Here is a 115,343-nt window from a genome sequence, read left to right as displayed (position 1 = left end):
GGGGCGATAAAAAAGAATTCCTAAAAGCATACCGGTAAGCATAATCCATTTCCGGCCAACCTTATCGCTCCAGGCCCCGAATACCACAAAAAATGGTGTGGCAAAAGCGATTCCCCAGAGTAAAATATATCTCGAATCGTTAAAATCCAGCTTACAGGTATTTTCTAAAAACGATTGTGCATAAAACTGCCCCGTATACCAGATTACCCCTTGCCCCATAGTAGCGCCAAACAACGCCAGGAGGACCATTTTAAAATTCGCTTTGTTGTTAAAACTCTCTTTCAGTGGGTTCTTTGAGATATTTCCTTCCGCCTTTAATTTAGAAAACATGGGCGATTCGTGCATTTTCATGCGAATGTAAATCGACACCACAACGAGCACAATTGACAGCAGGAAAGGGATTCTCCAGCCCCAATCGCCAAAAGTTTCAGCACCTAAAATATTCTTCGTAATGACGATAATCCCCAGCGAAAGGAACAACCCCAATGTTGCGGTAGTTTGAATCCAGCTGGTAAAAAAACCACGTTTGTTTTTTGGTGCATGTTCTGCCACATAGGTTGCGGCACCACCATATTCGCCACCCAAAGCCAGGCCCTGGATTAACCTTAATATTAAAACCAAAATTGGTGCGGCATAACCAATGCTTTTATAAGAGGGAATTAAACCGATAAAAAAAGTCGATCCACCCATTAGTACCAAAGTGAGCAAGAAAGTATATTTTCGGCCGATTAAATCGCCAAGCCTGCCAAAAACCAATGCGCCAAATGGACGAACAATAAAACCTGCTGCAAAAATAGCCAGGGTGTTGATTAAGGCAGATGCACCTGCATCTTCTGGAAACAGCTGATGACCAATGATAACTGCAAGGCTACCAAAAATATAAAAATCATACCATTCAATCAGTGTGCCTAAAGATGATGCACCGATTACTTTAAAGATATTGTTCTTGGGTAAATTGTCGCTCATAAGTAATAAGAATATTTGGTTTCCCAAGATAAACATTTGAATGACAATCGGCAACCTGCACTGTCTGTCATTTAATTTGTTACATTACCAAACATTTCGGCTTTAGTTTTGTATTTTCATCCGTAACTAATTTTTTTCCATCAGATTATATGCTTTTAATACAAAACATTCGGTTAAGTAGAATTTTAAGAAATACCTGGCACGTTGATCTGATCATGATTGCCTCTTGCACGGCAGCTTATTTTGTACGCGAGTATTTAATTGCGCATCATTTTTCCATTCCATCCATTATTCCAACGGTTTTAGGTACGGCCATTGCCTTTTTTATTGGTTTTAACAATAACCAGGCCTACGACAGGTGGTGGGAAGCTCGTAAAATATGGGGAGCCTTGGTAAACGATTCACGCTCTTTCGCAAGGGCTTTGATTAATTATGTTGATGAGGATGAGGAAAGCGTAAAGCGTATGATTTACAGGCATATTGCATTTTTATATGCTTTAAAGGCCAGTTTGAGAGGAACAGTAGATGAAATTTACACCAAATATTTATCTGAGGCAGATTTAAAAGAAATTAGGAAACACAATAATGCACATAATGCCCTTTTAAATATTCAATCGAGAGATTTACAAAAATTATCAAAAGCAAATGCTATTGATGGTTTCCGTTTTATTGAGATCAATGAGATGCTTACGCGATTTTCTGATTGTATGGGCATGAATGAGCGCATTAAAAACACCATATTCCCTACTACTTATTCCTACCTCACTAAAGTATTTATCTGGTTATTTGTGGTAACATTTACCCTGGTCATCAGTCAGGACGCTGGGCCTGCAGCTATATTTTTGGGCTGGTTAATCGGTTTTGTATTTGTATCTACGCAGATTAATGGAATGAGCCTGGTTAACCCGTTCGAAAACAATTCAGCAGGCGTTCCGCTTAACCAGATTACCAGGACAATAGAGATCAATCTTTTGCAAATGCTCGAAGAAGACGAAATTCCGGAGCCCGTTAAACCTATAAATAACGAATATGTTCTTTAAGTTTTTACGGTTTTCTTCCTATAAATGTGAGGAAGAGGGCCAGCAGTTAATTTTCCAGCGCGGCCTTTAACTTCTCTTCAAAAAGTATCGATTTAGCTTTGAACTGTGGGTCAGAAAAGGAAATATTGGCAGTGGCATAAATAATCTTTCCATCTTTTCCAACCAATACATTCGATGGAAAACCGTGATTAATATTCAGTTTTGTGATCTCGTCTTTGCTTAACGATACAATTTCGTATTTATATCCGTTTCGTTTTTGAAAACGCCTGGCATTAGCAGGGCTATCATGAGTAATGCCGATAAACCTTACAGCTTTTTTGCCATATTTCGCCATCAAGCTGTTTAATTCGGGCATTTCGGCTATACAAGGAGGGCATTTTTCGAACCAAAAGTTAATAACTACTACCTGATTTTTTAAATCGGCATTAGAGAGTTGTTTTTTATTGATGGTTAAACCGCTAAAAGCAGGTAAATCTTTACCTGTTAAATCTTCAAAAAAAGTTTCCTGCGTAGCCCATTTAACAGGAACATCTTGTGCCCAGGCCGTGAAAGAAAAAACAGAGAGTAGGATAAGAAAGCAAATTTTCATCAGCGCTAAATATAAAAAAAGTCCTACCAATTTGGCAGGACTTCAAGGTTTGTTTGGTTTAGAAAATCTTATTTAAAGGTAACTGAGCCGTATTCGGTTTTAATGGATACGTTTGCTGCACCGCCACTACCTATTTTGCCAGTATATTTTTTAGTTTCATCGTCTTTACTTACCAGGCTTGATGTTACGTTTGAACCATATTTAAAGCCCGCATACGAAGTAGAAACATTGAAATTGGCATTATAACGATCTGCAAAGCCCAATCCGATGCTTACATATTCGCCTCCGAAGGTGAAGTTTTTACAGGCCGGAGTAATTTCGCTCACATTTAAACGGTTGTAATCCATGTTAATGTTTGCATCGCCATTTAGCGAGCCTAAAGTAACATTCGAATATTCTGCATTAACTGCAATTTTACCTGCCGATGCAATATTTAAATCCCCATAAGCTTGTTTAACCACCGTATTACCTTTAACCGTATTGATATTTACTTTGGCATATTCGGCATTTAACAGCAAATTACCGCCAATGGTGCCAATGGTTAAGCCTTTGCCATATTCCACTTTAATATCAGCTGATCTCCTGATGGTATTGATGTTTACAGCAACATACTCAGCATCAAGCTGTAAAGTACCCACAGATCCAATGGTTACGGGGCCATTATATTCATGTTTGACCACTGCAGCATTCAGGTCCTGGATATCGCATTTACCATATTGAACATTGATGTAGTTATTTACATTACTTAAATTGCCGGCAACCAGATTGCCATATTCTACCTTTAAAGAAGTTGGACCTGAAAAATTACCCAATTCTACGTTGCCATATTCTTGTGAAACCGTTAATGGATTTACTGCTGGCATATACACCACGTAATTTACTTTCACTTCCCTCCGCCAGGTGGTTACTCCATTTTTCACCCCACGGCCGTAACGTCCGTTTCTATCGCCCATGTTCGTTCTGAAAGTAACTACATCACCATTTTTATTCGCATCAATACTTATTCCATCAATCAGTTTTTGCGCATCATTATCCGAACTGCTGTAAGCTTTAATATCTACATCAACACGCACTTCTTTTTTGTCCCAGGTTTTAATTACGATAGATCCATACTGGTTGTTTAAACTCACCTTATCGTTATTATCTACATTAAAACTCTTGCTAAAAGATTTTGAACGCTCGGCATCGCTGCCCGCTTGCTTATGTTTTGAAGAAACAACCATCGCCAATGTTGATGATTGCGCTACATTTTCTATATCTATTTTCTCTGATGGGCTATTTACCACCATTTCTTGCGCATTAGTTTTTACGGCAATTAAAGCCATAAAGGCTAAAAATATTTTTATTGTTTTCATGTTGTTCATTGTTAAACACCTATGCACTTAAAACCTGCCGGCTGGCAATAAGCTTTCGATGTAGTGAGCGTCCCCCAATTGGTATCAAGTATGTTGAATCAAGTATCAAGACGAAGCTTGTTATTGTTTTATCTCTTTTTGCTTAAATTTGATTAACTCTTTTATAATCGTCAACCTGGTTAATAATTAATAATTGTTGTTTTAATAACTGTAACTGTATTTCGCGGTTTTTAACCATGGCCTTTACCACAAAAGTTTGGTTGGGCGAGGTTGGTAACTCCGTTTTTAATCTTTCATAATCTTCGTCGAGCTTTCTTAAATCGGCGGTAAATTTTTTATATAGCTCTGGATTTGCAGAGGCAAAAATGGCCAGGCTATCTCTTTTTTCGGTAATTAAACCAGCAAAATGAACATCTTTCTTAGCATACGAAGCACTAACGTCGGCTATTTCTAAATCTTTGTTTTGTAATTTTCCTTCGTATAACCAGGTTAAACCGAAAACGACCACGATAGCTGCTGCAACACTTATCCATAAATACAGTTTTACCGGTTTTTTTTTCTTCTTGTTGTCTAACTCTTGTTCAATCTTTGCCCAAAGTCCTGCCGATGGCTCCATGACGTCGAAAGCTTTACGGTTTTCTTTTACAAAGGTTTCTAATCTATTATTCATCTCTCATCCCTTTCTGTTCTAAAATACTTTTTAACTTCTTTTTAGCCCTCATATACTGTGTGCGGCTGGTATTTTCACTAATTTTTAAAATGTGTGCAATCTCTTCATGGTCGTAACCCTCTAACAAGTACAAACTCAGCACCACCCGGTAGCCATCTGGCAATTGGGTTATGGCTGTTCTTATTTCCTCAGCCTGTAACTGCACTTCATAGTCATCAAAACTATCTTCATCCGGCACTTCCGATAGCTCATCGGTACTTACAAATTCCATTTTACGTTTACGTAAATAATTGATGGATTTGTTGATCACAATCTGCTTTAACCAAAGCCCGAAAGTGGTTTCCTGCCTAAAATCTACAATCCTGGTAAACGCATCCAGAAATGCTTCCTGTAAAACATCTTCGGCCTCTTCCTCATAATTTAAAATGCGCAGTGCCACATTATACATCGCCTTTGCATACAGCTTGTACAATTCAAACTGTGCTGCGCGGCTGCCATGCATGCATTTTTTTACGAGTTCCAGGTTTTTATCGATGTATACGGCTTCCAAAATTTCGAATATTCTGATTATAAGACATAAGGGATTTTAAAACGTTGCATCAAGGTAGAAAAAAAGTTTAAAAATAACGGAGTGCAACGAAGTAAAGCAAATGGCGGGGCTACAGCACCTATGAAATGCTGCCCTTCATTTCCTAAAAAGAATAAATATTTAATAACTATTAGAAAATTATTGGTTCTGTGCTTTTGGCATTTTCAGCCCTGCTTTCTGGTACGAGTTCCGATGAAGGATCGGAAGCTCTTCCCAACAATCAGGTTTATTTAACATAGGTCGGCACTATAAACTCAAACCTTTGTTAGCTAAACCCGACAGGAGCGAACACGAGTGCAACGAAGTAAAGCGAATGGCGGGGCTACAGCACCTATGAAATGCTGCCCTTCATTTCCTAAAAAGAATAAATATTTAATAACTATTAGAAAATTATTGGTTCTGTGCTTTTGGCAATTTCAGTCCCGCTTTCTGGTACGAGTTCCGATGAAGGATCGGAAGCTCTTCCCGGCAATCGGGTTTAGATACAAAGTTATGTGCACTAAAGCAAACCGCTGTTAACTAAACCCGACAGCAGCGGGCATCCCGATTTTTCATCGGGATATAGCGAATGGCGGGGCTAAAGCACCTATGAAATGCTGCCCTTTCATTTCCTAAAAAGAAAAAATATATAATAATTATTAGAAAATTATTGGTTCTGTGCTTTTGGCATTTTCAGCCCTGCTTTCTGGTACGAGTTCCGATGAAGGATCGGAAGCTCTCCCCGACAATCAGGTTTATTTGACAAAGTTTGGTGCCCTGAAGCAAACCGCTGTTAACTAAACCCGACAGAAGCGGGCATCCCGATTTTTCATCGGGATATAGCGAATGGCGGGGCTAAAGCACCTATGAAATGCTGCCCTTTCATTTCCTAAAAAGAAAAAATATGTAATAATTATTAGAAAATTATTGGTTCTGTGCTTTTGGCAATTTCAGTCCTGCTTTCTGGTACGAGTTCCGATGAAGGATCGGAAGCTCTCCCCGACAATCAGGTTTATTTGACAAAGTTTGGTGCCCTGAAGCAAACCGCTGTTAACTAAACCCGACAGAAGCGGGCATCCCGATTTTTCATCGGGATATAGCGAATGGCGGGGCTAAAGCACCTATGAAATGCTGCCCTTTCATTTCCTAAAAAGAAAAAATATGTAATAATTATTAGAAAATTATTGGTTCTGTGCTTTTGGCAATTTCAGTCCTGCTTTCTGGTACGAGTTCCGATGAAGGATCGGAAGCTCTCCCCGACAATCAGGTTTATTTGACAAAGTTTGGTGCCCTGAAGCAAACCGCTGTTAACTAAACCCGACAGAAGCGGGCATCCCGATTTTTCATCGGGATATAGCGAATGGCGGGGCTAAAGCACCTATGAAATGCTGCCCTTTCATTTCCAAAACATAAAAATAATTTATAATGAGGAGAACTCGCAGTTTGGATTTATGGCATTTGTGGCATTTGTGGAAAATCAGTTATAGAATCATCATAAATTTGAAAACCCTGATACAAACCATTAACTTCATGCCATGGAAACCGATTTAATCATTTCGGCTATAAACGAAATACACAAAAAAGCAGATCAGGCTTTAGAAAGCAAGGATGTAACTGCCTATACCGCCATGTTTGATGATACTTTAAGCTATACCCCTGCTGAAGGAATTGCTTTAAATAAACGCGATTATGTGATTGATTTAAAAAAATACTTCGGCAACCTTAAAGAAATCCATACCAGTTATTACAGGATTAAATCTTCCTTCGAAGATGAAGTTTTTACAGAAAAAATAGCCCGGAAATCGGTCATCTTAAAGCCCAACCTCCTTATTTTTTCCAAAAAACAAACCATCCAAACCGAAGAAATTTACCATTGGAAAAATATTAAAGGCGAATGGAAGGTAATCGCTGTTGAAATTGTGCTGGAAGAGAAATACTAGAACAAATAGTTAGGGAGCACCATAAATATAGAATTGTCATTCAGAAAACCATTCATGTCATAAAAACCTATCAAAGAACGGGGAGTTTTCAACGCGATAATTCATATAAAAGTATCGTCATTTCGACCGTAGTGGAGAAATCTTTTAAATTTTAATTCTTACAAAAGTTTGAAGATCTCTCTGTTCCGTTGCACTCCAATTGAGATGACGACCTTTCTATTGGACCTGTTTATGCTAGCCTCTCGAAGGATCAGGTTAAACAATCTGTAACGTTTCGACGGGCTCAAAGTGGCAGAAATTGGATCGAATATTACTTCTAAAAGTTATTTTATTTATTTTGTATCCTCCTTTTTTGACCTACATCAAAGTTTAAGATTTTTAATGGCTGCACCTTTACAACATTATAAATTAAACAGATCAAAAAATGAAGAAAGAACATTTCAAATACATCAACACACTTTTCGTAGTTATCCCTATGACATTAATTATGGCATTTGTAGGGTTAATGCGCAACTACGGTTTTGGCGATGAGTGGTTTATCAAATTCTTAAAAGCATGGATCGTTATGTTGCCCGTAGCTTATTTTGCTGCCTTTATCATTATTCCCAATGCACGGAAGCTGGCCGAAAAGATCACTTCTAAAACCTAAACATTCTTACATTTGGTTAAGACTAAATTAAATGCACGAACAGCTTTCCAATTATATCAGAGAAAAAATTACCATCAGCGATGAGGATCTGGAGCAAGTATTGTCTTATTTCAAGAGAATGCAGGTAAAGAAAAACGAATTCATGATCAGCCCTGGCGAAACGAGTCAACGCATTTACTTTGTTGGCAAAGGCTGCTTGCGAATTTTTTTCCTGACTGAAGGTGGTACCGAAGCCACCAGGCATTTTGCTTTCGAAAATCAGTTTGCTACAGCTTTAGTCAGTTTTATTACGAACCAAACTTCGAAAGAATTTATTCAGGCGATAGAAGATACCGAACTGTATTACATCTGGCAAAATGATTTTTACCATCTACTTACCATCATCCCGCAGTGGGAGAAACTTTACCGCCATTACCTGGAGTATGCCTATGTAACCAATACCAATCGTTTGATGTCGTTTATTACGCTCGATGCCACCGAGCGTTACCGCCAGTTGCTTGCCCAAAACCCAGGTGTGGTCATGCGCTTACCGAACAAAATGGTTGCCTCTTATTTAAATATCTCGCAAGAAACTTTAAGCAGATTGAAATCAAAAGCCTGATTTAAGATAACGGTAAAGAAATATCAATTATGCTGAATGTACCTTCAGATGTGTTGGGTGCTGCATGAAAAATTTCCATCAATCTCATTGATGCTTTTTATTATAGCCAGCTTCGTTTTTTAATATTTTCCAATTCATCGCTATAGATTAATCTGAATTCATTAATAGTCGAAAATAATGGTTTTTTTGTACTGTTTGGCTAATGCGGTCGTCCTGCTGTCCCGAAGCTTCGGGATCAGCATCTTTCCTGCAAAAAGACCCTGAAATAAATTCAGGGTGACGTATCTAAAGGACATCCTTCTCATATTAAACTTGAACAAAAAAGTTTTCAAAATGCAAACCTTTTGTATCCTAAAATTCCCGCCTGAAAAACCTTTAGTTATAGCATTAACTTTAAAACAAAATCGGTATTTTTGCCGCTCAATTTAGATTACAATATATGTTAAGAACAGTAACTTGTGGTGCATTAAACCTAAATAACTTAGGCGAAAGTGTTACGCTATGTGGTTGGGTACAAAAATCAAGAGATTTAGGCGGTATGACTTTTATCGACATCCGCGATCGTTATGGTATTACTCAGTTGGTTTTTAACATGGACGATAATCGTCAGCTATGCGAAGCCGCACGTACTTTAGGTCGCGAGTTTGTAATTAAAGCGATTGGTACCGTTGTAGAAAGAAGTAATAAAAACCCAAAAATGGCAACGGGCGATGTAGAGATTAAAATTTCTGCTTTAGAAATTTTAAATGCTGCAAAATTACCACCTTTCATGATTGATGACGAAACTGATGGTGGTGATGAGTTGCGCATGAAATACCGCTATTTGGATTTACGCCGTAACCCGGTTCGCAATAACCTGGTTTTACGCCATAAAATGGCACAGTCGGTTCGCCGTTATTTAGATGCTTTAGATTTTATCGAGGTAGAAACACCAGTGTTAATTAAATCTACACCAGAAGGTGCGAGAGATTTCGTGGTGCCAAGCCGCATGAACGAAGGCGAGTTTTATGCTTTGCCTCAATCGCCGCAAACGTTCAAACAATTACTGATGGTTTCGGGTTTCGACCGTTATTTCCAGATTGTAAAATGTTTTAGAGATGAAGATTTAAGAGCCGACCGTCAGCCCGAGTTTACCCAGATTGATTGCGAAATGTCATTCATCGAACAAGAAGATATATTAAACACTTTTGAAGGTTTGATCCGTACTTTATTTAAAGAAGTACGCAACTACGATTTACCAGAGGTACCGCGTATGCAATATGCAGATGCGATGCGTTTGTATGGATCTGACAAGCCAGATACCCGTTTTGCGATGCAGTTTGTAGAGCTTAACCACTTGGTAAAAGGCAAAGGCTTTCCCGTTTTCGATAATGCAGAATTAGTAGTGGGTATCAATGCAAAAGGTGCAGCAAGCTATACACGTAAACAATTAGATGAATTAACCGATTTTATCAAACGCCCGCAAATTGGCGCTACAGGTTTGATTTATGCGCGCCATAACGAAGATGGAACCATTAAATCATCAGTAGATAAATTTTTCAACGAAGAAGATCTTAAACAGTGGAGCGAGGCTTTCGAAACAGAAAAAGGTGATTTATTACTGATTTTAGCTGGCTCTACCGATAAAGTGCGCAAACAGTTAAATGAGCTTCGTTTAGAAATGGGTAATCGCTTAGGTTTACGCGATAAAAATACCTTCTCTGCACTTTGGGTTTTGGATTTCCCGCTTTTAGAGTGGGATGAGGAAACAGAACGTTACCACGCCATGCACCACCCCTTCACTTCGCCTAAACCAGAAGATATTGCCTTATTGGATACCGACCCTAAAAATGTCCGTGCCAATGCTTACGATATGGTCATCAATGGAACTGAAGTCGGCGGCGGATCGATTCGTATCCATGATAGAGCATTGCAGGCTTTAATGTTTAAACATTTAGGTTTCAGTGCAGAAGAAGCGCAAAAACAATTTGGTTTCTTAATGGATGCCTTCGAGTTTGGCGCACCTCCACATGGCGGTATTGCTTTTGGTTTCGATCGTTTAACCTCAATTTTCGCAGGTTTAGATTCCATCCGTGATGTGATTGCTTTCCCTAAAAACAACTCAGGAAGAGATGTAATGATTGATAGTCCAAGCACTATTGACGAAAAGCAATTGAAAGAATTGAAAATTAAGACAGATTTGTAGGTCCATTAGTTCACTGGTCATTGGTTCATTGGGCGGGGAGCAGAAAATAGCATAATCATAAAACCAGGTTTACAACGGCTAAGTTTTTAATCAAGAAAGCCTCAGGATTTTATTCTGAGGCTTTTTTTAATGATATCATTTTGCGCTTCGCTAATGAATGAACCAATGGTTAATGAACCATTGAACTAATACGTTTCACTATCAGGCGGAATACCGTAATCTATAAACTTCTTATCCTTTTTCTCTTTCTTTTTACCCAACCAGCTCTTCACAGAGTTAAAAATTGCTGATAAATGTTCAGCATCGAGCGATTTACCAATTTTTCCTGAAACCAGGCCTACAGCCGCTTTGGTTAAAAAACCAGCACCTCTAAACAGGGTTTTATTCATAAACATCGGCAGAAGCAACGACATAGCTGTTCCGCTAATATTTAATTTTTCGTCGGCTTTAAACAAGTTGCTTGGTGTAGCGTACCTTTTGATCAGTGCACCAAGGGTAAATTGTTTAAAATAAACTTTCGTATCCGATTTAAGCATATTTTGCTTAAGCGTGTATTCAACCTTAAGTTCTAATTTTCTAGCCTGCAGGTCTTCCAGGTTACGGATGTCTTTATACCTTTTCATCTTCCTCCTTATCTGCAAGTTTATCAAAGTATCTTCTAATGGCTACATTAATAATTGCCTTTTCTATATACTTATCCTTAGTTAAATAAACAATTATTGCTAATAGAATATAGACCAAAGAAACGCAGCCAAAGCCTCCGGCATAGCTACCTAAAAGGTCAGACAGATAAAGTGCCAGCGTTACTGAGCCAAATAAAAAGGCCAATATAAAACAAACAATAACTACCGTACTGGTTACTAAATCGGCAAAAACTTTAGAGAATTTCTCTACCAGGTAAAGTCTCGTATACTCAACCCTGGCCTCTAAAAAACCCTTGGCATCGTCTACAAGATCTTCAATACTTTTATCTTTATTTTCCTGCATGATTCAGATGATATTTAACCGGGCAATTGCCCGGTTATGCAATATTTATTTATTACGCGTGCTCCACATCGTCACTGTATTCTTCTTCTACGCTTCTTAATTTTGTTTTAATTGAGCTTACCACTTTATCCTTTAAGCTGGCAAGGTTGTTAATTTCATCAGCAGCTTTATCTTTGATAGAATCGCCAAGATCTTTTAGAGACTGGCTTAATTTATCGCGGGTTTCATCACCTTTATCTGGTGCGAATAAAATTCCTAGGGCCGCACCGGCAGCTAATCCTGCTAAAAGCGCAACTACAACTTTTGAGTTATCATTCATAATTAATGTATTTTAAGGGTTTAACAATTATGTACAATATAAAACTACTACATTATTTATTGTTAAGCTATATTTATAACTCCGTATGCTCATTATTTGTTTTAATTCTTTCCAATCTTTCTGATGCAAGCGTACTGGTTTCGTAAATCTTAACAAGCAATATAAAATAAGATAACAGTAGCGGACCAAAAACAAGGCCCAATATTCCAAATAAAGGGATACCAATAATTACGCCAATTACTGTAATTATGGGGTGAATATTGCCAACTTTTTTTGCAATGATAAACCTGAGCACATTATCGATATTGATGATGACTACAAAACCAAAAATAAGCATGGCCCAGCCAGCAAAATTATTCCCGTTTGCAATCTGCAAAATAGCAGCTGGAACAAAAATAACCGGCGGCCCTAAAACAGGCACAAAAGAAATAAAGGCTGTAATGATCCCCCAAAATACGGGGTCTTTATAACCCAAAACATAAAAAGAAAGACTCAAAAGCGAACCTTGAACAAGGCAAATCAGCCCTTGTCCCAATACATTTGCATAAGTTGTATTTCTCATTTCATCACCAAAACGAAGTGCATTCTGCTCCCTGAACGGTGCATACTTAATCAATGAAAATTCGAATTTTTTCCGCTCTATTAACATAAAGTAGAGTAAAAAGTACATCACCAATAAACTTAATATAATATTTACTGCACTCGATATTAAAGATGGAAAAAGCTGAGTGGCCCAATTCCCTAAACGGTTTAATCCTTCCTGAATAAGATCCTGATTAATTTTAACCGGAATTAGGTGCTGTAATTTAACCAGTAGATTCCTGAAAAAAACTTCATTGTTCTTCAATTCCGAAAATTTTACTGATCACCATACTACTTAATGCATAAAAAGGCATTACAATGAGTATAATAGAAATGGCGATAAGAAAAATGGCTGTTACTCTTTTATTCCACCCCTTATTTTCTGCCAAATGAATATAGGCCGGCCGCATTATCGTATAAAGCACCAAAGTACTTAAAATAGCACTAAAAATACTTTGCAAGGAATACGCAATTAACACCCCAAGTGCAATAATAATAACCAGGTTAATGTTGTTGCGTTGCTTATAAGAGAATACTGACATGTTTAGATCATAAAGATATTCTTTAAATGCTAAAATGGCTGATTTTGTTTTCCCGACTTAAAATTTATACTCCATCATCAACCCCAACAATTTGATTTTATTGTAAAGTGTCTTTCTGTCGATGTTTAAGATTTTTGCTGCCTTGGTTTTATTGAAATTAACCGCTTTTAGCACTTCTAAAATGGTCGTATATTCGGCTTCTTTGGCCGCATTCCTTAAATTATGTGGTTTATCATTATTTAATTCTGGCGACAAAAGAAGCGCTTTTTTCTTGTGCTGTGCCTTAACATAATCGGGCATTCCAAGTGCCAATGATAAAACATGAGTTTCTATCCAGTCTCCATCGGTTAGCAAAGCAATCCGCCTGATTACATTCTTCAGCTCGCGTACATTACCCGGCCAATTATAGGTTAATAAACATTCCTTCGCTTCATCTGCAAAGCCTTTGATCTTTTTATTCAATTCTACGTTTGCTGTGGCCAGAAAGCGCTCGGCAAAGATAAGGATATCATTACCCCGGTATTTTAATGAAGGAATGTGTATTGAAAATTCATTAAAGCGGTGATATAAATCTTCCCTAAAGGAACCCTTTAGAATCGCTTCTTCTAAATTTTCATTTGTGGCGACAATAAGCCGCACATCCAAATCAATCTCCTTTGTACTTCCAATCCGCTTTATTTTCCGTTCCTGAACCGCCCTTAGCAAAGTTGCCTGGATCTCATATGACAAATTACTGATTTCATCCAGAAATAATGTACCACCATTGGCTTGTTCAAAGTGACCAATTTTAGTAAAATTTGCTCCTGTAAAAGCGCCTTTTTCGTGCCCAAAAAATTCACTGGCGGCTAGCCCTTTTGTTAAAGAACCACAATCCATTGCTACAAAAGGCCCTTTGTCTCGTAAACTATTCAGGTGAATGGTTTTAGCAACGCATTCTTTCCCGGTCCCACTTTTCCCCGTTAAAATAACAGTGTATCCTGTTCGTGCAATGAGTTGGATTTGTTTCAATAAAAGCGCCGAAGCTTCGCTCTTTCCATTTATATATTCCGGATAATTAAGAAAACCAGAAGTAGTATTACTACTGATGGGCTCAAAACTTTTAGTTGACTTTAAAACCTCATGTGTTTCGAGGGCCATATTTATGACCTTTAACATTTCATCTGGGTAGAGCGGCTTCACCATATAATCGTAAGCACCCAGTTTTATTAATTCTACAGCTAGCTTAATATCCGAATAACCCGTAATAATAATTACACCGGTTGCTGGATAGTTTTCCTTAATATGGATTAAAATCTCTTTCCCATTTGTATTATCCAAACGATAATCACATAATACCAGATCGAAACGCTCTTTTTCAAGAATTTGTAAAACCGTTCTGCCTGTTGTTACATTTGAAACTTTAAATCCATTTTTAGTTAAAAATTTGGAAAGCAATAAACCGATGCTAATATCATCGTCAATAATGAGTATCTTCTTTTTCATGAGTAGCGTTGTTATTCTAAAAACCCAAATACAGCGATAAGTGCCTTAGGGTTAGTCATTAAACAACGCATAATTAATCAAAAAAAATTGTATTCAAAAACTTTTGCAACATTTTTGTTATACAAAAATCAAATTAATACTACAAGCCTACTACTTACCTGAAAAATTTGCTTTTCTCTTTTCAACAAATGCAGTTACGCCTTCCTTAAAATCGGCAGTTTCGAAACATTTACCAAATTCTTCGATTTCGGTAGCGTAACCATTAGTCTTATTTACCGATGCAATTACAGATTTTATTGCAGCCGAAATAGCCAAAGGAGCACGTTGCTTAATCACATTCAATATTTCCTCAGCCTTGCTAATTAAATCTGGTTGTGAAACAACATAATTTACAAGGCCTATTTTTTCTGCCTCTGAGGCCGTAATCATATTTGCAGTAGTAATCATCTCTATCGCTTTACCTTTACCCACTAACTGAGTTAAGCGTTGTGTACCACCGTAACCCGGAATTAAACCTAAAGTAACTTCCGGGAGTCCTAATTTAGCATGATCTGATGCAATACGGATATGGCAGGCCATAGCCAACTCCAGTCCTCCGCCTAACGCGAATCCATTAATGGCCGCAATAAATGGTTTGGAGGAATTTTCAATGGCATTAAAAACGTGGTCATGACCATGTTGTGCTAATTCTTCGCCTTGTTTACCACTATAATCAGAAAACTCTTTAATATCTGCTCCCGCAACGAAGGCCTTTTCACCTGCTCCGGTTAAGATAACACCTCTTATTTCGTCGGTTTTACCAGCAAATGCAATTACATCTGCCAGTTCAGTCAAAGTATCTTTATTTAAAGCATTCAGTGCTTTTTCGCGGTTGATGGTAACATATAAAATGTTTTCTTTTATTTCTGAGATTAAATTTTGGTATGCCATGCCTTAAAAATTTCTGTTTTCTGTAACCCAATTCTGAATATATTCTACAATACTTGCCATTGTTGTACCTGGAGGAAATAGTTCTCCAACACCCATACCTGCCAGTTTTAATCGATCTGCCTCAGGGATAATCCCTCCTCCGGTTAACAACACATCATCTAACTGTTTTTCTTTCATAAAATGAATAATTTTTGGAAAAACGGTCATATGTGCCCCCGATAAGATCGAAATCCCGATGGCATCAACATCTTCCTGAAGTGCTGTGTTTACCACCATTTCTGGTGTTTGGCGCAGGCCGGTATAAATTACTTCCATGCCGGCATCTCGTAAGGAAGTTGCAATTACTTTAGCCCCTCTGTCGTGGCCATCTAATCCAACTTTAGCTACTAAAACGCGGATAGGCCGATTTAATACTTTGCTCATAAATGAATATTAAGTTGACGTAAATGTATAGAATTTATTAAGTAATGTAGAGAATAGTTGATGGCACATGTACTGAGCCTGCCTTTGCTAATTAGTCTAAAGTATTGATATTAGCAAAGGTTATTTTAATGAATGAGCCAATTCTTCCATTCAATAATTCAGTCATTCTACTATTCAATCATTGTTTATCTGTATTTTAATCGTAATTAAGGTATACTTAAGCTACCGGCTATCAACTATGGGTTAATAAACCTACAATCATTGTATAAATCCGCTCAATCTTTTTACATTTGCATTCCTAATTTACAGGTTTTTATGAGTGAAGAGAAGTCATTGAACTTTATTGAAGAAATTGTTGAGAACGACTTAAATAGTGGTAAGTATGAAACCTTGGTTACGCGTTTCCCGCCTGAACCTAATGGTTATTTACACATTGGCCACGCGAAAGCAATATGCTTAAATTTCGGACTAACACAAAAATACGGCGGCTATACCAACCTGCGTTTTGACGATACAAATCCGGTAACTGAAAAAACAGAATACGTAAACAGCCAACAGGAAGATATTAGATGGTTGGGTTTTAACTGGAAAAATGAATTATATGCCTCAGATTATTTTGATGAGTTGTATGGTTTTGCCGTTAAACTGATCGAAAAAGGTTTGGCTTATGTTGATGAAAGTTCTGCCGATGAAATTGCAGCTTTAAAAGGCACGCCCACAGAACCAGGACAGGATAGCCCATACCGTAGCCGCAGCATTGAAGAAAATTTAGACCTTTTTACAAAAATGAAAAATGGCGAATTTCCTGATGGGGCTTATATTTTGCGGGCAAAAATAGATATGGCCAGTCCAAATATGTTAATGCGCGATCCGATTATTTATCGTATTAAACATGCCGAACATCATCGTACAGGCAACAAATGGTGCATTTATCCCATGTACGATTTTGCTCATGGACAAAGTGATAGCATTGAAAACATCACGCATTCTATCTGTACATTGGAATATGTTTCGCACCGTGAACTGTATGACTGGTTTATCGAAAAATTAGAGATTTTCCCTTCTAAACAATACGAGTTTGCCCGTTTAAACCTTACTTCAACGGTAATGAGTAAACGTAAGCTCCTTCAACTGGTTAACGAAAATTTAGTAAACGGATGGGATGATCCGCGTATGCCTACCATTAGTGGCTTGCGTAGAAGAGGGTTTACCCCAAAGAGCATCCGCGAGTTTTGCGAACGGATAGGTATTGCCAAACGCGAAAATTTAATCGAACTGAGTCTGTTGGAATTTTGCATTCGTGAAGATTTAAATAAAACGGCTAACCGGGTAATGGCGGTTTTAGATCCGATTAAATTGGTGATTACGAATTACGAAAAAGGAACAGAAGATTTAATCGGCGAAAATAATCCTGAGGCTGAAGATGGTGGGGGTACTCGTGTGATCCCTTTCAGCAACGAACTTTGGATAGAACGCGAAGATTTTATGGAAGTGCCCGCAAAAAAATGGTTCCGTTTGGCTCCAGGCGCAATGGTACGCTTAAAATTCGCTTATATTGTTAAATGCGAAGATTTTGTGAAAGATGAAAACGGAAACGTAACCGAAATCCGTTGTACTTATATTCCTGAGTCGAAAAGTGGAAACGATACCAGCGGTGTACATGTTAAAGGGACCATTCACTGGGTAAGTGCTCCTCATGCTAAAACTGCTGAAATTCGTTTATATGATCGTTTGTTTACTTCTGAAACACCAGATGCTGAGGAAGGGGATTTTAAAGATTATTTAAATCCTGAAAGTTTAACAGTTTTACCTAACGTTTATATCGAGCCAGCCCTGGCAGATGCAGATCTGGAAAGCCGTTATCAGTTTATCCGTAAAGGTTATTTCTGTTTAGATAAAGATTCTACAGCTGATAAATTGGTTTTCAATAGAACGGTAACACTTAAGGATACGTTTAAGAAGCCAAACTAGTTTCTCTGTTTTGGCCACAGATAAGGTACAGATGAACACAGATTAGTGTGATTTATCTGTGCCTTTTTATTTATATTTGACTTCAATTGCAATGGAGAGAAGAACAATGGGGCAACAAAGATTGGCATTTGTTCTTTGCGCGATGAACTTCGGGATTATTCCACTTTTAAAGATCCTGAAACAAGTTCAGGATGACGTCATGAGTGTAATCTACGCCAAACGCTGCTCGATTAATACTTCGTATACACATTATACAGTACCAATATATCTACTGGCGTTAAAGTCGGTGTAATATCACTCTGGATAAAATGAATCTTAAAAGCTGTGATTGCCGCAGGGAGATTGCTCGTATCATAACCAATATATTTTAAGGCCATTTCTGTGTTGAAATCTACCGGTGGGTTTTTCAGCACATCATCATACCAATAGCCGAAACCTTTATCAGCCAGCTTTTTCCAGGGGAAATTTTTTGGATCATTTTTGCGCTTAGGTGCTATATCGGCATGACCGATAAAATTTGCCGTAGGGATGCCGTAAGTTTTCTTTAAAGTCGCCAACAACTTTAGCAAGCTATTCATCTGCGCATCAGGCCATAGATCTGTTAAGCCATTATTATCCAATTCAATGCCAATTGATGAAGAGTTTAAGTCGGTATCTTTTCCCCATTTACTCACACCAGCATGGTTTGCTCGTAAATAATCATTCACCATATGCACTACTTTACCATCGCGGCTAATCACATAATGCGCGCTGGTACCTGCTTTAGTTGAGAAAAATGTCTTTATGGTTTGTGCCAAACTATCCTGCGCGGTATGGTGGATCACTACAAAATTTGGCTTACGTATCCCAAAATTTACAGAACCAATCCATTCCTGATTTGCTCCTGCTAATGAATCGTAAAGTTGACCAACCGGTGGGGTAGTGTTTATTATTTTTGAAAAATCTTTTGCCTTTTCCTTATAGATTTTTTCTGTTGCAGCGTATTTGCTGCTTCCGCAGGCAGATAAAATAAGTACCAGAGAAAAAGCGGAAATAGATAATGATTTTGATGACTTGGAAAATAACATGGCATGAATTGTTAGCAAGTTGAAGTTACAAAGTTATGTTAAACTTCACCCAATGCATCAAACTTTATACAAAGCTTTCAAAATTTACTAATTTAGCAGCCATATACTTTAATATGAAGAATTTATACAAATCAAGCCTGTTTTTATCGGCAGTAGCCATTTCAGTAGGCGCCTTATCGTCTTGTACTGGCAATAATAAATCTAAAGATGAAAAGGCTGTTGTTATACAAAAAGATAGCCTTACCAATTATGTTGCTCAACGGTTACCCATTTACGAAAGGGTAAAATTAACCACCAATATTAACGATTTAAGTGTAAATGACCGTAAAATCTTGCCTTTATTAATTCAGGCAGCAGAAATTATGGATCAACTATATTGGAAACAAGCCTACCCGCAAAGAGATAGCTTGCTGGCAACTATTAAAGATGAAAAAACACGCGATTTTGTTAATATCAATTATGGCCCTTGGGATAGATTAAATAACGATAAACCTTTTGTTGAAGGTGTTGGCACCAAACCAGAAGGGGCATTCTTTTATCCATACGGAATTACAAAAGAAGCCATAGAGAAATCAGACCTTGCTGATAAATTTGGCGCATATTCTGTTGTTCAAAAAGACAGCGCAGGCAAATTATTAACGGTACCCTACCATGTATTATATGCTTCAGAATTACAAAAAGCAAGTTCGTTATTAAAACAGGCCGCTCTGATTGCTGAGGATGCCGGTTTAAAAAAATATTTAAACTTAAGGGCCGATGCTTTGGTAACGGATAATTTTACCGCAAGTGATTATGCCTGGTTAGATATGAAAACCAATGGTTTAGATATTATTATCGGCCCGATTGAAAATTACGAAGATAAACTCTTTAATGCCCGTACCAGTTACGAAGCTTATGTTTTAATCAAAGATAAAGAGTGGAGTAAACGTTTGGCAAAGTATGTAAAAATGCTTCCCGAATTACAGAAAAACTTGCCTGTTGCAGCAAAATACAAAACAGAAACACCCGGAACCGACTCTGAGTTAAATGCTTATGATGTAGTTTATTATGCAGGAGACTGTAATGCGGGATCGAAAACCATTGCCGTTAATCTCCCGAATGACGAAAAAATTCAACAGGAAAAAGGCACACGCCGTTCGCAATTGAAAAATGCAATGCAAGCGAAATTTGATAAGATTCTGGTACCGATTTCAAAAGAATTAATTGAAGCCGATCAGCAGCAATACATTAAGTTTGATGCTTTTTTTGCAAACGTAATGTTTCACGAAGTAGCGCATGGTTTAGGGATTAAAAAAACCATTACCGGAAAAGGTTTTGTACGGGCAGCATTAAAAGAACAGTACAGTTGGTTAGAAGAAGGCAAAGCCGATATTTTAGGCTTGTATATGGTAACAGGCCTACTTAAAAAGGGTGAGCTGAAAGGCGATATTAAAAATTATTATACCACCTTTATGGCCGGTATTTTACGCTCCGTTCGCTTTGGCGTTTCAGAAGCACATGGAAAAGCCAATATGCAATGCTTTAATTATTTCCAGGAAAAAGGTGCTTTTGAGCGTACAGCTAAAGGTACTTATAAAGTAAACTTCGAAAAATTTGCAACTGCCATGAACGATTTAAGCGCGTTCATTCTTACCCTTCAAGGTAATGGCGATAAAGTTGCGGTAGAAAAAGCACAAAAAGAAAAAGCGGTTATCCACCCGGAACTTCAAACCGACCTAGACAGATTGACCAAAAAGAATATTCCGGTTGATGTTGTTTTCGAACAGGGTGTTGATGTACTTGGCGTAAAATAAAAGATTTTTTACTCCGTAAATTGAGGCCACAGATGCAGGGGATAACCTGGGTATTTGTGGCTTTTTATGTTGTTGGTTCACTCGCTCATTAGTCATTGGTTCATTCGTGAGACTAGGTTAATTGTTTAAACTCGCTAATCCGCTAGCTGACAGAGCCCATTAAAAAGTCCTTTGCCCATAGCAGATTTCAAAGAACGGTCGTCATTCTCGCGCAGGCGGGAATCTTAATGCAACCTAAAAACCCTGCCATGGCATTAGATTATTTGCGATGAGCACTTCGTGGTTACCAATGACAGGTTGTAAAATCAGTCGTCATTTCGACTGGAGCGCAGCGAAATGACGATTTATCTTAACCCGTCATCCCCACTCCTTTGTTTTTTTTCTAAAACTGACCTCTGGGAATGACGATCCCTCGTATCCTGCCATCATAATTGATTTTTTTAAACAGAGCGCTCAGGATGACCATTGCATTGGAGTTACGCGAAGATTTACTCCTGTCTTCGGACTCCCGAATTCTGACTTTTTTAATTTCCCTGTAACCTTTTTAAAAAACGGTCGTCTTAGCTATAACTAAACAATGGAAACCTTTCGTTTCCAGCTAAACTTTAAAATAAGCAAGCAATTAAATTGAAAGCGCATGCACATGCGGTATAGAAATCTTTTTGCCCATTTTTTTAAGAACAAATACCTAAAAATGAAAACATTTTACAGAATACCGCTTATCCTTATACTCCTTTTGGCTGTTACAGTGAGTTTTGCGCAAACAAACCCTAAACCGAACATCACTGGCGTAATTTTAGATGAAACCAAAAAACCTGCAGATTACGTTACCGTTGTGCTATTTAAAGCATCCGATTCGAGCGTGGTTAAAACGGCATTTACCGATCCTAGTGGTGCATTTAATTTTAATGTTTCGGGGAAGGGGAGCTATTATTATAAAGCCAGTAACATGGGTTATAAAACATTAAAAAGCAAAACCATCGTTTTAACAGAAGATAATCAAAAGGTCGATTTCGGAACCGCACAGCTCACCGCGAGCACTCAAAACTTAAAAGATGTGAATGTAGCTGTCACTAAACCATTAATCGAAAGAAAAATGGATAAGATTGTAATGAATGTTTCCAATAGTTCGATTATGACAGGCTCTACTGCGCTGGAGGTTTTGCAAAAAGCACCAGGTGTAACGGTTGATCAGAATGATAAGATTTCGATGATGGGTAAACAAGGCGTGTTAATTCAACTGGATGGAAAACAAACCTATATGAGCAGTGCCGATGTGGCAAACCTGCTCCGCAATATGCAAAGCTCTGAAATCGAAAGCATCGAACTGATTACCAATCCTTCTTCAAAATACGATGCTTCAGGAAACTCAGGAATCATCAACATTAAAACAAAGAAAAACAAAAATGGCGGAACAAACGGCAGTATAAACGGATCTTTAGGATATGGCAAAAACCTAAGGGCAAATGCGGGTTTAAACCTGAACCACCGTGCACAGAAATTTAATCTTTTTGGCAACTACAACTATGGTAAGTTTGAGCGTGATAACCTGATCGCTATCGACCGGATTTCGAACGGTACACCCGATATTTACTTTATGCAGGTAGGTGAGAGCAAAAGAAAACAATATAACAATAACCTTAAAGCGGGATTAGATTATTTTATTGATAAGAAAAACACCATTGGTATATTGGTAAACGGCTACTTTAACCATGGAAATGAAACCGCTGGAAACAATACTTTAATTGGCCCTTCTTTTAATCAGGTAGACTCCAGCCTGATCACAAACTCATTACAGGCAAACAAATACAATAATGTTTCTTATAACTTAAATTATAAATCTGTTCTGGATACTGCGGGTTCAGAAATCTCGGCAGATGTAGATTATTCCAAATACAAAGGAAACGATGGTTCTAATTATGAAAACGATTACCGGTTCCGAAATGGAGACAGAATCCACCCGATCAGGTATACCCGCAATAACACCCCATCGATAATTGATATCAAAGCCTTTAAAATCGATTATAACGTTTCACTAAGCAAAACAGTTAAACTCGAAGCCGGGGTTAAAAGTAGCTGGGTTAAAACCGACAATGACTTACAGGCAGAAGAGTTAGTAAGTAATGCCTGGCAGAACGATGTAAAACGAAGCAATCAGTTTGTATACGATGAAAATGTAAATGCGGCTTATACCAATGTAAACAAGCAGTTTAAAAATACCAGCGTACAGATTGGCCTAAGGGTTGAGCAAACCAATTCGAAAGGAAATTTGATCACCAAAAACACTGTTGTAGAACGAAATTACTGGGATTTCTTTCCAACCTTATTCGTTCAGCAAACACTTTCAAAAAACAATCAGTTAGGGTTTTCTTACAGCAGAAGAATAGACCGCCCAAGCTACGATGCTTTAAATCCCTTTATTTATTACTTAGATGAATTTACCTACAGCAAAGGGAATCCCTTTTTAAACCCGCAGTATACGAACAATTTTGAGCTTAGTTATACGCTATTGCAAAAATATATGCTCTCGATAGGCTATAGCAGGATTAACGATGTAATTGCAGAGGTAATTTTGCCCGATGCAGCAAATCAATCATTATATCAAACCAATGCAAATATTGCCACAAACATTAGCTACAACGCCAATTTAAATGTACCCGTCCAGATTACGAAATGGTGGCAGACCAATAACAACTTAAATGTTTTTTACCTGAGTTTCGAAGCGCCAGATCTGGCCGGAAGCGCATTAAAAACCGGAAAAACATCTTTCCAATTTAAATCGCAGCAAACCTTTACCATTATGGATGGTTTTACGGCAGAGTTAAACGGCAGCTACGAATCGCCGCTTGATTACGGTACCTTAAGTTTAAAAGCACGTTATTATGTTGATGCAGGTTTAAGCAAATCATTGTTCAATAAAAAGGCAAGTTTGAAGCTGGCCTTATCTGATGTATTCAATATTTCTGAAAACAATTTATCAAGTGCCTATCCGGGTTTAACTTACTCCGTACATCAAAAAAATGAAACTCAAATTGGCAGAATCAGTTTCACCTATCGTTTTGGTAAAAATGAAATCAAACCGGCCCGCCGCCGTGCAACAGGTACCGAAGCAGAACAGGGAAGGATGAAGAATTAGTCGTAAAAAAGGAGATCATACTATCCGTTAAGATCTGTCATGTTGAGCCTGTCGAAACACTTTATAACATATTTAGGTTGGTCCTTCGACAGGCTCAGGATGACAAACTTTTAAGAGGCTAACATCCCGGGCACTACGTCCTGCTGAACTTGTTTCAGCATCTATTTTGCTGTAAGGATCCTGAAATAAATTCAGGATGACGATTGGTGGGTATTCAAAACTTATACTCCATTACATAATCGTCCATAAAGTAACCTTCACCTATATCAAGCTTTACCGATTCTTTAATGGTAAAACCTCCTTTCAGGTAAAAATCTTTAGCTTTATTATGCTTGTTCACATTCAGTTGTAATGCGCTTCCTCCGGCATCTTTTACCTGGTTAAAAACCTCATTAATTAAGATTTTTCCAACGCCTTTGCCGTGTGCCGATGGCAGCACATAAAGTTTGTGCAGCTTGTAAATACGCTCTTCGTGTCCAATAATAGAGTATCCTGCAAAACCGAACTGGTTTTCGCCCTCCTCTGCAATCAGGAAAATATGCCCTTCCATAAATTGCTTTAGCAGCTCTCCTTTGCTGTACATTTTATCCAACATATAATCAATCTGTGCCTGCCCTATAATATCGAGGTAGGTTGATGGCCAGGTTGCCGCAGCAATATCCCTGATGATTTCTATATCTTCTTCTTTTGCTTTTCTGAGGGTAATCATATTGGTTCACTAATAAAAATTGGTTGTCCTGAAAAGGTAAATTCTACAAAGCCATCTTTAACTACGATAAAAATTTCTTCCTCATTCTGCATGAGGTTAGTCACTTCAATATATCGGTTGCCATGGATCAGGAATTCACTTCCGGCAGGTTTCCATACAGAAAAACCTGATTTGATTGGATAATGTTTTGCCTTTTCTGTAAACACAACCAGATTAATTTTGTCTTCAAACCCTGCAAATTTCTCCAGATCGAATTTTTTGGCAATTACATTTACAGCAGGGTATCGCTCATCATGCAAATAATTAATAGCCACCATTAACGCATCAACAGGGCCCTGAATAACTTTTGTATCCTCTTGCGTTTCCTGTCCGTTCCCATTTACCAGTACATCTACCTTTAAACCTAAAGAAAATAGCTTATCGTAATTTTCTCCGTTAACCAAAAGCGTAGGGCTCCATTCGAGCAGTTGCCCCAAAAGCTCTTCATTAAAATTCCCAAGCTCATCAATATATAAAGCCGGCTCTTGTTTTTCTTTTACAATATGGTGTGAAGACATACTGCGAATATAGAAATTTCGCTTTAAGTACAGTATAAGAAGAATCAGCCGGACGTAAAATGATTAACGATTGTATGGATATTCACTTATCCAATGGAAGCCCCTGTTGATGAGCTTAAAATCTTTAAGGTCTTTTCGCTTAAAACTTACCCATATAGAATCATTCTCTGTTAGGCCCGAAAGAATCAGCCTGTCTTTTCCAATAATATGATAGTTTAAAACATATTTAGTGGAGTCTTTATCAGTCGATTTTAGTACCAATTCTTTTTTCTTCTGATCAAAAACAGTAGTGAAATTAGCAGAACTATCGTTCATCTTCTTTATCCTTGCATATCCTGAATAATTAATAATCATCTGTCTCCATCGCGTACTATCAGTAGTTAAAGGCGCTAAGGTTTCACCTTTAACTTTCATACTTTCAACATTATAAATGCCATACATAAATGGTTTGGGTGCCGCACTACCATAAGTTTTTCTCTGTTCAATTAATGATGATATCAAGAACACCAGAGAAGCAGTAATGTACAGATATTTTGCACCATAAGCCGTAAAGTAAAGCCATCTCTTTTTAAAAGTTGGACGATACATTTTTTCGAGCTGTTGGCTTTCATATCTGATAAAGAAGCGATATAGTTTTAAGAAATGTGGGGCCAAAATAAACACACACATCACCACAAGTGCGGTTGAGAGTAGTTTTACAGGAACGTCGAAAAAATAATTCATCGACATTACATGCGCTGTTGCGGCCAATGATAGAAAAGCACCCACAACAACCGTTCTACGGAACAAAAGCATGATGGCAGAAACTTCTATAATACCCATAAAAATATTGTAGCCTTTAGAAAAACCGAGGAAGGTCCATGCAAGCCCCATTGGAGATGCATTTCCGAAAGGTTGAAGCAACCTCATTAATGAAGGATCAGGAAACTGAAGTTTGATTACTTTTATAGAGCCGTATAATATCAAGGTAAAGGCTAAATAAAATCTCACCAGTACCACAAGCCAGTAATAAGCTGTATTGTATCTTTTGCGTTTACGGTCTAAAACCGACCAAATGATGCTACCAATTACCGATACCAAAAATATAAAGACTAGCAATACCCAATCATAAGAGGTATCGCCGCTGCCATTGGTATAAATTGTAAAATCGTAATTATAGTGGATAATGTGTTTAGAGAACCAAGGAATAAGATCGTGCAATACCAGGTTTGGTAACTGCAGTACACTTGATAGGAACGTAAAGGCTCCATTGTTATTCAAGATAATGAAAAGAGACAAGAGGAGGAAAAAGAACCTGAAAGAGATTTTTTTATAAATGTTCCAAGGCGTATTGTTTTGAAGAGCGTTTTCAGACATATTTTGTTCGGTTTTATCCAAAGCTAAAAATTATCCTATGCGGTTCAAATTATAAAATGTTAATTAACAGCACTTTCTTTAACTAATGTGTAAAAATCCTGATAGGCTTCAATAAAATCGTCAGCAAAATTAATGGCTCCGGAAACGGCTATACCATAAATACCGGTTTGCATTAAAGCTTCCACATCGTAGGTTTTTATCCCGCCCACAGCCAATACTGGAATATTGACGGACTGAGCTTTTAATTCCTTTATTACTTGCTGGTAGCCTTCAATACCCAAGAGGTTATAATTGTTGGGTTTGGTTTCAGTTTCTGCAAATGGACCATAGCCAGCATAATCGGCACCTTCTTTTGCCAGTCTGATTAAATTTTCTACCCTATTTGCCGATCCTCCAAGGGTAATATCATGGCCAACTAATTTACGCAAGGCGATAAAATCGGTATCCATATCTTCTATATGAAAACCCTGGATATCTGCCCTTCCATTTAAATGAACATGATTGGTAACGATTAAGGTGGTGCCCCAATCATCGCAGATTTCGGCTATCGCATTAATATCCTTTAAGAGTGCCTCATCACTTTTGCTCAGGCAACGGTACTGGATCCATTTTGCACCAGCCTCGCAGGCCTGTTGTGCCTGTTCGATGTGGCTTAAATGTGGGATATCATGCGTGATGTAATGAAGTTGCTCTATGTATTTCATACGGGGTAAACAGGATTTAAGGATGCTCAGATTTTAAGATCAGGAGGGCAATATAAACAAAATCGTCATTGCAAGTGTATCCAGCAATGACGATCCTGTTTTTTCAACTTTCTTAAAATTTCACGTTCAAGCTTAGCAAAAAGTTAGTTCCCGCTTGTGGGTAAAAGAAGTTTTCGGTTACCCTGCTTCCACCTGCCTGGTAGCCATAGGTATAACCATTGCTTTCGTATTTTTTATCGAAAATATTGTTTACCAATAAACCCAGGTTAACGTTTTTAACCCCTGCAAATTTAAAGTCGTAACCCAAACGTGCATTGCTTACCCAATAACCATTAATGGTTCTATCATTGTTCTGCGTATTATCCAGGTATTGTTTACTTACATATTTGCTTTGCAAGGCTACCGCAAAACCAGTAACAGGCTTGTAAACCAGCTCGCCAAAAAGAACCGCTTTTGGAGAATAAGAGATATCGGTTAATTTATAGTTGTTTACTACCTGTCCGCCATTATCGTAATCATCATAATATTCGGTAAAGTTTTTGATCTTGTTCCTGCTTAATGCCGCATTAGCATTTAATACAAACTGCTGACTAATGGTATAAGAACCATCGAGCTCAATCCCTAAACGGTAACTTTTATCCACATTCTGACGGAAGTTTCCACCCACATCATTTATTTTCCCGGTTACTACCAATTGGTTTTTATAGAACATGCCATAAGCATTGGCACCTATATTAAATTTGTTGTCTTTAAAATGGTAACCTAACTCTATATCATTCAAACGTTCTGGCTTTGGCGAAATACCAACTGCAGCATCTGTATAGTCATCGCGGTTAGGCTCTTTGTTGGCTACGCTAAAAGAGGCGTAAACATTGCTCTGTGGATTGATAAAATAAGTAGCCCCAAATTTCGGGTTAAAGAAATTTAAGGTCTCGTTAATGGCCAGTGTATTCAATTTGTTCTCAGTTCCTGCAATATCATAATATACCCGGCGGTATTGCAGGTCGGCGAACAAGCTTAACGATTCTACAGGGCTGTAGTTTACTTTGCCATAAACGTTAAAATCGGTCTTAAAACCATCATTATCATAATAATGCCTGTCTATATTTCCGTTTGATGCATATTGTGCCCAGGTAATCTGTCCGAAGTGCGCACCTTTATATTCGTTGTATGCACCACCCAAAGTAAAGTTTAAATTCTTTTCAGGCACATAATTGAAAGCATAAGTAACCCCGTAAAAATCGTTATCCAACCAACGGCGACGGATTAAATCTGTTTCAGTAATGGGTGTTCCGCCAGGAATAACAACCGGGTTTAAACCATAATTTTTCAATTTATCCTGTGCCCTGTACTCTTCATAATAACCTTCGCCTTTGGTATAATGTAAAGCACCATTAAACGAAAACTGTTCAGAAATCTGTCTGGCATAAATTAATTGATAATGGTTCTGCGTATAGTTATCCGTTTGATTATTGTACAAGAAACTGTTGTAAGTTCTGCCAGCGTTTAAAAGATTAGTGGAATCGGCTGCACCTAATCCGTTTCTGGCAACATAGGCATTCATTCCAACCACATCATTTTCCAAACGTGATTGCGGAATACCGTTCCATGATTGATAGGTTTTCTCATTTCCTGAAAAAACATTTACGCGCAGCAGGTCTTTATTGCCATGGTAAGCACCAGAGAGAAAATATGATTTAAGTAGTGATGATCCGCGGTCTACATAACCATCAGAGCTGATTCTTGATAAGCGCCCATCAAAGCTAAAGCGGTTGTTAATCAAACCTGTTCCAACTTTTACAGTATTTTTCCATGTATTGAAACTGCCATAAGTATTATTTACTTCTGCATAGGGTTCCGTTTCGCTTGCAGTAGTTTGGATATTTAAACTGGCACCAAATGCACCTGCACCATTGGTTGAAGTACCTACACCACGTTGAATTTGTACGTTATCTACCGATGAAGCAAAATCGGGCATGTTTACGTAAAACGTACCTTGACTTTCGCTATCGTTTATCGGGATACCGTTAACCGTTACGTTAATCCTGCTATTGTCGCTACCGCGGATACGGATACCCGTGTAGCCCACGCCAGCACCAGCATCAGAGTTAACCACAACGCCTGGGGTGTTCTGGAGGACGAAAGGTAAATCCTGACCAAAGTTATTCTGCTGTATTTCTTCTTTACCAATATTCTTATAGGTAGTGGCCGATTTCTCTGTTGCACGCGTTGCACGAACAATCACTTCATCGGCTAAGAAATTTTGTGGCGAGAGGCTAAAATCCAGCATGGTATGCTGTTTAAGTTCTACAGCCTTTTCAATTGTTTTATAGCCTACATAACTGATCACAAGAGTATATTTTCCGTTAACCAGGTTTGTGATGCTGTAATTTCCAGCGGCATCGCTTACAACTGCTGTTTTTTGATTTCTCAGCTTAACCGTTGCACCCAGAAGGGGCTGCTGGTTTTGATCTGTTATTTTACCAGTAACAGAAATCTGTGCCGATACAAAGAAGGGCAACATTGCAACAAGCGCTGCATAAAGTAAATTTTTCAATTTTATTGTTTTTAGTTAAACTCATCGGAAAAGGGGCATTGCCGATTTTCAGTTAAACTTCCATAACTCCAATCCCTACGCCGGCATTACCCGGATCAGGTGCATTCGAGGTTGATGGCTGGAGGGTTTTAAGGTTGATGGGATTACCCTCTACCTTTTCACCTTCTACCTTTCACCTCAAAATGGGTATGATCTCAGCCTGTTTTTGTGTTATTTAAACAAGGCACCCCTAATGATGGGGCAAATGTAGAAAATATTTAGCAATAACAAGAGTTGTTGGCTTTAATAGCGCAGTTTTAGAGAAATTTGATAGTGCTAAAGCTTAAAGAGCCAAGAACAATTAGCCTTTTGTTTATAATAACACAAAAAGCAGATAAAATTAATTATTGTTGATTTGGAAATGGATGGTTCTGAGTACTTGGCATCTTCAGTCCCGCTCCCGCTTCTGCTGCCGATGAAACCTGTGAAACAAGCAAGCACACCATAAAAAGCAAAAAATAGTGCTTAAATCGGCAGCATCCCGCTTTGATCGGGTTTAGGTGGCCAGGAATGTGCAAATATTAACGGATTAATAGCAAACGTTCCTATGGAACGAAAACGCCAATTAAATTGGCTACCCACGAATCGTCCCGATGGGACGATCTGTGAATATTATGCCTTTGCCGTCCCATCGGGACGCCTGCCGGATAGAAAAAAATGTTGTTTTTTTTCGTTCCGTAGGAACGTTTCGTATTTTATGCATCATAAAGAGCCAAGAACAATTAGCCTTTTGTTTATAAAAACACAAAAAGCAGATAAAATTAATTCTTGTTGATTTGGAAATGGATGGTTCTGAGTGCTTGGCATCTTCAGTCCCGCTTCTGCTGCCGATGAAACCTGTGAAACAAGCAAGCACACCATAAAAAGCAAAAAATAGTGCTTAAATCCGCAGCATCCCGCTTTGACCGGGTTTAGGTGGCCAGGAATCCGGAAATATTAACGGATTAATAGCAAACGTTCCTATGGAACGAAAACGCCAATTAAACAATTGGCTACCCACGAATCGTCCCGATGGGACGATCTGTGAATATTATGCCTTTGCCGTCCCATCGGGACGCCTGCCGGGTAGAAAAAAATGTTTTTTTTTCGTTCCGTAGGAACGTTTCGTATTTTATGCATTATGATAACAAGCCCTTGTTCAATAAACCTGACAGTAGCGAGCACGAGCCCGATTTCTATCGGGTGAAGTAAAGCGAATGGCGGGACTACAGCACCTATAAAACACTGCTCCTTCATTTCCTAAAAAGAAAAAGTATTTAATAACTATGAGGAAATCATTGATTCCTGCTTTTGCAAGTTCAGTCCCGATTTCCTATTTGCCTAAAAAATCATCAACGGTTTTAATCGCATTCGCTACCCTTTCATCGCCCAATCCGCCAACTACTTTGTAATTCGCATTCAAGGCACGGAGTTCGTTATGCCAAACCTCCATAAAATATTCGCGTTTCTCCGGAAAATCGCGTAGCGGATCGTCCTTCCATGGCAAATCAATATCCATTAACAGGTACAGATCGTAAGGTCTTTCGGGTAGCGCATCTAATACAATTTCTGGCGTTTCACCGAGCACTTCATCGCTCCAGATCTTTACTGTAATAAAAGTAGTATCGCAAATGATAAAATCGCTTTCGGTAGTCACTAAAATAGCATCCTCCAGCGCTACCTGCCCGTAGTACATATTCACTTCATCTTGTAGTGTATAATCGGCAACCAGGTTTTCGCAGTAGTAACGGGCATACTCTGGTACCCACGAAACTTTATAGTATTTTGCCAGCAATTGAGATATAGTAGATTTTCCCGTACTTTCCGGGCCAACAATAGCAATCTTTTTAATATTTTTATTCACGATACATTTTCTGAATACGGTCAAATGTAAAAGAAAAAGCCTTAAAAGAAAAAATCCGGTTGAGGAGGGCTCCTCTAACCGGATAATAAACCAAACAAACTATTTATGAAGAAATCCTCATGGCGGGTAACTAATCCGCGGAGGAAGCTTTAGATCATTGTCTAAAGTATATACAAAACGCATATATGTTCTGCTTATTACAACATTATTGCCAATATTCCGATCATCACAACTTCGTGACTTAATTCTGACTCATAGCGCCACTTTTACGAAAATCTTTTAACACTAATTAACATTTACCATGAAATCGTACATTCGTATTTTACACTCGTGTATAATTTATAGTACAATCAGAAAAATAGTGTTCATTATTTAAAACTATTTGCACTAAATGCTGTTATTTATTTAAGACATCAACAACTAAAACGTTATACCATGAAAAAGTTATGTGTTGTATTATCGCTGCTCATTGTATTTGCTTTAGGTTCAATTGCCTTTACAAATATTAAAGTGGGCGGAATCATTGGAAAAATTACACCAAGTGATGCGGCTTCTGCTGTTTCACTTGTAGCGGCGACAGACACGCTGAAAGCGGAAATTAGTCAGGGTGTTTTTACTTTTACTAACCTTAAAGAAGGTGTTTATACCGTTGTGGTAAAAGCCAATGCGCCATATAAAGATGCTGTTATAGAAAAGGTTGCCGTTAAAGATAGCGCCACTACAGATTTAGGCGAAATTAAATTACAACAGTAGTTCATTTCGCAAAAGAAAAATCTAAAAAGAGCACTTAAATAGTGCTCTTTTTTATTTTAAAAAAACGTCTTAAAATCACATCTAAAGATGTATCTTTGCATCCCGACAGAACAGTTGGGATTTTTCTTCTTACAAGCACAAAATCTCGTTGCTTTCAAGGTTTCAAAAGAACCAACACTTTAGAATTTTAATTATTGTTTAAGCTTTATCATGCCTAAAGACACTTCCATACGCTCAGTACTGATTATCGGATCTGGACCAATTATTATTGGCCAAGCCTGTGAATTTGATTACTCAGGTTCACAAGCGGCTCTTTCTTTAAAAGAAGAAGGGATTACCGTTTCCATTATCAACTCCAATCCGGCTACTATTATGACGGATAAGGTTATCGGCGACCATGTTTACCTGCGTCCGTTATCTGTTGATTCAATAGAGGTTATTTTACAAGAGCATATCGACTCTGCAGATTTACCTAGAATTGATGCAGTACTTCCTACAATGGGAGGCCAAACCGCACTAAACCTGTGTAAAGAAGCTGAAGAACGTGGTGTTTGGGAAAAATATGGAGTAAAAGTTGTTGGTGTAGACGTTGCGGCAATTGAAAAAACCGAAAACCGTGAAGCTTTCCGCCAGTTAATGGTTGATATTGGTGTAGGTGTTGCAGAATCGAAAATTGCCAACTCATTTTTAGAAGGTAAAGAAGCAGCACAAGAAATCGGTTACCCATTGGTAATCCGCCCATCATATACTTTAGGTGGTTCTGGTGGTGGTTTCGTACACAAAAAAGAAGAGTTCGATGCCGCTTTAAAACGTGGTTTAGAAGCTTCGCCAACACACGAAGTACTGGTAGAGAAAGCTGTTTTAGGCTGGAAAGAATACGAGTTAGAGTTGTTAAGAGATAGCAACGATAACGTAATCATTATCTGTTCGATCGAAAACTTCGATCCGATGGGTATCCATACAGGAGATTCGATTACTGTTGCTCCGGCAATGACCTTATCTGATCGTTGTTACCAGGAAATGCGTAACCAGGCGATCAAAATGATGCGTGCAATCGGTAATTTCGCGGGTGGCTGTAACGTTCAGTTTTCGGTTAACCCGGCAAACGATGAAATTATCGCCATCGAAATTAACCCACGTGTATCGCGTTCATCAGCTTTGGCAAGTAAAGCAACGGGTTATCCAATTGCAAAAATTGCGGCAAAACTAGCCATCGGTTACAACCTTGATGAAATTGAAAATCAGATTACCAAAACCACTTCAGCATATTTCGAACCTACTTTAGATTACGTAATCGTTAAAATACCTCGCTGGAACTTTGATAAATTTAAAGGCGCTAACAAAGAGCTTGGCTTGCAGATGAAATCGGTAGGTGAGGTAATGGCAATTGGCCGTACTTTTATCGAAGCATTACAAAAAGCTTGTCAGAGTTTAGAGATCAACCGCGCTGGTTTAGGTGCCGATGGCAGACAGGTGCGCAATATTGAAGAGATTATGGACGGTTTGGAGCATGCTTCATGGAACCGTTTGTTCTTAATAAAAGATGCCATGACAATGGGCGTACCTTTGGAGTCGATCCGTAAGGTAACCAAAATTGATAAGTGGTTCTTAAACCAGATTCAGGAGCTTGTATTGCTTGAAACTGAATTAAAAAGATATTCATTAAACAATATCCCTCAAGATTTCTTCGTAACGCTTAAACAAAAAGGGTTCTCTGATATTCAGATCGCCTGGTTGTTAGGCAATGTTACGGAAGATGAAGTTTACGATCGCCGTAAAGCTTTAGGCATAAACAGGGTATATAAAATGGTTGATACTTGCGCTGCGGAGTTCCCGGCCAAAACACCATACTATTATTCTACTTTCGAAGAGGAAAATGAATCTATTCCTTCTGACAGGAAAAAGGTAATTGTATTGGGTTCAGGCCCTAACCGTATCGGTCAGGGTATCGAATTCGATTACTCCTGTGTACACGGCTTATTGGCTGCTAAAGAAACAGGTTTCGAGGCCATCATGATTAACTGTAATCCTGAAACGGTTTCAACAGACTTTAACATGGCCGATAAATTATACTTCGAGCCGGTATTCTGGGAGCATGTACGCGAAATTATTGAGCTGGAAAAACCGGTGGGCGTTATCGTTCAGTTGGGTGGACAAACAGCTTTGAAAATGGCGGAGAAGTTAACGGAAAGGGGCATCAAAATTATCGGAACATCTTTTGAGAACATGGACATTGCAGAAGACCGCGGCCGTTTCTCAGACTTGTTGAAAGATTTAGGTATTCCTTATCCAAAATATGGTGTTGCAGAAAATGCTGAAGAAGCAATTGTTGTAGCAAACGAAGTTGGTTACCCGGTGTTGGTTCGTCCGAGTTATGTTTTGGGTGGACAAGGCATGAGCATTGTAATTAACGATGAGGACCTGGAAAAAGCAGTAGTAAAATTATTGGGCGATTTACCGGGCAACCGTGTATTGATCGATCACTTTTTAGATAGGGCAGAAGAAGCAGAGTCTGATTCAATCTCTGATGGTGAGGATGTACACATTGTGGGAATGATGGAACACATCGAGCCTGCAGGTATTCACTCAGGAGATTCATTTGCAGTATTACCTACATTCAGCTTACCAGAGAAGGTAACTAAAGCAATGGAAGAATACTCGATCAAAATTGCTAAAGCATTAGATGTACGTGGTTTATTAAACATTCAGTTCGCCATCAAGGACGAGAAAGTTTATGTAATCGAGGCAAACCCAAGGGCATCGCGCACGGTTCCTTTCATTGCAAAAGCTTACGATGTTCCATACATCAATATTGCAGCTAAAATTATGTTAGGCGTAGCAAAACTGAAAGATTTTACGATCGTTCGTAAACTAAAAGGTTATGCAATTAAAGAACCGGTTTTCTCTTATGAGAAATTCCCGGAGGTGGCGAAAGAATTAGGACCTGAAATGAAATCTACAGGTGAGGCGATCCGTTTCATCAAAGATTTGGAAGATCCTTACTTCCGCAAACTTTACAAAGACAAATCGATGTATTTGAGTAAGTAATTTCCTTACGAAGTTTCGAAAGGCAAGAGCGGAGAGAACTTCGGAAGTTTGCAAAAAATAAAAATGGCCAGTGATTTTCACTGGCCATTTTTTTTGTTCGATTCGTACAAACATCGCGGGTTTAAATGCAACCGTCACCCTGAATTTATTTCAGGGTCTAAATAGCATGATAGATGCTGAAATAAATTCAGCATGACGACATGGCTACAAAAAACCTATCGGGTTTGAATGTTTTATTACTGCTTCAACTTTGGAATCCTTGTTGGGGTATCTGTTCCGTTTACAATCGTAATTGCACTCTTTGCAATCGCTTTAATGGTAGAAAGTATATTTTCTACATCTAAAGAACTGTATTCGTCTTTCACGCTGTGGTACAGTTTATCGATATCAATTTTATCGGTACTGATGGTGTGTGCAGGAACGCCTAAAGCAGCTAAAGTTGCATTGTCACTCCTGTAAAATAAGTTCTGATCCGGATATGGATCCGGGTGGAAGGTAAATTCAGTTCCTGCTAAGTTTTTCTGTAAAATCTTACCGAAATCAGATCTTTCGTAACCGGTAATGAAGGCCGTATTCTTACCGAATTTCGAATCTTTACCGATCATTTCAATATTAAACATCGCCACAACCTCATCAGGGTTTAATTTTTCTGAGAAGTATTTTGCACCGAAACCACCGATTTCTTCAGCTGTAAAGGCAACAAAGATTAAAGTACGCGCATTGTTTTTCTGCGCTTTGTAATACTTGGCCAGTGCAATCATAGCTGTTGTTCCAGAGGCATCATCATCTGCACCATTGGCAATACTATCGCCATCAACACTTTTTAAAAAGCCCAAATGATCATAATGGCCTGAGAAAACCACAATTTCTTTCGCTTTTGATTTACCTGGAATTACCCCTGCAACATTAAATAAAGGCATTTTATCTACCTTACTTTTAAATGTTGCCGAAAAATCTGCCGCGGCATCTTTCCCTAAAACAAAAACCTGTACAGCGCTTGTAGTTGCTTTAACATCTTTCTCATCAACAGTTGCAGGTTTACCGAAGTAACTTCTATAGCGGTTAAACAGGTCGGTAAATTTACTGTCAACCAGAACAATCTGATTTTTCCCAGCACCCATCATTGCCCTGAGTTGAGGCACAAATGCTTTTTCAGGATCTAACTTAACAACCGTGGTATTCGACTTATCAAGCGAAACACTTTCTGAAGTTACGCCTGAAACGATTAAATTTTCCGGGGCAACTTCCTGTCCATCAATCTTAACAATGGTACTTTGGTTGGTAACCTGATATTTGTTAAAGGTTTGACGGAAAGTTTTCTCACCAGGCAAAGGCTGTAAACCAATCTTTTTAAATTCAGATTCGATAAAAGTAGCCGCTTTATCAATACCAGGCGTAAAGGTTGCACGCCCTTGCATATCATCGGCACTTAAGGTTTTAATCAGGTGATCGGTGTATTCGCGGGTAATGATTTTATTTATGTTTTGCGCTTTAAGCTGCAAACTTGCCATCCCGACCAGGGTAAAAAAGAATATTTTCTTCATATAATAAGTATTTTTAGTGCTATTTAGATTTAACCTGCGATGTTAACCATTTATCTCTGAAAGCCTGCATGGCCGGGGTTAAATTCCCGCCTGTTTTTTCAATCGGAACAATTTCTAAAGCTGGATCTTCTACTAAGGTTAATTGTGCCGCTTTCTGCTCTCCACGGTAAAGATAAGTAAGCTTCAGCACATCGCCGGGTTGGTGAGCATCAGTAATGGCCGTAACCGCAGCTACCTCTTTTAATGCCACACCATCGATGCTTAGCAATACATTATCGACATCTAAACCCGCCTGATATGCAGGTGTACCCATCAGCGTTTGTCCTAAAATCAATTTCCCATCCAACGGATTAATTTTGCCAAAGCCAGCAAAAGCTTTACCAGGATTAGCTTTACGCAAAACAAGGCCTGCATTTAAAAGCAGCCTGGCATAATCGTTCTTTTCGGTGCCGTAAATATATTTTTTAAAAAAATCGGTGGCGAAAGCAGGATCTTTGGTTAGTGTTGCTAAGGTTTTCTCCAAATCAGGAATCGTATAGGCAATTTCAGGTTTGCCATAAGCATTCCAAAGCGCACGCATATAATCATCAAGGCTGAGTTTAAATTCAGTTCTTAAGCGAAGATCTAAAGCCAAAGCTGTTGCGGCACCATAGGTATAATAGGAGGTGAAAATATTGCCTTTATTGGTCTGATCTATAGCCACGCCAGCATCGGCAAACACCGCATACCTGCTGGCCTCAATCGGCGAAAAGTTTTTTGCACCCGGAGAGTTTAAAACAGCGTTTACCAGGCCGTTGAAAGTTTGCACGGCATTATCTACAGTTTTTAAACCCGCCCGGGTTAACAGCAAATTGCCATAATATTGGGTAAATCCTTCAGCCAGCCAAAGTTCATCACTCATGTTGGCATGCTCAAAATTGAAGGGCTCTAAAGTTTTTGGCCTTAAACGCTCAACATTCCAACTATGGAAATATTCGTGCGAAAATGTGCCCAGGAGGTTTATTTCATAACCTGCAATTTTTGGCGTACGCTGCACAATTGAAGTGGAATTTCTATGCTCCATTCCATCACCCGCATTCTCCGGATATACGTCATCCAGAAAATAATAATTACCGTAATCGTATGTGGGAAATTCGCCCCAAACGGCAACATGTTCATCAACCATTTTTTTAAGCATTTCAGCATAATTATCATTGGTTTTCTGATCGTCGTTAGAATGCGTAATTAAATGGATGGTCTGTACTTTACCATCGGTATTTTTAACCTGCCAGCTTGCCGTTTTATAATTGGCAATTTCGGTCGGGCTGTCCATAAAATATTGAAGATTTGGGGCGAAATAAGTCCCATTGGCCATTGGTTTGAGTTGTGTGGCCACTTTCCAGTTCTGTTTTTCGGCATAATTGAATTTCACCAGTCGCGGTCTGTTATCCATGCCTACCGGAAAAGCAAAAGTTGCCGGCATATTCATGTGTGCATGGGTTTCATCAAAACCGGCATAGGTTCCGTCGATCCAATTTCCAAAAAGAGTATAGCTCACTTTTACACTAGTGCCATGATTAGGGATTTCATATACGCCGCCCGCTGGCTGTTTAATGACCAGTTGTTTGCCTGATGCATCGAAAGCTTTCAGGTGATATACATTTTTCCCAAACTCATGTGTAGCATAACGACCGGGAGAGGATCTGCTCATGCTAACCTTTAGTGTACCAGCCGGAACATTTGGGACAAACATGCTGATTTCAGCCTCATGATGGATAGCATTTGGAAAGGAAACCGTATAACTGATCTCATTTTGGGCAAAAGCCTGAAACGATAATAGACCAAATACCGCAGCACCTAAAAATTTCTTCATAAAATTGGGATTATTGGCTGAATTTAGGAAAAAAGAAAAGAAATGAGGCATATGGTTCATAGTCAATATCCATGGCTTTTTAGTTCACGGTTTATCGTTAATGGTATTTTGGCCATGATCTATTAACCATCAGCCGTGAACCATCTTCTGCATTTACCATTACCCCTCGCTATCCCAATCGTGTTTTTCGAGATCGCGGTACGCTTTTCCTTTTATAATTTCTTTCTTTTTAGATGATTCTGAATCGACCCTTGTTTCGTGGATATTATCGGCCACCTCAAAATGGAAATCCTTGTCTTTTTTAGAATGATAAATCGATACCTCATCCCCATCCGCTATCGCATAGTCATAAGGTCCCCGTGTACTCATCAGTTTTACAAACACGGGTAAACATTCAAAAAAGATAAACAGCAGCCCGATAAAAGTGACGGCAATTGCGGTATTGTTATCGCGTGTGCCATCTACATTAAATTTAAGTTGCCCCAATGCCCAGTTCCGATCGGCAAAACCTGCAATATCCGACAAACTGTCTAACTGTTTTTTAGTGTACAGTTTTTCAGTAAACAGGCCATCAAATTCTTTGCGCTTATCTACAAAAGATTCTGATTTATTAATGGTGGCTTTTAGTGAATCTAATTCGGCCGTGCGTTGTGCAATTTCGGCTTCCTTACGTTTGGCATAAGGTCCATAGCCCATTACACCCGAAGTTTCGGTGGTTTTGTTACCAAAAATCTCGAAATTAAGCTTCTGTCTGTCCGCTTTAATTCCTTTTTCAAGCGAGTCCCGTGTGGCTTTCTGTTGATTTAACCTGCCAAATTCTACCTGATATTTTTTCTCGAAAGCTTTGTTCAAGGTATCAATTTTAGCACGCTGCCCATTTAGGTAACTTACTTTTAGGCGCTCTTTTATTTCTTTATCGAAAATTTTAAGCTCTATAGGTCTAGAAATGACCATACCGATCATAATGGCTAACAAAATACGCGGTGTGGCCTGTAACAATTGCTTATTGGTACTGGCACTTTTGTTAATGCTAGATACGATATAACGGTCCATATTAAAGATGGCTGCACCCCATAAAAAGCCGAAAACAATAGCGAAAATTACGGCCAGATCATCGCCTTTAAACACAAAATACATGGCATAACCCCCGGAAAGGGCTGCAAATAAGCCTGTAAAAAAGATGGTGGCACCAATGCCGGTATATTTATTTTGTTCTGAAGGATACTTTTCCAGCGTCGCGACATGAGCGCCAGAGCAAAACCAAAAGAAACGGTTCAGTTTGTCCATTTGTAACTATTTATAATTAAACGCCTAAGGGTTAAAGTTGTTACAGTTTTAGGTGAAATTTTATGGCATTTTTTTGATGGGCAGTGTAGAATGGATTTTCCTATATTTGCATAAATACATTTAATAAAATGAAAGAAATATCGGTACAAGAACTAAAAGAGAAAATCGATAACAAAGAAGATTTTCAATTGATTGATGTTCGTGAAACATTTGAATATGAAGTTTCCAATCTTGAAGGAGAAAATATCCCTTTAGGTGGAATTTTAATTGAGGCTGATAAGGTTGCGAAAGATAAGCCTGTAATTATTCAGTGCCGCAGTGGAAAAAGAAGTGCAGCAGCAGTAATGCAGTTGGAGCAACAATACGGATTTGACAATCTTTATAACTTAAAAGGCGGTATTTTAGCCTGGCAGGAAGCTTTTGATCCAAGCATGCCGGTATATTAATGATAGAATGATTGAGTTTTGAATGAGTGAATGTTATTATCGCTTATTCAAAATTCATTCTCTCATTCAATCATTCTCTAATTTCAGCATTCTCTAATTTCGTCATTCAATCATTTCTACCGTGGGTAAAAAATTTGCTTTAAATATCTTCTATAACCTAGCCATTATCCTTTCTATTTTTGGATTAGTATGGTGTTATAACAATGCTAAATATCTTCCAGCTGGTTTTTTGGTAGGTACAACGGCTTGTTTGTTCTACTTTAAATATCAGCTTACTAAAGACATCAGAAAAAGCTTTAAAGAAAAAGATCAGAAGTAGCAATTTAATGGTAGAATGAGTGAGTGTTTGAATGAGTGAATATTATGATATAACGCCTATTCAAAATGCAGCTATCATTTCTTCGCTCATACTCCTCCTTCAATCATTCTATAATTTAGTCATTCAATCATTTCTACTTTGCTTTAAGGAAAAAGATCAGAAGTAATACCTTCTAAGCCTAAACCTGGCTGATCTTTTAAAATATACTTCCCGTTTTCAAAAGCCGGATCGGTAAAAGGATTATTCTTGGTTAGCCATGGTCCATCCAAATCGGCCCAATTACATAAGGGAGCTAAAGCAGCCGCAGCCAAAGTGGCACAACTGGTTTCGCTCATACAGCCGATCAGTACTTTCATCCCAAAAGAACGGGCTTTCAAAATCATCTGATGCCCTTCGTACATGCCACAGCTTTTCATCAGTTTTACGTTAATGCCATGATAAGCACCTTTCAGTTTATCCATGTCGGCTAAACGCTGTACGGCCTCATCAGCTAATAAAGGAACCGGACTACGCTCGGTTAACCAGGCATTCCCATCGAGGTTGTTTTTATCCATGGGTTGCTCAATCAGTACCACACCCTGGTTATGCAGCCAATAAATTAAATCAATCGCTTTAATCTTATCTGCCCAGCCCTGGTTCGCATCCACATATAAGGGTACATTGGTCATGCTTCGAATCGTTTCGATAATTTCCTGGTCGTTATCTCTTCCCAGTTTGACTTTGATCACTTTAAAAGCTTCGGCATCTTTCAGTTTTTCGCGGATTACCTCAGGGGTATCAATCCCAATAGTATAAGAAGTTACCGGCATTTTAGCAGGATCTGCACCGTAAATTTCATAACAAGGTTTATTCAACAGCTTCCCTTGAATATCGTTAAGGGCGATATCAATGGCGGCTTTAATGGCTGGCTGGCCAGGAGCAAGACTGTCCAGATAGGTAATAATTTCTTTGAAATCAAATGGATATTGGATTTTATCCCAATCTACAAGGCTCAGAAAAGCCGCTGCACTTTCGTAACCCTCACCCATATAAGGCACCATAGAGGCCTCACCATAACCCGTTACGCCTTCATGTTCAACCTTTAACAACATTAAAGGGGTGCTGGTACGGGTAAATTTCGAGATCGAAAAAGGATGTTTTAATTCTAATTCAAATTGCCTGCAACTAATCTTCATTATCAATCGTCTTCTAAATAAATAAGGTAATTATCGCCTTACAAATTATCTTTGTTTATTAACGCAACTACCACTGCCATGAAAAACATTTCAAGATTACGGTATTTTATTTATTTATCCTTAATAATTATTGGAGGATGTACCACAGGGAAAAAAGCCTTACAAAAAGGTGATTATGATGCTTCGGTTGCCAAAGCAGTAAGCAGGCTGCAAAACTCGCCTAAAAATAGCGAGGCCATGGAAGTGTTAAAAACAGCATACGGTTTAGCGCTGCAAGACCATTTGCGAAAAATTGAAGAAGCGAAAATGTCTAACGATTTATTCAGATGGGAATCGGTGATGTACGATTATCAAAAAATCAATCAATTGGCCGATGACATTAACAGTTGCCCGACCTGCTTAATTATTGTTCCAGGTCCTTCGAAATACATCAATGAACTTGCTGATAGTAAGTATAATGCTGCCGGAGCAAGATATAATTCGGGTTTAGCCTATTTAAGAGAAAATAACCGTCCATCGGCAAAAAAAGCCTATTATGAGTTCGAGAAAACACAGAGCCTTCAACCCAATTATAAAGATGCCAAGGCTAAAATGGAGGATGCTTATTGGGCAGCAGTAACCAGGGTTGTGGTACAGCCCATTATTGTAAATAGCGGCATGTACAAATTAAGCGCCGATTATTTTCAGCAGCAGATCGATCAGTTTATTGGAAATTACTCGAGAAATAAGTTTGTAATTTTTTATGGCGAGGCGCAGGCTACCGACCAAAAAATTGTTCCCGATCAGGTATTGAGCTTAAACTTTGACGATTTTGTTGTGGGCCAAACCTATGTAAAAGAAAGGGTTGAAAAGTTAAAACGCGACAGCGTAGTCATTGGCGAAACCCGTCAGAAAAAACCTATTTATGCCACCGTTAAAGCTACTTTAAGCATTTTCGAGAAGAACATATCCTCATCGGGCTTACTGGATATGAGCATTACCGATTGGAGCACAAAAAAGCTGGTACGCCAGCAAAAATTCCCTGGAACTTATGTATGGAGAGATAGTTGGGCCACCTTTAAAGGCGATGACAGGGCACTGAGCAAACAGCAACTGGCCATTACCAGAAGGAGGGAGCAATTGCCTCCGCCACCAAGTACTTTGTTTTTAGAATTCACCAAACCGATTTATAACCAGCTGGTTGATGATATCAGTTACTATTATAACAACTTGTAGACCTCTCCCACCTCACCCTGTCAAGGTCGCTGGTACCGCAATGTCCTTTGTCTCCCTCTCCTGCAGGAGAGGGGAGCTGCTGAAGTGGGTAAAGCAAACCAGCAAACAGGGTGAGGTGGTTGTAATCCCTGCGTTAAAATAAAATATCGGTACAAAGCCCTAAAAATATAATGGCTAATATTGCAGTGATGAATACCGGCTTATACAATCCTTTCCAAAACTTCGATTTTTTATACAAAATCTGCTTTTTAAGCGGCAAAACCTTTAACTCTCCTGTAATTCAGGTTCCGTTAATTCCAAAATGGTTATTGGAACAGGCCGGCTTAAGCGGCGAAGAGCAGATCCAGTTTTTGGATGAGAGTATCCGCTCTTACAATACATTGGTTATCCCGGTAAACAGTGAGGTAAACGAGCAGTTTTTAACCCCGCTCGAACATAAGATTGAAGCCGCGTTTTCAACCGGTTATGATGCCGTTTCTGTATTGCCAGAACTTGATCTTTTTAACTGGATCGGCAAATTTTTATATGGCTTCGTGTACATCGAAATGCATTCGGCTCTGCGCAAGGAAATGACTGCCGATGGCCTAAACATGTCGCAATCGTTAATGATGAAATTTGCCAACCTGAATTTCATGATGCAGAACCTGTATACCAGCCTGGAGTTTGAAGATTTTTCGCCATGGTCTATCACTGTGGTAAAACTGGAAAACGGAGAAACACCGTTCAGTTTCCGTGATGAGATTAACACTTTAACTTTCTCGTTAAAAATGAAAGATTTTGGTATCATTGCCTGTTTACAAGATAATGGTACTAATAAGCGCTATCATCAGGATATCATCAACGAAATAAAAGGAAAAGCTTTAACCGCCGAGCAGTTTGAAGAGCTGAGTGCCCGCTTTTATTATTCGGCCTATCTGTTTAACCGTTTACCCGAATATACTTTTATGCCGGTAGAAGGTACCATTTATATCGAAGCCATGCCTTTACGGGGAAATATGACCAAACCGCTTTTTGATGTTTGGCAACATAAAGTATATGCACAGGTATTGGAAAACTTCTGGAAACCCTGGGGTTATGTGGTATTCGAGATTATTAAAAACCCTGACGAGCCAATGAGTTTCTTCGAGAAGCCTTATTTGCCTACTGCAGGGTAGTTTTTTACCACAGATTTGCACAGATAAACACAGATTTTAATTTTTCGATAACCTAACGTGATCGTCATTTCGAGCGGAGTGCAACGAAGTCGAGAAATCTATTATAGATCTCTCTCCCGAAAGTTCGGGACTATGCTTCAGTCGAGATGACGAAATTAAACTATCTCCCACCAGTTAACATGGCGATAAAGTTCTGCAAAATACCCGGAACAAAAATGATAGTAAAAATCAATCCGGTTAAGGCACCAAAAAAGTGCGCATCATGATTGATATGATCTCTGGAATTGCGGGAAGCATAAGCACAATAAACCAAATACAAAATCCCAAAAACGACCGCGGGAATCCCGATCGGGATAAACATGATGTAAATTTTAGACATCGGGTTAAACAAAATATAGCTAAAAAGTACCGCACTAATTGCTCCTGAGGCACCAAGGCTATTGTAGTTAAAATGATCTTTATGTTTAATAACGGTGGGTAAATCACTCAGTACCAACCCTAAAAAATACAATAATCCAAACTGCCAGCTTCCCATTAATCTTTCGAGTGTAAAGGCAAAAGCATAAAAGGTAAACATATTAAAAAACAAGTGCATCCAGTCTGCATGCACAAGCCCGCTGGTAATCAAGGTGTATACATTCTGTCCTTTAGCAACACTATACGGGTGCAGCATAAACTTGCCATAAAGCGAATGATCATAGAAAGCGTATAAACTGGTAATAACGGTAAAAACGAAAATTACGGAGGCAACTGGTGCGATATTGAAGTATTCCATTAGGGTTATTTTAAATCAAGTTTTACATCTGTTAGCAAACGGGCTACCGGATATCTGTTGTGTGTTTTTTCGTAATAATCAGAATTTTTATACACAAAATCAAGTTGTGCAGCCGCATTCTTCGCAAATTCGGCATCCGAAGCTTTTTTCGCTTCCAGTTTACTTTTGAGTTCTGGATTATTTTTTAGCAGTTCTGTAGCCGTGTCTTCAAAAACATATGCCGAATAATGTTCCTTCATATCCAAAATAGAATCGAAAAAATTCCAGTTGAAATAAGAATCAGTAGCCTGAGGTTCTAACGTTTCGACAATATACCGGTTAACCGGCTGGTTAACATATACCACAAAATCGCCGGCGTAATATTGCATGTTTTGTTTAACCGGGTTTACCTTTACACCCGAGTGCAGGTAATGCCCTTCATATGGGCGGGTGCCAGTTTTAAAATCGCCGATATAATAACTTTCTACTTCAATTTTCTGATCGGCCTTAAGTACCCTGAGTTTAACATTATTCAGTTTAAGCAGGGTAATTACACGGTCCCAGGCTTTTGGAATAATGTAGGCAACCGGCTTTTGAACAGACAGCGCAGGTTCAAACTTGTTCCATTCTTTAATGGTTTTGGTGTAAGGCTTGCTGCGATCATAGTATAAACGGTCGGCACCACTTACCGTACTGGGTTTTTGCCCGGCCTCAAAGCCTTTAAAGGTTAAATCATTTACCTCGGTTTTATTGAGCTTCCATTCTAAAGGAAATTCCTTTTGTGCAGCCACAAATTCATCGGCCTTGCGTTTATTCTCTCCGATAATCCTGGCATCGCGTTCTACAATCTGAATATAGGTTTGCAAAAGCTTGTAAGTCGCATCCACCCGCAAATCGTACGATTTTAACATATGCGTTTCGGGCATAAAACCTATGGTATTGTGCAGTGTGGTGTATCCCGTAGAATAACGCGGGGGATCAATAAATCCGGTTATTCCGCTTTCAGGCGTTTCGCCTATCGAATTTACGTAAGGGATCATCGGGTAACCCATCTTCTCCATTCCGGTATAGAGATCAGGCACCAATGTTTTAGTCAGATAATCAGCAAGAATCGGGTTCAGTTTATCTTTTTGTGTAGGAATAAGTGTCATCACATATTGATAGTCTGCACCGTTACTGGTATGCGTATCTACAAATATTTCGGGCTGCCAGGTGTTAAATATTTGTTGAAATGCTTCCGAATTTTTCGAATCAGTTTTAATGAAATCACGGTTCAGATCGAGGTTTTTGCTATTTCCTCTAAAACCGTAAGCAACTGGGCCGTTCTGGTTAGCCCTTGATGTTCCGCTACGGCTAAAACTGCCATCGATATTGTAGAGGGGAATGATGCAGATCACCACATCTTTTGGCAGCTTACCTGCTTTAAGCAGATCGCGGGCAAGCATCATCGATGCATCTACACCCTCTGGTTCGCCGGGGTGAATGCCATTGTTGATCAATAAAATCCTTTTGTCGTGCTTTCTAATTTCCGAAGGATCAAAAACCCGGTCACGCGATAAAACCAATACATGCAAAGGTTTACCAAAATCTGTACTTCCATAGGTGAATAATTTGGCCTCCGGATAGGCTTTAGTCAGGTTTTCGTAATAGGCTATTGCAGCGGTGTAAGTGGTCGTCTCTATTTTACCGCTTAATTCGAAAGGCGTTTTTTGTGCCGTAGCTTTTAACCTCATGGAGAGCAAACAAAACACAAAGAATTTTCTCATGCTTAAATCTAAGAAATGAAATGATGTTATTAAAGTGTTTTACGATAAGATTTAATTGTCCCAAACATATATTTAAAGCCTATGGTATAAACGTTGTAAACATCCGGCGAATAGTTCTCGAACTTGGCGCTCGAATCGTTATAACCATCCAAACCCTCGCCAAAAGTATAGTTCGATTGTGCATTGATATTGATGATATACCGCATATAACCGTATCCATCATTAATGTAATAATTAAAACCGAAGTTTAAGGGTACCATTAGGTTCAAGCTTTTATCTTTACCCGGAAAAGGCCCATAGCCAGGATCGTATGCTGCCCAGCTTGGTTTATACCTTACAATATCGGTAATGTTATTGTTAACAGCCCCAATGCCCAAGCCCACGTACAAACCCCTCATGTTGTATAAAAACTCGCTTTTATCGTAATTCACCACTTCACCAAGCATTAGCTTTATATTGGCTGTAATGGCGGTATATTGGTTTACAAACTGACGGTTATGCGGATCGGTTTCTATATCTCCGCCCTGAACCATGCCATACTGCCCCTCTAAACCCAGGGTTACAAATGGAGTGATATGATAATCGAATACGCCATAAGCTGTGTAACCAAAACTTCCCTTGTACACATCAGTATAAGATTTGTTTATTCCTCCTCCAAAACCGTACGACATTTTAAAATAATTGGATTGGGCAAAAGAAAAACTTCCTATAAAAACAAGCAGAAGGGTTATGTAGGTAGCTCTCAGCAAATTAAAAATCATATCGTTTTTTTACAAAAATAATATGTTTATCGAATATCTATAACTTTTACCTTTGAATTATGAGTACATACACCAACTTTAACAAATCACTCGAGCAGCGGTTTATAAAATATACGAAGATTGATACCCAATCTGATCCAAATTCTCCTACCTGTCCATCAACCCTGAAACAAAAGAACTTAGGCAAAGAATTGGTTCAGGAATTGTTAGAAATTGGCATTTCTGATGCCGAAATGGACGATAACGGCTATGTGTATGGTACAATCCCATCAAATACAAACAAGCAGTTACCCGTAATTTTCTTCTGTTCACACATGGATACCTCACCAGATTGTAGTGGTGAAAATGTTAAACCGATTATTCATGACAATTATCAAGGACAAGACTTAATTCTGCCTGATGATCACAATATTGTAATAAAACTGTCTGAACACACAGACCTGAAGCACCAGATTGGTAACGATATTATCACGGCAAGTGGAACAACTTTATTGGGTGCCGATAATAAAGCAGGTTTAGCTGAAATTATGGAAGCGGCCACCTTTTTAATGAAAAACCCAGCGGTAAAACACGGAACCATAAAGCTTCTTTTTACTCCTGACGAAGAAATAGGCCGTGGTGTAGACAAAGCTGATTTAAAAAAATTAGGTGCCGATTTTGGTTATACCATAGATGGGGAAACATTAGGCTCTATTGAAGATGAAACCTTTTCTGCGGATGGTGCTACCCTTAAAATTTATGGCGTAAGTACACACCCGGGCTTTGCAAAAAGAAAAATGGAAAGTGCCATTAAGATCCTTGCTGAAATTTTAGATTCGCTGCCAAAGGATACACTTACTCCAGAATCAACACATCAAAAAGAAGGGTTTATCCATCCGGTAAGCATGAACGGACAGGTAGAAGAGGCAGAAGCACAGTTTATCATCAGAGATTTTACCGATGAGAAACTAGCCGAACATGGACAATTTTTGGAAGAAACCGTAAAAAAGGTAATGGAAAAGTATCCAAAATCTACCTACAAGCTTCATATTAAAGCACAATACCGCAACATGAAACCGATTTTAGATCAGCATCCTAAAATTGTGCAGTATGGTATTGAAGCCATTGAAAGAGCCGGTGTGGTGGCCAAACAACAAAGTATCCGTGGTGGAACCGATGGCTCGCGACTTTCTTACATGGGTTTACCATGCCCCAATATTTTTGCCGGAGAACATGCCTTTCATAGTAAACAAGAATGGGTAAGCGTACAGGATATGGAAAAAGCTGTACAAACCATTATTAATATCGCTTGTATCTGGGAAGAGAAAGGATAAGTCCAAAGTCTTGAGTCAATAGTCTTGAGTCTAATCATCGATTGATAAGGACTCAGGACTAATAAGAAGCTTGTCCAATATCCAACCTCGCTATTTTTCCTTCCTTATTCAGCTGAAATTTAAAATAGGTTTTAAAATTGCCCCATTGGTCCGAGTGGAAATGGCCATACACTTCCAATCCGTTGTTCTCCACTTTATCTATACTGGTAAAACGCTCATGGCCCAGCGCTTTCTTAAAGAAATTATTAAATTTCATCTGGTTCCCGTCGTCGTAAAAGGCAACCTCGGCAGCAAATAAAGGAAACCATGTTTTTTCATCACCTTTTTGCAAAGCGGTAATAGCGGCCTTTACTTTTGCATTTGATAATTTTGTTAAATCTATCGCCATAGGTTTTCTAATTTTGTTTTTGAGCGAAGTAAATGCGCGGATAATAAAATAAACACAGCATAAAGCTTTTTCATTAATAAGCTTTATGTAGTGATCAAAATTAATAAAAAAGATGTTTTTAAAGCACATCTTTTTGCTAATTTAGCTGGTAATGATAACTCTCGAAAACGACTATATAAAAGTTAGCTTGGCGGCTAAAGGCGCAGAACTTCAAGGCTTATTTAGTAAAGAAACCAAGCTCGAATATTTATGGAATGCCAATCCTAAATATTGGGCAAAACACAGTCCGGTTTTATTTCCTATTGTTGGCTCATTAAAAAACAACAGTTTTACTTACCAGGGTAAAAACTACGAGCTACCCCGTCATGGTTTCGCCCGCGATCATGTTTTTAATTTCGAAAAAATAAGTGAAACCGAAGCTGTTTTTACGTTAACCCAAAACGAAGATACCTTAAAGGTATATCCTTTTTATTTTGAGCTGAAACTGAGGTATCGATTAATAGATAGAAAGCTGAACTTAACTTACGAGGTAAAAAACACAGGTACTGCCGAGCTTTTATTCTCCATTGGTGCACACCCGGCATTTGCGGTGCCCAATACCCCCAATACCGTTTACGAAGATTATTACCTGGCCTTTAATACCGATGAGAAATTAACTTTCTGGAAACTCGAAGATGGCTTAGTAGCCAACGAAACGGAGCTCATTGAACTGGGTGGACACAGGTTGAACCTTAAACATAGCCTGTTTTATAACGATGCGCTGGTTTTTAAAACCCTGCAAAGCAACTGCATTAGTTTGCTTAACACCAAAAATGATTATGGCCTGCATTTCCATTTTGAGGAATTTCCTTTCTTCGGTATCTGGGCCGCTACCGATGCGCCTTTTATTTGTTTAGAACCCTGGTGTGGTGTTGCCGATGGCATTAACCACAATCAGGAATTAACACACAAAGAGGGTATAATAAAGCTTGATGTGGGCGAAAACTGGTCGCGGTTTTGGGAAGTAGAGTGTTTCTAGGTTGATCTGTTAATGTGCTGAAATAGCGCAGCAGCTTTCATTTCTTAATCTACATTAAGAAAATTGCGATGCATAGTTACTAAATTGCAGTGCATTGAATACAAAATAGCTGTTAAAACAAGATGAAAAACATACCACACTTTGCACAACTATTTCTTCGGCTCGCTCTGGGCATTGGTTTTATACTACCTGTTATGGACCGCTTTGGTTGGTTGGGTGCGCCAGGTTCTCCAACTGTTGGCTGGGGTAACTGGTCGGTGTTTTTAGATTATACCAACGCTTTAATGCCCTTTTTAGCAAGGCCGGTAGCCAATGTAATGGCTATTCTGGCCACCGCAGGCGAGCTGGTTTTTGGGATAATGCTTATAATTGGGTTCAAGATTAAATTGGCGGCTATCGGTAGTTTTTTACTCACACTTGCCTTTGCCCTCTCTATGCTCATCTTTGCAAATTACAGGGCACCTTTTAACTATTCTGTTTTTGTAGTAAGCGCTTCCAGCCTGTTGTTAGTAACGCTGCCCAGCTATAAATGGAGCATGGAAGGAAGCAAATAGTTATCCACATTAAAATTTATTGACACGGTGTAGTGAAAACCACTACCCATAAGGGGGTATTTTTACCTTTTAGTTTTGATATTAACATGTGGATAACTATATTTATCATGTTAAAATTAAATCAACGGGACGATTTAGATTAAAACGCGAAGCCTTTCAGCAATGAAAGGCTTTTTTTTGCAAAAAAAACACGCCCTCACAAGAGGACGTGTTCACTCAAATCTAAAATTATTTTGGGACGATTGAGAATATTTCAATAAATGTTTAATACCCTGATACAAAGATGAAAAAGATGAAGGATTTATTTCTGTTCAGTTTTATTCATCTGTAAAATAACAATTACCAAAAACATTAGAGAATGAATAAAACATTAAAAACAATTCTTTTCAAAATAGATTAGCTGCGTTATGGCAATAGCAATAAAGCCTGAACCGTCCAAATTCTATTCATTTTTCAATGTCAAAAATGCCCTTACATTTGTCTCAAGCACCCCCATATTATCATGGCTAAGCGCTGTAACTTAGTTGTAAGCAAAATAAATAAGATATGGCAACCATGCATCCTTACTTAAACTTCGACGGCAAGGCCGAAGAAGCTTTTAATTTTTATAAATCGGTTTTTGGCGGAGAATTTACCTTCTTTGCAAAAATGAGCGATATGCCCGAATCGGACAAATTAACCGAGGCGGAAAAAAATCGTGTCATGCACATAGCCCTACCCATTAATGAGCATACAACTTTAATGGCGTCTGATTGTGTGCCTTCTGCGGGGCATGTACTTAAAGAAGGTAATAATATGTACATTAATATCAATGCCGGGAGCCGCGAAGACGCCGATCGCTTATTTAACGGCCTTTCAGCAGGTGGCACCATCGAAATGCCAATGGACGATATGTTCTGGGGCGATTACTTTGGCAGTTTTAAAGACAGGTTTGGCATTCAATGGATGGTTAATTTTAGCAATGCCCGATAATTTGATAGCTGCTAAGGCCTAAGCTAGGCTAACATGTAAGCTTATGCAAAGATCATGGTAGCTATCAAGGCTGTATTATAAATATAAATTGTCACCCTGAGGGTAAATTTAAAATCAATATAAATGGCTTAGACTTTTTTGCAGTGATAGACTGCGGCGAATCGTCATCTCGACCGTAGTGGAGAGATCTTTTAATATAATCCAAAGATCTCTCCACTACGCCTTGCTCCGGTCGAGATGACGCCGATTTTGGAATATGCCATGATAGCCTCCGATGAAAGTTGGAGACTATTTTTGCAGCTAAATATCAGCCAATGCCTTAACCAAATCCTGAAAACCAGGTCTGTTTAATGGCGAGGTAAATAGGCAGGCATCTCGTAGCGTACTCAAAGCATTTAAACATGCACTGCTTACGGCTTCATTTTTTAAAGAAAGTAAATCATCCAGCAGGTAACCATAAGCACTAACTTCTATCCGTTCCAGCGCAAAGGCGAGCGCATCATCAGCCTGATCATAAAAACTTGCGGCACCAAAATCGCCGAACAACGTACTGCCCTCATCATCAATCAGGATATTGTGTGCATATAAATCGCCATGCATAATCCCGGCCCCGTGCAATTGCGCAGCTAAAGAAGCGATGGTTTTGGCAATACTCAGCAACTGTTTTTCTGACAGCTGCCTATCTGCCGGAAAAACATCCCTGGTACAGCTTTCTAAACTCGGTGGATTACCCAGGTTATAAAAATGATGAGGAATGAGGTCCATCACTAATCCTTTTTTATCCTCTGGGTGCAGGGCAATCTGTCCAATTAAATTAACCAAACCGGGGTGGTAACCCGCGCAGCAATGTAGGCCGTCATTTCATCTTCCGGCAAACCATCACTGGTTACATTGCCCTTAAATATTTTAACCGCCACCTCTTGAGTTTCATCACCAATAGTCCGGTTTGCTTTCGAAATAATACCCGAAGCACCTTCACCCAATAAATGATTAATCTCTAAATCGTGCCAATTAACTGACGAAAGTGCTTCTACAGCCGGTGTTTTACTAAAGTTGTTCCCCGAAAATGCAACCCACGATAGTTTTGGCATGGCGGTAATCCACTGAGGCAGCGCATGCAGTTTATTAGCAGCTATTCGTAATAACGATAAATTATGGCAGCTGCTCAATTCATCGGGCAGTTGCATTAAACGATTACCCGATAACATTAGCTTTTGCATGCGCTTACACTGTCCAATTTCTTTGGGTAATTCGGCAATGTTGTTGTTTGTTAAAATCAACCAGCGAAGATTAGGGTTGAGCGATTTTGCTGGCACCGTTATAATCTGGTTGGATTTAAACCCTACAATATCAAGCAAGGGGCAATCGGCTAGTACCTCTGGCATCACCGTGAAAAGGTTTTCAGAACAGAAGAAAATCTTCAATTTCTTTAAACGCCCAAAATCTGCCGGCAGGGCACTTAGCTTGTTAAAAGAAAGATCCAATACTTCCAGTGTATCAGCCAAATCGAATATTTCTTCAGGAAAAGAACGAAGCGATTCTGAAAGCTTTAACGATACCGCTCCTTTAAGTTTTCCGCTTTGTAATGCTAACAGGCTTTGCATATATTCAGGTTTCTATTTAAAGCAACGAAGATAGGGGTTTTTCTTAAAGTCCTGAGTCTAGAGTCAGAAGTCGATCAACGCGTAATCTCTGCGATCACCATCCAGAGCGTAGTCGAAGGCCCAATCCTCCGTGCATCGTCATCATGAATTTATTTCAGGATCTTTTAAATTGAACCATATCAGCCATAGAAGGTTCATATAAGAGCAATAGTCTTATATTTTCTTCAATTCCTTATATGATAAAGAACTTGGCACCCAACTCTACGGCCTCTGCGCCTTCTCTCTGTGTACTTTGCTGTTAAATGAACTTTGCTTGGCCATCAGTTATTCGATTAATTTTTAGTTATATTATAAGCAATAAATATAGATTCTATCTATACCTATACTGTCGGGAAGAAAAAATAAATAAAGATCAAGCACTTCATCTTAAAAATAATACATCTACCTAAAACAGCTCTTTTATTTTTTTATTTGCAATAGAAATTTAATCTTATATATTTACAAAAAACTTTAGGGGTGCCTACGTGCTGAGAAATACCCTTTGAACCTGATGCAGTTAGTACTGCCGAAGGGAAAAGTGAAAGCAATAAATTGCTGTCTTTTCGACCCAACTACGGGCAATCTCTATAGTTTTTCCAATTTTTTAAATATGGAAGTAACTATAAACAATCAAAACCATCTTCTTAACGAGGCCTGTTCCATAGAACAGATGCTTGATCTTGTGCTCGTTTCAGAAACCAATGGCCTTGCCATAGCCGTAAACCAAACCATCATTTCCAAATCTGATTGGGACAGGCATGTGCTAAATCCAGGCGATCAGGTTATACTCATAAAAGCCACGCAGGGAGGTTGATTGAATGAATAAATTTTGAATGATTGAATGTAAAGTATAGCTAATTCACTCCTTTCTGTAATTCAATCATTCTCTCACTCAATAATTCAATCCCTCTCTCATTCAATCACTCAATAATTGATTCTACCCATATGAAACAAGAAAAAACCCCAAACCAGGAAGTCATCAGCCGTAGCCCATTTCCGGCCTCACGCAAAATATTTGTACCCGGAAAAATCCACGATATCCAGGTAGCCATGCGCGAAATCAGTTTATCGGAAACCAAAATCCATAACGGCTTTGGCTTAACCGAGCCCAATCCGCCGGTAACCGTTTACGATACCAGCGGGCCATACACCGATCCTGATGCCCTTATTGATGTAAAAAAAGGTTTGCCCCGCATCAGGGAGCAATGGATAAAAGACAGGCTTGATGTTGAAGAACTCCCTCAACCATCTTCTGCCTATGGCCAACAGCGCCTGGCCGATGAAAAGCTTGATGCCTTACGCTTTAATTTCATCAATAAACCCTACAAAGCACAGGCTGGCGCCAATGTATCGCAAATGCACTACGCCAAAAAAGGGATCATTACGGCTGAAATGGAATATATCGCCATCAGGGAGAATCAACAGATTGAGCTGCTCAATGCACAACTGGGCGAGCAGTACGAAGTAATGAACCACCAGCACCAGGGCAATAGCTTTGGCGCAAATACCCCAAAAGGTTACATTACACCCGAATTTGTAAGGGCAGAGGTAGCCGCTGGCCGGGCAGTAATCCCCTGCAATATCAATCATCCCGAGCTCGAGCCTATGATTATTGGCCGAAACTTCCTGGTGAAAATTAACGCCAATATCGGTAACTCGGCCGTTACTTCTACTATTGAAGAAGAAGTAGAAAAAGCCGTATGGGCCTGCCGTTGGGGAGCCGATACCATTATGGATTTATCAACAGGGAAAAATATTCACGAAACCCGCGAATGGATTATCCGCAATTCGCCGGTGCCCATCGGTACTGTTCCCATTTACCAGGCTTTAGAAAAAGTAAATGGCAAAGCCGAAGACCTCACCTGGGAAATCTTCCGAGATACTTTAATTGAGCAGGCAGAACAGGGTGTAGATTATTTTACCATCCATGCCGGTGTACTGCTCCGTTACGTGCCTTTAACCGCTAAAAGGATTACCGGTATTGTTTCGCGGGGCGGATCCATTATGGCCAAATGGTGCCTGGCCCATCATAAAGAAAATTTCCTGTATACCCATTTTGAGGAGATCTGCGAAATTATGAAAGCCTATGATGTAGCCTTTTCATTGGGTGATGGTTTAAGGCCTGGCTGTATTGCCGATGCGAATGATGCTGCACAGTTTTCGGAGCTCGAAACCCTTGGCGAACTCACTAAGATAGCCTGGAAACATGATGTACAAACCATTATAGAGGGCCCCGGGCATGTACCCATGCACCTGATTAAAACCAATATGGAAAAACAACTGGAACATTGTGGCGAAGCGCCTTTTTATACTTTAGGCCCTTTAACGATCGATATTGCGCCCGGTTACGATCACATTACCTCAGCTATTGGCGCTGCCATGATTGGGTGGTTTGGCACAGCCATGCTTTGTTATGTCACCCCAAAAGAACACCTGGGTTTGCCGAACAAAAAGGATGTTAAAGACGGTGTAATTACCTATAAAATTGCTGCCCATGCGGCCGATTTAGCCAAAGGCCACCCAGGTGCACAATACCGCGATAATGCTTTAAGTAAAGCGCGCTTTGAGTTTAGATGGGAAGATCAGTTTAACCTCTCGCTCGATCCGGATACGGCAAAAGAGTTTCATGATGAAACTTTACCTGCAGAGGGCGCCAAAATTGCGCATTTCTGTTCCATGTGCGGTCCGAATTTCTGCTCGATGAAAATTACGCAGGACGTGAGGGAGTATGCCGCGAAACAAGGTGTAGAAGCAGAAGATGCTTTGGCAAAAGGCATGCAGGAGAAATCGAAAGAATTTACCGAAAAAGGAAGCGAAATTTATTTTTAAGCCGCAATGGAACTGATTGTAATCGCCAAACCGACTATTTTTAAGGAAGAATGTCCTCTTGTAAATCAGCTTTTCGAAGCTGGTTTACAGGTTTTCCATTTACGTAAGGAAAATGCCAATGAAGGCGACTACCGGAGGATTATTGAAGGGATTTTACCCGAATATCGTCCGCAGATTGCTTTACACCATTTTCATTCGCTGGCTAACGATTACAACATCAACAGGATCCACCATACCGAAAGTTTCAGAAAAAGTAGAGGAGATGAAGAACTACCTAAACACAAGGTATTCAGCACTTCCATCCACCAGTTATCAGACCTGGATCAGATCCGGTCATACCATTACAGCTTTTTTGGCCCTGTATTCAACAGCCTTTCTAAACCTGGTTATTTAGGGCTTATACCTCCAGGTTTCCGGTTGAACAAGAAGAGCACCCAGCCAAAAATGATCGCCCTTGGTGGCATTGGCCTCAACCAGATCGATCAGGTAAAAGAAATGAATTTCGATGGTATTGCCCTATTGGGCAGTATCTGGAACGATCCGGCTCAAGCTTTAATCAATTTTAAAAAAGCGCAGCAGCATTGCCTGGCGCACCATCAACCGCTTTAAAAACTTCAACATGATTCATCCCTTACAATATATTTCACAAGCGCCCCGAACTGGCACCCATTTAGATGCCATTGAGGCGGTGCTTCAAGCTGGCGGAAAATGGATTCAGCTCCGTATTAAAAACCAATCGGAAGCTGAAATCCTGCCTTTTGCCAATGCGGCACAGGCCTTATGCGAAAGGTATGGTGCCAAGCTCATTATAAACGACTATCCGTACCTGGCCAAGGCGGTGGGCAGTTATGGCGTACACCTGGGTTTGCAGGATATGCCCATTGCCGAAGCCCGAAAAGTGATCAGCCCTACACAGCTCATTGGTGGTACAGCCAATACCTTCGAACACATTTTACAAAGGGTGGCCGAAGGTGCCGATTACATTGGCCTTGGCCCTTTCCGTTTTACGCATACTAAAGAAAACCTAAGTCCGATTGTAGGCCTCGAGGGTTATCAAAAATTGATGGAAAAAGTACAGCAGGCTGGTATCAAAACACCCATTGTGGCCATTGGTGGTATCGAAGCCGCAGATATTCCTGCCATACTCGAAACTGGCATTTATGGTATTGCGATATCGGCAGCGCTCACCAACCAAACACAAATGGCTGCGGTTCTTGAAGAAATCAACAGTAAATTCAATATTCATTCGATTTAAAAATTACAGATATGTTAACCATTGCAGATCAAACCTTTAGTTCGCGCCTCTTTACCGGAACCGGAAAATTTAGTTCGGCCAAAGAGATGGAAAGCGCCTTAATGGCCTCGGCATCCGAACTGGTTACCGTGGCCCTTAAACGTGTCGATTTAAAAGACAAGGACGACGATATCCTGCAACACCTTAAACACCCGCACATCAACCTCTTGCCCAATACTTCTGGTGTGCGTAATGCAAAAGAAGCTATTTTTGCCGCACAGCTGGCACGCGAAGCCTTAGAAACCAATTGGATTAAACTGGAAATCCATCCCGACCCCAAATACCTGATGCCCGACCCGATTGAAACGCTTAAGGCGACCGAAGAACTGGTTAAACTCGGCTTCGTGGTGTTGCCTTATATCCACGCCGATCCGGTTTTATGTAAACGTTTAGAAGATGTGGGTACCGCAGCGGTGATGCCTTTAGGCTCGCCCATTGGCAGTAATAAAGGCTTAAGAACCATCGATTTTTTAGAGATCATTATCAGCCAGAGCAGGGTTCCGGTCATTATCGATGCCGGGATAGGTGCACCATCTGATGCGGCTAAAGCCATGGAAATTGGTGCCGACGCTGTTTTGGTGAATACCGCAATTGCCATAGCTAAAGATCCAACCAATATGGCTATTGCCTTTAAAATGGCTGTAGAAGCCGGCAGAATGGCCTTTGAAGCTAAACTGGGTGGCCAGCAACATTTTGCCGCAGCCAGTAGCCCACTAACCGCATTTCTTGATGAACAGTTTTAATACGGTATTCGAATCCTACAACTGGGACGATGCCAAAGCCAGTATTTACGATAAAACAGCGGCCGATGTGGAAAGGGCGCTCGATAGTACGCAGCGCAGCCTGGATGATTTTAAGGCGCTGATTTCACCTGCGGCATTGCCTTATCTTGAAGATATGGCACAGATTAGCCAGCGTTTAACTTTAGATCGTTTTGGCCGGGTAATCCAGATGTACATCCCCCTTTACCTCTCTAACGAGTGCAACAACATTTGTACCTATTGCGGTTTCAGTTACGATAATAAAGTGCGGCGGCGCACCCTCAACCCGATGGAAATTATGCAGGAGGTTGCCGTAATTAAAGGGATGGGATACGACCATGTTTTACTGGTTACCGGCGAAGCCAACCAAAGTGTACATACCGATTATTTTAAAAAAGTATTGGATCTGATCAGTCCGCATTTTGCCCATATCTCCATGGAGGTACAGCCTTTGGATGTAGCCGACTATGAAACCCTTATTCCGCACGGGCTAAATACGGTATTGGTTTACCAGGAAACCTACCATCAGGACGATTACCGCAAACACCACCCTAAAGGCAAAAAATCTAACTTCTTATACCGCTTAGAAACACCCGATCGATTGGGACAGGCTGGCATCCATAAAATGGGGCTGGGTGTTTTAATCGGACTGGAAGACTGGCGGACAGATTCATTTTTTACGGCCCTACACCTATCCTATCTCGAAAAACAGTACTGGCAAAGTAAGTTCAGCATCTCCTTCCCCCGGTTACGCCCTTTTAGCGGTGGTTTAGAACCTAAAGTGGTGATGAACGATAAAGAACTGGTGCAGCTGATTTGCGCTTACCGCTTATTCAATAGCGAAGTAGAACTGTCTATCTCTACCCGTGAAACTGTTGCTTTCCGGAACCAGGTGATTAAGCTGGGCATTACGGCCATTAGTGCAGGCTCTAAAACCAATCCTGGCGGTTACCAGGTAGAACCCCAATCGTTAGAGCAGTTCGAAATATCTGATGAACGTTCGGCACAGGAAATTGCAGCCATGATCAGAAAACAAGGTTACGAACCCATTTGGAAAGATTGGGACAGGAGTTTAATCAGCAAATCATGTTAATAAAAGAAGAACTAAACCGCTACAACAGGCAAATGATCTTGCCCGAACTGGGCCTCGCCGGACAGGAAAAGCTAAAAGCAGCCAAAGTACTGGTAATAGGCGCCGGTGGTTTAGGCTGCCCCATATTGCAATACCTGGCCGTAGCAGGCGTAGGAACAATCGGCATTGTAGATGATGATGTGGTGGAACTGAGTAACCTGCACCGCCAGATTTTATACAATCATACCGATATTGGCCAGCCAAAAGCAAAAGTGGCCGCTGAGAAACTCGCCTTACTCAATCCTCATGTTGAACTTAGGGCCTATCACGAACGTTTTACAGCAACCAGTGCGGGCCATATCTGCCAGGATTATGAGCTGGTGATCGACTGTTCGGATAATTTTAGCACCCGCTATCTCGTAAACGATACCTGTGTAGCTTTAGGCAAAACACTCCTTTTTGGCTCTATTTTACAATTTGAAGGGCAGGTAGCCGTATTTAACCACCAGGGCAGTGCTAACTATAGAGACCTTTATCCGGCAGCACCAACCGAAAATATGAACTGTGTAGAAGGCGGCGTAATTGGCATTTTACCCGGCATAGTGGGTTTGTACATGGCCAACGAAGCCATTAAATTAATCTGCGGTATTGGCGAAACCCTTTCAGGCAAACTGATGACCATTAATGCCCTGAACAATACGATGCTGGTATTTAAAATTGCAGCCGAAAAAACAGCTGATACGGCAAAACCAGCAGCCATAAAAAACGATAAAGCCATACCAGAAATTGATAGAAGCACATTAAATAACTGGCTTGAAACCCAAGCTGATGACGTTTTTTTAATTGATGTACGCGAAAGTTACGAACATGAAGACGACAATATTGGCGGTGTGAATGTATCCTTATACGAGTTAACTGCATCGCTCACCACTTTCCCTAAACACAAAAGACTAGTTTGTTATTGCCAAACCGGGCAAAGAAGCAAAATGGCCGTGCAGTTATTGGCTGGGCTTTACCAGGGAGAGGTATATAGCTTAAAGGGTGGTATTTAATTCAGTTGTTCCTTAGTCAATGGTTTATTCGGTAATTGACTTCCGACTTTGGACTCAAAATTCCATCATGCCTCTTACGTTTTCCATCCTTTTAACCACGGACGGCACAAAGAGAATGCACAAAAACCACATCGTGTGATAAAATAATAAAGTTAATGCTGTGGTAAAAAGCGGCCTTCATTCCCGTACAGGCGGGCCTTAAAGCTCAGTGCTTTACGATCATTCATGAGCACTCCGTGGTTCCCAATCATTTACCAATGACAGATTTTAAAATTGGCGTCATCTCGACCGAAGCAGCGCGGAGCGGAGAAATCTTTGGACTATGTTAAAAGATCTCTCCACTGCGGTTGAGATGACGATTTATCTTACCGGTCACCCAACTCCTTTGTTTTTTTCTAAAACTGACCTCTGGGAATGACGTCGCGCGAAGAATAATGCTTGAATTGAGCCCAAACACTCAACACCAAAAAAGACTCCGTGCTTTTCGTGTTTCCGTGGCAAAAATGTCTCACAGATTTCGTTAATTCATAATGACGCTTCACTGGAAATAACGCGTTAATCGACTCATGGCCTCACACTCCCAACTCAAAAAACGGCTCAATCTTTGCTCCTTCCCAAAAAAATCAATCAGGAAAACCATTTACATCATGAACAAATTACCAGCACTGTCCCCAAAACCATTTACCGTTCTTTTAACCCTGTTTACCCTTTTCCTCTCGGCCTGTTCCGAAACACCAGAACGTTTCTTCGACATAGCGATCTTAAACACCAACATGATCAACGATTTTGCAAGTGCCGATCTGGCCCGCCACATCAACGACGAAACCAAAGAATATCCCGATATCCCATCCAGTAAAAAGAAAGGCAATGAAGCCACTACCAGCCTCAATAACAAAATATTATACCTCGAACAATCGCTCGAAAAGGTAAAAAAGCTCTCCGCCTCTGGCGATGAAGAAAAAGAAATTAAAGCCCTCTCCCAGCAATTATACGAACTCGTCATCCCCGTTTACAAAAATGAATACCTGGCCTACGCCAAACTGTGCGACAGCAAAGGCAGCCAAAGCGCCAAAGATGAAATTATTCACAGCATCGACCAGAAGTATGGCGCCCGCTTTGAGCAAAACTTCAATGCCTTAATGGAAAAAGGCAAAACCTATGCGCAAAAAAACAACATCCAGGTAAACTGGGGAAAATAAAAATAATAATATATGGTTTAATTCAGGTTTGAAATATTTGGATTAAACCATTTACAAGGCCCAAGACTCCCGACCAACTTCTGCAGATGCTACACACTAGTAGCCTGCAGCTCATTGCTGCGAAACTCTACTATTTCTCCTTTCTCAGTCTTTGTTTCTTCCCCAGATTGCTTAACTTCTTTCTCTAGATTGCTCACAGCAAAACCACAGAGGCTTATAAAAACAGCTGCACATAAAAACCATACTAACCGTGTAAGTAAATATCTATCGTAAGAAGAATGTTTTAATATTTCAGTTGAAAGGGGCTTTAGTCTTCTGCTAGTGTCTGAGGGGTAGATTCCACTATCGGTAAAATACTCATGCCCCTTCCCATAACCTTTATACCATACCTTGCCTAACGAGTATTTCGTCAATGTATCAGGTAAAGTAATTTTCCTTTGCTTTGTCAACGTTTTAAGGTTTAATGGAATGATGGTAACTCCAGGCTCTTGTTCCCCATCTTTCACGGGTTCGTAATGATCTCCATCCCAATACATAGAATTCTCGCCTGATTTAGGAGTTCTAACTGTTGCAGGAATACGCTCCCAAACTATAAACGAAGTACCGCAAATAAATAGTAAAAGAATACATGAAATGACAATATAATTGTGCGGAACTAGTCTTGTTGTAGATGTATCGTCTCCGCCAATTATTGTAGTTCGGTTTCTTTTCTTTTTTCTGGTTGCAACCTCAAAGACACGCTTTTTTTCCTCATCGCTAAGATTTATCCATTCATATTGGGTAGGGAAATCTATTAACCAGGCAAGAAGATCAGTATTCTCTTCACTTGTTTTTGCTGTCTCTCCTTTTATGTGATTACATAGGGCCTTGTAATCATCAGGCTCTGAATCATATATAACTTTCCTAAAATCATCACATTCGATCTTATCTACTTCAAAGAACATTGAAAGTATGTCGGCATCTTTTGGATTATATCTATTGTCATAAATCTTTAAACAAGCTTTTCTTAATCTTGTTGTAGTTTCTCCAGTTAAAATTGTGTGGAGGTCCCCATTATCTCTCATCTTCTTATAGACAGCCAATACTAAGTCTTGATAATCTTCAGGCATTTTTCAAAAATTTAAGCGTAAAAATAGAAATGGAATTTTTGGAACCCTTACGGTTTCCCAGAATTTCATGGAATTTAAAAAGAATTATTTAGAATCTATGGAATTATCTGAAAACTAGCGATTTAAAGCTAAGATATTTGTCCCAACATTTAATTCAAGCAACGATTCAAACAATAATCCAAGCAAGAATCGACTGTTAAAAACGAGTAGAAATCGCGGTCGTTATTAGCCGGTTTGGGAAGCAGTTAAAGCTCCCGCGACAGACACTCAACACTTCCCAAATTTTCAGAAGGCCTTCTGATTTACAAACTGTAGAAAGGCCAGCGAGTGGTTCGCGGGTACTCTGCTTAATAAATCAATTCTAAAAATTCAAGAAATGTTCATTCCATTATTTATTGCTATCCTATTAGGATTAGCTACTCCATCTAATACAAACCATTCTGCATCTTGTGGCGGAACAACAACAGTAAACACTGCTGATACCGATCCGGGTGATACTGATCCTACCGATCCAGGCGACACCCCTCCGGGCGACGATACAGGTGGTGAAGGCTCACATGTTCCACCAAAAAATCCATAGTTTGTGGTCTACCCGAGATAGAAATATCTCGATAATAAGTAAGGCAGTATTTTCTGCCTTACTTATTTGCTATAAAACAATCCCTAAATATTCAAGGAGAAACCATCCTGTTTTTTTATATTTGAGTAAATAATTATTTTCGCTCTTGAAAAAAATATACTTTCTTCTATTTTTTCTTTTGGCAGTATTTGCTTGTAAGAAAAAGAACAACACTCAAGCACCGATTAAAAACCAGAATTTTGAGATAGCAGAATCCTTTTTCTTTAAAAACAACGACTCTTCATTCTATTACTTCAACAAAGTAACCACTACCTCTAAAGATAGCTTACAGGTGGCGATGGCTTATAATTATATGGCAGTGATACAATCAGATGCCGGAGACTATTTTGGAGGCCAGGAAAGCTTAACATTATCATTATCTTTCTTAAATGAACAAAAACAAACTGATCTAGCCTGCCTCGCTTCGAATTATAATGAGCTTGGCTTAAATAGTACATATTTCAAAAAATATTCCGATGCTATAAATTATTATAATTTGGCACTAAAGTTTTGCCGGAACGACTCGTATAAATTACGGTTCCTTAATAATAAAGCATTGGCATATCAAAAAAGTGGAGCCTATTCAAAAGCAATTGATATTTACAATGAGGTTTTGATAAAAATCAGTGATAAGAAAGAATACGCAAGAGTACTTTCTAATGCAGCTAAAACAAAATGGCTTCAAAATCCCAGTTACAATCCACTGGCAGATTTTTCAAAAGCATTGCAGATTCGTTATTTAGAAAAGGATGAGTGGGGCCAAAATGCCAGCTATTCCCATTTTGCCGATTATTACGAAAAGAAAAAACCTGATTCAGCATTTAGTTACCTGCAAAAGATGTATCTAATTGCAACAAAACTTAATAGTCCTGATGATCGGCTCGAAGCACTTCAAAAATTAATCAAACTTAGTCCGGCTACTACAATAAAACAGCTTTTCCAAAAATACCAAAGCATTGAGGACAGTTTGCAAACTGCCCGCAATGCAGCCAAGAATCAGTTTGCCCTTATTCGTTACGAAACGGAAAAAAGCAAGGCCGATTATCTGAACGCCAAAGCAGAGAATATTCAAAAACAAAAAGATATACTGGTAAGAAATATTGGAATCGCTACTTTGATCCTATGTTTGCTATTAGGTTATTTCCTATACCGAAAACGAAAAAAAAGCCTGCAACAGGAAAAAGAAATAGAAGTTAAAAAAACGGAACTCAAATACGTAAAAAAAATTCACGACCGTGTAGCCAACAGGGTATACCAGGTAATGTCGGAAGTAGAAAACACAACCGAAATAGATAAGGATGATCTGGCCGACAAACTTGATGTGATCTACAAAATATCGAGAGACCTTTCTTACGACAATAAAGATATCCATAATGAAGAAAACTTTTCAATTGAACTGTCGAAAATGTTATACGCTTATGCTTCCGCGAAAACGAATATAACGATTGAAGGTGGCGGCGAAAAACTTTGGGAAGCTATTAACGATGACACTAAAGCTGAAGTATTTTGCGTTTTGCAGGAACTGATGACCAATATGAAAAAACATAGTGGGGCAGATACCGTTACCATAAATTTTAAGCGCGAAAATGACCGTATAACTGTTTTATATGTAGATAATGGAAAAGGAATGGAGGTTTTAACCCCTAAAAATGGATTAAGAAATACGGAAACCCGTATAGAAAGTATTTCGGGCCATATTACTTTTGATACCAGGCCTGATGGAGGGCTTCGTATTGAATTTTCATTTCCAACCTTATAAAAATATAAATATGTTCACAAACGTACTCATCGCCGAAGATCATGAAATTGTTAGTAAATCGCTGCGTAGCGCCCTTACAGATCTTGGCATTACCATAGCCGATAAAGATTATGTGTTTTATTGTGATGATGCATTTACACGCGTACAAAAAGCACTTCGAGATGGCAACCCTTACGAACTGATTATTACCGATCTTTCTTTCGATGAAGAGTACCCAAAACAAAAGATATCAGGCGGCAGAGAATTGATAAAAGCTTTGAAAGAAATACAGCCCGATCTAAAAGTGCTGGTATTTTCTATAGAAAACAGGGCCTTAATTGCCAATACACTATTTAAAGAATTAAATATCGATGCTTACGTACCTAAAGCCCGCCATGATGCAAAAGACCTCAAACTGGCTTTGGAAAGCATTTATAAAAACAAGAAATACCATTCGCCCAACCTGAGGCAAAAAGAAGAATACCTGCACGATTTTACGCCATATGATAAAACAATTGTTTCGCTCATTTTAGATGGAAAAACCCAAAAAGAAATGTCGGGCATTTTGAAACAAAAAAACATGGAACCATCTGGCTTGAGTAGTATCGAAAAACGCATAAATTACATCAAAACCGCGCTCAATATTTCAAATAATGGCCAGCTAATTGCTTACTGCATCGCAAATAAGGTGATTTAGTTGAGAGGAGCCCTAAGTCTTCAGTCCATAGTCGGGAGTCGATTGATCTCGTTTAGTCACTCACGCGGTTGTCCTTATTCGCGGTTGTCATGCTGAGCGTAGTCGAAGGATCTTCAACGATGAAAAGAATTTACTGCTTTAAACAACCTCAGTGTGCTCTGTAACATGCATCTGTGAATCTGTGTAGTTAAAAAAAGAACTAACGTTTGGTATTTAGCATGGATAATCGCCAGGCTATCAAACATGAATGATTAAACCATCAACCAATTAACCTGTCCTAAAAGATTGCTTCAGCTCCCTCAGTCCGGCCTCGCAATTACCAAAACGGCTATAGACTATCAACCAATGAACTCTTGACTAATGAACCAACCTACGGTTTCCCGTAAGGATGCGCCACATCCCTCCCATACTTTTGAGCAGCTAAAAAATAACTATGGGAAAATTTATCATGACCAAAAGAACAAACGGCGAATTCCAGTTTAACCTCGAAGCAGCAAACGGAAGGGTTATCCTCACCAGCGAAGGTTATGCCACAAAAGCAGGATGCAACAAAGGTATCGAATCGGTAAAAACCAATGCACCAACTGATGCCAGATACGACGGGAAAGATGCAAAAAACGGAGCCTACTATTTCAATTTAAAAGCGGCGAATGGCGAAATTATCGGTACCAGCCAAATGTATACAATTGCTGATGCACGCGATGGTGGAATCGAATCGGTTAAAGTAAACGCACCTCATGCAGCAATTGTAGATGAAACCATTTAATCTAAGAACATATGGATCTTAAACTAAAGTTAGAACAACTTCATCAGCGTGTGGTCGGATTAAAAGATCAGATCAATACCGAAGAAGCAACCAAAAATGCATTTGTAATGCCCTTTATTCAAATCCTCGGTTACGATATTTTTAACCCCACAGAGGTGATCCCCGAACACATTTGCGATATCGGCACCAAAAAAGGCGAAAAAGTAGATTATGTCATTCGTAAAAACAACGAACCTATACTCATTTTCGAATGTAAACACTGGAAAGAAAGTGCCGATGCGCACAACTCTCAGTTACATCGCTACTACCACGTTTCGAAAGCACGTTTTGGCGTATTAACCAACGGTACCGTTTACAACTTTTACGCCGATTTAGAAAAGCCAAATATTATGGACGAGAAACCTTTCTTAACCATTGATATTGAAGACCTAAAAGATAACGCCATAAAAATCCTCGAAAGTTTTACCAAAAACGAATACAATTTAGAAACGATCCTCGATTCGGCCGAAGGTCTAAAATACATCAAAGCCATCAGAAAGGAATTTGAAAAAGAAATAGACAGTCCTTCTGACGAAATGGTAAAACTACTGGTGAACCGTTTTTTTGATAAACCCCTCACGGCAAACCGGATGATTGCCTTTAAAGAATATACCAGAAAAGCCCTTACCATTTCCATCAACGAATCCATCAGCGATCGCTTAAAATCGGCATTGAATATTAACCAGAAAATGGAGAAAAAGGAGGAGGGCAAAGTGATTCCTATTGATGAAGCACCTGATGTTTCTAAAATTGTAACGACTGAAGAAGAGTTAGAAGCTTTCCAGATTGTAAAGGCCATTTTGCGTGAGAAGATTCCATCTGTCAGGATCGCCGCCCGAGATACCCAATCTTATTTTGGCGTACTGCTCGATGACAATAACCGTAAACCAATTTGCAGATTCCATTTTAATACCATTAACAAATACATTGAAACCTTCGAGAAAGGGAAAGATGCTGGTGAGAAAAAACAGTTATTCAATCTTGATGAACTTTACGATTATAGAAGCCAGTTGCATCAAACCTTAGAGAATTATTAATTATCCGCTCATCTCTCCAAAAAATGTAGGGGTTGCTTTATGGCCTGTTTTGGGAGCAGACTTGGCAATCTCTCATTTTAAACACGAAAAATCCTCAGTGATTTGTCATCCTGAGCGGAGTCGAAGGATAGGTTTCGAAAGTTTCGAAGATCAGGTTGAGCCAAGGTGCTCCAGGTTATAAAAATACATTGCTCCAATAGTTTCCTCTGATCAATCTAAAATTTTACCTAACATGCTTGCCTTAAGGTTAGCCGTAAGGAATGTATTTTTTGCCGAAATACCTTAGTGGCATGAAACATTTAGTTGCACTACTATTATTAACATTCTCAATGGGCAAGGCCCAGGCACAAAAACAGAAAGTAATCACCTATCAGTTAATGGAACCCGGTTTCAATACCAAAGTAATTAAAGGAACCATTAGCGAGGTATACACCACAAAACGTTATGGCAAAACCTTCTGGTGGATAGTAATCGGTACCGATACCATTATCCATGTATGGCCCAGGCACCTCGATACCGCAACCATGAAACCTGGTATAAACCGCGCCTTCTATTCCATTAAACGCCTTGATAATAGCTGGTGGAAGAAAGAAAAATCAGAAGATTATGTGAAGCCGAATGAATAATTCATTTCGTAAAAATCTATGTAAACGATTGGTAATTTTGAGTAGGGCTATAGGTCACACGGGGTCGTCATTTCGACCGCAGTGGAGAAATCTGATAAAAAGAACTTATAAATTTTGCTTTACGGTTTTCCTTTAGGAAAAGATTTCTTGTCACTATAGGTTTATAGTCTAAAATAATTTAAGATGAAAAAGTATTATGTAAACAAAAATGCCCAAAGTAACGGCGATCATGAGGTTCATGATGAAAACTGTACTTACTTACCTTCAAGTGATAACAGAAAGTATTTGGGTGAATTTTCTTCATGTAAAGGCGCGGTAACAGAAGCGAAAAAGACCTACAGCAAATCAAACGGTTGCAGAACATGTTCTATAGACTGCCACACCACATAAAACTGATATAGCTTAAGTGCTTAAAAATTGAAGGATTGTTTCATGTTCGTTTAAGAAAATAGGGCAATCCTTCTTTAGTGTTTATACTCTCTGCAAAAAGATATAATCAGCTGAAAATCACTCTATAACTTTTCTTAAATACTTTGTCTTTTTACGGTTTTCCGTAAGGTTTGGGGTTTAGGCTTGTATACTTTTGAATTATAAACTTAAAACAAACTTATCATGGAATACAAAGTAGTGCCATTTACCGCAACATTGAATCAAAAAAATGAAACTACAGCTGCGGTTGCAAGTCAATTAGAAAATTTAATCAAGCAATTTACTAATCAAGGTTGGGAATACATCAGATTAGAAAGTGTTTCAACTTATGTGCAGCCTGATCCAGGTTGTTTTGGATTAGGTGCCAAACCTGGCTATTTAGCTTCTTATCAAATGGTTGTTTTTAGCAAAGGAGTAATATGAAAATAATTTTACTCTCGATCATAAGAATGTACTGGGCAGTATTCCCTAAAGATAAAAGGCGTAAATGCATTTTCAAATTGAGCTGCTCTAAGCATGTTTATCAGGTTACCAAAGAAGAAGGCCTGCTCGAAGGATTTAATGCATTAAAGTATCGATATAAAAACTGTAGAAACGGGTATCATATTTTCGAAAATCATATCGATGGGAGTAAGATGATGATATTACCGGATGGTCAATTGCTTCAAGAAAATGAGATTGCAGTTAGATTTTTCTCCTGTAGCTAAGATTTAGTCTATAAAATTAATTGAATTCCTATTCTTTTTCATCAATGAAATCATTCCTAATCGTTTGCTCAATCTGCTGTTTTGTAGCAATATTGAAGTTGCCCATTGAATTTTATACCTTTTTAAGAACCATTGTTTCATTGGGAGCGGGATTGCTCATTTACAGTTGGATCAAACAAAAAAACTATGCTTTGGCAGTTGTTTTCGTGCTTGTGTTGATTCTTTTTAATCCCCTGTTTCCCATTTACCTGCACCAAAAAAGCATCTGGATCCTACTTGATATCATCACCGGACTATTGTTTTTAATCACTGCCTTTTATAAGAAAAGTGAACCTGTAAAACAAGACGAAAAAGTGACTGAAATTTTACACGTTCAAAAAACATACTCCAGAGACCGCATTGTTTCGGCAAAAAAAGAAATACAATAATCACATCATAAATCAAACTAAAACCTAATGTTATGATTGCCCAAATAGAAGAATTTTTTAACCCAAAAACAGCCGATGCACCTCAGGATGAAAATGTGGAGATCAAAGAACCCGTTACAGAAGAAGCAGAGGAAGTAAGAAAAAGAACTTACCACGAAGCAGGCTTTAGAGATGGGTCGCGAAACAGTGGCAGCCCTTTGGCGCTTTCGATATGCCTGAATGCTATTTATGCCAGGTTCCAAAATGAAGAAAAAGAATTGGTAGAAAAACAGCAATTGGCTAAAGCGCCCTATATCAACGAGCAGAAAACAAAGGAAACGGAAATCAAAACCCTTGCCATCAGTGAAGAAAGTAAAAAACAGCAAATCACCCAGGTTGAAACCAATATCAGAAAGGTAAAAGACAATATTGAAGAGTTAAAATTCGAAATTAACGAACTGGCCAGGGATCCCGAAAAATACCACATCAGTGCTTCAAAAGGTGCCTCAACGAAATTCTGGATCGGTTTAATCATCCTGATGCCTTTAAGCCTGTATCTGTTTACCTTTTATATTTCTACCTCTTACTCAGCCTTCTTTAAACCTTTTGACGCAACCAGCACCATTATCATGAATGTGCTCGATTCAAAGGCTTTTTCAAAGGCCTGGCAGGATGGATCGCTGGAAGGTGCTTTCGTAACCTTTATTCCCTTCGTTTTTTTAGGCCTGGGCTATTTAATCCATATGTTTGGCGAAGTTAAAAGTGTGGTAAACTACATTAAAATCGGTCTTCTTTTACTTACCACTTTTGTTTTTGATGCCATCCTTGCTTATCAGATAGAAGAAAAGATTTATGAACTCACCAAAACCTTCGATACTCCTGCATTTAATCTTCCCATTGCCTTTGAAAAAATCCAGTTCTGGGGAATCATATTCGCGGGTTTTGTGGTCTACCTCATCTGGGGGGTAGTGTTCGATTTTATCATGAAAGAACACCGCGAAAAAGACAAAATCAAACATGAACAGCTCCGCAGAAAAAAGGACATTCAAATTCATCAGGATAGGATAATGGATATCGAAATCCAAAAAGAAAAACTGATCGCAGAACTCGTCGATATCAAAAAACTTTCGCTTGAAGCACAAGGGCGCATTGTTACCCTGCAAAGAATCATCGATGCCGTAATTATCCCTACCAAAGAATACGTGCTCTATGCCTCTGAGTACATGCAGGGCTGGATCACATTTGTTAACGAAAAACTCCGCATTTCACAGCACGAAAAATTTGATCTTCAAAATGAATGCAGGGCCTGTTATGATGAAAACCTTAAAAGTGTAGGCGCCAGCGAAGACTCTCAAAATTCTGTTTATGTATCTACCTTATAAACCCGGCACCATGAAACCGAAATTATTAACCTTATTGCTAATCTACTTATTTGTTGGTGTTTTTATAAACGAAAGTAAGGCCCAAAATCGAAACTTGAACATTAGCTTTTTGTTAGATTTATCTGATCGGATAGCACCCAAAAAGAACCCTGATTTTTTTCAGAGAGATCTCGGATACATAAAATCTATAGAAACAGCTTTTGTCAATCATGTAAAAGGAAAAAAAATAATGCTTTTAAATGATCAGATGCAGGTTTTCTTTGATCCCATTCCTAAAATTCCGAATATCGATTACCTGAGTCAACAATTGAAAGTAAGTTTTAATCCAAAAACAAATAAAAAAGAAATTCTAAATGTAGATAACATTTACACACAAACTTCTTCAAAAATCTATCTACACACCATTAAAGAAAATAATTATGTTGGTTCTGATATCTGGAAGTTCTTCAAAAATAACGTTCAGAATTACTGTATTAAAGACAAACAACGAAATATATTGGTGATACTAACCGATGGTTATATGTATCATCAAAACAGTCAGTTTTTAGATAAAGGTAAAAGCTCTTACATCACTCCAGCGTTCATCCAATCAAAAAAGCTCACCTCTTCTGATTATAGGGCAATCATGAAAAAGAATAATCTGGGTTTTATCTCTTTGCCTTATAATTTAAAAGATCTGGAAATTATTGTTTTAGGCATTAATCCATCAAAACAAAACCCATACGAAGAAGATGTGATTAAACAATACTGGGCAGACTGGTTTACAGCCATGAAGGTAAAAAAATTCCACTTAATCACAACCGATCTGTCTGCCAATTTAGCCCCTGTACTCCAGAAAATTATTTCAGAAAAATAAAAAGATATATTCACCAATTTTAAACTGGCGATGATCTTCTATAACGGCCTGTTAATTAACCATTTTTAACAATACCACCCCTCAATCATGAAAACGCTCGCCCTACTCCTTTTTTTCTTTACCAACATCACTTGTAAAGAAAATACAACCGTGTACATTTGCAACAGTGGTAACGCTAAAAAATACCACTATACCTCCAATTGCCGCGGTTTAAGCAATTGCACGTATAAAGTTGTACAAAGCACTATAGATAAAGCAAAAAAAGACGGAAAAACATTATGCGGTTGGGAAAAGTAAGTGTATTGGTTTTATTGTTAACGCTCCAGGCTTGTTTTATCCCACCAGGCGAAAGCAAACCACTAATAAACTACAACCACCTTGTTTTTACCGCCAAAGTAATCCGCATTATGGATGGCGATACCATGGAGGTACTGTACCAGCGCCAGCCCATTAAAATCCGTTTGGCGCATATCGATTGCCCTGAGAAAAGAGGTTCACAACCTTTTGGGAATCAGGCTAAAAAAGCGCTATCCGATTTGTGTTTCGGGCAAATGGTGAGTGTACAAGGTCAAAAATACGATCGCTATAAAAGGTTAATTGCCATAATTATTAATAATAACAAACAGGTGGTGAACCAGGAAATGATTAGACTAGGCATGGCCTGGCATTATAAAAAATATTCAAGTGATCCGCTCTATGCCCAGTTAGAAATAACCGCCAGGAAAAATAAGGTAGGCTTATGGCAAGATAGCAGCGCCGTTGCCCCTTGGGAATGGCGGAAACCAAAAACGCCATTGCTTGGCAAGTAGGGGGAGATAAAGATCATCGCTCCTTAATACTAAAAATGCCTGATAGCATATCCATCTATCAGGCATCCATCCTATAAAATTTGCTATACCTTCCTCAATGCCATTTTTAATACCGATAGAATAAAAAGGATAAAAAATACGATTACTATCGGAGCAAAAACTTCTAACCAGCCAATGCTTCCAACAATTATTTTGATAATAAAAAGGATGCTGCTAAACAGCATCCCTAATAAGATTAAGATTTCCTTAAAACCCCTTTGTTTTGTTTTTTTGGTTCTTCTTTTTGCCACAGGTTTTTCTTAAATGGTTAACTTATAGAAATGTAATTTCAACACGCCTATTCTTTTTTCTTCCGGCGTCGGTGTTATTTGATTCAATCGGATTTTCAATGCCTTTTCCTATTGCGCTTATCCGAGCTGCTTCAATATTCAGTGAGGTTAAATGATTTTTAAATGCTTCTGCCCTCAACTGCGATATCTGTTGGTTTACTGCTAAGGGGCCATCACTGCTTGCATAACCGTCAATATGAATGGACGCCGTAGGGTTTTTAGTTAAATGTGCTAAAATGCGTTTAATTAAAGGTTTGTTAATACTTGCAAAAGATGATGTTCCCCGAGCAAATGTTACCGGTACCGTATGGTTTAATGCTTTGAGTGCTGCAGTTTCTAATTTAGGCGAAGCATCATCCAGACTGGTTTTTTTGTTTGATTTTTCTTCGGTTCCCAAAGCCTTTATCGGCGCAGCTGTTGTGTCTGTAACATCAACTTTTTCTTTTGCCGGTGTTATGGCGGTAGCCACGGCAGCCGGATCTGAAGAAACATTTTGAATGGGCTCTTTTACAAGAGTATCTAACGTTTTATTAGATGAATAATACCAGATACCACCACCAACAATTAATACCCCAAACAGCCCAATTAACCATGCCCGTGACTTTGGAACTGGGTTCTCAACCTCTTTTTTCGAAAGATCAAATTTAGATGGTTCCTTTTTAGAACCATCGTTTTTATTTAAATCAAATGCCATAATTTTATATTGTTTAGGTGTACATATCAACTAAAGTTTGTAAACTACCGGTGTGCGCCCTGCCCATTGCTTCAAATTCCCAGCTATCGCCAACACGGAATAAACGCCCAAATTCTACAGCATCTTCATTGATGTACTGGTCTTTCAGGTCATAACGCAGTATTTCCGAACCATTACTTTCGTCAACGATTCTGATGTAACAATCGTTTACTTTTCCAAAGTGCAGGTCTAATGTTCTCCTGTCTTTTTTATTGTCATGAGGATATTTACAGATCGTACAGCAAATGATAATCTGTTCGATTTTATCGCTGACTTTGGATAAATCAATAAACATATCTTCATCGTCGTCGCCATCACTTCTGGTTCCATCCGGATCATCTATAGCGCCGATAATTGCTCCATCTTCAGTAAATGGCCTAAATAGGCCTTTTTCTATCTTATCCTCAATTTTATTGCCCATCCTTATCTGCCCGTAAAAGGTGAAGTAAGAATCAGAAGGGATTTTAAAATCACTGTCTATCGAAAAGGCCGAAACATCCAGGTCGAATTCTGGTCCTCCCGGTTGCTCGTTAGGATCCCAGCCCATTCCAATTTTTACAACGGTTAGTCCAGGCGCTGCCTTTGAAAGGGAGAACCGATCTCCCTTATTTAAGTTAAAACTGCTCATCTTTTTATTGATATAATTCTATTAATGTATTAAGACCACCAGAAAAAGCTTGGCCAAGGGCCTCGACATTCCACTCACCGCCATTTCTGGATAAAGAGGCAATCATGAGGGAATCTTCATTTGTAAATTCTTCCTTAAGCATATATTGGCACAGAACCGATTTATCGGCATTGTTTCTGATATTGATGTAGGAGTTTTGAACGTGGCCAAAATGATGGCCTCTTTCTTCGCTTTGATCAATGGTTACCGCAAAATAAAGGAACTCAACCCTTGGGTCTATTTTGGATAAATCGATATGGATTACTTCATCATCGCCATCACCTTCGCCACCTCTGCTATCACCAGGGTAATGGATAGAACCATCTGGACTGGTATTATTGTTATAAAAAACAAAGTATTCATCGGCAATGAGTTTACCATTTTCGCCGAGCATAAATAACGATAGGTCGAGATCTACAGGATGCCCGTTTACAAGGGCTGGATCCCAACCTAAACCCGCAATAATGTTATTTAAACCTGGTTCTTCCCTGGTTAGTGATACAGGTTTTCTTTTTTCTATTTGTATAGCCATTTTATTATGTTTTAATTGATGCACCTAACTTTTTTTAGGAGGTAATGGTGGTGGTTTTACTGAATTGTTTTTTGTGCTTTGCAGCACTTTTAATTCGGGTAGCTTGGGAATATTCACAGATTTTGGAGCGCTACTTTCCTTTTTTGGTGGCAAAGGCGGTGGTGGTTTAGGGGTTGGTAGCGGAGGCCTTGTCATTACCGGTGCTGCAGTATGTGCTTTTATTTTAACATTGTAATTGATACTGGCAATTTCCTGAAAAATAGACTGCATGGTATCTTTAACATCTAGTGGTTGTAATGCGATAACATGGTGATATTTTTTTAGCAATTTTTCGGAAAAATAAAGTGTGTTAATTTCTTCTGATCCAAGTAAGATCATTACATTATCCACCGATAAGTTATTTACCTTCAACAGGTCGTCTATTGCCGTGAAAATCATTCCATCATTGGCATAATAATGAAGCCTGTCGTTCAGGTTTTTCTCCTTTATATTAAACCAGTACCGGTTTCCGTCGGATAGTTCAGCCTCACCATTAATAATCGGATTGATATTTTGAAGTAATCCTGCAGAGAACGGCAGCAGAAAAGAAATTTCGTTCTCTTTATTAATCGACAGATAAGAATTTTGGAGGATAATGTATTCTACAATCATATCGGCCAATATTTTTACCCTTGGATCTGCACCCTGACCTACCAGTTTGGCTGAGCCCAGCACGTCGGCCTTACTATTTTTATAAAGTTTTAGATAAAGTACATCATCAATACCATTCATTAGCAGGATAGCCTTATTGTTTGGCAGTACCTGCTTTTGAGCCAGAATATTAAAAAGCGTATGGTTATATCTGACGCGGTCTAAATTAAAGTAACCGGCTTCCTGGAACAGGGTTTCGATAAGCGATTTTTCATTGTCTTCAATATCGTCATCAAATAAAAAGCGTAAAGGGAACTGCTGCCTGTACGATTCGATAGAATCGGCTTTGTATAATACCGTATTTAAAAAGTGCGACAGGTATTGTTCAATACCGTAATAAAACAGCTGTTTAACAGGCTTTTTGTTGCCGTAAATAATAAAGTGTTTACTGGGATCCTTTACAATTTCAAAATAATTACCATAAGCATGTGGGTCATTCTTATAGAAACGTTCCCTCGCTGCGGCCCCAAAAATAAAATCGTTGCCATTTACGTAAAAGTATAAAGGAATTTCATTCGATTCCTTCATTTTTAATGGAGCATAAGGGTTACTATCTGATTGATACCAGAAAGAAACTGTCCGCTTCGATATTTTTGCCAATACACAGAATTTCATCACCGCTATTGTTTTTGAATACCCTTAAGCAAGTGTTTTTCGAAGAATTTCATTCCTTCCAGAATGATGATTGGAGCCACATAATCGAAATCTTTCTGATCGTCGTGTTTCCGCTTTTGCGCTTTGATAAAATCCGGCTCGCCTTTGATATAGTTTTCGATGTTCATATCCTGAAAACCAGCCATAAAATCTGTTGCATTCATTTTCAAACCGAACATGCTCGATGAGACCTTATAAAACAGGTCTGCAAAATCCATAAATCTTGGACAATGCGGCTTGCCTTCCTGTGGCAGGCAGATAAAGTGGTTCCCGATATGCTCCAGCATTTCAGAGGTAATGGAATTGGTCGATTCCAGGTACTTAAATTCACCATTTGGGGTAACTACACAGAAATTATCTTCACCTAATATCTCAATGGCCTGTTTATTGGTAGGTACCAGAATACTGGTGATATTGGTTGGGATTGCCAAACCTTTCGATACTTCGTATTTAATATCTGCATTGTCTGTTCCGCGCTGCGAATTGATATCGATTATCTTTAACGGACTGGTGGTGATCGGACTAATGGTTTGTTTAGCCACTGCTTCTCCACCCATTCCCCTGATAAACATCTGCGTATAATAATCATCGGCTGCGACGGGATTTACTGCCGTAAACCAGTCGAATATCCTGGCGCCCTTTCCTGCAAAAGCAATTTTTATTTTAGGTGGGATGGCTTTAACTGCTGGAGGAGCATCTTCAGATTTTACAATTTCATTCCTTAATTTATAGGCAAGCTGACCTGCATAAAACATGATCAGGCCTGTAACGTACAGGTTAATGCTCATCATTTCTTTACACTCGGCAGCAATTAAAAGGTAAAAAGTTTCAAAGTCCGATGCCTCTAAGCGATCAACAACCTGCTCAAAATAATACGGAGCCGTATTTTCGTTAAATTTAGGTGTGCCGGAATTTAATCCCTGGATCAATATTTTTTTCTTTTCGCATATTCTGAGCAGCACATTTTTAAAATTTGGAGAAAACTTGGTTGCCTGTGCCACACGTTCGGCAGCAAAACGGATCGAGTTCTGTTTGATCATTGCCTTTCCACCTTCCATTTGGCACAATGCGGTAATATCAGTTGTACTACCACCGATATCGAAACAGAGTACTAACTCTCCTGGGTTAATGGAATAACCCCCATTTGGCCGGACCAGGTAATTTGCTACGGCGCAGGCTTCGGATAAGGATTCTTCATTGCTTAACTTTTTGAAATCGAACCTTACCGGACCGGTTTCGGTTTTGATATCTACAGCTGTAACTATTTTTTGGGCCTCATTGCCCCATCCTGTAGCGGTATCTGCTTTAGGTTGTTCACCCCATCCGGTATTCACTGTTTCTGCTGAACCCCAGGCCGAGGTTGTGGCTGTAGGGGCTGAAGCCTGACTGCCCCATCCAGATGCGGGTACTGAAGATCCCCAGCTACTGCTGCCCGATGTGTCGCCGATATCTGAAAGATCAGAAGGAGGGAAGGTTTTTAATTTAACATTGCTTTCAATTGGCGATATTTCTTTGAGCGAGTCCCATATTCCCCTGTATTCGCTCAGCAATTCCTTGCCCATTGATGATGGGTACGACCATTTTAAAGTATGCGGTTCGTGTCCTTCAATAAATAATTGTGCATATACATGAAGGAGCAAGGTGCCGAGATAGGCCGTTTTATAGCTTTTATCAATCTGTTGTGTAGACCATTTCATGTTGTACACCAGTTCGGCCCTGCCAATCCGGTTATAACCTAAAATGTACCTGTTGTTTTCTGCATTTTCAATGGGCAGATTTTTTTCAAAACATGGAAAACCACCTTTTACCGCCTGCGCCATTAATGAATTGACCTGGATGTTGCCGTCGTTCACAACTCTTCTCGAATCGTGTATGGTTAATACGGATTTAATGGAATTAGTCAGGATTTCGTCGTTCTGAAAGAAGAAAATCTCATCTTCCACTGCAGGCCTCTCGTCATTGTTTTTGCTGTCGCTGGCCAGCAATGATACCCGCTTATTGGTCAGTTTTAAATTTTCGCAAACCTCATTCCGTTGATCGGAAAAGTAAGCAATAGATGAATTTGTACTGCCAAAGTCGACACCCAAAAAGGCTGGGGATAATGCCCTCGGAGCGTTTAACATATTTATGGGTAAAGATTGTGTATTGCCCGATCCGTCGTAACGGATAATCCCAAAACCACAATCAACCCCAGCGTGTGCAAATTTTATCCCTTTAAAAGGTTTATTACTTTCGTATATCTCGTATTTGTATTTATTGTCGGCCACCGCATTGTTCGAGGCAATATGAAGCTGTGCTTTGATGTTACCGTATTTTTCGGGAATAACTGCTGCCTTTCCGTTATTGGCGAGGTATAAAGGGAAACCCTTCTCATCTAAAACTATCCTGAAAAAATCATCATCCACATTTCCGATAAATGGCGTAGCCTGAAACTTAGCGTCGTTATGCGGTATTTCTGAATAAAGAAAATATCGGTTCCATTGTTTGGATATAAAATTAGGCCACATTAAAATGTCTTTCCCGCTGATCGATTCGGAGGTTACCTTATAAATTACCTCTTTAACAATCTCGTTTCCGGTTTCGGTATATAGTTTTAACTGAACGATTAAACGTTCGCCATCCTTATCCGTTGGGTCGTAAATGGCGGTAATCCGCGATTTTACGTTAGATGATTCCGAAATGCCCACCAATGCGTCAAGCGTAGCACCAAAAACATTTAGAGCCAACGGTGTTAAGGGGAGGGTAAAATAAGCGTAGCTGTTCAGCTGGCCCTTGGTTTCGGCCGCCAATAGCAATATGGGTTTTGATTTTAGAAAGTTCCGGGTTTCCATCCCTTCTCTGCTAAAATCGATCTGGGCAATCTCGGTAGTATCCGGAAGCAGTAAATCTTTCGGATCGAATAGGATACTTCCTTCTTTCGATTCGCTATAGATAATCCCCTCCGAACCAAATAATTCTGTAGAATAATTAAAAAGTAGGCTAAAAGGATAATTGAATAAAGAGCCAACTTCGGGTGGTGTAGATTTATCAAGTTTTGGATATCCCTTTGCCTGCTGATAAATAACCATATCGTTCATCCAGGCCTGGATACAGGTCGAAATATTTCCATATTCAGGCCTTATCAGTTCTTCTACTCCGGCATAATTTAACCTGAACCTTTCAATATTATCCAGAATGTGTTTGGCGTAACCATACAGTGTAAAAAGTTCCTGCGAATTAATCTCAGATTGTAAAGGATCGATAAATTTTCCGTTCTGTACGTTGATGAAAGGGAACTTTTCCTTAATCTGGTACGATACCGAAGTAAAAACAAAACTGTCAGGAGAAGTTCCACCGATAACGTTACCCTTAAAAGACATTACATCAATAAAGGGTATTCTATCTGCATTATTTGCCAAAGATTGATCACACCATAAGGGTTTTCGCTCGAATAGCATATTGCCAAATGCACCAGTTGGTTCGTATATATTTACTGTTGTATTTAAATGGCCGCCGTCTGAATAAGATAGATGAATCCTATTCGTTTCTATATCTTTATAGTTTAAGGCTATACAACTAATCAATCCCTTCCATTCACTGATCAGGGACTTATAGAACAACATTAAACCTGATGCTTCAGCATCTTTATCACGAATATTATCTATGGCATTTTTGAATAAATTGGCCCTGGCAAATACAGAAGGTATACCAGATACAATTGTTCCGATATTAACAGAAGAATTTCCGTCCTGATCAACAGCGATTTCTGGTATCAGGATGTTCTTTGTAAATACTTCAAGCTGGGGAATTTTATCCCAGGCAAATTCGACTCCGTTCGGCTCTGTTTTAGGATGAACTTTTATCGCCAGGGCTTTGATTCTTTTATCTGACATGGTTCTTTAGTTTATATCGAAGTTTTGTGAAATGGTAAGTGCATTAAAAATGTGCGCAAGGAATTTCTCCTTGGTGGTATTTACTTTTTGCTCTTCTTTGGGATTGGTATTGATCAGTTTTTCGACGAAAAGATCATAGCGGTCCCTAAAAAGCCCTCCTTTACTCCAATGATGTTTTTCATCCAGGAAAATGGTTCCAACATCCAGTTTTTTTAGCTCGGAAGGGTTATCAGGGAATGCCTTGCTATCAAAGAGGAACCTGCCTGGGGCAACAGAGTTTCTCACCTGGTAAAGCCAGCCCGGTATAAATTTGGCATCTTTGAATGTGTAGGCAAAGAGTTTAAAGTATTCGTTTATATCTTTACATTCTGCATCGGTAATGGTACTGTACTGGTTGAGTTTTTGATTCTCACATTGTTTGATGAAACCTTTTATACCTGCATCATCAAAAGCGCCACCGTTTTTGGTTAAAGAAATGTGTGCCAGCGAGAAAAAGGCGCCGAGTTTATTTACAAATATTTCACCTGATTTATTTTCATTGCCTATAAAGTCGTCAAAAGAGAAATTGAACGAATTATCTTTAAATTCTACTGCTTTATACAGATAATCTGCTTTTGCACTGTTTAAACCATCGTTTCGGGTAAAGAAATCGTATGCTGCACAGGCACATAATAATTCTGTAATATGACATGGGTTTTTTTGCTCGCTTCCTCCAGTTATGGTCTGATTGGAAATGTTGTTGCCATCAATTTTTTTGCTTTCTATCGGCCAGCCGATATGGTACAATAGCTTATAACACTTCTGAACCGTAGGATCGCTCTGATAAAACTGCAGCGCAGCCTGACTGTTTAAAGGAAAGAATGATGAATCGGCGATTACACTATTTGCTTTGCTCGCCTTTTGTTTATCATCGGGTTTGTTAAAGGTAAAATACTCTGTTAATAATGTAGAGCCAAATTTGGCTTTAGCAAAATCGATACTGGCATTACCGTTAGAACGGATTTTTACGAAATCCTGTAACGCCTTTGGAATTACCGGAATAGAAGATGCGCCTGTACCACCAAATATAGACCCAAAAATAAAAAGCCTCGCATTTGCACCGGCACTTTCCAGTTTGCCCATAAAAGCATCTAATTCCCTTTCCTGCAATTGTACCGCAGAACCTTTTATAATATTCCGCGCTGCTTCTACAATGCCATGATACATCAGCATAGAACCCAGGTGGGTTTGGGCCCGGTAGCCATGATCCAATGAAAATTCCTGTACTGAGCCATTGTCCAAAAACAGATCGGAGATTAATTTATTAGCTTTCTGCTGCTCGGGTGAGCCCGTGGTAATTTTGCTAATATTTTTATAAGTTTCCCTTCCAGGGCCGGCATAATTGGTAAAAAACCGGTGTAAATTCAGTTTGGCTGAAAAGAAAGTATTTGCATTTGGTGTTCCGCCTACACTTGTACCGGTTGTTTTGATCCGGTTATAAAGGCCGATCAGTTCTTCAACCCGTCCTTTGTTCCCGTTATTCTGATCGGTATCAAGCGTAAGGATTTCGATCTCCTGATTGTCGAACATTCCGATTCCACACAAGTGGGTAAAGGCTTCCAAACAGCGCATCCCGGTACCGCCTATCGCGATTACGAATAATTTATCCATTGATGTTTTTGATTAGGGTTAAAACCAGTGGCCGATTTTTCCGGTGACAAATATTTTGCTCATTACAAAACCGATGATGATGTAGAGAATAAAACCGATAGCTGTACCGATACTCAAGGCTGTTACATAATTATTCAATACCATAATGTTTGCGTCTGGCTTGAACGCATAATAGCCCAATAGAAAACATGCAGCTGGATTTAAGATGGCTAATATCCAAAACCAGGTTTTACGCGCCTGTGGGTCTTTGGGATTACTCCCCCCTTCAAATTTGATGGCGTTTGCAATGATGGCAGATAAAAGAAGAAAGATCAATGCGGTAATGATCGAGATGATGTAAGCTGAAGTTGATTCCATTTTAGAATTTATTTTAATGATTTTAGATTACTGTTTAGTTTTGATATAGTATGAGTGCACTACTTTATCTACAGGTTTAAGTTCCTGTAAGGTGTTTTTTATAGATTCGGATAAAGCGGTATTGGGGGTGCTTTTGGCATTAATCCACTCGAATTTTGACATTTTTGTGCCTTGCAGACTAGGTGTGGCAGCATTTAATAAAACATCCACCTTAACTAATCCATCAGGATTATGGATGTTGGCGAGACTGAACTTAGGGTCAAAAGAAACACCAAGTTCAACATGTTTTGGATTTAGCGCTTTGGTATTTGTAAACAGGGTTTGGTTTAAGGTAAAAACCTCATTTATTGGGCTTCCTGCCTGTGGTTTGTAAATCCATTGCTCCTTTAATTTCCCTTCGGTATTATAACATTCGCGTGCAATTGCATCACTTTCTTTGTCAGAGAACTTGGCCTCGCCATTATTTCCTTTGGTTAATTTTGGCTGATGTTTTTTAGCCTCTTCAGCTTTGGCAAAATTTTCGAAATCAGCTGTCACATCCGAAACTTTTACGCCGAAGTTTCCAAAAGCGTAACTATCCCCATTACTCAGATCGATAAACAGTTTCCGGAAGAAATCGTTAAATTGATTTTGGCCAGCGTATGTACTATGCAGTTGATCGATGTTTTCCCAATCTAAACCAAGTGGATAAAACTCAAAGTTGTGCCCGTTTTTAAGGCCGTTAATGTAACCATCTTTTAAATCGAGAACGTTTTTTGCCTTATCTGATTTTGCACTTTCATCATAAAAAATACCACCTGATTTTTCTGAAGGATACGTTGTAGATAGCTTATAAGCACTGTTCGATAAATCAAATCTGGTTGTTGATGGCGAAAGTTTTGATTCGAGTTTTGAAATCATGCTTCCTGCATCGGGATTACCACAGCTGAATATGGTAAAGTAAAGATGTTTGTTAACCTTTCCTTCTTTATAATCTGCAATAAAAAAATGGACCGCATTTCCTTTTGCAAGCCATTTGGAGAAGGGGATTTTTAAAAAGGCCGTATTGGTAACCTCTATGTTATTTTGCCACTCCTCAAAATCAGTAATCAGGAGCGCATCGTTGTTGCCGGCAACAATTTTCTCTACTGTAGCTTGTAAAGGTGCCCAAATATCAACGTATTGCTTTGGGTCACTTACCTGTTGGCCCAATTCGGTTGTATTGGCTACGTTTAATAATGATATTTTTTTGGAACCTAATTTGTAAACTTCAAATTGTTGGGCGAGAACGGTATTGAAGCAGGTCGACATCATACTTTTAATCGTAGGATCATTAAAAGCCTTATTTATACCAGATGAAAAATCAATATAAAGTGCAGGGGTACCTCTTTTCGGATTATTACCTGGGGTTTTGGCCTTATTGTATGCTTCGACACGCTTTCCTAAATCCTGATCATAAAAGTTGAAATTTGTAGCAGCAAACGGATCTTCTGATTTGGATCCTCCAGAACCTTTACATGCTGAAATTGCAAATAAGCCCAGTAATCCCATTATCCTGAAAAAATTCAGGGTATTGCCTGTTTTCATAATTTATAAATTTTAATGCTTTTAGTATTGTTTAGTTAATCAAAAGTATAAGCATAGTAAGGGCAATCCTTACGGAAAACCGTAAAGGGAAAATTAAAGGCGATAAAATTTTTGATTTAATTTTTAGAACCGGATGGAAGTGACGGAGCTCGAAAAAAGATATGCTTTAAACAAATACATATTTTATCTCTTTCAATTAATAAAGAATCATCAGTTTTAACCGATCTTTTAAATAATTAATTATTATTGAGCATACCGTGCATACACATCATTTGAGATGATTAGCGCCCCTACAGTTATATTGGTTGCTTATTTATGAAAATGGACTTTCCAAAAACTATGTGCGTTTGAAATTACAATCTCTTCGCGTGGATGGTCCGGCCTTGTATAAAAATCATCTCTTTTATTAATCCCCGCTCATCTTTTACAAACTCCATACTTGCCTGGATCGTTTTAAAAAAGAACTTGTTAGTGCTTTCTGCAAAGGCCTCTATTTCGGGCTGCCCGGTTGCCTGTACGAAAACCTTTTTACCCTCACGGCTTACGGTTAATACAAGTTCGGGGGTAAGCTGGTAATTACCAAGATAACGGTCCAGCTCCTGGTCAGGAATGTCAGCAAGCGTGACCTTTTTGGTCTTGCTTAAGCCCTTAAAACCATATACGGTGGAAATGCTGTTGATCAGCTCCTGAATAATTTCCCCGTTATCTGAATTAACCATAATGATCAAACCATTTCCACCCTCAAAGCTCCCATAGTAGCCGCCGGTGAATCCCGCATTGCCGGCACCATGGCCAAAGTATTTTATGCCATTGTAATCCTCTACAAAAACACCTAATGCAGCGCCATTGTTATTCATATACGGACTAAGGCGTAACTTTGTGTGCTGTTGATCGAGAACCCTGGCCGATTTACCCTGATAAGCCAGCTGGGTCTCGATGATATATTTGGCCAGATCCCCGGGATTTGTCCATAAACCGGCAGCAGCCTGCTCTGGATAAATATGATATTTGCCCTTCACCTCTTTTCCATCCCCGTCGAATCCTGCAGACAGCAATTCCTGCCTGACGCCCAGGGGTGGCTGTGCAAAAGTGCTGCTAAGCATGCCCAATGGCTTTAGTACCTGCTCCGTTAAATAGGTTTCGTACCTTTGTCCGGTAATATCGGTTAGTATCAGCTGGGAAATCGTTGTTCCCCCTCCGGAATATTCCTGGCCGGTTCCGGGAACAAACAGTGAACGTACCGCATCTGAATTGGCCGGCGATTCGCCGTTTAAAATCTGGACGACCGATGGTAGCGGTTTACCTGCCTCATAACCCCCAAAGCCATGTACATTCAACCCTGCAGTATGGCTGAGCAGATTTGCCATACTGATTTTCTTCCCCTTGGAAATCGAATCGTAAGGGAATTTCCAGCTTTTGAGATAATGATTGATATCTGCATATAAATCGAGGTTTCGATCCTTAAAAAGCTTTAATATGGCCAGGCTGTTCAGCGATTTACTGATGGATGCGGCCTGAAAAAGTGTTTTATCGCTTACCGGAATATGATGTGCTGCATCAGCAAAGCCATAACCCTTTGCAAAGTCGACTTTATAATCTTTAATCACCGCAATGCTGAGCCCCTGAACCTTAAAATGTTTCATCCGTTCCTGCAAATTCGAAGGAGCAGAATCGCCGGTTTGGATGTTCTCTGTAAGCCCGTTTTCAACCTGCCTAATCCGCTCCTGCACGGTAGATTGGGCAAGGGTATTGTTAAAAATGAAAATTGCAAATAACACAATCAGGCAGGCGGATAATTGATGGGGTTTCTGCCTGCCCCCCTTAAGGCTGTTAACACTGGTTGAAGTTGCCTTAACAACTTTCAGCCTCTTTTCGGCAAATGAAAGGGTTGCTGGAAAAAACATTAACAATAGAACAGGATGTTTCATTTTCAATTGGTTTAAGGTTCAGGCTTAAACAAAGACGCCCGGAAACTCCGGAACGTTGCATTGAACCAAAAATAATGATTACCTGGCTAAAAGCTACCTTCCTGCGGAGATATAAAACGGCCAGGCTACTTGCAAACACCTGGGATCAGTCATTTTGCACACCATTGCTTTTTCAGGTCTTAGCTAGCACATTAAGCCCTTAAACAAAAAAAGCCGCCCAATGGGCAGCTTTAGCTTATCTGATTGATATTTTCTATTTTGCTAAATTCATGGCGTTTTGTTCCGCGTTCATGATCGCCTCAGAAGCATATGATGCTGATTTAAGGCTGGCAAAGTCGGCTAATTTTACATTTTTCATGTTGCTAGCGATCATTGTACTTTGACCAGCAGTGCCATTTAATTTTAATACTGCATCATCCTTAACGATAGTATACAAACTGCCTGTGGTAGTTTTGATCTTCGCGGTTGCACTTTGGCCTAAAAATAATTGAAGGTATTTTACATCGAAATTATTGCTGGTTACCACAACCGATTGACCATAAGCTTCAATTCTTTCTAAATCTTTTACGGTAACATTCAGTGTCACCTGACTTGTTTCCAATGAATTGATAAATAAGGTTTTTCCATCAGTTGATACGGAGGTTTTTGCAGCATCATAGTTGCTGGCACCCGCTACATCTTGTTTTTCACCTTGTGTTAAGATGATCTTTACGTTCCCGCTCACCCAGATCCTGTTGAATTTTGATAATGAAGAAGTTTTGGTTTCTGCTTTAACCGGCTCAGCGGCAAAAGTCGCCATGGCTGATGAAGTAAATACTACTGCTGTTAATGCTGCTGCGAATAAGGTTTTTGCTAAGGTTTTCATATCTTTTATATTTTAGGTTTTTGTTCTTGTTTTGTTATTAAGACGCAGCTGTCCATCAAACGTTGCAGGCAAAAACCTGGTATTATACCAGCATCAGTAACCACTAGACCAACGCCTGTAATTTCTAGACGAACGGTTGCGAATGCTATAGCCAGATTTGCATAGATCTAGCGTTTGTGGCTACGCTTATGTTTTTATTGGCTTTCAAAAAATGTAGTGATGTTCATTTCAATCGTCTGTTCATGGATCATGAACAGCATGATTTCTTGAACACCTTAGGCTAAACATGGGGAATAGGTAGAAAGTATTGTTTGGCGATAACCTTGCCGAACATCTGGAGAAGTATGATTGTGAGCTGAGCGGTTGGAAAGGCTAAATAATGTATAGCAACAAGTTTAGCAAACATGCCTTTTAGAACATCATTTCCGAGTTAAGGTTGTGTGTTGAATCGCGGGCATATGCTATTAGATTGCAGCAGTTAACGAATCATTCTGCGGATAACCCATCAATGATCATTGACATACTCCATAATTAGCTAAATGAGTATACAAGTTGTCAATTTTTCGAGTTAATTAAATAAGCGTTCAATGTTGACAATCAGTTCAAAGCTAGTAAATAGATAAATCAATTAGTTATCATCATTAGCTTAGCATTCTACTTTTATTTGATGTGAATTTGGAGAAGTGCACAATGCTACACACTTATTGATCATATTTCAACCAAGAGGAAGATCAAAATCATGCAGAAAATTAACCTATTATCTTTTCGGGATAAAAAAACAGTTTATTCACACGTGTAAACAACTTTACAACTGTCTGCTTTACAGCATAATACACCTTAATTAATCTTACATTCGCAGTATGAGAAAGTTATTTTTGCTATTGGCATTGTCACAGTCGATTTTACTAATGAGCTGTAAAACGGATCTTCTTGATTTAATAGGGAATGGTTCAGGTCAAAAAAAATATTCCGTCAATTTTCGTATTGGTGGATTAAATCACAACATTGGGGAGGCTAATGTTGGATTCCAAAACGAACCAATAAAAAACTATATTACACAACTCAGCATTATTGCCTACGATGTCTCTAGTGGTGAAGAAGTAGCAAGGCAAACTCAAAGCTCAACTGATTTAAATTTCGGACAAATCACCTTTAACCTACCCTCTACAAATTACATTTTTGTTGCAGCAGGATCCAACACAGCATTTGGCATTAACCTTTTTTATCAAACGCCTGCTACAACACCAGTAAAACTACCAATTGCACAGGCTTATATGCAGTATCTTTATCCAGACCCTTACGAAGGCGAAAAAAATTATAGGACCACTGATACATTTCTGGCAAAAGACACCGTTAGAATTACGGGGAATAAAACCGTGGATCTGATGATGCAGCGTGTAATCGGACAAGTCGAAATTTCTTTTTCTGATGCTCCTACTTTTATTGCAGAGCTATTCCGTGAATCTACTGCTATAAGTTTTGATACTTATAATCCTTTTAATGGCGTAACCAGAAGGCCCCATTTTGAGGTTAATACATTAGCCAATGGACCATTCAAACTTAAGCTGCTAACAACTGGAAGAACTCTCTTTATAGATATTGATCCCCCAGGATCACTTCCGATCCCGGTCTTCATTCCAATTGAAAGAAATAAGACAACAAAAGTTTCAGGAAATGTTCTTAGTGGAGAAATTAACATTACCGTCCAATAGTATTACCAATCCAAGTATTTTATGGTTCATCAATAGCCTTGCAAAAACTTGGAATTGGGCTAATGGGAGTCCCGCCAGCTATCAGCATTTAGAGCGCATTATCAGAACCGAGGTGCCAGATTCGGTAAGAACTCATTTTGAAATTAAGGAATGGATAGCTACAAGAATGACTCAATATAGTTTTGCGGTTACACAGGAACGAAATGCAGTAAATACTAATTCTTGCCTCCAAATTTTGTTCCCTTCTGCATCATACAAAGATGTAATGAAACTAATTTTGAATATTTAATAGTTACTAAGTTAATTCCATAGTTTTTACTAGTCCCTTATTACTGATTTTAATTTTCATTTAATAATTCTCTTATAAAATCGAAGTTAAGTTATAAAAAAACGAGTGTTCCCATAAATGATTCTCTGCAACCTTTTTCGACAGGGGGATAAACTAATACCCATATGCTTTTAAATTCTAAAAGTACATGGGTAAATTAGAAGGATAAAAACCACACTCCAAAAATTTTTACTAACACTTTCCACATTACCTTTGCTAATTGTTTCGCAAAAAAAGCCACCCAACGGGCAGCTTTAGCTTATCTGATTGATATTTTCTATTTTGCTAAATTCATGGCATTTTGTTCCGCGTTCATGATCGCCTCAGAAGCATATGATGCTGATTTAAGACTGGCAAAGTCGGCTAATTTTACATTTTTCATGTTGCTAACGATCATTGTACTTTGACCAGCAGTACCATTTAATTTTAATACTGCATCATCTTTAACGATAGTATACAAACTCCCTGTGGTAGTTTTGATCTTCGCGGTTGCACTTTGGCCTAAAAATAACTGAAGGTATTTTACATCGAAATTATTGCTGGTTACCACAACCGATTGACCATAAGCTTCAATTCTTTCTAAATCTTTTACGGTAACATTCAGTGTCACCTGACTTGTTTCCAATGAATTGATAAATAAGGTTTTTCCATCAGTTGATACGGAGGTTTTTGCAGCATCATAGTTGCTCGCACCCTCTACATTTTGCTTGTCACCTTGGGTTAAGATGATTTTAACATTACCGCTCACCCAGATCCTGTTGAATTTTGATAATGAAGAAGTTTTTGTTTCTGCTTTAACTGGCTCAGCAGCAAAAGTTGCCATGGCTGATGAAGTAAATAATACTGCTGTTAATGCTGCTGCGAATAATATTTTTGCTAGAGTTTTCATATCTTTTATATTTTAGGTTTTTGTTCTTGTTTTGTTATTAAGACGCAGCTGTCCATCAAACGTTGCAGGCAAAAACCTTGTATTATACCAGCGTTGCTAACCACTAGACCAACGCCTGTAATTTCTAGACGAACGGTTGCAAATGCTATAGTCAGATTTGCATAAATCTATCTATTGTGGCAATACTTATATTTTTTTATCGGCTTTTCAAAGAATGTGGTGATGTTCAGTGTATTTATTTGTTCGCGTATCGCGAACAGCGCGATTTTTTTAAATACTCTAATTTATTATACCCCATGGGGTGTATTTAACGAAGAACAAATCAATTTCATACCCGATCAGGTATAATCATCATTATGAATAAATATTTTATACCCTTTGAGGTATACTAATTAGTTTTTTTACTATATTTATACCCATAAGGGTATAATCATGAGTAATCCATTATCAATATTTGTAAAAACACAACGCAAGCTGGTTAAACTCTCACAAGAGGAATTGGCATTCAAAGCTGGGGTGGGGCTTCGTTTCCTTAGGGAGCTGGAACAAGGAAAACAGACCTTGAGGCTGGATAAGGTAAATCAAGTACTTGAATTGTTTGGGAAACAGGTTGGCATAACCAATATGGAGGATGGACATGTGGATTAGATCAAAAGTATTGTTTGGGGATAATCTTGCGGGATATCTGGAGAAGTATGATAATGGCTATAGGTTTACTTATGACTCAAAATACCTAAGTAATGAAAGCGCCAAGCCCATAAGTCTGAGCCTTCCCTTATCACCATATTCCTATCAAAGCAAAATCCTATTTTCATTTTTCGACGGCCTGATTCCAGAGGGCTGGCTACTTAAATTCGCAAGAGCGGAATTCGCTTTCTGCTCTCTTTAATTAAACGAATGTCTGAACTCCAAAGGCGAAATATTTGTCTTTGCCTTGAAAAGTTTGCTGAACGATTGTGGATGTTCAAAGCCCAGTTCATAAGCAATTTCCGAAACGGAAAGATTTGTAGTTGATAATTTTTCTTTCGCTTTTTCAATGATTGCGTTCTGAATGTATTGCTGTGTATTCAGTCCTGTTAATGAACTCAACATGTCACTCAAATAGCGCTGCGATAGCTTTAATGCTGTACTGATATATTTCACTGATGGCAAACCATTTTTCAGACTATTTTCTTCTTTAAAATAGCTGTTTAAAAGTTCGTCCAGAGAAGTGATGATGTCGTGATTGATTGCTTTCCTCGTGATAAATTGCCTGTTGTAAAAACGATTGCTGTAATTCAATAACAATTCTATTTGCGACACCAACACATCCTGGCTAAAATGGTCAATATTGTTGGCTAATTCGGTGGCTATTGTGGTAAATAAACTGGCTATAATTTCTTTTTCTTTTGCCGATAGAAATAAGGCTTCTGAAACATCGTAAGAGAAAAAGCCATACTGATTTATTGTTTTTCCTAACGGATAATTTCGGATAAAGTCCGGATGGAAATACAAAGCAATCCCTTCATAGCTTTCTGTTTCTTCAGGTGAAAAAACGATTTGTTTAGGCTTTAAAAATGCTAATCCGCCTTCTTCAAAATCGTAATGTCCCTGTCCGTATTTGATGTGCCCTGTAAAGGTAGGTTTAAAGGAAATCTTGTAAAAATCAAGACTTACTTTTTGCCCTTTCGGAAACCTTTCCATCGAAACATTATTGTAATCAACCAATGCAATCAGTGGGTGCAATGGCGCAGGAAGTCCCAAGATACGCACCAATTGCGATATACTTTTTAGGTTATTGATGTTAGATGGTTGCTGCATTTTTCGTTTACGAATTTAATCAATTTTGTTTTGAAGGGCGAATAACAATGTCGCCAATTTCAACATCGTTAGGCTGGCTTATGGCATAAATGACAGCATTAGCAATGGCTATGGGATCTATGGCAATTTGTTTCATCCCTTTTTGAACAGCTGTTTTCATTTCTTCGTTTTTGATGTTGTCTGCAAAGTCTGTTCTCACAATTCCGGGCGAAATGCCTGTGATGCGTATGTTTCCGTCTGACTCCTGACGAAATGCTTCTGCAATGGTACGAATGGCATTTTTAGTTCCTGCATAAACGCCCTGCATGGGCACAATCTTAATTCCTGAAGTTGAAATGATATTGACGATATGACCAGATTGTTGTTGTTTGAAAATGGGAATTGCGGCCGCCATCCCATACAAAACGCCTTTAAGGTTAATATCAATCATTTCTTCCCATCCGTCAATATCCAATTCATCAATGCGGCTTAACTGACTAACACCTGCATTATTTACAATGACATCTAATTTTCCGTATTCCTCTACTGCTGTATTGACCAGCCGCACTAAATCGGCTTTATTCTTTACATCAATCTGAGCGAAGGTGGCTTCACCACCTTCGCTTTTAATTTCTTCAACAAGTTGTTGTAATTGTGCTGTTCGCCTTGCACCCAAAACAACCTTTGCACCGTTTTTTGCTAATTCTATGGCAATGGCTTTCCCAATACCGCTGCTTGTGCCTGTAATGGCTACAACTTTTCCTTTAATATTTTGCATTGCGGTTTGTTTTTATTTGTCTATTTGTTTTTCTAAAAATTCGGGATAGCGGTCGCCCACAAGGGTAATTCCATTTACTGTGGTGTTAATTTTTGCAAGTTCATCGGCTGTTAATACAACATTTGTACTGGCGATGTTCTCTTCTAAACGATGCAATTTTGTAGTCCCGGGGATGGGTGCGATCCAGGGCTTTTGAGCCAAGAGCCAGGCCAATGCCAACTGTCCGGTGGTCACATTTTTTTGTTGCGCAATCTCAGAAAGCGCTTCCACTAAAACCAGATTGGCCTTTATATTTTCTTCACTGAAACGGGGAATAATGTTTCTACGGTCGATATCGTTTAATTTTTTGTTTATGATACCTGTGAGGAAGCCTTTGCCTAAAGGACTGAAGGGAACGAAACCAATTCCTAACGCTTCTAGTGTTGGTATGATTTCATTTTCCGGCTCACGCCAAAACAAAGAGTATTCGCTTTGTAATGCTGATACAGGTTGTATTGCATGGGCTCTTCGAATGGTTGTAGCACTTGCTTCCGATAAACCGAAATATTTCACCTTGCCCTCTTGTATCAGGTCTTTTACTGTACCTGCAACATCTTCTATCGGAACATTAGGGTCAACCCTGTGCTGATACAACAAATCAATGTAATCTGTCTTTAATCTTTTTAAAGAGGCTTCGGTTACGGCTCTGATCGTTTCAGGTCTGCTGTCTAAACCTACTGCCGGTCGGGCATCTTTACAACCGAATTTTGTGGCGATTACTACGTCTTTTCGATAAGGCTGTAATGCCTCGCCAACAATTTCTTCGTTGGTGTAAGGTCCGTAGGCTTCTGCGGTATCAAAAAATGTAATACCTCTTTCAATTGCGTTGCGTAGTAGTGTGATGGCATCTTTTTTATCAAGACCTTTGCCATCCAAAAAGTTTAAACCCATACAGCCGAAGCCCAACGCGGAAACCGCTAATCCGCTATTTCCTAATTTTCTCTTTTGCATCATTCTTTTTTGATTGTTTCTAACACTGAATTAATTTCATTACAAATTTCCTGATTGTCGTGCTGTAAAAAGTAGCCCAATTGGTAATTGTTGTAGTCAGATTTTCAACCATTTTTTAAACACTCTAATGAGTCCGCTATCTTGATCTAACGAGTTGATGGCTGTCAGATCACCGGCAGACAACTCAAAGTCAAATACATTGAAATTTTCGTTCATCCTTTTCACTTTTGCTGATTTCGTCAGATAGAAGAAAGATGGAAATTGTAACTCATAATGATATATTTAAAAATTAAGCAAATGTACATTTGAGCTGGTGAGTCATCAAGATGCTCGTTGGAGGAACAAGCTATAAATCAATTAGTTAAGAAGCAATTCAAAACCAGCCATTCAGAACGAACAACCATAAGTCTTAATGCGTTAAAAACCAAAACAAAGCCTTGAAAATAAATTATTTGCGCGGCAATGTTTTGGTTTGAATCTAAGGAAGTGGTCCCGACGAGAATCGAACTCATATCTAAAGTTTAGGAAACTTCTATTCTATCCGTTGAACTACGGGACCATTTGTTGCGCAAATATAACAAAAGTTTTGTGGCAAGAGAATTCATTTAACAAGCATTTAATAATGCACAGAATCCATTATAACAGGCACCCATTGAGATTATCGGGTACTAGTGGCATCCAAAAAACTGTACTACTCACCATAATAAATCTTTTTAATAGCCTCATCTTTGTCCTATCAAATTGATTAAGAACATGAAACTAACAAAAAATAAAATCCTGATTACCGGTGGTGCAAGCGGTATAGGTTTAGGGCTGGCCGAAAGATTTATTCAAGAAAACAATACCGTAATTATTTGCGGACGAAGAGAATCGGCTTTAAAAGAAGCAGCAGAAAAACTACCATCGGTTATCACCAAAGTATGCGATTTGGCCGTTGAAGCTGATCGGATTGAACTGTATAACTGGATTGCCGAAAACCATGGCGATTTAAATGTATTGGTTAACAATGCGGGCATCCAGAACTGGATGCACCTTAACGACAGTGATTTTTACGAAAAAGCAAATGATGAAATCACTACCAATGTGCTGGCTCCCCTTCATTTAACGAAACTGTTTACCGGATTAGATTCGCTCGATACAATCATTAACGTAACATCGGGACTGGCATTTGTACCCTTATCAGCAGTGCCTGTGTATTGTGGCACAAAAGCATTTATGCGCTCGTTTACATTGTCATTACGTCACAGCCTTAAAACTTCTCCAATAGAGGTAATTGAAATGATACCACCTGCCTTAAACACCAATTTAGGCGGAAAAGGCATACATGATGTACACCCTGTAGTGAGCGACTTTGTAGAAACAGTATTTGAACAGATGAAAGAAGGAAAAACTGAGCTAACCTTTGGAACGAGTGGCGACAGAGCAAAAGCAAACAACGAAGTAATCGCTGATTATTTCAACCGGATGAACCCCTAATAAAAAAGCCATTTGATTAATTTCAAATGGCTTTAAGTTTAATGCAGTAAACACTATCTGATTACACTGCCTTCCTGGAACTTTTCTACAGGTGCCACAAAAGTGAGTTTGCCTTCGGCATTTTCGGCCATCAAAATCATGCCTTGCGATAAAATACCTTTGATCTCTCTTGGCGCCAGGTTAACAATTATACTTACCTGTTTCCCAACAATATCTTCAGGTTTATAATATTCGGCAATACCAGAAACCACCGTTCTTTCATCAATGCCTGTATTTACCGTTAACTTTAATAGTTTTTTAGTTTTCTCTACCTTTTCTGCAGCTATAATGGTGGCTACGCGGATATCCATTGCCGAGAAATCGTCAAACTGGATATTTTCTTTTGCCGGAACGGCAACTGCATTATTTGCCGCATTACTGGCCTTGCTTTGGTTCAATTTCGCGATCTGGAAATCGATCTCGGCATCTTCAATTTTATCAAACAACAGTACCGCTTCACCAATTTCGTGACCACGTTTTAACAAGCTCACCGTACCTGCATCATCCCAATCATGACCGCCATTTTTGAGCATCTTCATTAACTTTTCGGCCGTAAATGGCAAGAAAGGTTCGATCAGGATCTGAATATTCGCTGCTATTTGAAGTGCAATATGCAAGATTGTTCTTACGCGGTCTTCGTCGGTTTTAATGAGTTTCCATGGCTCGGTTTCGGCCAGGTATTTATTCCCTAAACGGGCAACATTCATTACTTCTGATAGCGCCTCTCTAAAACGGTAGTTTTCTATAGATGCGGAGATTTTTGCCGGGTAACCAGCCAATTCATCAATAATAGCCTGATCTACCTCAGCAATTTCCATACAGGTTGGTACTGTACCGCCAAAGTATTTATGTGTAAGCACCACTACCCGGTTTACAAAATTGCCAAGTATGGCAACCAGCTCGTTATTGTTTCTCGCCTGAAAATCTTTCCAGGTAAAATCGTTGTCCTTCGTCTCAGGAGCGGTTGCGGTTAATACATAACGCAATACATCTTGTTTCCCTTCAAACTCTCTTAAATATTCGTTTAACCAAACGGCCCAGTTTTTAGAAGTTGATATTTTTTGTCCTTCTAAGTTTAAGAATTCGTTTGCCGGCACATTATCGGCCAAGGTATATTCGCCATGTGCCATTAACATTGCCGGGAAAATGATGCAATGGAAAACGATGTTATCTTTACCGATAAAGTGAACCAGTTTGGTTTCGTCGCTTTTCCAGTATTCTTCCCAACCACATTTATCATTTTCGTAACTGCTGATGTAATATTCTTCGGCTTTAGGATTCCACACATCGAGCTTGGCATAGTTGCACAGCTCTTTGGTTGCAGAAATATAGCCAATAGGGGCATCGAACCATACATAAAGTACTTTACCTTCGGCATCGCGAAGTGGAACACGCACACCCCAGTCTAAATCTCTGGTCATCGCCCTTGGTTGCAAACCCGCATTTAACCAGCTTTGGCATTGGCCGTATACATTTGGGCGCCATTCTTTATGGCTTTCGATATAAGTACGTAAACGGTCTTCGTACTTATCCAGCGGCAAAAACCAGTTTTTAGTTTCCTTTAAAATTGGTTTATCGCCTGATAAGGTCGATTTTGGATTGATTAAATCGGTCGCATTAAGCGTAGACCCACAGTTTTCGCACTGATCGCCATAAGCATTTTCGTTACCACACCTAGGGCAGGTACCGGTAATATAACGATCGGCTAAAAATTGTTTCGCCGTAGCATCATAATATTGCTCTGTAACTTCTTCTGTAAAGACACCTTTCTTGTAAAGGGTTTCGAAGAAATCGGCAGCGGTTTGATGATGGGTAAGCGATGAGGTACGGTGGTAGATATCGAAAGATACGCCAAACTCTTTAAAGGAATCGCCAATAATTTTATGATACTTATCTACCACTTCCTGAGGCGTAATCCCTTCTCTTTTGGCTTTTAAAGTAATAGGCACACCATTTTCGTCAGATCCACAGATGAATTTTACATCGCGTTTATTCGACCTTAAATAACGGGCATAAATATCTGCAGGGATGTAAACACCAGCCAGGTGCCCAATATGAACCGGTCCATTGGTATATGGAAGCGCTGCAGTTACGGTATATCTTTTTATTTTACTATTATCCAAAACAATTTTTATTAATTTGGCAAAGATAAGTGTTTTGAAGATGATTAAGCAGCCCCCGTATTTAAAAAAAGGAGATAAGATTGCCCTGGTATGTCCGGCAAAGAAATTACCGAAACCTATACACCATGCCATAGCACAATTAGAAAGCTGGGGTTTGGAGGTTATTATTGGCGAAAGTGTATATGCCAGCCACCACCAGTTTGCCGGAACTGATGTTTTAAGAACTAAAGATGTTCAGCGTTTTTTAGATGACGCATCTATAAAAGCGATTATTTCGGGGCGTGGCGGTTATGGTACCATCAGGATTATTGATGACCTGGACTTTACGAAATTTAACCAGAACCCTAAATGGTTTGTAGGCTTCAGCGATATTACCGTTCTACTATCGCACCTGGTTGCGCAATGCAATACCCAATGTTTACACGCACAAATGCCCTATACATTTGATGAATCTACACCAGCGGCTTTACTTTCTTTACAAAAAGCGCTGTTTGGCGAAAAACAGACCTATTCTTATCAAAGCGCATTTAAAAATCGGGCAGGGGAGGCAACAGGGATTTTGATTGGTGGTAATTTGAGTTTGCTTACTATGGTACAGGGCTCGGTTTCGGAAATGGATTTTACAGATAAAATTCTCTTTTTGGAAGATGTTGGCGAGCAAGAGTATGCTATAGACCGCATGTTGCGGATGCTGAAAAGAGCGGGTAAACTAAAAACCTTAAAGGGCTTGGTTATTGGCGCTTTTAATGAAATTGAAGAAGAAAAGATTTCTTTCGGGCAAACAGCCGATGAGGTAATTTGGGATATTGTTAAAGAATACGATTTCCCGGTTTGCTTTAATTTCCCGATGGGGCATATCAACAATAACCTCAGTATGGTTTTAGGTGCCGAAGTGAACTTAAAAGTAGAAACAAACAACGTTCAATTTAAATATTTATAAGATGGCGATTTTAGATAATTTAGGAAAATACTGCAATACAGGCTTGTTGCTGCTACGCATTGGTTTAGGTGTAATGTTTATTATTCATGGTTTCCCGAAACTTGCGGGCGGCCCAGAAGGCTGGACTGGTTTAGGAGGAAGCATGAAAGTGATCGGCATAAACTTTTTACCCATATTTTGGGGTTTTATGGCCGCCGTTGCCGAAACCTTTGGTGGTTTCCTTTTAATTGTGGGGTTGTTTTTTCGTCCGGCACTAATTTTATTAATCTTTACGATGATTATAGCTGCGCTGGTTCATTTTGGCAAAGGAGATGGCTTACAAGGTGCCAGCCATGCCGTTGAATTAGGCATTGTTTTTTTAGGACTGATTTTTATTGGCCCGGGGAAATATAGCGTGGATAAGAAATAGCTTTATCTTAAAGCATAAAAAATGCCCCGAAGTGATTTTGCTTTGGGGCATTCTAATTTATGATCGTTTTTGATTATGGTCTGGTATCCCAGAACACTCTCACATTTAACCCTGGCTTTTGCTTAGCATTTGGATTTAAATCTATTTCTGATTGAGGATAATATAAAGATCTAGGCACATAAGGTACAACTGCATTTGCTGGTGGAGCAATTGCAGGATAGCCTGTTCTTCTCCAATCTGTCCATGATTCTACTATTACACCATAGCTTGCAATATACTTCTCGGTAATAATTTGAGATAGCTGTTGATCAGTTGTACCAACCAATGTTCCATTTGCAGCTAAATAGGTTGCGATGTTTGCTGTAGACACACCAGCATCGGTCATAGAGGCAGTTATACCAGCCGTAAAGAACGTTTGGGCGACACCAGGTGAATTGAACCTAAGTGCAGCTTCTGCTCTGATGAAGTTATATTCTGCAAAAGTCAGCATCCTGATCGGCGCATCGCCGGTGTATGCATTATTAGCGAAGCCTCTTAAGTAAGCATGTAGTTTAGAATAATTTTGAGATGCAGCATCACCGCTGATTGCACCTTTATACAAACCAGATCCTGCTGGAAATTGCGTAAAGTAAAATGGGCGTCTTGGATCAAGCTTATTATTCATTAAGGTTACAATCTTATCGTTAGCCACTAAATAACCTGCACGGGCTGTTTCATGTTGATCAATAGGGTTCCTCGAAGCTGCTTGGTTAACGAAAGTCATTTGAAAATTGTCAGCATTACTTGCAAACAATGGAACACCTGAGTTAATCAATTGATCTATCTGAGTCTTAGCAAAGGCTGCATTTTTTTCACTATAGTGTAAATAAATCCTAAGCTTAAGCGTATTAGCAAATTTAATCCAGTTCGCCTTAGTTGTTGCAAACGCTCCTGGATATATAGTGCTGTTTGTACCAGGCGACTTATTGGATGTAGTTGCGCTCACCTCAGCAATTCCTTGGTCTAAGAGCTTGATAAGCTCTGGATAGATCGATTCAGCTGTATCATATTTTGGTTGCGTATTTTCAGTCAATTTTTGTGTTTCAGAGAACGGAATATCTCCCCAAACATCAACAGTAACCTGATAAGCATATGCCTTTATGATTTTAGCTACTCCCGAATAATGAGGATTCCCGGTTTCATTTGCATTCTTGATAATGTTTTCCGCATCATTTAAAATCGTGGCATACATAGCAGACCAAGCATTGTTCTCATCAGATCCCTGGATTAAATATTTCTCATAAAGTTGTGTATTATTTTGAGTACCACTACTTTGCCCAGAAAACTGTTGCATAATCAACGATGTATATCTATTCACATCACTACCGGCAAAAAAGCCCATGTTAACAGTTAAAGAAGATAACTGCTGTTCGATTGGGGCAGCTAATACGGCATCAGGATCGGTGTTGATATCAAAGAATTTTTTACACGAGCTTGTTGTCAAAGCACCTATAGTTAAAAAGGCAATTATGACATTATATTTGAATTTTTTCATAAAATTTTACAATTAAAATTATAATACAATTTTAAGGTTTACACCAAAAGTTCTGGTGCTTGGCAATGAATTAAATTCAAGACCTTGAGCATTGCTTACACCAAGTGCATTTTGTTCTGGGTCGAAGTGCGGATAATTTTTAGCCCTTAAATATAAGTTACGGCCGAAAACTCCTAATTCAATACTTTTAAATATATTTTTACCTATTAAATCAGATGGCAGGCGATAGCTCAAAGAAGCTTCACGCAATCTAAACCAAGAGGTATCAAAAATGTATCCTTCTGCAGCTACATATTTACCTGTATTCCCGTAATAATCTTGTGCTCTTACATTGATGGTATTAGGCTGGCCGGCATTTGCTCCCGAGGCATAAACCCCTTCAAAAAGATAAGGTTTAGATTGAGTTACACCATCTGCTTCAAAACGTGGAAATTCCCCAGTTTCTGCCGCTACACCATTACGCTGCACATCGGCAATATTTCTTGAATATTGATCTCCGCCTTCACGAATATCTAACAAAGTGAAAAGTGAAAAACTCTTATAGGTAAAGGTATTGCTAATCCCCATTGTATATTTAGGATTCGGATTGCCAATTTTAACCACATCTGCACTCGCAAGAGGCAAACCGGTTGTTGGGCTTATCAAAAGTTTACCTTCCGCATTTCTTTGGTAAGCTGAACCATAAATTTGGCCGTATTCATCACCAGCGACAAGCCTGATATTTGGGGTAGTAAATCCTCCTAAGAAGATGTTTGCAACTCCAGGAGCAAGTTCTTCTACCACAGATTTGTATTTAGTATAATTTACACTGATATCCCATGAAAAATCGTTAGATCTAATTGGAGTTCCACCGATTAACAATTCGAATCCTTTTGTAGAAAGTTTACCAGCATTTTTAACTACCGAGGTAATACCAGATGTTGCAGAATACGGAACAGAAAGGATTACGCTTCTGGTATTTCTGGTATAATAAGTAGCATCTACCGTTAACCTGTTTCTGAAAAAACCCAATTCTGTACCAAATGAAATCTCTCTTGTAAATTCTGGAGTGATATCGGGATTTCCAGCGCCATCATTCAAGGTAAATCCGGCTAAACCATTGTAAGGGAAGTTAATCACTGCACCAGTTCCATCACTAGCAGAAGATTTATCATAATATGTTTCTGTACTGTACGCTGGTGCTCCCTTACCCACTTCTCCAATACTGGCACGCAGTTTAATTAAATTCACATAGCGATCACTTTTAAGTTCTGGAAAAGCATCTGTTGCCACAAAACTTAAAGCTGCTGCAGGATAAAAAATTGACCTGTTTGCTGGTGTTAAAGTAGAAGAATAATCGTTTCTAGCTTTTACGTTTAAAGACAGATAACCTTTATAGTCAGCTACAAAATCAGCAAAAATACCCATCAAGCGCGTTTTGCTCGAGCCAAATGCCGGGTTATAAGTTAAAGCATTTTTTAAATTATTGAAATGTGGAACCACTAGGCTATATCCGATTACCTGTGCATTGCCAACATAATTCTGATTAATCTCATTACCAAGCGTACCGCTCAAATTAAAACTTCCAAAGGTTTTGTTTGCATTAACGGTTAAATATGATGACATATTACGAACATTGTTAACCTGGTCTACAATCCCCCCCACTAATCTAGAGCTCGCTCCGGCAAAGCCTCCTCCTCTGTTTCCGATCTCATCAAATCCTTTACTCTTTAAGTTAAAGAAATCCGATCCTACTTTTAAGTCTGCATTTAACCAATCTGTAAATTTGTATTTGGCATTAACATTTCCCAAAACACGGTTAACCTCGTCGTTATATTTATTATATTTAATAGTCCAGTAAGGATGGTCCTCACCCCCAAACCATAACTGATTTCCATTAGCATCCTCGAATGGAAGGCCAGATAAATTATAAGATCTTGGTGTAAAATAAGCTCTAAATAATGGGTTAGATAATTGGTTTCCCTGTAATGTTCTGATTGAAGATGTATTTGTATACGTTATAGATGCTCCAACAGTTAATTTACTGGTAACATCAGTAGTTCCGCTAAAAGTCAAATTATTTCTCTTCAACTTATTATTGTCTATTACATAGGTTTCAGTTGAATTACCGTAAGCTATTCTAAAGGTAGACTTCTCCGTTCCTCCGCTAAAGCTTAAATTATTCTGTAAATTATAAGACTGTTTGAAGATATCTTTAACGTTATCTGGATAGGCCTGTAAAATTTCAGTTTGACCTAGGGAATTCGTAATCGTCTGTCCTGCAATTTTAGGGCCCCATGAAGTAGAAACACCACTACCCAAAACAGTAGCATTTCCAATATTTGCTTGGGTTAATAGGCCATTATTTCCCTGAGCGTACTCATTTTGGTACTCAGGAAGCCTATTTATATTACCGAGAGCGTAATTTGTTGAAAACGTAATTGTTCCTTTTTCGCCCCTTTTACCTTTTTTGGTTGTAATCAAAATTACTCCCGAGGCGCCTCTAGAACCATAAATAGATGTTGCTGCTGCATCTTTAAGCACAACAACATTTTCCACATCTTCCGGGTTAATATCAATTGCCCTGTTCGACAGCGACGGACCCGTCTGGAGAGGGGTACCACCACCACTGTTGTCAATAGGTACACCATCAACAACATATAATGGCTGGTTGCTACCGGTAAAGGTAGTCATACCACGTATAATAACGCTGGCTCCTGTAAATGCACCACCAGAACCCTGAACCCTTACACCCGGTACTTTGGCAGAAAATTGGTTAGTGATGTTAGTTGCTTTTGATGCAGTTAATACCTCTGCATCTATTTTAGTTGTAGAGTAACCAAGGCTTTTCTTATCTCTCTGTACTCCAAAAGAAGTTACCACAACTTCATTTAAACTTTTGGCATCGCTCTCCAAGATTACATTAATAGAATTGGATGAACCAATGTTTCTGCTCTGACTTAAAAAACCAATAGATGAAAATTCTATAGCCGTAGCCTGTTGAGAAATTTTAACGGCATATTTCCCGTCTGCGCCTGTTGTAGTTCCGCCAGAAGCGCCTTTAATTTTAACACTTACACCAGGAAGCGGCATTCCGTCTTCCTTGCCCGTAACTGTTCCTGTGATTGTTCGATCTTGCGCTATTGCTGAGGTGGCAATAAATAGCAATATGAACAAACTTTGTAGAAGTTTTTTCATAAAAAATAATTTAGTTCGGTTAATAATAACCCAAGATATGGTTTAGTATTTTGTAATGCAAATTTTACGATTTTAATTTTCAGTCGTCGATATATCTCAAAACGCTTTTAACAAGCAGATTAGCTTTTAGAAGATGTCATCTGGTTATAAAGAAAACGATGGCTATTATTTGAATGCATATAAAAAGGTGCCAGCCATACGATTGAATTAGTATTGCATTTTTCGGACTGATTTTTATTGGCCCGGGGAAATATAATGTGGATAAGAAATAAACGGTTACGATATAAAACAAGAAAGCCCAGCGAATCTCTTCGTTGGGCTTTCTTGCTAAGGATTAAATTTAATTCTGAACAATCAATTTATTGTTTTGAACTTCATTAGCTGATATTGGCCAGATATAACCTGCAGTATTAAATGGAATTGCAGGAGCGGTTCCTTGAGCACCACTTTTTGCAACGAAACCAGCACCCAACCTCATTACATCTGGAGACCTAAAACCTTCTCCTAGTAACTCAATTCTTCTTTCAGTTAGGATAGTGTTTTTTAAGTTCGCAGGCAATAAATCTGCTGCCGGAAATACATAACCTGGATTAGAGCGCTGTCTAACCGCAGTAAGCAATGCGATAGATCTTACTGGATCGGTTACCACCGTAGCTTCTGCTAAGTTTAATAAAACCTCAGCATATCTAATTACAGGAATATAATCTGTATATGGAGATGGTCTCTTAAATTTAGTTAAATAGGTATTAGCACCAGAAACTGTTGTTAAACTTTTTCTTGCATCAGTTGAAGCGGCAGCGAAAACAGGATTGGCCAAAATACCTGTAGGGTTTAAGAAATATTCTTCATTACCGCCCGCTTGGTTTGGTGAAACATTGTAATAATAAGCCAATTGATTCTGTGTCCCCGGCGCATCTAAATCTGCCATCGGGAAAGATAACACAGCTTCTGTAGCTGTAGCGTTACCTGTATAAGCACCACCAAATACAGTAGCAATATTAGCTTCTAACTGTAAAGGAGTGCCTGTTGTTGCTTTAAATGGTGCTGTTGCACTAACAATCTTATTTGCTTCAGTTACTACAGCAGGCAAATTGCCCATTGTCAGGTATATTCTGGTTTTAAAGGCAATTGCGGTATTCCTGGAAGCTCGTATGGATGTTGCTGTTGTTGGCAATGTTAATGCCAAGTCTGGCTCTGCTTCATTTAAATCTTTTAAAATCTGCGTATACACCTCCGCAACAGTGCTTCTCTTTAAGTCGTTACCAGTTAGATCCTTTTCACCTTTAAGCCTCAAGGGTACACCCAGGCTGGCACCATTATCCGTAATATAGGGTTTGGCATATAATTGTAATGCACTATAATAACATAAAGCCCTCAAAAACTTAGCTTCTGCAATATATTGTTTCGCTATTGCGGGGCTAAGTAAAGAGGCATTAGCATTTACGCCTTCAATAACAAGATTAGCCCTGTTTATTGCAGCATAAATTGCGCCCCATAAATTAACAACCTCATTGGTATTCGAAGTTAAATTGAATCTCCAGGTATCTAAACCTGTTACCCCATTGGGTTTATTTACCACAAAGTCCTCGCCACGGATATCGTTATAGATTAAATACCTTCCACCATAAAACTGGCCACTTTTTACACCTGCATATATACCATTTACCTGCGACAAAATCCTATCCGGATTGGCAAATGCATCTTCAATTGGTAAAGATGTATCTGGAGCTGTGGTTAAGAAATCCTTTTTACATGATGACGCAAAGAGCAAAGGAGCGGCTATAAAAAGGTATTTTATTTTATTATTTATTTTAATTTTCATGATCTCTAAGTTTAAAATCCAACATTAATACCAAAAGTAAATGTTCTACCAGATGGCACAGAGTTTCTATCTACGCCCGGCGCCAGGTTACCGCTATTTCCGGTTGTAGTGGAGTTTCCGTTTACAGAAACCTCTGGATCTGGCCCCGGATAATCAGATATAATCCAAAGGTTGCTAGATTGCGCATAAAGCCTAACGTTCGAAATGCCATATTTACCTAAAAGTGTTTTTGGGAGCGTATAACCCAAAGCTAGATTCCTTACTTTCAAGAAATTACCAGAGAAAACATTCTGTGATTGTGCAAAAGCAGATCCATTTGAAGTATTATCACCATAAACGACACGTGGTATGTCTGTAATCTGACCTGGTGTAGTCCATCTATTTAACATTCCTGCATCGTTATTCCAAAAACGTTGATCACGAAGACCAGCTTGTGATCCATAGTAAATTTTGTTCCCGCCTGAGAATGTTAAGCCTAAACTTAAATCAAAAGCTTTATAGCGGAAATTATTATCTAAACCGCCGAACCATTTTGGTATTGATTGTCCAGTGATTGTGGCATCTAATGCTGCATCAATTGCAGTGGCATTTTGACCTGCCTTAGGACCATCAAGGTATTGATAACGGGCAGCTGTTGCTCTTTGGAAACTGAATCTCAATTTTTCACCATTTCTATTGATAAAAATTCTTTCTCCAGTTGCCGGATCGACCCCAGCGGTTTGTACCGTATAAATTGATCCGATTGGATAACCAACGCGGGTAATGTTTGCGGTTTCTAAAGAGGTGGCGCCAAAAAGATCTGCATTGTTATTACCCAAAGCAGTCACCTCGTTTTTCAATGTACTGAAAGTAAAACTGGTTGTCCAACCGAAATCATCACCATCAAAATTCCTTGAATTTAATGTAAATTCAAGCCCCTTGTTGTACATTTTACCAACATTGGTTGTGATTGCATTTCCCGGAACACCCTTTGAAGGCGCCTGAGGTGCGTTCTGAACCAGGTTATCGATGTCGTTGTGATAATAATCTACGTCTAATGAGAAACGTCCGCTTAAAAATTCTAAATTGATTCCAATATCGGCTTTTTTACTAGTCTCCCACCTTAAGTCAGGATTACCTGCCTGTGAAAAAGACAGTGCTGGTGAAGAACCATATAAGCCTGGATTGTATAAGAACAAGGCTGGGTAATTACCAATGTTAATATTTCCAACCTCGCCATAACTTCCGTGTAATTTGATCCGTGTTAAGACTTTACTGATACCAAGGTCTTTATAGAAATTTTCTTCTGAAATGGCATAACCTACTGATGCGCCCCCGAAATTACCATATTTATTCCCAGCTGATAATCCGGAGTAGCCATCACGCCTGAAAGATCCGGTTAAATAATATTTCTTTTTATAATCGTAATTGACACTACCAAAGTAAGAGCGGAAAGCGTTATCTCCCTGCACTAACCCAGCAGGTGTAATGGCGCCAAATGCTCCCTGAAAAACTTCAATGAAAGGATCAATTACCCCTTGTCTGGTTGCACCATAACCAAGCGATTTAGTATACTGGTCTTCAGCGCCGATAAATGCACCCAAAGTATGATCACCAAATACACCATTATAACTTAACGTGTTAGACCAATTCCATCTGCTATTTTTAACAAAATTACTTGTAGCACCACCGCCATAAGAAAACCCATCGCCCTGTAAACGGTTAACAAATGAGTTGTTATCGATTTTAAGATTGTCTAAACCATAAGTGGTTTTAAAGGTTAAGCCTTTTACTATCTGGATTGATGCATAAGCATTTGCTATAATACGGTCGCTTTCTGATGTATTTTTATCTTCGTTTACCAACACAGCTGCATTTGGATAATTTGATGCGATGGTATTTGCACCTAAACCAACAGAGCCTGCCGGCGCATTTACATTATAAGAACCGTCCTCATTATATGCCGCTACATTTGGAGGCAATACTATGGCCAACCTGCCCAAACCTACAGTTGAAAAAGCCTGTCCAGGCAAAGAACCTGTATTGGGCGCACGGTTTAAAGTATTACTGTATGAAAAGTTTGTTCCAATGGTTACGTTTTTAAATAATTTATGATCAATATTTACACGGCCATTTTTCCTTTCAAAAGAGTTTCCAATGATAAAACCTTCTTGATTACTATACCCTAATGATACATAATATGAAGTTTTTTCGTTTGCTCCTGAGAAGTTTAAAGCATGGTTTTGAGATGTAGCTGTCCTATAAGCGTAATCATACCAATTGGTTTCTACCTGAGAGCCATCTGATTTTGTTTGTAGAAAGAATGCTGGCGCCTGGCCATTATTTGTTCTTGCTTCATTTTTGATCAGAACATACTCGGCGGCATTTAATAATGGTGTAAGGTTTTGAGCTTTTGTAGTTCCTACCCAACCCTCATAATTAATTTTAGTTACTCCTTGTTTACCCTTTTTAGTAGTAATCACTACAACACCATTAGCTGCTCTGGAGCCATAAATTGCAGATGAAGCCGCATCTTTTAAGATGTCGATCGATTCGATATCGGCAGGGTTGATGTCTCCCAATGCATTACCTGCCGCACTGTTTGCCGATTGATCGCCCGTAAATACTGGAATACCATCAACAATAATTAATGGATAAGAACTTAAAGAGATGGAGTTAAAACCACGCACCCTGAAAACCGGAGGATTATTTAAAACCCCATTTGGCTGAATGATGTTTACACCTGCCGCTTTACCTGCAAGTGCTTGCTCAAAACTCTGTACAGGTTGATTTTTAAGTTTTTCGCCGCTTACACTTGCGATTGAGCCGGTAACATCTCTCTTTGATTGTGTAGTATAACCTGTTACGACTACATCAGATAATGTTTTAGAATCGCTTTTTAACTGTACATTAACCACATTACTACCGCCAATAGCTTTGGTTTGGCTTAAGAAACCGATATAGGAGAATTCCAGTGCGGTTGCTTGATTGTTGACTTTAAGTGAATACCTACCATCTGCACCAGTTGTGGTTCCGCCTGATGCACCTTTGATTTTTACACTTACACCAGGGAGGGGTAATCCATCTTCCTGAGCTGTAACTGTTCCAGTGATTGTTCGATCTTGCGCTATTGCTGAGGTGGCAATAAATAGCAATATGAACAAACTTTGTAGAAGTTTTTTCATAAAAATAATTTAGTTTAGTTAATAATAATCCAAGATATGATTTAGTATTTTGTAATGCAAATTTTACAATTTTATATTTGCATTATTCAATAAAATCAATGCCCTTATAAAGAAGCGATTAGCCCCGTACAGTCAAAAAACTGTTTTTTTAAAAATTTTAAAGAAATAATATTGCTAATTGAATAGATAAAATATGTTATCGTGAATTACAACTGAGGTGGTTCTGTCAATTGTAATCTTATTTCAACACATAAATCTGAAAAAGATGACAGGTCATTCCGGATGATAGGGATTTTTGTAGCAATTCGATCGTAATTTATTGCAAAATTTGCAATAAACGAACATACGGACGAACTCCGTAGAAGTTTTTTCATAAAAAATTTTAGTTTAGTTAATAATTCTCTAATATTAACTAAAATAAACCTTAAAAGCAATAAAATATAGAACAAAACAAAGAAATGATATGCTTTTTCAAGAAAAAACTGATAAAAATATTTTAAATTTAAAAAAATCTTCCTCCAATAAAATATCATATAAAAAGGAGCACTAACAATATTAGTTATTCTTTGACAATTGAAGAATAAAAGGTTAAGAATTTGATCAGATCCAGATCCTTCTTTAAATCGAGCTTGTTTTCCTTAATATAACTACTTAACTCTTCCTTTTTTGTTAACACATTTATAATAGATTTAGCATCTCTCTTAACCTGAATAATGTTCTGCGAACGATCTATCAGGAAATAAAGGGGGCTCGTTGTAATTTTCTTTATTATGGTAGCGGCATTGTACTCACGATCTTCTATAATGTTTTTGATGTTCTTCTTTAAAAATTTAATATCTCCATCATAAATAACCTGGAAGTACGATTTCCCTGTAGTTTTAGAACTTGGCTTAAACCCACTTCTGAATATTGCTGGCATTCCCTGACTATCAAGTAAACTGAATTCTGTAATCTGAACTACAAAAGTATAAACCTCTTCTTTCAATAAGTAAACAGGTACATCTTCAACTTCATCATATTTTAAAAGATAAGCATCGTTTTTTTTGCCGCCAGCAGATTTAACATACCCTTTAGACCAATTTTCATTAAAGTAAATATCGCCTTTTACCTCAGCGTATTTATTTTGAATTAGTGGTCTACCTGTAATATCCTGAACAATCTGTGCCCGTAATGTACCAAATGGCGCTAGATAAATAGCGAAGAGTATGAGATGCTTTAATTTATTAATCATGCAATGTTGATTTTAAAAAAAGGGAGGAAAAAATTCCTCCCTTTTTTTATTGAGTAATAGTGAGCGTATATGTTTTATAGTTTGCACTTGCTGCAATGTTACCATTACCTAATAGGTTAAGCACCACTGTTCTTGTTCCCGTAGCAATATTAGCGGGAATAGCAGTAATCGTAATATTAGCAGAACTACTATTTGCAGGAATAATTACTTTGCCTGTAGTACCACTTAAACTAAAGTGGGTACCGGTCGTGCCCGTGCTGGTAGTAGCCACCTCGTATATAATTTCAGTATCAACAGATTGCTGATGCCCCACTAACTGTATGGTTGCTACTGCAGTACCTGGTGCCGCTGGAGTTCCTTTTTTAACTGTTGCAGTTAAGGGAACAAATTCTACAACATCCGGTCCGCTGTAAAGATTATCTCTGTTCTTCATGCAAGAAACTGAAGAGATACTGATTAAGCTTAATAACAATAAATATATTTTCGATTTCATAATTGTAGTATTAATATCCGAAGTTTTGAGTAATATTAGGATTATTTTGAACTTCTGTTAGCGGTATTCTAGCTAACAACCTAAAGTCTGTGTATGGAATTGTAGAGTTAGGGGTTGCATTTGCAGGCAGGGTAGTAGTAGATTTGTTGATTGCCGAACCTGTTCTCAATAAATCCCAATATCTGAAGCCTTCGTAAGCCAATTCAATTCTTCTTTCTTTAAGAATTGCATCTAAAGTTACAGGTGTAGGGGTTAAACCAGCTCTTAATCTAATTTTATCTAAATCTGCTTGAGGTGTAGCACCAATTGCAGAGCCATTTCTAAAATTAGCTTCTGCTCTGGTTAAGTACATTTCACTTACTCTTATCAGTTTAATGTTATCGTATTGAGGCCCTTTTGCAGCTGGATATTTTTGGTTCCAAAGAATTGGCTCAGAACCTTTCGTAATTGCAAACAATAAATCTTTACGTACATCACCTGTTTCATAAGCAGCAACCAGGTTTGCTTGAGGGGCGGCATCACCATAACCAGCTCCACCAATAGACGGGGGCAAACCAACATTGCTTCTGGTATAAAAAGAGCTTAAACCATCAGAACCAGCACTTTCCGTAACCTCAAAGTTCAATTCAAATATTGATTCAGGAGAGCTTGGCGAAGTAAAAATGGTTGCATAAGCAGCAGATTTTAATGCTGGTGTAACTGCAGTAGCCGGATCTACAAAAGTACCTACACCAGAAGTAAGCGCAGTATTAGCAAAAGTAGCTGCATCAGCCCAATCGCCATTAAATAAAGCAACACGTGCCCTTAAAGCATTCGCAGCAGCTAGGCTTACTCTTTTGGGGGCAAAGGTATTGTCTAATAATCCAAGAGCTGTGTTAAGATCTTTTTTAATTTGAGCATAAACCTCCGTAACCGTATTTCTTGAGGGATATTTAATATCCGCCGGATAGTTTTCGACAAAATCAAGCGTAATCGGCACGCCTAAGCTTCTACCAGAAACAATTTGTTGCGGATTATAACCATAGCTTTTTACCAAATCGAAATAAGCCAAAGCACGAATAAAATAAGCTTCGCCCTGAAGTTGTTTCTTTCTCAATGGGGTTAAGCCAGTAACCAATTCAGAATATTTAATTACACCATTTGCCCGATTGATGATGCCATAACCTGCAGACCATAAATCTACTGTTGCAGCAATAGTATTATTAGACTCTGATACGAATCGGTTAGAGTTGGTATTCACGATACGCATATTATCCGATAATAGTTCCGGAACGACAATATAGTTACGTCCATAATAACCAGTGGCCTGTAAAGATTCGTACAAACTGTTAACCAAACCCTCAATACCTGCAGCTTCTTGTAAAGCAACTGAAGATGAGATAGAGTTTTTAGGTTCTGTTTGTAGTGTTTTTTTGCAAGATGATGTAGCCATTAAAGCAGCAGCCATCATAAAGATTATATATCTATTTTTCATTACTATTATTATTAAAATCCAACATTTATACCAACAGTGTAGTTCTTAAACTGAGGATACTGACCAAAATCACCGCTTGTATTTACAAATTCAGGGTCAACACCTTGGTATTTAGTAATTGTCCAAAGGTTTAAACCTTGTGCATATACCCTAACAGAGCGAAGTTTTAATGACGATAACCACTGTTTTGGTAAATCGTAACCTAAACTAATAGTTTTTAAGCGAATGTAAGATCCATCTTCATAGAAACGATCTGACGTTGCATAAGATGATGAATGATTAATACCGCCGATGTTCAATACTGTTCCACCAAAATAAGGCTTAGGAATACCAGTAAACTGACCTGGTGTTGTCCAACGATCTAAGTTGCTAACGTATTGGTTTCTATCTACAGTTGAACCCGAACGTTCGAAGAAGAATTTATCTTGATTTAATACCAAATTACCATAGCTAAATTGGAAGAAAGCGCTTAACGAGATACCTTTGTAGTTGATTGTATTAGTTAAACCTCCAGTATATTTAGGGTTTAAATCGCCTATGTAACTTCTATCTGTTGATGGGTTTTGGGTATAGGTAATGTTACCATTTCCATCATACCACATTGCTCTACCGTCAGCAGGGTTAACACCAGCAGAAGTATAGGTATAAACAGAGTTAATAGGACGATCAACTGCGATACCAAAGTTACCCCCTAATAAAGTTTGTCCATCTAACAACGCAAGGATCTTATTTCTGTTTAACGCAATGTTTGCATCCGTTCTCCAAGAGAAGTTATCCGTTTTAATGTTCAAAGTAGACAATTCAAACTCAAAGCCTCTATTGCGCATTTTACCTACATTTTGTCTGATAGTACTAAAGCCAGAAGTTAACGGAAGTGGTTGATCTAATAATAAATTCGAGTTTATCTTGTTGTAATACCCGATTGTACCACTAATACGATCTTTAAATAAGTTAAATTCTAATGCAACATCAAGTGTTGTTGCCCGCTCCCAAGCCAATAATGGATTAGCCAAGTTTGATGGCGCCAAACCAGAACCTAATGTAGATCCTGTACCAGAAGTTACATAATCTCCTGATTTTGCATAAAGCGCTCTGGAATCAAAATTCCCAATAGCTTGATTACCTGTAGTACCATAACTTGCTCTCAATTTTAAATCAGAGATAAAGCTTACATCTTTCATAAAATCCTCTTGGGAGATACGATAAGAAACCGCTCCTGCAGGGAACCATCCAAAAGTATGCTCATTACCAAATCTAGATGAACCATCATATCTTACCGTTCCAGACAAGTAATATTTACTCATATAATTGTAATCAGCTTTAGCAAAATATCCTGCAGTTCTGAAAGTGGTATAAGAACCAGTGGTAGTTGTAGGTGTACTTCCAGATGAAACCTGAGTAAATTGATAAGAAGGGAAACCTTGTGAAGCAGCCAAAGAGTAAGTACGAACTTCACTACGATAGTTAAAACCAACTATTACATTCAAGTTGTGTACCCCGGCAAATGTTTTAGTATAGTTTAAAGTTTGATCAGTTTGGAAGTTTGTGTTCCTTGTATTTCCAGCAGAAGCAGATCCATTTACAGATCTCCCATCGCCAAAACGGGGATCGTTAAACGTATTTTCAACAATTTCCAAATAATCCACACCATAGCTAGATCTGAAATTTAAATCGTTAAAGATTTTGTACTTGGCAAAGCCGCTTCCAGTAAATTGGTTGGTAGTTGCTTTCTGCAAGTTAATTGATGCAATTTGAAGTACGTTATAACTATCATACGCCCCAGGCAAATTAGTATTATAACTGCCATCAGGGTTGTAGATTGCATTATTTGGAGATTGCAATTGGGCTGTTCTACTAATGTTAGCAAACGCACCAGCACCAGATGTTGTATTCTGTGTAATTGTACTCAGGTTCATCGAGGTAGAAAAATCTAATCTGTCGGTTGCTTTGTGATCTAAATTAACTTTGATACTTCCTCTAGAAAAATCAGTTCCGATCACCTGTCCTTTTTGTGTGCTGTAATTTCCGCCTAAATAGAATTGGGTTTTCTCATTACCTCCCCGCGCATTTACATCGTAATTTTGGGTACGGCCCTTTTGAGAAACTGCATCTAGCCAATCGTAAGTTGGCACATTATCAATAGAACCAAAAGGTGTTACATAAGTGTTGTAAAAGCTGGTGTACTGAGTTGATGTTGCACCATAACGGTTTGCATAAGCTTCTAAAGATAACTGGATCCATTGAGGAGAATTTAAAAGCTTAGGTTTCGAGATAAAATCATTATAACCAATATAAGAACTTACATTGATTTGGGTTTTACCATTCTTACCTCTTTTAGTAGTAATAATTACAACACCATTCGCACCAGAAGCACCATAAATTGCAGCGGCAGACGCATCTTTTAATACGGTTAAAGATTCAATATCATCTGGATTTAAAGCGCTCAGTGCATTTGCACTTGTAGTGGAACTTGTAAAATCGCCAGAGTTTACCTGAACACCATCAACAACGTATAATGGACTATTCCCTGCGTTAATTGAACCAATACCACGGATACGAACATTGATCGCTGCACCTGGAATACCGCTTGTTGATGTTACTTGAACACCAGCAAGTTTTCCTTGCATTGCTCTATCTACACTTTGAACTGGCATGTTTTCGATATCCTTTCCAGAAATTGTACTGGTAGAACCCGTTACATCCTTTTTGGCTTGTCTTAATCCGAAACCTGTTACCACGACCTCTTCTAATAGTTTAGAGTCATCGTCTAAAGTGATATTTAAGACATTAGATCCTCCGATAGATACTGTTTTAGCAGCATATCCAATTGAAGAAAACAAGAGTGTTTTTACATCAGATGTTACCTTAATGGTATACTGACCATCAGCTCCAGTTACTGCTGCACCTTGCGCGCCAACCAGTTTTACACTTACTCCAGGGATAGGCTGTCCATCTCCTTTACTTGTAACTGTACCTGTAATTGTTCGATTTTGTGCCATTGCACTTACGGCAATAAACATCAATACAAACAAACTTTGTAGAAGTTTTTTCATGAAATTTAAGTTAGTTAATGATATAGTTATTTGAAGCACTAAATATAACGGACATAACTAACATTTTAACAAATTTTAACAAAACAAACCTGTATAATGACTTTATTTTGACAATATTTTTGTCTGATTAAAAAGGCGTATTTGGGAGAATTTTCCACAAAATGTAGAATATTATGAACGATATAATCGTATTTTATCTTAAAAATAGCCCAAAATTGCCATTTATGAGCCACACGCAACACAACAATAGTTTAAAAAAACTGTGCCAAAAAATCATTTTCATGCAAACATTTTACACATTAAGGACTGTTAAAAAAACAAAATCTTCTATCGCAAACATCTCTTTGTTACCAAGTAGTATATAGTGTAAGAGTATTTTTTATCATTATATAGATTAATACTCTTGCAAAAATTAAAATAAAAAAGCGATATCATGGTTTAGTATGATATCGCTAAATCTCAAATAACATACAAAAGATGGTTTAACCAAAACAATCTGTCTTCTAGCTTATTTTTGCGTATTTAAACCAAAAAAGCCAACTTTCTTTTGAAAGTTGGCTTTTTTATCTTAATTTAATTGTATTTTAAACCACTATTTGTTCAGGTTAGGATTATTAATCACCTCTGCTTGTGGTATAGGGAAAGTTAATTCATCAGCATCATAAGCAAATGTATTTCCGGCAAAGAACAAATGATTTGTTCCTCTTGTAATTGAATGCTTATTACGTTTCATAGCTAAATAAACTTTTCCTTCTCCCCAAAGCTCAATACGCGTCTGCTTGTAAATTTCTTCTTTTAAAGCTGCGCCACTCAATGCATCAATAAAGTTGGGGTTAGCAACACGCTCTGTTAATAGTTTTTTGAGTTCAGTTCTGGCAGGTGCATCCTGATTTAATCTGGCTTTTGCCTCTGCATTTAAAAGGATCATTTCTTCAACACGCATATATACGTAGTCGGTAATCACTGTTCTTTGGCCACCTTCGATTCTTGCTGGATCAAAGAACTTTCCGGTTGGCAAAAGCCCACCGTAATCCGCGTTATCATCAAACTGTGCTTTACGGGCATCATCTGCTGGGATAGAAGCGTATAATTTATCATCGATAAATTTAGGATCTCCTGCCCACGCATAGCTGTAGGTG

Annotated in this window: 101 protein-coding genes, 1 tRNA gene and 1 riboswitch (2 of these 103 cut by a window edge); of the genes, 46 read left to right on the top strand and 56 right to left on the bottom strand. The window is 38.9% G+C overall.

Annotated features, from left to right (window positions below; translation table 11 throughout):
- Window positions 1-966, bottom strand: the 5' portion of a protein-coding gene (locus QF042_RS02495; protein ID WP_307525025.1) for an MFS transporter. It extends 558 nt beyond the left edge of the window; the window shows 966 of its 1,524 coding nt (coding positions 1-966); it begins with the start codon at window positions 964-966; the stop codon falls past the left edge of the window.
- A gap of 149 nt (window positions 967-1,115) precedes the next feature.
- Between QF042_RS02495 and QF042_RS02490 the strand changes: the two genes are divergently transcribed.
- Window positions 1,116-2,006 (top strand): bestrophin family protein, encoded by an 891-nt coding sequence (locus tag QF042_RS02490; RefSeq protein WP_307525023.1) that lies wholly within the window; start codon window positions 1,116-1,118, stop codon window positions 2,004-2,006.
- Between the two features lie 46 nt (window positions 2,007-2,052).
- Here the strand turns inward: QF042_RS02490 and QF042_RS02485 are convergent, their stop codons facing one another.
- The 4 genes from QF042_RS02485 to QF042_RS02470 all read right to left on the bottom strand — a co-directional run bounded on the left by QF042_RS02485 (window position 2,053) and on the right by QF042_RS02470 (window position 5,122).
- Entirely contained in the window at window positions 2,053-2,595 is a 543-nt protein-coding gene (locus tag QF042_RS02485; RefSeq protein ID WP_307525020.1) for a TlpA disulfide reductase family protein, read from the bottom strand.
- Between the two features lie 68 nt (window positions 2,596-2,663).
- The gene (locus QF042_RS02480) at window positions 2,664-3,950 is read right to left on the bottom strand and encodes a hypothetical protein (RefSeq protein ID WP_307525018.1); all 1,287 of its coding nucleotides are present in this window, start codon (window positions 3,948-3,950) and stop codon (window positions 2,664-2,666) included.
- Window positions 3,951-4,092: 142 nt separating this feature from the next.
- Window positions 4,093-4,620 carry a hypothetical protein gene (locus tag QF042_RS02475; protein ID WP_307525017.1) on the bottom strand — a complete coding sequence of 176 codons (528 nt, stop codon included), beginning with the start codon at window positions 4,618-4,620 and terminating at the stop codon, window positions 4,093-4,095.
- Entirely contained in the window at window positions 4,613-5,122 is a 510-nt protein-coding gene (locus tag QF042_RS02470) for an RNA polymerase sigma factor (RefSeq protein WP_373459058.1), read from the bottom strand. The genes QF042_RS02475 and QF042_RS02470 overlap by 8 nt, the downstream gene beginning before the upstream one ends.
- A 1,601-nt stretch (window positions 5,123-6,723) precedes the next feature.
- Between QF042_RS02470 and QF042_RS02465 the strand changes: the two genes are divergently transcribed.
- From QF042_RS02465 to aspS, 4 genes are all read left to right on the top strand, one after another.
- Entirely contained in the window at window positions 6,724-7,128 is a 405-nt protein-coding gene (locus tag QF042_RS02465) for a hypothetical protein (protein ID WP_307525013.1), read from the top strand.
- Between the two features lie 424 nt (window positions 7,129-7,552).
- A complete protein-coding gene (locus QF042_RS02460) occupies window positions 7,553-7,777 on the top strand; it encodes a DUF2798 domain-containing protein (RefSeq protein ID WP_307525011.1) in 225 nt (74 codons plus the stop codon).
- 31 nt (window positions 7,778-7,808) lie between these two features.
- Window positions 7,809-8,378 carry a Crp/Fnr family transcriptional regulator gene (locus tag QF042_RS02455; RefSeq protein ID WP_307525009.1) on the top strand — a complete coding sequence of 190 codons (570 nt, stop codon included), beginning with the start codon at window positions 7,809-7,811 and terminating at the stop codon, window positions 8,376-8,378.
- Window positions 8,379-8,817: 439 nt separating this feature from the next.
- On the top strand, window positions 8,818-10,563 hold the full coding sequence (gene aspS / locus QF042_RS02450; RefSeq protein ID WP_307525007.1) for an aspartate--tRNA ligase: 1,746 nt from the start codon (window positions 8,818-8,820) through the stop codon (window positions 10,561-10,563).
- A gap of 185 nt (window positions 10,564-10,748) precedes the next feature.
- Here the strand turns inward: aspS and QF042_RS02445 are convergent, their stop codons facing one another.
- From QF042_RS02445 to QF042_RS02410, 8 genes are all read right to left on the bottom strand, one after another.
- On the bottom strand, window positions 10,749-11,186 hold the full coding sequence (locus QF042_RS02445) for a hypothetical protein (RefSeq protein ID WP_307525005.1): 438 nt from the start codon (window positions 11,184-11,186) through the stop codon (window positions 10,749-10,751).
- Window positions 11,173-11,550, bottom strand: coding sequence for a phage holin family protein (locus QF042_RS02440; RefSeq protein WP_307525003.1), 378 nt, complete (start codon window positions 11,548-11,550; stop codon window positions 11,173-11,175). The genes QF042_RS02445 and QF042_RS02440 overlap by 14 nt, the downstream gene beginning before the upstream one ends.
- 52 nt (window positions 11,551-11,602) lie before the next feature.
- Window positions 11,603-11,869 carry a YtxH domain-containing protein gene (locus QF042_RS02435; protein ID WP_025142262.1) on the bottom strand — a complete coding sequence of 89 codons (267 nt, stop codon included), beginning with the start codon at window positions 11,867-11,869 and terminating at the stop codon, window positions 11,603-11,605.
- Window positions 11,870-11,942: 73 nt separating this feature from the next.
- Window positions 11,943-12,716 (bottom strand): AI-2E family transporter, encoded by a 774-nt coding sequence (locus tag QF042_RS02430; protein WP_307524996.1) that lies wholly within the window; start codon window positions 12,714-12,716, stop codon window positions 11,943-11,945.
- Entirely contained in the window at window positions 12,703-12,993 is a 291-nt protein-coding gene (locus QF042_RS02425; protein ID WP_307524994.1) for a hypothetical protein, read from the bottom strand. The genes QF042_RS02430 and QF042_RS02425 overlap by 14 nt, the downstream gene beginning before the upstream one ends.
- Window positions 12,994-13,050: 57 nt before the next feature.
- The gene (locus QF042_RS02420; protein ID WP_307524991.1) at window positions 13,051-14,475 is read right to left on the bottom strand and encodes a sigma-54 dependent transcriptional regulator; all 1,425 of its coding nucleotides are present in this window, start codon (window positions 14,473-14,475) and stop codon (window positions 13,051-13,053) included.
- A gap of 150 nt (window positions 14,476-14,625) precedes the next feature.
- Window positions 14,626-15,405 carry an enoyl-CoA hydratase/isomerase family protein gene (locus QF042_RS02415; RefSeq protein WP_307524989.1) on the bottom strand — a complete coding sequence of 260 codons (780 nt, stop codon included), beginning with the start codon at window positions 15,403-15,405 and terminating at the stop codon, window positions 14,626-14,628.
- Between the two features lie 3 nt (window positions 15,406-15,408).
- Window positions 15,409-15,828 carry a cobalamin B12-binding domain-containing protein gene (locus QF042_RS02410; protein ID WP_086548263.1) on the bottom strand — a complete coding sequence of 140 codons (420 nt, stop codon included), beginning with the start codon at window positions 15,826-15,828 and terminating at the stop codon, window positions 15,409-15,411.
- A 315-nt stretch (window positions 15,829-16,143) separates the two neighbouring features.
- Between QF042_RS02410 and QF042_RS02405 the strand changes: the two genes are divergently transcribed.
- A complete protein-coding gene (locus QF042_RS02405) occupies window positions 16,144-17,799 on the top strand; it encodes a glutamine--tRNA ligase/YqeY domain fusion protein (protein ID WP_307524987.1) in 1,656 nt (551 codons plus the stop codon).
- A gap of 230 nt (window positions 17,800-18,029) precedes the next feature.
- On the opposite strand, the gene QF042_RS02400 is transcribed toward QF042_RS02405, so the two are convergent.
- Window positions 18,030-18,866 carry an N-acetylmuramoyl-L-alanine amidase gene (locus QF042_RS02400; protein WP_307524985.1) on the bottom strand — a complete coding sequence of 279 codons (837 nt, stop codon included), beginning with the start codon at window positions 18,864-18,866 and terminating at the stop codon, window positions 18,030-18,032.
- A 113-nt stretch (window positions 18,867-18,979) separates the two neighbouring features.
- Here QF042_RS02400 and QF042_RS02395 point away from each other — a divergent pair, with 113 nt between their 5' ends.
- Both QF042_RS02395 and QF042_RS02390 read left to right on the top strand, forming a co-directional pair.
- Window positions 18,980-20,659, top strand: a complete 1,680-nt coding sequence (locus tag QF042_RS02395; protein WP_307524983.1) for a Zn-dependent hydrolase — start codon at window positions 18,980-18,982, stop codon at window positions 20,657-20,659.
- A gap of 694 nt (window positions 20,660-21,353) precedes the next feature.
- On the top strand, window positions 21,354-23,795 hold the full coding sequence (locus QF042_RS02390) for a TonB-dependent receptor (protein WP_307524981.1): 2,442 nt from the start codon (window positions 21,354-21,356) through the stop codon (window positions 23,793-23,795).
- A 214-nt stretch (window positions 23,796-24,009) separates the two neighbouring features.
- Here QF042_RS02390 and QF042_RS02385 read toward each other — a convergent pair whose 3' ends face one another.
- The 6 genes from QF042_RS02385 to QF042_RS02360 all read right to left on the bottom strand — a co-directional run bounded on the left by QF042_RS02385 (window position 24,010) and on the right by QF042_RS02360 (window position 31,560).
- Window positions 24,010-24,504 (bottom strand): GNAT family N-acetyltransferase, encoded by a 495-nt coding sequence (locus QF042_RS02385; RefSeq protein WP_307524979.1) that lies wholly within the window; start codon window positions 24,502-24,504, stop codon window positions 24,010-24,012.
- Entirely contained in the window at window positions 24,501-25,061 is a 561-nt protein-coding gene (locus QF042_RS02380) for a thiamine pyrophosphokinase (RefSeq protein ID WP_307524977.1), read from the bottom strand. Before QF042_RS02380 ends, QF042_RS02385 begins: the two co-directional genes overlap by 4 nt.
- 63 nt (window positions 25,062-25,124) lie before the next feature.
- A complete protein-coding gene (locus tag QF042_RS02375) occupies window positions 25,125-26,417 on the bottom strand; it encodes a hypothetical protein (protein WP_307524975.1) in 1,293 nt (430 codons plus the stop codon).
- Between the two features lie 59 nt (window positions 26,418-26,476).
- Window positions 26,477-27,121 carry a thiamine phosphate synthase gene (locus tag QF042_RS02370; protein ID WP_307524973.1) on the bottom strand — a complete coding sequence of 215 codons (645 nt, stop codon included), beginning with the start codon at window positions 27,119-27,121 and terminating at the stop codon, window positions 26,477-26,479.
- A 112-nt stretch (window positions 27,122-27,233) separates the two neighbouring features.
- The gene (locus QF042_RS02365) at window positions 27,234-29,678 is read right to left on the bottom strand and encodes a TonB-dependent receptor (RefSeq protein ID WP_307524971.1); all 2,445 of its coding nucleotides are present in this window, start codon (window positions 29,676-29,678) and stop codon (window positions 27,234-27,236) included.
- A 1,351-nt stretch (window positions 29,679-31,029) separates the two neighbouring features.
- Window positions 31,030-31,560 (bottom strand): ATP-binding protein, encoded by a 531-nt coding sequence (locus QF042_RS02360; RefSeq protein ID WP_307524970.1) that lies wholly within the window; start codon window positions 31,558-31,560, stop codon window positions 31,030-31,032.
- A 435-nt stretch (window positions 31,561-31,995) separates the two neighbouring features.
- On the opposite strand from QF042_RS02360, the gene QF042_RS02355 reads away from it, so the two are divergent.
- Both QF042_RS02355 and carB read left to right on the top strand, forming a co-directional pair.
- Window positions 31,996-32,313: a carboxypeptidase regulatory-like domain-containing protein gene (locus QF042_RS02355; protein WP_307524968.1), complete on the top strand. Its 318-nt coding sequence runs from the start codon at window positions 31,996-31,998 to the stop codon at window positions 32,311-32,313.
- A gap of 210 nt (window positions 32,314-32,523) precedes the next feature.
- On the top strand, window positions 32,524-35,361 hold the full coding sequence (gene carB, locus QF042_RS02350; RefSeq protein ID WP_307524965.1) for a carbamoyl-phosphate synthase large subunit: 2,838 nt from the start codon (window positions 32,524-32,526) through the stop codon (window positions 35,359-35,361).
- Window positions 35,362-35,597: 236 nt separating this feature from the next.
- On the opposite strand, the gene QF042_RS02345 is transcribed toward carB, so the two are convergent.
- From QF042_RS02345 to QF042_RS02335, 3 genes are all read right to left on the bottom strand, one after another.
- Window positions 35,598-36,905 (bottom strand): M20/M25/M40 family metallo-hydrolase, encoded by a 1,308-nt coding sequence (locus tag QF042_RS02345; RefSeq protein WP_307524963.1) that lies wholly within the window; start codon window positions 36,903-36,905, stop codon window positions 35,598-35,600.
- A 19-nt stretch (window positions 36,906-36,924) separates the two neighbouring features.
- Window positions 36,925-38,757: a M61 family metallopeptidase gene (locus tag QF042_RS02340; RefSeq protein ID WP_307524961.1), complete on the bottom strand. Its 1,833-nt coding sequence runs from the start codon at window positions 38,755-38,757 to the stop codon at window positions 36,925-36,927.
- Between the two features lie 159 nt (window positions 38,758-38,916).
- The gene (locus tag QF042_RS02335) at window positions 38,917-40,044 is read right to left on the bottom strand and encodes a DUF4407 domain-containing protein (protein ID WP_307524959.1); all 1,128 of its coding nucleotides are present in this window, start codon (window positions 40,042-40,044) and stop codon (window positions 38,917-38,919) included.
- A 128-nt stretch (window positions 40,045-40,172) separates the two neighbouring features.
- Between QF042_RS02335 and QF042_RS02330 the strand changes: the two genes are divergently transcribed.
- Both QF042_RS02330 and QF042_RS02325 read left to right on the top strand, forming a co-directional pair.
- Complete coding sequence (locus QF042_RS02330) at window positions 40,173-40,490, top strand: rhodanese-like domain-containing protein (RefSeq protein ID WP_029277953.1); 318 nt, start codon at window positions 40,173-40,175, stop codon at window positions 40,488-40,490.
- A 121-nt stretch (window positions 40,491-40,611) separates the two neighbouring features.
- The gene (locus QF042_RS02325) at window positions 40,612-40,809 is read left to right on the top strand and encodes a DUF6358 family protein (protein ID WP_029277955.1); all 198 of its coding nucleotides are present in this window, start codon (window positions 40,612-40,614) and stop codon (window positions 40,807-40,809) included.
- Between the two features lie 143 nt (window positions 40,810-40,952).
- On the opposite strand, the gene QF042_RS02320 is transcribed toward QF042_RS02325, so the two are convergent.
- Window positions 40,953-41,984: a dipeptide epimerase gene (locus QF042_RS02320; protein WP_307524952.1), complete on the bottom strand. Its 1,032-nt coding sequence runs from the start codon at window positions 41,982-41,984 to the stop codon at window positions 40,953-40,955.
- 78 nt (window positions 41,985-42,062) lie between these two features.
- On the opposite strand from QF042_RS02320, the gene QF042_RS02315 reads away from it, so the two are divergent.
- Window positions 42,063-43,199 carry a hypothetical protein gene (locus QF042_RS02315; protein ID WP_307524950.1) on the top strand — a complete coding sequence of 379 codons (1,137 nt, stop codon included), beginning with the start codon at window positions 42,063-42,065 and terminating at the stop codon, window positions 43,197-43,199.
- Window positions 43,200-43,369: 170 nt separating this feature from the next.
- Window positions 43,370-44,353 carry a hypothetical protein gene (locus tag QF042_RS02310; RefSeq protein WP_307524948.1) on the top strand — a complete coding sequence of 328 codons (984 nt, stop codon included), beginning with the start codon at window positions 43,370-43,372 and terminating at the stop codon, window positions 44,351-44,353.
- A gap of 160 nt (window positions 44,354-44,513) precedes the next feature.
- On the opposite strand, the gene QF042_RS02305 is transcribed toward QF042_RS02310, so the two are convergent.
- From QF042_RS02305 to QF042_RS02295, 3 genes are read right to left on the bottom strand one after another with little or no spacing between them, the layout of a single operon-like run.
- Window positions 44,514-45,128: a rhomboid family intramembrane serine protease gene (locus QF042_RS02305; protein ID WP_307524946.1), complete on the bottom strand. Its 615-nt coding sequence runs from the start codon at window positions 45,126-45,128 to the stop codon at window positions 44,514-44,516.
- Between the two features lie 5 nt (window positions 45,129-45,133).
- Window positions 45,134-46,873, bottom strand: coding sequence for a M14 family metallopeptidase (locus QF042_RS02300; RefSeq protein ID WP_307524944.1), 1,740 nt, complete (start codon window positions 46,871-46,873; stop codon window positions 45,134-45,136).
- A gap of 29 nt (window positions 46,874-46,902) precedes the next feature.
- Entirely contained in the window at window positions 46,903-47,634 is a 732-nt protein-coding gene (locus tag QF042_RS02295) for a hypothetical protein (RefSeq protein ID WP_307524941.1), read from the bottom strand.
- 59 nt (window positions 47,635-47,693) lie between these two features.
- Here QF042_RS02295 and pepT point away from each other — a divergent pair, with 59 nt between their 5' ends.
- A complete protein-coding gene (gene pepT, locus QF042_RS02290) occupies window positions 47,694-48,947 on the top strand; it encodes a peptidase T (RefSeq protein ID WP_307524940.1) in 1,254 nt (417 codons plus the stop codon).
- Between the two features lie 58 nt (window positions 48,948-49,005).
- Here pepT and QF042_RS02285 read toward each other — a convergent pair whose 3' ends face one another.
- Window positions 49,006-49,335, bottom strand: coding sequence for a hypothetical protein (locus tag QF042_RS02285; protein ID WP_307524939.1), 330 nt, complete (start codon window positions 49,333-49,335; stop codon window positions 49,006-49,008).
- A 151-nt stretch (window positions 49,336-49,486) separates the two neighbouring features.
- Between QF042_RS02285 and QF042_RS02280 the strand changes: the two genes are divergently transcribed.
- From QF042_RS02280 to QF042_RS02270, 3 genes are all read left to right on the top strand, one after another.
- The gene (locus QF042_RS02280) at window positions 49,487-50,353 is read left to right on the top strand and encodes an aldose 1-epimerase family protein (RefSeq protein ID WP_307524937.1); all 867 of its coding nucleotides are present in this window, start codon (window positions 49,487-49,489) and stop codon (window positions 50,351-50,353) included.
- A gap of 122 nt (window positions 50,354-50,475) precedes the next feature.
- Entirely contained in the window at window positions 50,476-50,907 is a 432-nt protein-coding gene (locus QF042_RS02275) for a DoxX family protein (RefSeq protein WP_307524935.1), read from the top strand.
- Between the two features lie 546 nt (window positions 50,908-51,453).
- Complete coding sequence (locus QF042_RS02270) at window positions 51,454-51,879, top strand: VOC family protein (protein ID WP_307524933.1); 426 nt, start codon at window positions 51,454-51,456, stop codon at window positions 51,877-51,879.
- Between the two features lie 300 nt (window positions 51,880-52,179).
- Here the strand turns inward: QF042_RS02270 and QF042_RS02265 are convergent, their stop codons facing one another.
- Both QF042_RS02265 and QF042_RS02260 read right to left on the bottom strand, forming a co-directional pair.
- The gene (locus QF042_RS02265) at window positions 52,180-52,701 is read right to left on the bottom strand and encodes a protein kinase (protein WP_307524930.1); all 522 of its coding nucleotides are present in this window, start codon (window positions 52,699-52,701) and stop codon (window positions 52,180-52,182) included.
- On the bottom strand, window positions 52,689-53,483 hold the full coding sequence (locus QF042_RS02260) for a leucine-rich repeat domain-containing protein (protein WP_307524928.1): 795 nt from the start codon (window positions 53,481-53,483) through the stop codon (window positions 52,689-52,691). The genes QF042_RS02265 and QF042_RS02260 overlap by 13 nt, the downstream gene beginning before the upstream one ends.
- Window positions 53,484-53,985: 502 nt before the next feature.
- A riboswitch (TPP riboswitch) is annotated at window positions 53,986-54,074 on the top strand.
- A 58-nt stretch (window positions 54,075-54,132) separates the two neighbouring features.
- Between QF042_RS02260 and thiS the strand changes: the two genes are divergently transcribed.
- The 8 genes from thiS (at window position 54,133) to QF042_RS02220 (ending at window position 61,729) form a co-directional block, all read left to right on the top strand.
- The gene (gene thiS, locus QF042_RS02255; RefSeq protein ID WP_307524926.1) at window positions 54,133-54,336 is read left to right on the top strand and encodes a sulfur carrier protein ThiS; all 204 of its coding nucleotides are present in this window, start codon (window positions 54,133-54,135) and stop codon (window positions 54,334-54,336) included.
- 131 nt (window positions 54,337-54,467) lie between these two features.
- Complete coding sequence (gene thiC / locus QF042_RS02250; protein WP_307524924.1) at window positions 54,468-56,351, top strand: phosphomethylpyrimidine synthase ThiC; 1,884 nt, start codon at window positions 54,468-54,470, stop codon at window positions 56,349-56,351.
- A gap of 6 nt (window positions 56,352-56,357) precedes the next feature.
- Window positions 56,358-56,960, top strand: a complete 603-nt coding sequence (locus QF042_RS02245) for a thiamine phosphate synthase (protein WP_307524921.1) — start codon at window positions 56,358-56,360, stop codon at window positions 56,958-56,960.
- A 10-nt stretch (window positions 56,961-56,970) separates the two neighbouring features.
- Complete coding sequence (locus QF042_RS02240) at window positions 56,971-57,606, top strand: thiamine phosphate synthase (RefSeq protein ID WP_307524919.1); 636 nt, start codon at window positions 56,971-56,973, stop codon at window positions 57,604-57,606.
- Window positions 57,607-57,617: 11 nt separating this feature from the next.
- Entirely contained in the window at window positions 57,618-58,388 is a 771-nt protein-coding gene (locus tag QF042_RS02235; RefSeq protein WP_307524917.1) for a thiazole synthase, read from the top strand.
- Window positions 58,375-59,499 carry a 2-iminoacetate synthase ThiH gene (gene thiH / locus QF042_RS02230; RefSeq protein WP_307524915.1) on the top strand — a complete coding sequence of 375 codons (1,125 nt, stop codon included), beginning with the start codon at window positions 58,375-58,377 and terminating at the stop codon, window positions 59,497-59,499. The genes QF042_RS02235 and thiH overlap by 14 nt, the downstream gene beginning before the upstream one ends.
- The gene (gene moeB, locus QF042_RS02225; protein WP_307524913.1) at window positions 59,493-60,530 is read left to right on the top strand and encodes a HesA/MoeB/ThiF family protein; all 1,038 of its coding nucleotides are present in this window, start codon (window positions 59,493-59,495) and stop codon (window positions 60,528-60,530) included. The genes thiH and moeB overlap by 7 nt, the downstream gene beginning before the upstream one ends.
- Window positions 60,531-61,177: 647 nt before the next feature.
- The gene (locus QF042_RS02220) at window positions 61,178-61,729 is read left to right on the top strand and encodes a hypothetical protein (protein ID WP_307524911.1); all 552 of its coding nucleotides are present in this window, start codon (window positions 61,178-61,180) and stop codon (window positions 61,727-61,729) included.
- Window positions 61,730-61,818: 89 nt separating this feature from the next.
- Here the strand turns inward: QF042_RS02220 and QF042_RS02215 are convergent, their stop codons facing one another.
- Window positions 61,819-62,838 carry a hypothetical protein gene (locus tag QF042_RS02215; protein WP_307524909.1) on the bottom strand — a complete coding sequence of 340 codons (1,020 nt, stop codon included), beginning with the start codon at window positions 62,836-62,838 and terminating at the stop codon, window positions 61,819-61,821.
- Window positions 62,839-63,214: 376 nt separating this feature from the next.
- On the opposite strand from QF042_RS02215, the gene QF042_RS02210 reads away from it, so the two are divergent.
- The 14 genes from QF042_RS02210 (at window position 63,215) to QF042_RS02145 (ending at window position 72,950) form a co-directional block, all read left to right on the top strand.
- Window positions 63,215-63,418 carry a hypothetical protein gene (locus tag QF042_RS02210; protein ID WP_307524906.1) on the top strand — a complete coding sequence of 68 codons (204 nt, stop codon included), beginning with the start codon at window positions 63,215-63,217 and terminating at the stop codon, window positions 63,416-63,418.
- A gap of 145 nt (window positions 63,419-63,563) precedes the next feature.
- Window positions 63,564-65,216: a tetratricopeptide repeat-containing sensor histidine kinase gene (locus QF042_RS02205; protein WP_307524904.1), complete on the top strand. Its 1,653-nt coding sequence runs from the start codon at window positions 63,564-63,566 to the stop codon at window positions 65,214-65,216.
- A 10-nt stretch (window positions 65,217-65,226) separates the two neighbouring features.
- Window positions 65,227-65,892: a response regulator gene (locus tag QF042_RS02200; protein WP_307524902.1), complete on the top strand. Its 666-nt coding sequence runs from the start codon at window positions 65,227-65,229 to the stop codon at window positions 65,890-65,892.
- Window positions 65,893-66,325: 433 nt separating this feature from the next.
- Window positions 66,326-66,658: a YegP family protein gene (locus tag QF042_RS02195; RefSeq protein ID WP_307524900.1), complete on the top strand. Its 333-nt coding sequence runs from the start codon at window positions 66,326-66,328 to the stop codon at window positions 66,656-66,658.
- Window positions 66,659-66,669: 11 nt separating this feature from the next.
- Window positions 66,670-67,734, top strand: coding sequence for a type I restriction endonuclease (locus tag QF042_RS02190; protein ID WP_307524897.1), 1,065 nt, complete (start codon window positions 66,670-66,672; stop codon window positions 67,732-67,734).
- Window positions 67,735-68,024: 290 nt separating this feature from the next.
- Entirely contained in the window at window positions 68,025-68,360 is a 336-nt protein-coding gene (locus QF042_RS02185) for a hypothetical protein (RefSeq protein ID WP_307524895.1), read from the top strand.
- 183 nt (window positions 68,361-68,543) lie between these two features.
- Window positions 68,544-68,750, top strand: a complete 207-nt coding sequence (locus tag QF042_RS02180; RefSeq protein WP_265819481.1) for a hypothetical protein — start codon at window positions 68,544-68,546, stop codon at window positions 68,748-68,750.
- A 222-nt stretch (window positions 68,751-68,972) separates the two neighbouring features.
- Window positions 68,973-69,212 carry a hypothetical protein gene (locus QF042_RS02175; RefSeq protein ID WP_307524891.1) on the top strand — a complete coding sequence of 80 codons (240 nt, stop codon included), beginning with the start codon at window positions 68,973-68,975 and terminating at the stop codon, window positions 69,210-69,212.
- On the top strand, window positions 69,209-69,496 hold the full coding sequence (gene yidD / locus QF042_RS02170) for a membrane protein insertion efficiency factor YidD (RefSeq protein ID WP_307524890.1): 288 nt from the start codon (window positions 69,209-69,211) through the stop codon (window positions 69,494-69,496). The genes QF042_RS02175 and yidD overlap by 4 nt, the downstream gene beginning before the upstream one ends.
- Before the next feature lie 44 nt (window positions 69,497-69,540).
- On the top strand, window positions 69,541-69,924 hold the full coding sequence (locus QF042_RS02165; protein WP_307524888.1) for a DUF6804 family protein: 384 nt from the start codon (window positions 69,541-69,543) through the stop codon (window positions 69,922-69,924).
- A 32-nt stretch (window positions 69,925-69,956) separates the two neighbouring features.
- Window positions 69,957-71,285 (top strand): hypothetical protein, encoded by a 1,329-nt coding sequence (locus QF042_RS02160; protein WP_307524886.1) that lies wholly within the window; start codon window positions 69,957-69,959, stop codon window positions 71,283-71,285.
- Window positions 71,286-71,295: 10 nt separating this feature from the next.
- A complete protein-coding gene (locus QF042_RS02155) occupies window positions 71,296-72,141 on the top strand; it encodes a hypothetical protein (RefSeq protein ID WP_307524884.1) in 846 nt (281 codons plus the stop codon).
- Between the two features lie 87 nt (window positions 72,142-72,228).
- Window positions 72,229-72,438: a hypothetical protein gene (locus tag QF042_RS02150; RefSeq protein WP_307524882.1), complete on the top strand. Its 210-nt coding sequence runs from the start codon at window positions 72,229-72,231 to the stop codon at window positions 72,436-72,438.
- Window positions 72,420-72,950 carry a thermonuclease family protein gene (locus tag QF042_RS02145; protein ID WP_307524881.1) on the top strand — a complete coding sequence of 177 codons (531 nt, stop codon included), beginning with the start codon at window positions 72,420-72,422 and terminating at the stop codon, window positions 72,948-72,950. The genes QF042_RS02150 and QF042_RS02145 overlap by 19 nt, the downstream gene beginning before the upstream one ends.
- A 312-nt stretch (window positions 72,951-73,262) precedes the next feature.
- On the opposite strand, the gene QF042_RS02140 is transcribed toward QF042_RS02145, so the two are convergent.
- From QF042_RS02140 to QF042_RS02095, 10 genes are all read right to left on the bottom strand, one after another.
- A complete protein-coding gene (locus tag QF042_RS02140; RefSeq protein ID WP_307524879.1) occupies window positions 73,263-73,973 on the bottom strand; it encodes an OmpA family protein in 711 nt (236 codons plus the stop codon).
- 13 nt (window positions 73,974-73,986) lie between these two features.
- Window positions 73,987-74,640 (bottom strand): TerD family protein, encoded by a 654-nt coding sequence (locus QF042_RS02135; protein WP_307524877.1) that lies wholly within the window; start codon window positions 74,638-74,640, stop codon window positions 73,987-73,989.
- A 4-nt stretch (window positions 74,641-74,644) separates the two neighbouring features.
- Window positions 74,645-75,211: a TerD family protein gene (locus QF042_RS02130; protein ID WP_307524874.1), complete on the bottom strand. Its 567-nt coding sequence runs from the start codon at window positions 75,209-75,211 to the stop codon at window positions 74,645-74,647.
- Between the two features lie 24 nt (window positions 75,212-75,235).
- Window positions 75,236-76,519: a hypothetical protein gene (locus QF042_RS02125; protein WP_307524871.1), complete on the bottom strand. Its 1,284-nt coding sequence runs from the start codon at window positions 76,517-76,519 to the stop codon at window positions 75,236-75,238.
- Window positions 76,520-76,521: 2 nt separating this feature from the next.
- On the bottom strand, window positions 76,522-80,427 hold the full coding sequence (locus QF042_RS02120) for a hypothetical protein (RefSeq protein WP_307524869.1): 3,906 nt from the start codon (window positions 80,425-80,427) through the stop codon (window positions 76,522-76,524).
- 6 nt (window positions 80,428-80,433) lie between these two features.
- Window positions 80,434-82,077, bottom strand: a complete 1,644-nt coding sequence (locus QF042_RS02115) for a hypothetical protein (RefSeq protein ID WP_307524867.1) — start codon at window positions 82,075-82,077, stop codon at window positions 80,434-80,436.
- Between the two features lie 18 nt (window positions 82,078-82,095).
- A complete protein-coding gene (locus tag QF042_RS02110) occupies window positions 82,096-82,434 on the bottom strand; it encodes a hypothetical protein (RefSeq protein WP_307524865.1) in 339 nt (112 codons plus the stop codon).
- Between the two features lie 27 nt (window positions 82,435-82,461).
- A complete protein-coding gene (locus QF042_RS02105; protein WP_307524863.1) occupies window positions 82,462-84,000 on the bottom strand; it encodes a hypothetical protein in 1,539 nt (512 codons plus the stop codon).
- A 353-nt stretch (window positions 84,001-84,353) separates the two neighbouring features.
- Window positions 84,354-85,928, bottom strand: a complete 1,575-nt coding sequence (locus tag QF042_RS02100) for a serine hydrolase (RefSeq protein WP_307524861.1) — start codon at window positions 85,926-85,928, stop codon at window positions 84,354-84,356.
- A 253-nt stretch (window positions 85,929-86,181) separates the two neighbouring features.
- Complete coding sequence (locus tag QF042_RS02095; RefSeq protein WP_307524859.1) at window positions 86,182-86,793, bottom strand: GIN domain-containing protein; 612 nt, start codon at window positions 86,791-86,793, stop codon at window positions 86,182-86,184.
- Window positions 86,794-87,653: 860 nt separating this feature from the next.
- Here QF042_RS02095 and QF042_RS02090 point away from each other — a divergent pair.
- Window positions 87,654-88,505 (top strand): hypothetical protein, encoded by an 852-nt coding sequence (locus tag QF042_RS02090; protein ID WP_307524857.1) that lies wholly within the window; start codon window positions 87,654-87,656, stop codon window positions 88,503-88,505.
- Window positions 88,506-89,110: 605 nt separating this feature from the next.
- On the opposite strand, the gene QF042_RS02085 is transcribed toward QF042_RS02090, so the two are convergent.
- A complete protein-coding gene (locus tag QF042_RS02085) occupies window positions 89,111-89,722 on the bottom strand; it encodes a GIN domain-containing protein (RefSeq protein WP_307524855.1) in 612 nt (203 codons plus the stop codon).
- Window positions 89,723-90,154: 432 nt separating this feature from the next.
- Here QF042_RS02085 and QF042_RS02080 point away from each other — a divergent pair, with 432 nt between their 5' ends.
- On the top strand, window positions 90,155-90,370 hold the full coding sequence (locus tag QF042_RS02080; protein WP_307524853.1) for a helix-turn-helix domain-containing protein: 216 nt from the start codon (window positions 90,155-90,157) through the stop codon (window positions 90,368-90,370).
- The gene (locus tag QF042_RS02075; RefSeq protein ID WP_307524851.1) at window positions 90,354-90,611 is read left to right on the top strand and encodes a HipA N-terminal domain-containing protein; all 258 of its coding nucleotides are present in this window, start codon (window positions 90,354-90,356) and stop codon (window positions 90,609-90,611) included. The genes QF042_RS02080 and QF042_RS02075 overlap by 17 nt, the downstream gene beginning before the upstream one ends.
- On the opposite strand, the gene QF042_RS02070 is transcribed toward QF042_RS02075, so the two are convergent.
- From QF042_RS02070 to QF042_RS02055, 4 genes are all read right to left on the bottom strand, one after another.
- Window positions 90,608-91,522 (bottom strand): AraC family transcriptional regulator, encoded by a 915-nt coding sequence (locus QF042_RS02070; RefSeq protein WP_307524849.1) that lies wholly within the window; start codon window positions 91,520-91,522, stop codon window positions 90,608-90,610. The two genes, QF042_RS02075 and QF042_RS02070, sit on opposite strands and share 4 nt — an antisense overlap.
- 19 nt (window positions 91,523-91,541) lie before the next feature.
- A complete protein-coding gene (locus tag QF042_RS02065) occupies window positions 91,542-92,279 on the bottom strand; it encodes an SDR family oxidoreductase (RefSeq protein WP_307524847.1) in 738 nt (245 codons plus the stop codon).
- A gap of 12 nt (window positions 92,280-92,291) precedes the next feature.
- Window positions 92,292-93,269, bottom strand: coding sequence for an aldo/keto reductase (locus QF042_RS02060; RefSeq protein ID WP_307524845.1), 978 nt, complete (start codon window positions 93,267-93,269; stop codon window positions 92,292-92,294).
- 487 nt (window positions 93,270-93,756) lie between these two features.
- A tRNA-Arg gene (locus tag QF042_RS02055) sits at window positions 93,757-93,828 on the bottom strand.
- A 194-nt stretch (window positions 93,829-94,022) separates the two neighbouring features.
- Between QF042_RS02055 and QF042_RS02050 the strand changes: the two genes are divergently transcribed.
- Complete coding sequence (locus QF042_RS02050) at window positions 94,023-94,745, top strand: SDR family oxidoreductase (protein WP_307524844.1); 723 nt, start codon at window positions 94,023-94,025, stop codon at window positions 94,743-94,745.
- Window positions 94,746-94,798: 53 nt separating this feature from the next.
- Here the strand turns inward: QF042_RS02050 and metG are convergent, their stop codons facing one another.
- Window positions 94,799-96,907, bottom strand: coding sequence for a methionine--tRNA ligase (gene metG, locus QF042_RS02045; RefSeq protein ID WP_307524842.1), 2,109 nt, complete (start codon window positions 96,905-96,907; stop codon window positions 94,799-94,801).
- Between the two features lie 16 nt (window positions 96,908-96,923).
- On the opposite strand from metG, the gene QF042_RS02040 reads away from it, so the two are divergent.
- Window positions 96,924-97,847: an LD-carboxypeptidase gene (locus tag QF042_RS02040; RefSeq protein ID WP_373459057.1), complete on the top strand. Its 924-nt coding sequence runs from the start codon at window positions 96,924-96,926 to the stop codon at window positions 97,845-97,847.
- A 1-nt stretch (window position 97,848) separates the two neighbouring features.
- Window positions 97,849-98,256 (top strand): DoxX family protein, encoded by a 408-nt coding sequence (locus QF042_RS02035; RefSeq protein WP_307524840.1) that lies wholly within the window; start codon window positions 97,849-97,851, stop codon window positions 98,254-98,256.
- A 73-nt stretch (window positions 98,257-98,329) separates the two neighbouring features.
- Here QF042_RS02035 and QF042_RS02030 read toward each other — a convergent pair whose 3' ends face one another.
- The 9 genes from QF042_RS02030 to QF042_RS01990 all read right to left on the bottom strand — a co-directional run.
- Window positions 98,330-99,790, bottom strand: coding sequence for a SusD/RagB family nutrient-binding outer membrane lipoprotein (locus QF042_RS02030; protein WP_307524838.1), 1,461 nt, complete (start codon window positions 99,788-99,790; stop codon window positions 98,330-98,332).
- 18 nt (window positions 99,791-99,808) lie between these two features.
- The gene (locus QF042_RS02025) at window positions 99,809-102,967 is read right to left on the bottom strand and encodes a SusC/RagA family TonB-linked outer membrane protein (protein ID WP_307524835.1); all 3,159 of its coding nucleotides are present in this window, start codon (window positions 102,965-102,967) and stop codon (window positions 99,809-99,811) included.
- Between the two features lie 340 nt (window positions 102,968-103,307).
- A complete protein-coding gene (locus QF042_RS02020) occupies window positions 103,308-104,789 on the bottom strand; it encodes a RagB/SusD family nutrient uptake outer membrane protein (protein WP_307524833.1) in 1,482 nt (493 codons plus the stop codon).
- A gap of 11 nt (window positions 104,790-104,800) precedes the next feature.
- Window positions 104,801-107,953, bottom strand: coding sequence for a TonB-dependent receptor (locus QF042_RS02015; protein ID WP_307524831.1), 3,153 nt, complete (start codon window positions 107,951-107,953; stop codon window positions 104,801-104,803).
- Between the two features lie 559 nt (window positions 107,954-108,512).
- Window positions 108,513-109,184 (bottom strand): hypothetical protein, encoded by a 672-nt coding sequence (locus tag QF042_RS02010; protein ID WP_307524829.1) that lies wholly within the window; start codon window positions 109,182-109,184, stop codon window positions 108,513-108,515.
- Window positions 109,185-109,230: 46 nt separating this feature from the next.
- Window positions 109,231-109,677 carry a hypothetical protein gene (locus tag QF042_RS02005; protein WP_307524827.1) on the bottom strand — a complete coding sequence of 149 codons (447 nt, stop codon included), beginning with the start codon at window positions 109,675-109,677 and terminating at the stop codon, window positions 109,231-109,233.
- Window positions 109,678-109,687: 10 nt separating this feature from the next.
- Complete coding sequence (locus QF042_RS02000; RefSeq protein ID WP_307524826.1) at window positions 109,688-111,151, bottom strand: RagB/SusD family nutrient uptake outer membrane protein; 1,464 nt, start codon at window positions 111,149-111,151, stop codon at window positions 109,688-109,690.
- An 11-nt stretch (window positions 111,152-111,162) separates the two neighbouring features.
- Window positions 111,163-114,204 carry a TonB-dependent receptor gene (locus tag QF042_RS01995; protein ID WP_307524825.1) on the bottom strand — a complete coding sequence of 1,014 codons (3,042 nt, stop codon included), beginning with the start codon at window positions 114,202-114,204 and terminating at the stop codon, window positions 111,163-111,165.
- Between the two features lie 592 nt (window positions 114,205-114,796).
- Window positions 114,797-115,343, bottom strand: the 3' end of a protein-coding gene (locus QF042_RS01990; RefSeq protein WP_307524823.1) for a RagB/SusD family nutrient uptake outer membrane protein. It continues 935 nt past the right edge of the window; only the last 547 of its 1,482 coding nucleotides appear in the window; the start codon falls outside the window, past its right edge; its stop codon occupies window positions 114,797-114,799.

The sequence above is a fragment of the Pedobacter sp. W3I1 genome (assembly GCF_030816015.1).
Lineage (GTDB): Bacteria > Bacteroidota > Bacteroidia > Sphingobacteriales > Sphingobacteriaceae > Pedobacter.
Note: the sequence above shows the minus strand (reverse complement) of the source record. Positions and strands in the feature narration are given on the sequence as shown.

What these genes read in the sequence shown, in the direction of transcription:
- QF042_RS02470 (WP_373459058.1), bottom strand. Translation starts at nt 5,122, where the DNA reads ATGCATGGCAGCCGCGCAGCACAGTTTGAATTGTACAAGCTGTATGCA.
- aspS (WP_307525007.1), top strand. Translation starts at nt 8,818, where the DNA reads ATGTTAAGAACAGTAACTTGTGGTGCATTAAACCTAAATAACTTAGGC.
- QF042_RS02370 (WP_307524973.1), bottom strand. Translation starts at nt 27,121, where the DNA reads ATGAAATACATAGAGCAACTTCATTACATCACGCATGATATCCCACAT.
- QF042_RS02135 (WP_307524877.1), bottom strand. Translation starts at nt 74,640, where the DNA reads ATGAGCAGTTTTAACTTAAATAAGGGAGATCGGTTCTCCCTTTCAAAG.
- QF042_RS02380 (WP_307524977.1), bottom strand. Translation starts at nt 25,061, where the DNA reads ATGTCTTCACACCATATTGTAAAAGAAAAACAAGAGCCGGCTTTATAT.
- QF042_RS02060 (WP_307524845.1), bottom strand. Translation starts at nt 93,269, where the DNA reads ATGCAAAAGAGAAAATTAGGAAATAGCGGATTAGCGGTTTCCGCGTTG.
- QF042_RS02240 (WP_307524919.1), top strand. Translation starts at nt 56,971, where the DNA reads ATGATTCATCCCTTACAATATATTTCACAAGCGCCCCGAACTGGCACC.
- QF042_RS02275 (WP_307524935.1), top strand. Translation starts at nt 50,476, where the DNA reads ATGAAAAACATACCACACTTTGCACAACTATTTCTTCGGCTCGCTCTG.
- pepT (WP_307524940.1), top strand. Translation starts at nt 47,694, where the DNA reads ATGAGTACATACACCAACTTTAACAAATCACTCGAGCAGCGGTTTATA.
- QF042_RS02165 (WP_307524888.1), top strand. Translation starts at nt 69,541, where the DNA reads ATGAAATCATTCCTAATCGTTTGCTCAATCTGCTGTTTTGTAGCAATA.
- QF042_RS02220 (WP_307524911.1), top strand. Translation starts at nt 61,178, where the DNA reads ATGAACAAATTACCAGCACTGTCCCCAAAACCATTTACCGTTCTTTTA.
- QF042_RS02405 (WP_307524987.1), top strand. Translation starts at nt 16,144, where the DNA reads ATGAGTGAAGAGAAGTCATTGAACTTTATTGAAGAAATTGTTGAGAAC.
- QF042_RS02295 (WP_307524941.1), bottom strand. Translation starts at nt 47,634, where the DNA reads ATGATTTTTAATTTGCTGAGAGCTACCTACATAACCCTTCTGCTTGTT.
- QF042_RS02455 (WP_307525009.1), top strand. Translation starts at nt 7,809, where the DNA reads ATGCACGAACAGCTTTCCAATTATATCAGAGAAAAAATTACCATCAGC.
- QF042_RS02065 (WP_307524847.1), bottom strand. Translation starts at nt 92,279, where the DNA reads ATGCAAAATATTAAAGGAAAAGTTGTAGCCATTACAGGCACAAGCAGC.
- QF042_RS02335 (WP_307524959.1), bottom strand. Translation starts at nt 40,044, where the DNA reads ATGGACAAACTGAACCGTTTCTTTTGGTTTTGCTCTGGCGCTCATGTC.
- QF042_RS02100 (WP_307524861.1), bottom strand. Translation starts at nt 85,928, where the DNA reads ATGAAACATCCTGTTCTATTGTTAATGTTTTTTCCAGCAACCCTTTCA.
- QF042_RS02210 (WP_307524906.1), top strand. Translation starts at nt 63,215, where the DNA reads ATGTTCATTCCATTATTTATTGCTATCCTATTAGGATTAGCTACTCCA.
- thiC (WP_307524924.1), top strand. Translation starts at nt 54,468, where the DNA reads ATGAAACAAGAAAAAACCCCAAACCAGGAAGTCATCAGCCGTAGCCCA.
- QF042_RS02355 (WP_307524968.1), top strand. Translation starts at nt 31,996, where the DNA reads ATGAAAAAGTTATGTGTTGTATTATCGCTGCTCATTGTATTTGCTTTA.
- QF042_RS02260 (WP_307524928.1), bottom strand. Translation starts at nt 53,483, where the DNA reads ATGCAAAGCCTGTTAGCATTACAAAGCGGAAAACTTAAAGGAGCGGTA.
- QF042_RS02300 (WP_307524944.1), bottom strand. Translation starts at nt 46,873, where the DNA reads ATGAGAAAATTCTTTGTGTTTTGTTTGCTCTCCATGAGGTTAAAAGCT.
- QF042_RS02460 (WP_307525011.1), top strand. Translation starts at nt 7,553, where the DNA reads ATGAAGAAAGAACATTTCAAATACATCAACACACTTTTCGTAGTTATC.
- QF042_RS02180 (WP_265819481.1), top strand. Translation starts at nt 68,544, where the DNA reads ATGAAAAAGTATTATGTAAACAAAAATGCCCAAAGTAACGGCGATCAT.
- QF042_RS02035 (WP_307524840.1), top strand. Translation starts at nt 97,849, where the DNA reads ATGGCGATTTTAGATAATTTAGGAAAATACTGCAATACAGGCTTGTTG.
- QF042_RS02015 (WP_307524831.1), bottom strand. Translation starts at nt 107,953, where the DNA reads ATGAAAAAACTTCTACAAAGTTTGTTCATATTGCTATTTATTGCCACC.
- QF042_RS02415 (WP_307524989.1), bottom strand. Translation starts at nt 15,405, where the DNA reads ATGGCATACCAAAATTTAATCTCAGAAATAAAAGAAAACATTTTATAT.
- QF042_RS02305 (WP_307524946.1), bottom strand. Translation starts at nt 45,128, where the DNA reads ATGGAATACTTCAATATCGCACCAGTTGCCTCCGTAATTTTCGTTTTT.
- QF042_RS02075 (WP_307524851.1), top strand. Translation starts at nt 90,354, where the DNA reads ATGGACATGTGGATTAGATCAAAAGTATTGTTTGGGGATAATCTTGCG.
- QF042_RS02315 (WP_307524950.1), top strand. Translation starts at nt 42,063, where the DNA reads ATGAAAAACATTTCAAGATTACGGTATTTTATTTATTTATCCTTAATA.
- QF042_RS01995 (WP_307524825.1), bottom strand. Translation starts at nt 114,204, where the DNA reads ATGAAAAAACTTCTACAAAGTTTGTTTGTATTGATGTTTATTGCCGTA.
- QF042_RS02160 (WP_307524886.1), top strand. Translation starts at nt 69,957, where the DNA reads ATGATTGCCCAAATAGAAGAATTTTTTAACCCAAAAACAGCCGATGCA.
- carB (WP_307524965.1), top strand. Translation starts at nt 32,524, where the DNA reads ATGCCTAAAGACACTTCCATACGCTCAGTACTGATTATCGGATCTGGA.
- QF042_RS02110 (WP_307524865.1), bottom strand. Translation starts at nt 82,434, where the DNA reads ATGGAATCAACTTCAGCTTACATCATCTCGATCATTACCGCATTGATC.
- QF042_RS02440 (WP_307525003.1), bottom strand. Translation starts at nt 11,550, where the DNA reads ATGCAGGAAAATAAAGATAAAAGTATTGAAGATCTTGTAGACGATGCC.
- yidD (WP_307524890.1), top strand. Translation starts at nt 69,209, where the DNA reads ATGAAAATAATTTTACTCTCGATCATAAGAATGTACTGGGCAGTATTC.
- QF042_RS02385 (WP_307524979.1), bottom strand. Translation starts at nt 24,504, where the DNA reads ATGATTACCCTCAGAAAAGCAAAAGAAGAAGATATAGAAATCATCAGG.
- QF042_RS02270 (WP_307524933.1), top strand. Translation starts at nt 51,454, where the DNA reads ATGGCAACCATGCATCCTTACTTAAACTTCGACGGCAAGGCCGAAGAA.
- thiH (WP_307524915.1), top strand. Translation starts at nt 58,375, where the DNA reads ATGAACAGTTTTAATACGGTATTCGAATCCTACAACTGGGACGATGCC.
- QF042_RS02435 (WP_025142262.1), bottom strand. Translation starts at nt 11,869, where the DNA reads ATGAATGATAACTCAAAAGTTGTAGTTGCGCTTTTAGCAGGATTAGCT.
- QF042_RS02420 (WP_307524991.1), bottom strand. Translation starts at nt 14,475, where the DNA reads ATGAAAAAGAAGATACTCATTATTGACGATGATATTAGCATCGGTTTA.
- QF042_RS02025 (WP_307524835.1), bottom strand. Translation starts at nt 102,967, where the DNA reads ATGAAAAAACTTCTACAAAGTTTGTTCATATTGCTATTTATTGCCACC.
- QF042_RS02235 (WP_307524917.1), top strand. Translation starts at nt 57,618, where the DNA reads ATGTTAACCATTGCAGATCAAACCTTTAGTTCGCGCCTCTTTACCGGA.
- QF042_RS02020 (WP_307524833.1), bottom strand. Translation starts at nt 104,789, where the DNA reads ATGAAAATTAAAATAAATAATAAAATAAAATACCTTTTTATAGCCGCT.
- QF042_RS02070 (WP_307524849.1), bottom strand. Translation starts at nt 91,522, where the DNA reads ATGCAGCAACCATCTAACATCAATAACCTAAAAAGTATATCGCAATTG.
- moeB (WP_307524913.1), top strand. Translation starts at nt 59,493, where the DNA reads ATGTTAATAAAAGAAGAACTAAACCGCTACAACAGGCAAATGATCTTG.
- QF042_RS02320 (WP_307524952.1), bottom strand. Translation starts at nt 41,984, where the DNA reads ATGAAGATTAGTTGCAGGCAATTTGAATTAGAATTAAAACATCCTTTT.
- QF042_RS02130 (WP_307524874.1), bottom strand. Translation starts at nt 75,211, where the DNA reads ATGGCTATACAAATAGAAAAAAGAAAACCTGTATCACTAACCAGGGAA.
- QF042_RS02340 (WP_307524961.1), bottom strand. Translation starts at nt 38,757, where the DNA reads ATGAAGAAATTTTTAGGTGCTGCGGTATTTGGTCTATTATCGTTTCAG.
- QF042_RS02445 (WP_307525005.1), bottom strand. Translation starts at nt 11,186, where the DNA reads ATGAAAAGGTATAAAGACATCCGTAACCTGGAAGACCTGCAGGCTAGA.
- QF042_RS02475 (WP_307525017.1), bottom strand. Translation starts at nt 4,620, where the DNA reads ATGAATAATAGATTAGAAACCTTTGTAAAAGAAAACCGTAAAGCTTTC.
- QF042_RS02280 (WP_307524937.1), top strand. Translation starts at nt 49,487, where the DNA reads ATGATAACTCTCGAAAACGACTATATAAAAGTTAGCTTGGCGGCTAAA.
- QF042_RS02190 (WP_307524897.1), top strand. Translation starts at nt 66,670, where the DNA reads ATGGATCTTAAACTAAAGTTAGAACAACTTCATCAGCGTGTGGTCGGA.
- QF042_RS02425 (WP_307524994.1), bottom strand. Translation starts at nt 12,993, where the DNA reads ATGTCAGTATTCTCTTATAAGCAACGCAACAACATTAACCTGGTTATT.
- QF042_RS02000 (WP_307524826.1), bottom strand. Translation starts at nt 111,151, where the DNA reads ATGAAAAATAGATATATAATCTTTATGATGGCTGCTGCTTTAATGGCT.
- QF042_RS02030 (WP_307524838.1), bottom strand. Translation starts at nt 99,790, where the DNA reads ATGAAAAAATTCAAATATAATGTCATAATTGCCTTTTTAACTATAGGT.
- QF042_RS02310 (WP_307524948.1), top strand. Translation starts at nt 43,370, where the DNA reads ATGGCTAATATTGCAGTGATGAATACCGGCTTATACAATCCTTTCCAA.
- QF042_RS02095 (WP_307524859.1), bottom strand. Translation starts at nt 86,793, where the DNA reads ATGAAAACCTTAGCAAAAACCTTATTCGCAGCAGCATTAACAGCAGTA.
- QF042_RS02195 (WP_307524900.1), top strand. Translation starts at nt 66,326, where the DNA reads ATGGGAAAATTTATCATGACCAAAAGAACAAACGGCGAATTCCAGTTT.
- QF042_RS02185 (WP_307524895.1), top strand. Translation starts at nt 68,025, where the DNA reads ATGAAACATTTAGTTGCACTACTATTATTAACATTCTCAATGGGCAAG.
- thiS (WP_307524926.1), top strand. Translation starts at nt 54,133, where the DNA reads ATGGAAGTAACTATAAACAATCAAAACCATCTTCTTAACGAGGCCTGT.
- QF042_RS02480 (WP_307525018.1), bottom strand. Translation starts at nt 3,950, where the DNA reads ATGAAAACAATAAAAATATTTTTAGCCTTTATGGCTTTAATTGCCGTA.
- QF042_RS02465 (WP_307525013.1), top strand. Translation starts at nt 6,724, where the DNA reads ATGGAAACCGATTTAATCATTTCGGCTATAAACGAAATACACAAAAAA.
- QF042_RS02490 (WP_307525023.1), top strand. Translation starts at nt 1,116, where the DNA reads ATGCTTTTAATACAAAACATTCGGTTAAGTAGAATTTTAAGAAATACC.
- QF042_RS02215 (WP_307524909.1), bottom strand. Translation starts at nt 62,838, where the DNA reads ATGCCTGAAGATTATCAAGACTTAGTATTGGCTGTCTATAAGAAGATG.
- QF042_RS02005 (WP_307524827.1), bottom strand. Translation starts at nt 109,677, where the DNA reads ATGAAATCGAAAATATATTTATTGTTATTAAGCTTAATCAGTATCTCT.
- QF042_RS02410 (WP_086548263.1), bottom strand. Translation starts at nt 15,828, where the DNA reads ATGAGCAAAGTATTAAATCGGCCTATCCGCGTTTTAGTAGCTAAAGTT.
- QF042_RS02085 (WP_307524855.1), bottom strand. Translation starts at nt 89,722, where the DNA reads ATGAAAACTCTAGCAAAAATATTATTCGCAGCAGCATTAACAGCAGTA.
- QF042_RS02390 (WP_307524981.1), top strand. Translation starts at nt 21,354, where the DNA reads ATGAAAACATTTTACAGAATACCGCTTATCCTTATACTCCTTTTGGCT.
- QF042_RS02145 (WP_307524881.1), top strand. Translation starts at nt 72,420, where the DNA reads ATGCGGTTGGGAAAAGTAAGTGTATTGGTTTTATTGTTAACGCTCCAG.
- QF042_RS02330 (WP_029277953.1), top strand. Translation starts at nt 40,173, where the DNA reads ATGAAAGAAATATCGGTACAAGAACTAAAAGAGAAAATCGATAACAAA.
- QF042_RS02140 (WP_307524879.1), bottom strand. Translation starts at nt 73,973, where the DNA reads ATGGCATTTGATTTAAATAAAAACGATGGTTCTAAAAAGGAACCATCT.
- QF042_RS02400 (WP_307524985.1), bottom strand. Translation starts at nt 18,866, where the DNA reads ATGTTATTTTCCAAGTCATCAAAATCATTATCTATTTCCGCTTTTTCT.
- QF042_RS02200 (WP_307524902.1), top strand. Translation starts at nt 65,227, where the DNA reads ATGTTCACAAACGTACTCATCGCCGAAGATCATGAAATTGTTAGTAAA.
- QF042_RS02090 (WP_307524857.1), top strand. Translation starts at nt 87,654, where the DNA reads ATGAGAAAGTTATTTTTGCTATTGGCATTGTCACAGTCGATTTTACTA.
- QF042_RS02105 (WP_307524863.1), bottom strand. Translation starts at nt 84,000, where the DNA reads ATGAAAACAGGCAATACCCTGAATTTTTTCAGGATAATGGGATTACTG.
- QF042_RS02080 (WP_307524853.1), top strand. Translation starts at nt 90,155, where the DNA reads ATGAGTAATCCATTATCAATATTTGTAAAAACACAACGCAAGCTGGTT.
- QF042_RS02485 (WP_307525020.1), bottom strand. Translation starts at nt 2,595, where the DNA reads ATGAAAATTTGCTTTCTTATCCTACTCTCTGTTTTTTCTTTCACGGCC.
- QF042_RS02345 (WP_307524963.1), bottom strand. Translation starts at nt 36,905, where the DNA reads ATGAAGAAAATATTCTTTTTTACCCTGGTCGGGATGGCAAGTTTGCAG.
- QF042_RS02010 (WP_307524829.1), bottom strand. Translation starts at nt 109,184, where the DNA reads ATGATTAATAAATTAAAGCATCTCATACTCTTCGCTATTTATCTAGCG.
- QF042_RS02155 (WP_307524884.1), top strand. Translation starts at nt 71,296, where the DNA reads ATGAAACCGAAATTATTAACCTTATTGCTAATCTACTTATTTGTTGGT.
- QF042_RS02375 (WP_307524975.1), bottom strand. Translation starts at nt 26,417, where the DNA reads ATGTCTGAAAACGCTCTTCAAAACAATACGCCTTGGAACATTTATAAA.
- QF042_RS02395 (WP_307524983.1), top strand. Translation starts at nt 18,980, where the DNA reads ATGAAGAATTTATACAAATCAAGCCTGTTTTTATCGGCAGTAGCCATT.
- QF042_RS02120 (WP_307524869.1), bottom strand. Translation starts at nt 80,427, where the DNA reads ATGTCAGATAAAAGAATCAAAGCCCTGGCGATAAAAGTTCATCCTAAA.
- QF042_RS02285 (WP_307524939.1), bottom strand. Translation starts at nt 49,335, where the DNA reads ATGGCGATAGATTTAACAAAATTATCAAATGCAAAAGTAAAGGCCGCT.
- QF042_RS02175 (WP_307524891.1), top strand. Translation starts at nt 68,973, where the DNA reads ATGGAATACAAAGTAGTGCCATTTACCGCAACATTGAATCAAAAAAAT.
- QF042_RS02050 (WP_307524844.1), top strand. Translation starts at nt 94,023, where the DNA reads ATGAAACTAACAAAAAATAAAATCCTGATTACCGGTGGTGCAAGCGGT.
- QF042_RS02150 (WP_307524882.1), top strand. Translation starts at nt 72,229, where the DNA reads ATGAAAACGCTCGCCCTACTCCTTTTTTTCTTTACCAACATCACTTGT.
- QF042_RS02115 (WP_307524867.1), bottom strand. Translation starts at nt 82,077, where the DNA reads ATGGATAAATTATTCGTAATCGCGATAGGCGGTACCGGGATGCGCTGT.
- QF042_RS02245 (WP_307524921.1), top strand. Translation starts at nt 56,358, where the DNA reads ATGGAACTGATTGTAATCGCCAAACCGACTATTTTTAAGGAAGAATGT.